The following is an 81067-nucleotide window of genomic DNA, read 5'->3' on the forward strand; positions in this document are numbered from 1 at the left end:
GTCGTGCGCGCATCCTTCTCGATAAACAACAAAAAAGGATTGCCTATTCGGCAATCCTTAGTCATGTCACTGAAGTGGCGGAGAGAGAGGGATTCGAACCCTCGAGACGCTTGCGCAGTCTAACCCCTTAGCAGAGGGTCCCCTTGAGCCACTTGGGTATCTCTCCATACTGGCTCCCCGAACAGGACTCGAACCTGTGACAACTCGATTAACAGTCGAGTGCTCTACCAACTGAGCTATCAGGGAACGTTTTCTTCAAAAGTGACATTGATTAATTTATCATATGCCCCCAAATGAAGTCAAGCCTTGCCTGCAATTTTTTTAAAAGAAATTTTGGACGGCTGCTTCTCCTCAGGAAGAAGCCGTCTCCACGGCGGCTTCCTCGAGCCGCAGCTTGCCCCGGCAGCGTCCGCAGACGTACTTGCGCGGATCGGTCTTGCGTTTGCGTGGGTATGACATGCCGCAAGCACGGCACACCAAGTGGTAGCGCACCGGCAGGCTGCGCCGCGCCCCAGGGAGCGCCTGGCAGTAGAGCGTCGCCCCGACCTTGTCGAGCAGCGACTTGAACTCGGCGTCGCGGTGACGGTAGCCGCGCCCGAGCAGGTGCAGGTGGTAATGGCACAGCTCGTGCTTGATGATGCGCTCCGTCTCCTCCGCCCCGTTGATCTCGAGCTGATGCGGGCTGATCTCGATATGATGACTCTTCGTGAAGTAACGGCCTCCGGTCGTCCTCAGCCTGCCGTTGAACGCCGCCTTGTGAAGGAAGGGCCTGCCGAACCACTTGAGCGACACCTCCTCCACCCATTGCTGCAAATCGCGGTTGTCCATTGACGCGGAGCCTGCCTTCCTGAATGAGCCTTATTCTACTTGAATTGTAGCCTCGGGTTGGGCTACACTGTCAAGTAGAATTTGCCGAGGGGAGACCAGCTGACCCATGCCCGACATGACCCACGTATTGCTGCAACGCGCGGACGGAAGCCTATTATTCGTCGAAATGCCCGCTTCCCACGCCTATCAGCTAAGCGCCCTGAACCTGAGGCTGCACAAGGAGCTGTCCAAGCTGACGGCGGACAACGTGCCCGCGCTCCCGAGAGCCGTCGCCGAGGTCGGCCGGCTGGAACTGCTGGAAGGCGCTGCCGAGCGGATCGGCGGCATGGCCTATGTCAACGAGCTCGAGGCGTCCTTCGCAGCCGTGCGCGAGAGCGCGTATCCGCTCGTCTCGCTGCTGACGGAGATCCGCGCCCTTCAGGCTCAGCTCGAGCAGTGGTACGAGGAAGAAGGCCTCCTCTAACCGTACTTATTCGACGGGCAGCCCAATTTTTGCCCCGATTCCGCGAATCGGACCTGCACGGTCCGCCGTCCCTCTCCATAAGGTATTAGTACAGCATGACAGTGGAGGAGGACGACGGCTTATGCCGCAATGGCTGTGCAATCAGATGATGAGGGCTTACCAGAAGAAGGACCGCCGCCAGATCAAGATGCTGAACGACTGCTGGTTTTTCTACTATCGCCAGCCCGCGAAGGATGCGGCCGCGAGTCCCCGTCCTTAATCGACCGTCCACGGCTTGACTCATACGCATATCTACAAGAACAGCCGCCCCGAATGCGGTCGCAGCATGCTGCGGCGCATCCGGGGCGGCTGTCTCTGGATATCAGGCTTCGGCGGGCCCCTTCATCGTCAGGCTGACTCGCCCCTTCTTCAGATCCGTCCCCATCACCCATACCTTGACCGTATCCCCCACGGCGACGACCTCGGTGGGATGCTTCACGAACCGGTTGCTGATCTGGGAGATGTGCACGAGCCCGTCGTTCTTGATGCCGATGTCGACGAAGGCTCCGAAGTCCACGACGTTGCGGACCGTGCCGGTCAGCTCCATCCCCGGCTTGAGGTCCTCGATATCGAGCACGTCCGTATGGAAAATCGGCTGCGGCAGCTCGTCCCTCGGATCCCGCCCGGGCCGCTGCAGGCTGTCCAGGATGTCGCGCAGGGTCGGCACCCCGACGCCCAGCTCCGCGGCCGTCTCGGCGACGTTCACGCCGCGCAGGCGCTCCTTGACGTCGTTATCCCCCAAGCGCTCCAGCTTCAGGCCAAGCGCCTTGAACAGCTTGTCCACGACGCCGTAGGACTCCGGATGGATCGGCGTACGGTCCAGCGGATGCTTGCCATCGGAGATGCGCAGGAAGCCCGCGCATTGCTCGAACGCCTTGGCGCCGAGCCGCGGCACCTTCTGCAGCTGCTTGCGGTCGGTGAACTTGCCGTTCTCCTCCCGCGCCTTGACGATATTCTTGGCCAGCGTGGCATTGATCCCGGACACGTACGAGAGCAGCGACGGCGAGGCCGTGTTCACGTCGACGCCGACGTGGTTGACCGCCGACTCCACGACGCCCCCGAGGCTCTCGTCCAGCCGCTTCTGCGACACGTCGTGCTGGTACTGTCCGACGCCGATCGCCTTGGGCTCGATCTTCACGAGCTCCGCGAGCGGGTCCTGCAGGCGCCGCGCGATCGACACCGCGCTGCGCTCGGCGACGTCCAGATCCGGGAACTCTTCCTGCGCGAGCTTGGACGCCGAGTACACGCTGGCTCCCGCCTCATTGACGATCAAGTACTGCAGACCGCGCTCCGGCATCCCCTTGATGACGGCTACCACGAACTGCTCCGTCTCCCGCGAGGCGGTGCCGTTGCCGACGACGATAAGCGTCACGCCGTACTGCTCGATCAGCCTGCGGAACAGCGCCTCGGCCTCCGCCTTCTTGTTGTGCGGCGGCGTCGGATAAGAGACGGCCACCTCCATCAGCTTGCCCGTATCGTCCACCACGGCGAGCTTGCAGCCGGTCCGGAACGCCGGATCGACGCCCAGCACGACCTGCCCCTTCACCGGCGGCTGCAGCAGCAGATTGCGCAGGTTCTCGGAGAAGATCGAGATCGCGTGCTCCTCCGCCTTCTCCGTCAACTCGCCCCGCAGCTCGCGCTCGATCGACGGGGCGACCAGCCGCTTGTAGGCATCCTCGGCCGCCGCGGCGAGCGCGTCGCGGGCCGGCGACGGCCCTCGCAACGTACGCCTGTGCAGCTCGGCTACGATGCGCTCGGACGGCACCTCGAGGCCCACGTTCAGCACGTCCTCGCGCTCGCCGCGGTTGATCGCCAGCACCCGGTGCGGCGGCAGCCGCTTCACAGGCTCGCTGTATTTGTAATACATCTCGTATACGGATTCGGCCTCGGCGTTCTTCGCCTTGCTCTGCAGCACGCCCTGGTCCCACGTGAAGCGCCGCACCCACTTGCGGATGTCCGCATCGTCCGCGATGCCCTCGGCCACGATGTCCATGGCGCCTTGGATCGCTTCCTCCGCGCTGCCTACGCCCTTGGCGACGTCGACATAGCGCGCGGCCTCGCGCTGCAGGTCGCCCTGCCTCGGCTGCGACAGCAGCCAGCTCGCCAGCGGCTCGAGGCCCCGCTCCTTGGCGACGCTCGCTCTCGTCTTGCGCTTTTGCCGATACGGCCTGTACAGGTCCTCGAGCTCCTGCAGCTTGACCGATGCGCCGATCGCCGCCGACAGCTCCGGCGTCAGCTTGCCCTGCTCGTCGATCAGGCGGAGCACCTCGCCCTTGCGGTCCTCCAGCTGCTTGAGATAACCGCGCCGCTCCTCGATCGCCCGCAGCGCGTTCTCGTCGAGCTCGCCGGTCATCTCCTTGCGGTAGCGGGCGATGAACGGGATCGTGTTGCCCTCGTCGAGCAGTCCCGCCACCGTGCGCACCTGCGCCGGCTTGAGGCCCAGCTCGGACGCGATCTGCGAGATCATACGCTCCGCCGCCCGCTTGACGTCCGGCAATGTCGCTTCATTCATGGTACGTTAGCTCCCTCTGATCATGTCTTCTCCCATCATAACAAAAGACACTTCCGGCAGGAAGCGTCCATGGTATGCGCGCTATTGCGCGATGGCGGGCCGATCCGTGTCCGGACAGCCCAGCGCCGAGAGCGCGAAGACGGTCAGATCCTCGCAGAGCCGCTCCGCGTCCGGTACGGGCTCGGACAGCACCGGATCGAAGAAGCTGAATTCGCGCCGGTACATAAGGCCGCCCCAAAGATAGAGAAACGCGCTGTCCAGCGACCGGTAATGATACACGCCGCGCCGCCTGCCCTCTTCGAGCAGCGCCCTGATCTTTTCCCATACCGGCACCAGATACTCCCGGATGAAATCGCGCCTGCACGACTCGTTGCCGATCTCGTTCTGGATGACGCGGATCAGGTCCGGGTCCTGGGACTGGAACTTCACGATCTCCCGGATCACGACCTTAAGCCCGGCCACCGGCTCCATCGGCGCCGCGATCGTCTCCCGGACCAGCTCGATCGGAAAAAACTCGTCCATCAGCGCTTCGAAAAGCTTGTCCTTGCCTTGAAAATAATAAGAAACGAGCGCCGGATTCGTGTCCGACTCGATCCCGATCGCCCGTACCGTCGTCCCGTCAAAGCCCTGCCTCGCGAACAGCCGCTTGGCGGCCAGCAGGATACGCATCCTTGCATCCAGTCCGTAGGTCCCCATGATCCCTCCACGCCTGGGAAGCTTTAGTGCTTCACCGCATTATCTCTATTATGCACGAAAGGAATACAGCGAGGCAAGCGCGCATTTGTCGAAAATGTGGAAGTTTTTGCACAAAAAAAGAACGGTCCCTAGTGATAAGGAACCATTCTCTCAAAAATCGATCAAGCCCACGCTGATCAGCAGCGCCTCGTCCACCTTGCGCATCATTTCCTCGTCCAAGTGCGTAATCTTGTCCGTAAGCCGCTGCTTGTCGATCGTGCGGATCTGCTCCAGCAGCACGACCGAATCCCGCTCCATTCCGTGCTCCTTGGCTTCGATCTCCACATGCGTCGGGAGCTTCGCCTTCTGGATCTGCGCCGTGATCGCGGCGACGATGACCGTCGGGCTGAACCGGTTGCCGATATCGTTCTGAATGACAAGTACAGGACGTACGCCGCCCTGTTCGGACCCTACGACAGGCGAGAGGTCCGCATAGAACACATCCCCGCGTTTGACGATCAATCGCTACACCCCGCTCACGAGCCGGCCGAGCGTGCTCTCGGCGTCTTCCTCTGCATGGAAGGCTTCGGACGCCATGTTCAGATTAATCTTGGCCATCTCCAGGTATCCCCGCTGCATCGCGTCGCGGATCAGGCGTCTCTTTCTGTCGACCAGGTACTGCTTCATAGCCTGGCGGACGACCTCGCTGCGATTGGAATTCTCGTTCGCCGCGACATAGTCCACCTCGCGCAGCAGCTGATCGGGAAGACTGATCATAATCCGCTTCGTATTGTGCAAATTGGCCACCGAACACGCACCCCCAAAAAATATCCATGCTGCAATAATTTCCAGTATCCCGTTCCCCGAACGGAAATATACGACTCTTCATACCATTCGCGCCGCCCGCGTTTCATTCCTGCTTGACGGCGTTAAAAGTTGCCGGCGCGCCGCCGGCCGTCTATGCCTGCAGCAGCGGGTTGACTACGCTGACGATCTCGCCGCCGCTGACGTACACTCTCGGTACGCGGGCCGCGACCATGCAGGTCACCTCGTAGTTGATCGTGCCGAGCTTGGCGGCGAGCTCTTCGACCGGCAGCACCGCCTCGCCCTGTCGGCCGAACAGCACGACCTCCTCGTCCGGCGCCCAGGCCGGCTCTTCGCCGGACGGGGCATCCTCCAGCCGGACCATGCATTGGTCCATGCAGATGGAGCCCACGACGGGATGCCGCCGGCCTCTCGCCAGCACCTCGGCCTTGCCGGACAGCATCCGGCTGAAGCCGTCCGCGTATCCGACCGGCAGCGTGCCGATCGACTCGCGCTTCTCGGTGAAGTACCGCGTGCCGTAGCTGATGCCCTCGCCCGCGGCCAGCGTCTTGACGTGGGCGAGCCGCGTGCGCAGCGACATGACGGGCGCGAGCGGGATCTCGCCCTGCCTGACCTCGTCGCTCGGATACAGGCCGTACATGCCGATGCCGAGCCGCAGCATCCCGCCCACCTGAGGCGGCAAGTCGATGCCGGCCGCGGTATTGCCCGCGTGGATGATCTCCACGGGCAGCGAAGCGCGCCGCACATAGTCGACGACCGAGGCGAAGCGCTCGGCCTGCATCATCGTGTACGACTTGTTGCTCTCGTCCGCCTTCGCGTAATGCGTATACATGCCTTCGACCGCCAGCTGCGGCAGCTTGAAGGCTCTCTCCAGAAAACGCTCGGCCGAGGGTCCGGGCAATAGGCCCAGCCTGCCCATGCCGGAGTCGATCTTCACGTGCGCTTGCAGTTTCGCCCCTTTTACGGGCATTCGTTCGATCGCGTCAAGTTGATCCTCGCGATACAGCGTCACGGCGATGCCGCGCTCGCGAGCGACCGGAAATGCGGCGGACGGCGTCAGGCCCAGCACGAGCAAGGGCGTATCGATGCCCGCGTCGCGCAGCTGCAGCGCTTCGTCCAGGAAGGCGACGCCGAGATAGTCCGCGCCCGCTTCCGCCGCGGTGCGCGCGGACCATACCGCGCCATGGCCGTATGCGTTGGCCTTCACCGAGGCGAGCAGCCTCATGCCCGGCGCGAGCCGCGACCTGAAGCCGGATACGTTGGCGCGCAGCGCGTCCAGCGAGATCACGGCAGCGGTCGGCCTGTAATACCCTTCCACTCACGTCACCTACTTCTGCCAGTAAACCAGCCTGCTATCCTAATAAGGTAATGTTACCGGGCGCGGGCCCAACTGTCAACGCAAGAGCGGCAGCCAATGCTTGGCTATCCCTCTCTCCGATGCCAAAAAGCCGGTCCTGGGACCGGCCTTCGGGCAGCTGAAGCACGATAATTATTTTCCGGATTGGTCGACGAGCGCTTGCGCGACGCGAACCATCTCCTCCTGCGGCAGGTCCACCGTCGTCAGGCGGTAGTCCACGCCGTCGTACGTCCAGGACAGCGACTGCGTGTCGTCCTCGGCGAGGAAGCCGACGGTGAAGCCGAGGTCGAGCGCCTTGGCTTCCGCCTGCGTCGAGACGGCGCGATCCTTGGACTGCGACTCGATGATCGAGAAATCGTACGTGCCGCTATAGCGCAGCATGACGCCTTGCTCCCCGTCGCCGAGCTGCACGTCGAACGGCGCTTCCACCTGCGTGACGCCCTGCGGCAGCATGAGCGGATCCGGCTCGATGGCGGCCATCTCGACGGCTGGTTCGTCGGCAGTGCCGTCCGTGCCGTCGGTACCGTCCGCAGGATTGGCGGTCGCCGGATCGGCGTCCGTACCGGCCGTGCCGTTCGCGTCCGGCGAGGCTCCGGCGTCCGGCAGCGCGCCGGTCGTGCTAGCGTCGTCCTTCGGCGTGGCGAGATTTTGCTGCATGTCGAACGCGGACTTCTCGAACTTTTTGCCGAATTCGAAGCTGTCGAACTTCACGTCCACCAGCACGTTCGAGTTCGTGTCGGTCACCTCGACCAGCTGCGGCGAATAATCGTTCTTGTCGAGCCAGATCTTCTGACGGGCGAACGAGCCGTTCTGGTAATTGCCCGCCATGACGTTGAAGACGTACGAGTCCTTCTCCGCCGCGAACTGGCGCGAGTTGTCGACCGTGATGCTGTGCAGCAGCGTCTGGAGGAGGTACACTTGGCCCTGGTTGTCCGGCCAGTCGCTCTGGAAGCGATAGCTCTTGTTCAAGCTCGGCGTCAGGACGAACACGCCGTCGTCGTTGCGGAGCACGATCTGCGTCACGTCGCGGCTCGCGCTGGTGAGCGCGACGCGATAATAATTAGGCTTCTGGTACCACACCTCGACCTTGTACGCCTGAGGCTGCTGTCCGGTATGCAGCGTCATGATGCCGCTGCCCTGGTAACTGTCCATCTTGTCCGACAACTTGCTCAGATCCTTCACGACCGAATCGGCGTTCTTGCCCGCGCCGCATCCCGACAGCAACGTCGCGATGAGCACCACGGCAGCCGCGATCCACGGCAGCTTGCGAAGCATCACATCAACCCCTCTGCGATTGGTTAGTCCATGCTTCATTCCTATGAAGGGACTTGACCAAATATGCGGACGAGATTGACGAGCTCGGGCGATATATCGAACGGATGACCATGCGTGTCTACATTTTCTTACTATATAAAGTTAGTCGGACGCGCGCTTGTCGATCTCGCCCGCCATCCGCGCCGCCAGCTCCGCTACCGTCATCTCTCCCGCATCCCCGGCGCCTCTGCGCCTCACGGACACCGTGCCGCGCTCGCGCTCCTTTTCGCCGATCACGAGCATGTAGGGCACCTTCCCTAGCTGCGCCTCGCGGATCTTGTAGCCAAGCTTCTCGCTCCGGATGTCGACCTCGACCCGAATGCCCGCCTCGGCCAGCTCGCGCTTGACCTGCAGCGCATAGTCGGCGTATACGTCCGAGACAGGCAGCAGCTTCGCCTGCACCGGAGACAGCCATAGTGGGAACGCGCCGCCGTAATGCTCGGTGAGCATGCCGATGAACCGGTCGATCGAGCCGTAGATCGCCCTGTGGATGACGACCGGCCGATGCTTCGCTCCGTCCTCGCCGACATACGCCAGATCGAACTTGTCCGGCATCTGATAGTCCAGCTGGATCGTGCCGCATTGCCAGCTGCGCTTCAGCGCATCGAGGATATGGAAATCGATCTTCGGCCCGTAGAAAGCGCCATCCCCCTCGTTCAGCTGATACGTCAAACCGAGCTTTTCCAGCGCGTTCTGCAGGCCTCTCTCTGCCTCGTCCCACGTCTCCGCCGTTCCGAGGTAGTCGTCCGGACGTGTCGACAACTCAATCTTATATTCGAAGCCGAACACACGATAAATCTCGTCGATCAGGGAGATCGTCCGCCGGATCTCCTCCTCGATCTGGTTCTGCCGCAGGAAGATATGGGCGTCGTCCTGACAGAACGTGCGCACCCGCATCATGCCGTTCAGCGCGCCGGAAAATTCGTGCCGATGGACCTGGCCGAATTCGGATAGCCGGATCGGCAGCTCGCGATAGGAATGCAATTCGTTTTTGTAGATCAGCATATGGCCCGGACAGTTCATCGGCTTCAGCGCGAACTTGGTGTCGTCGACCTGCGTGAAGTACATGTTGTCCTTGTAATGATCCCAATGCCCCGACTGCTCCCATATGCGGTTGTTCATCATGAACGGCGTGCGCACCTCGTCGTAGTCCCGCTTGCCCTGAATCTCTCGCGAGAAATTCTCCAGCTCCGTCCGGATCGTCATCCCCTTGGGCAGATAGAACGGCATGCCCGGCGCTTCCTCGGAGAACATGAATAATTCAAGCTCCTTGCCAAGCTTGCGATGATCGCGCTTCTTGGCTTCCTCCAGCAGACGCAGATGCTCGAGCAGGTCGGCTTCCTTGGGAAACGAAGTGCCGTAGATCCGCTGCAGCATCTTGTTCTTGGCATCGCCCCGCCAGTACGCGCCAGCCACGCTCATCAGCTTGAACGCTTGGATACGCCCAGTGGACGGCAGATGCGGCCCCCGGCACAGGTCCGCGAATTCGCCCTGCTCGTACACCGTGATGACGGCGCCCGCGGGCAAATCACGGATCAGCTCCAGCTTCAGCGGATCTGAGGCGAACCGCCGCTCCGCCTCCTCTCGGCTCACCGCATGGCGGACGATCGGCAGGTCCTCCCCTGCTATGCGCGCCATCTCGCGCTCGATATCGGCGAGATCGTCCTCCGACAGCGTCCTATCCATCTCGATATCGTAGTAAAAGCCGTCGCGTATAACCGGGCCGATGCCTAGCTTAACCTTCTCCGCGCCGCCGTAGAGCCGCCGGATCGCCTGCGCCATCAGGTGCGCCGTGCTATGGCGGTAAATCTCGAGCCCTTCCGCTTGTTCGAGCGTCAGGATCTCGACCTGCGCGTCGCGCTCGATCGGCGCCGCCAAGTCGACCGGCCGACCGTCGATCTTGCCCGCTACCGCCCGCTTGCGGAGGCTCGGCCCGACGATCCCGGCCAGCTCGCCGACGGTGGTTCCGCCGGCCACCTCTCTCCTATTTCCATCCGCCAACGTTACCTTTACCATTGCACAAGCCTCCTTAGCGTGAATTTGAACGCAAAAAAACGCACATCCGCCCCAAAGGGACGAGTGCGTTCAAGCTCGTGGTTCCACCCTAATTCGACCTGCGCCGCGCACGCATCGGCCGCAAGCCGACCCATGACGGGCAAGATCCTCATCGGTATCCGGTAACGGGGATAAGACGGTATCGCCTACTGACGCGACGCCGCGGACGGCTCGCAGGGTTCGACGCTACGGCTGCAAAGGGGTAATCCTCTTCCGGTCGCCGCAGAGGCTCGCACCTTGCACCTCATTCTCTGTCCGGCCCTCGAAGGGGATCATGTCTTTGGTCATCGCCTGAATAGATGGGGATGCTTGGCGTTATTATAGTGCGGGAGATGCTCGGGGTCAACTATATTTATCGGCGACGGTGCACCCTAGCCGTCCCGGTCCTCTCCCAGCGCCGCCGCATGCATGCCGATTCGCTTGAGCAGCTCGGCGAGCGCGCGCTTCTCTTCCGGCGTCGCGACGGACAGATTGCGGGAGATCATGGCCGCGTGCTTGGGAAAAATATCGTCGAACAAAGCGCTCCCGGCCTCGGTCAGCACGACGTTGGACGTTCTGCGATCCTCTTGGCTTTGCCGGCGCTCCGCGTAACCCTTCTTTTCCAGCTTGTCGATGACGTAAGTGATGCTGCCGCTCGGAATGGACAGCCGTTCGCTGATCTTCTGGATCGGCTGAGGACCCTTGTTATACAACAGCTCCAGGATCATGAAGTTGTCGGGGCTCAGTCCGTGGCTCTCGATATCCCGTCCGATGTTGCCGAAGAGCGCCCGGGACGCGCGAGACCATATCCTGAATAATCGGAGGTCTTCCGCGAGCGCTTCCTTTTCTGTCCCTTCCATCGCTCGTCCTCCTCCCGCGCATTTGCGTTTATTCAGGGTTATAGGGGAATCCTAATCCTAGGATATTGGAAAGTCAAGCTGGCGCGCGCGAAGTCGCGGATGAACCGCGATTGCGTAAAAATCAAAAAGAGCAGTGACGATAAATCGTCGCTGCTCTTGAACTTTAGAGGTGGTAGGCCCTGTGGGGATCGAACCCACGACCCGTTGATTAAGAGTCAACTGCTCTGCCAGCTGAGCTAAGGACCTGTAAAGAACTCTTATAATATAACACAGGGCGAAACAGATTGCCAAGCTTTTTTGAAAAAATTTTTGCGGATGAAGACGACCACTTTTTGGCGGGATTCGACTAGGACAATATGTTGGTGACGGAGTCCACTCCATCCCCGCAGTCGCCGGACAAAACAAAAGAGAACGGTGCGGATAACGCTGCCGTTCTCGTCGTTTACGGGATGGTAGGCCCTGTGGGGATCGAACCCACGACCCGTTGATTAAGAGTCAACTGCTCTGCCAGCTGAGCTAAGGACCTGTAAAAGAACTTTTATAATATAGCACGTCCCCACGCCTCATTGCAAGTACAAATTTTAAAAAATTGATTCAGCGAATGAAACCCATGCTTTAGGCCCATGCACGCGCCGCTAAGCAGGCGCGTCCGGGAATATGTTATGATACGGTTAATTCATGTCATTTCCTATATAAGGCGAGTGGTAACATACATGGCTACGATCCTCACGGTCGAGCATCTGACCAAAAGCTACGGGGACAAGGTCCTCTTCGAAGACATCTCCTTCGGCGTCGAAGAAGGAGACAAGATCGGCATCATCGGCGTCAACGGCACGGGCAAGTCCAGCCTGCTGAAGGCCGTCGCGGGCATCGAGCCCGCGGATGCCGGACGGATCAGCGCGGCTGGCCGCACGCGCATCCGCATGCTCGCGCAGGATCCGTCCTTCGCGACCGGCGAGACGGCGCTCGCGCATGTGCTCGGCGGCGATTCGCCGCAGCTGGCGGCGCTGCGCGCATACGCGGCGGCGCTGGATGCGCTCAACCGCGAGCCTGGACGAGCCGGCCTGCAGGAGAAGCTCATCGCGGCCAGCCAGGCGATGGACGAACTCGACGCCTGGACGATGGAGACCGACGCCAAGACCGCGCTCGCCCGACTCGGGATCACGGACTTCGAAGCGTCCGTCGATACGATGTCCGGCGGCCAGCGCAAGCGCGTCGCGATGGCGGCTGCGCTGCTGCAGCCGTCGGATCTGCTCATCCTCGACGAGCCGACCAACCATATCGACAACGAGTCGGTCGCCTGGCTGGAGAGCATGCTCCAGAAGCGCCGCGGCGCCCTGCTGATGGTTACCCACGACCGTTACTTCCTGGACCGCGTGAGCAATCGCATCCTGGAGCTGGATCGCGGGCGCGCGTACTTCTATGAAGCGAACTACAGCCGCTTTCTGGAGCTCAAGCTGGAGCGCGAGGAGCGCGAGGCCGCAACGGAAGCGAAGCGCAAAAACCTGCTGCGCAACGAGCTGGCGTGGATACGCCGAGGCGCGCAGGCGCGCTCCACCAAGCAGAAAGCGCGCATCGACCGCTACGAAGCCCTCAAGGCCAGCGCGCCCAAGGCAGCCGGCGGCAAGCTCGACATCTCCGTCGCCTCCTCCCGACTCGGGCGCAAGATCGTCGAGCTCGAGGACGTAACCAAGCGTTACGGCGACCGCCTGCTCATCGACGGCTTCAGCTATACGGCCGTGCCCGAGGATCGCGTCGGCATCGTCGGCCGCAACGGCAGCGGCAAGTCGACGCTGCTCCGGCTGATCGCGGGCAAGCTGCGGCCGGACGGCGGCGCCGTAGAGCTCGGCGATACCGTGCGGATCGGCTGGTTTTCCCAGGAGCAAGAGGAGATGGACGAGAATCTGCGCGTGATCGAGTATATCCGCGAAGGCGCGGAGCAGATCACGACGGCGGAGGGCGAGCGGATCTCGGCCGCGCAGATGCTCGAGCGGTTCCTCTTCCCGCCCGCGGCGCAATGGACGCAGATCTCCAGGCTGTCGGGCGGGGAAAAACGGCGGCTGCAGCTGCTGCGCGTACTCATCGAAGCGCCGAACGTGCTGCTGTTAGACGAGCCGACCAACGACCTGGATATCGCGACGCTATCCGTATTGGAGGACTATCTCGACGATTTTCCGGGCGTAGTGTTCGTGGTCTCGCATGACCGGTACTTCCTGGACCGGACGGTCGACCGCATCTTCGGCTTCGAGGGCGCCGGCGTCATCCGTCAGCACACCGGCAACTATTCGGATTACCAAGCCTACGCGGAAAAGCAGCAGGCGCTCGAAGCGGCTGCCCAGACGCCGGCTACGCCCAAGAAGCCGGCTGCCTCGCCGGCGCCCGACTCGGCGGCAAGCGGCGCCGCCGACGCCCGCCCGGGCGGCAAAGCGTTAAAGATGTCCTACAAAGATCAAAAGGACTTCGAGCAGATCGACGGCTGGATCGCGGAGGCCGAGACGCGCTTGGCGGAGCTGAGCAGGCAGATGGAGGAGGCGTCAAGCGACTCTTACCGCCTTCAGCAGCTCACGACGGAGCTGGCCGAGCAGGAAGCCAAGCTGGAAGGCCTGCTCGAGCGCTGGACGGAGCTCAGCGAGCTGGCAGAGGCGATCGCCTCGCAGAAGAAGAGCTGACAGGCTTGCGATATGGTTACGAAACGACTGGCGATCAATCGATCGTCGGTCGTTTTTGCGTTTTACCGCCAAGATCGGGCAAAAAGGGACAAAGAACCCCGCCTGGCGCCTTCTATAGAAGCGTCGAACGGTTCACAAAACCGCGCGCAGACGGTAAAATAAAGCTATATTTGGAAGGAGCGGAAGACACGGATGACGATTCGAACGATATTGCCCTTTGGCGACGAGCTGCTGCGAAAAAAGTCGAGGCCTGCCGATGGCATCACGCCCAGAATCGAGCGGCTGCTGGACGACATGGCGGAGACGCTGTACGCGATGGACGGGCGGGCCGGACTCGCGGCGCCTCAGATCGGCGTCCTGCGCAGAGTGATCGTCATGGATTGCGGCGAGGGCCTGGTCGAGCTGGTGAACCCCGAAGTCGTCGAGGTCAAGGGCGAACAGGTCGGCGCCGAAGCCTGCCTATCGTTTCCGGGGTATGCGGGTCTCGTGAAGCGGGCGAACGAGATAACGATTACGACGCTGAATCGCCGGGGCGAGACCGAGACGATCCATGCCGAGGGCTTCCTGGCCCGCTGCATCCAGCACGAGCTCGACCACCTGGACGGCGTTCTTTTCATCGATCACGTTAAGGGAGCTACCCTTTACCACGAGGAAACCGGGGATAAGATCTCGATCCACCAAGTGAGGAAAATCGCAGGTCCGCCTCCCGCTTCCCGCTAATCTACGCCGCACCTTCGGTGTCCCCGCAACTCCGCATCGCCGCTTCGCCATTAAATTTACGTTTCCAAAGGGGATCGCCCGTCTGATAGCCAATAAGCTAGGCTCCATGCTCCGCATTCTCCCCGCCCGGGGAGCGGGGAACGGCGAATACGCGAAGGTCGCGCTGCTGTTCCTCTATTTCTTCTGCACGGTGGCAGCCTCCATCCTCGGCCGGACCGCCGCCGACGCGCTGTTCCTCAGCCGCTTCGACAATGCCGCGCTGTCGGGCATGTACCTGCCACAGGCCGCCACCATGATCCTCACCAGTCTCGTCTTCCAGCGGTACGCCCACCGCGTCCGGATCGAGCGCCTGCTGTTCGGGCTGCTGCCGACCGTCGCCGCGCTTATCCTCGTCTCCCGGATCGGCATCGGACTGGAGCTCGGCTGGGTGTTCCGCGCAATCTACGTCGGCTTCGACGTCTTCAACTTCTTGATGATCGTCTGCTTCTGGCAATTCGCCACGGCGGCGCTCGATCAGCGCAAGGCCAAGAAAATGATCGGACTCGTCGCCAGCGGCGGCACGCTCGGCACGGTGGCGAGCGGCTTCGGCATCCGGGGCGTCGTCCCCGTCATCGGAACCGCCAACTTGCTGTATTTGTTCGCCGGACTCGTCCTGCTCGGCCTTGTCTTCGTCTTCGCGATCAAGTCACTGAGCGCCCGTACGGGGGATGCGGCGTCGAACGCGGCGCCTGTCGGCCCGGCCAAACCGCAATCGTCAATCGCGGGCAACGCCGGCGGACTATTCAAAAACGTGCCTCATCTTAAATACATGATCCTGCTGGCGGCCTCCGTCACGCTGTCGCTCACCCTGATCGACTATCAGTTCAAGGTGCTGCTGAGAGAATCTCTGCAGAACGAAGCGCTGGCCGGATTCATGGGCAGCTTCCAGGGCATATCCGGCATCGTCGGCCTGCTCGTCCAGCTGACCCTCTCGGGCTGGGTGCTCACGCGGTTCGGCGTTACGACGGCGCTGCTCGTGTTTCCCGTTACGCTTGCGGCAGCCAGCCTGGGTCTCATTTTCCTGCCCGTGCTCGCCATGTCCGTCATCGCGAAGGGCAGCGACAAGGTGCTGGGCGATACGCTCTATTCCTCCGCGAATCAGCTCATCATGTTCCCGGTCCCTCCCGCCTGGCGATCCAAGGCCAAGAACTTCATGGACGGCATCGTCCGCAACGGCTCCAAGGGGCTCGCCGCGCTGCTGCTGCTCGTACTCAGCCGCTGGCTCGCGCCCGCCCAATTCAGCTACATCGTGGCGATCCTCCTCGCGATCGGCATCGTCTCCGGCCTCAAGATCAAGAAGGCTTACCTGCAGACGCTGCTGTCCACCTTAAAGACCGGCCAAGACGACCCGCAGCGTGCCGAGCTTGACTTCATGGATCCGGCGAGCCGCGCGATGCTCGCGGACGCCCTGCGTCAGCAGGACAAGCAACAGGCGCTGTATGCCCTTAGGCTGCTCAAGGACGTCGACGCGTTCGACCTGACGCCTTATCTGCCCGGCTTGCTGGCGCACTCGCAGTCCGAGGTCGTCGAGGAGACGCTGGTCTATATCGAGCAGCGCAAGCCGGCGGGACTCGAGGACGCGCTGCTCGGCCTGCTCAGCACGGGCGGCGTCCCCGTCCGCGCCACAGCCGCCGTCGCGCTCGCCGCGTATATGAACGAGGAGCATCTGGACGCGATCTCGCTGCTGCTGGACGACCCGTCCGTGGATGTCCGGGCCGCCGCGATCGCGGCGCTCGTGAAGTATTACGGCATTGAGGGGATGTACAGGTCGGTCGGCCTGCTGAAACGATTGACGGAAAGCGGGATCGAGGAAGAACGGATGGCCGTGGCGTCCCTGTTCGGACAGATCGGCGTCCCGAGCTTCTACAAGCCGCTGCTCGGCCTGCTCAAGGACCCCTCGAGCCAGGTCGCGATCCGCGCGCTCGAATCCGCGGCCAAGCTGCGCGTCCCCGCCTGCATCCCGCCGATCGCGGACCGCCTGGCGGACCGCGAGGCGCGGCGGCACGCCACGAACGCGCTCGCCGCCTATGACGCGGCGGAGATCGTCCCCGCGCTCCGGCCTTATCTCGAGCGGGCGGACATCGCCATCCATATGCCCGCCGTCCTCGAGCGCATCGGCACCCTGCAGGCGAGAGACGCGTTGCTGTCCGCCTACGAGGAAGCCGGCTTCGCGCTGCGGGATCGCATCCTGGAATCGCTGCTGCGCATGCAGAAGGATCTGCCCGCCATCCCCGGCGCCGAGGCCGAGCGCTATGTCCGGCTGGAGCTCTCGCTAGACGGGCAGTACGCCGAGCACGGCGGCGCGGTCGCGGGACTGGCGGCAGGCGCCGAGCTCGCCGGCAGCATCTCGGAGATTCGCGCCGGGATCTGCCGCCGAATCTTCCAACTGCTGTCGCTGATGTACGACGAGCGGTCCATGCAGGCCGTGTATGCCAACTGGACCGAGGGCGACGCGCAGCGGCAGGCCAACGCCATCGAGGTCGTCGACCAGACGGTGCACGGCACGCTCCGCGGATCGCTGATCAAGCTGATGACGGCGACGCGGGATCTGGCCCTTGCGTCCAAGGACGCCGACGCGGACCGGCATTGGACATGGCTCGCCGGACAGGGAGATGCCTGGCTCGCCCAGCTCGCAGCCTACGAGCGGGCGAAGCTTAGCGGCGCGCAGGCGGACGCGCGAGCGGCCCTGCAGGTCGAGCAGGTACGGCTACTGAAGAAGATCAGCCTGTTCCAAGGCGTGCCCCGCGCCGAATTGGCGGCGCTGGCGGATACGCTGGAGCCTGTATCTGCAAGCGCAGGCAGCACCCTGATCAGAGAGGGAGAGCCCGGCGACTGCCTGTATATGATCGAGCGCGGCAAGGTCGGCGTGTACAAAGGCGAGACGCGCGTGCATGAGCTGCGCGGGGAGGAATACTTCGGCGAGATGGCGGTCCTGACCCAAGGCGCACGCACCGCGACGATCGCGGCCGAGGAGGACGTCCGGCTGTGGAAGCTCGACTCGGACGTGTTCTACGACCGGATGATCGACCGGCCGAGCATGGCGATCGAGATGATGAAGCTGCTGTCCCGGCGGATCAGGGACGCGCTCGGCACCGCCGGCCCCGGCGTTGCCGACGCGTCCGGCGACGCCGCGGAAGCAGAGGCGGCTGCCGCCACCGGACCAGCCGCGATCGGCGCTGCGGTCGGCACCGCGGTCGGCGCCGCGGTCGACGCAGCTATAGCCGCGCCGACGGCAGGGGCGCCGGGCGTCGGCGCTGCCGTCGCGCTGGATGCCGATGCAGACGGCGCATCGGCTGCCGGAGGCGCCTTGGCCATGTCCGGCAACGCCGCGCTGCTCAAGCGCGTGCTGGTCCTGCAGCAGGTGCCGCTATTCCAGCATCTGAGCCCGGAGGGCTATGTCGATCTCGCGCAGCTCGTCCAGGAGGAAGACTATCCGGCTGGCAGGACGATCTGCAAGACCGGCGAATACGGGGACACGCTGTACGCGGTCGTCGAAGGCGCCGTCAGCGTCCGCAGGGAAGGCCGCGCGATCGCGAGCCTGGGCGTGGGCGAGTACTTCGGCGAGATGGCGATCATCGACAGCGGTCCCCGCTCCGCCGATTGCGTCGCCGCCGAGCGCACTTCGCTGCTCGCGCTGCGCAAGGAACAGCTGCTGGCCTTCTGCTTCCGCGACGCGCAGGCGCTCCGCGGCATGATGCGGGTGCTCTCCGAGCGTCTGCAGGGCATCGCATAGGAAAAAGCCGGGCGACCGCGGTCGTCCGGCTTTTTTGGATCCCGCAAACGCCTAAAGGCGCACGCCGTCCACCTTGCGGCAAAACGCATATCTCGCCGCGCGTAAAAAAGCTCGCCGTCCATGAATGGACGGCGAGCAGGCTGCATGCATGACTATAGCGAGCGAAGCGAATCAGTCCGGCAGCTTGATCTCGACCTCGCGGCGCAGATCGGCCGAACGCAGCACGCCGTCGATGATCGCCTGCTGGATGAGGATCTGCTCGCCCGGGATCGGCGCCGGCCGGCCGTCGCGCACGGCTTCGGCAAAGTCGCGGACCTTCTCTTCGAAAAGGTTGAGCGAATGTCCGATCAGCGGCACCGCAGTCGAGGTGTTGCCGCCGAAGTCGTCGTGATACAGCGTCATGCTGCCGATCGCGCCGTCCCAGACGCCGGACCACGGACCAGAGCCCGCCGGGGTCACCTTGAGACCCGCATCGGTGCCGAGGAACATCGTGGCGCCCAGCGTGTCCATGTGCATCGCCCAGGAGATCTTGAACTGGAGCACGAGGTCGTTGTCGAAGCGGACCATCGCCACGCCGAAGTCCTCCACCTCGAACTTCGCGGCTTCCGGGTGGTAGAGCGGGTTCGTGCCGAAGTGGTTCGACGTAAACGCCGATACAGACACCGGACGCGGATAGCCGAGCGTGTTCAGCGCCATGTCGAGCGAATAGCAGCCGATGTCCGCCATCGCGCCCGCGCCTGCCAGCGCCTGGCTGATGAACGTGCCGCCCGGCATGCCGCGGCGGCGTCCGCCGCCCGTTTCCGCATAATACACGTTGCCGAGGCGTCCGGACTGGATGATATCCTGCAGCAGCTTCATGTTGGGATCGTAGCGCGGCTGGAACCCGATCGACAGCATGCCGTCGTTGGCCTTCGCCGTCTGCACCATATCCAGCGCTTCGTCCAGCGTTACCGACATCGGCTTCTCCAGCAGCACCTTTTTGCCCGCGCGCAGCGCGTCCACGCTCGTGCGGTGATGGGACGCATTGGGGGTACAGATGCTGACCGCGTCGAGGTCGTGCGCGAGCAGCTCGGTATGGCTGTCGTACGCGCCTGCGCCCACGAGTCCCTCGCGCTCGGCGAACTCGCGCGCCCTGCCCGGCAGCACGTCCGCGACCGCCACGATGTCTACGAACGGCAGCTTGCGATAGGACATGACGTGGTAGCGGGCAATGCCGCCCGTGCCGATAATGCCGACTTTAATTCTCTCGCTCATTAATGTTCAGACTCCTCTTCCGGAGCGCCCGGCTGCCGAATGCCATGCAAGCGGCGGTAGGCCGAAGGCGTCATGCCGAATTTATGTTTGAAAACCGGATATAAATAGTTCGGATTGCCGTAACCGTGCCCGGCCGCGATCGCTTCGACGGGACGCGGCGAGCTCAGCAGCTCCTCCGCGATCCGCTGCAGTCGCACATGCTCCACCCAATCGCGGAATGCCGTGCCGCCCTCGCTGCGGAAGATTCGCTGCAGCTGCCGCGGGCTCACCTGCACGCGCTCGGCGACCTCCTCCAGCGAGATCGGCCGCGCCGCGTTGTCCTCGATGTACTGCACGGCGAGGCGGAAGCGGTGATCCTTCATGTCGCGCGAAGGGATGCCGCGTCCGGCCTCGGGTGCGGCGTGCGCGCGGGCGGCGCGCAGCAGGATCTGCACGATATGCTGCTTGAGCGTCGTGTAGAAACCGACCGGCCGGTCCTCCCATGCACGATATGCGTCCAGGAACGCGTTCATCGCATGATACCGGTCGAGCGCCGGCGCCGAGGGCATCGTCTGCAGCAAGGCCAGGCAATCGTCCGCTTCCCTCCGCTCGAGCGGGTCGCCCCACTCGGCAGCCGTCCCGTGCTCGTCCAGGCGCACGATCTCGCAGTGAAGACACAGCTCGTGCATCGACTCTTCGGGATGGGCGCGCTGCTCGTGGACGACGTCGGGGCCGGTGAGGTAGAACAAGCCTTCCCGCAGCTCATAAGGCGTACCTTCGACGATAACGGTCCCCTTGCCCTTGGGGATAAAATGAAATTCGTATTCTGAATGCTTGTGCGGCGCGATGACGTACCCGGGCGGGAACTTCGTCAGATGGCAGCGAAGAACCCGTATGCCGAGGCCGCCCCACCTGAACCGCAGATCCAGCCGGTCCAGCGCATCCCAGCGGCGCTCCATGCGGGCGAACGCGAACGGCGTCTCGCCGGTACGCCGCTCGGCGTGCGTCGCCTCCGTCCGTTGGACGCCGGGGCCGGCCATCTCAGTCAGCCTCTCAGCGAGGACAGCGCGACGGCTCTGCCTTCCGATGCCGAACGGTTGGCCGCATCCATGAGCAAGGTGAGATCGAGCGCGAACGCGACATTCTCGGTTGCCTCGGTATTCTCCTGGATGTGGCGGACCCATTGGTCGAAGGCGTACGGCACGCGATCGCCCACGGGGATCTCGGTCCAGGCCTTTTCCGCATCGCTGTTGGTGCGCAACAGGATCTTCTCCTCGGGGAATCCGTAAAGGAGCGTCCCGTCGGTGCCGTGCAGCTCGATCGAGAACGGCGAATGGCTATTCACGAAGCCCGCTTCGGCGATGCCGATCGCGCCGTTCGGATAAGAGAAGACCGCGACTGCATTGTCCTCGACCTCGCGTCCGCTTGCATAGCCGAAGGTTGCGCTGACGGTCTCGGGGAGGCCAAGGAACTTGCGCACCAGATAGACCGGATGACAGCCCAGATCGATGAGCGCTCCGCCGCCGCATTGCTCTTTCGAATAAAAGTGCTGCGGCAGCCAATCGGCGGTCGACCCGTTGTGCGACAATCTGACGCGAGCCAGCGTGAGCTGACCCAGCTTGCCGGAAGCGATGACTTCAAGGATCGATTGCGTATATCCGTCGTAGAGACGGGGCAGCGAGACGGCAAACTTCACCCCGGCCTCGCGGACTGCCGCTTCGATCTCGCCGGCTTCCGCCACTGTAGGCGCTACCACTTTTTCCGTGAAAATATGCTTGCCCGCCCGCGCGGCCTTCACCATCACGTCGCGATGCATATTCGTCGGCGCGTCGACGACGACTGCGTCGATGTCTTCCCGCGCGAGCAACTCGTCCAGATCCGCAATGAAAGGAACGCCGTACTTCTCCGCCTTCTCCGCGCCGCGCGCGGGCAGCTCGTCCCAGATCGCCGCGATCTCCGTATCCGGATGACCCAGCACCTGCTTGGTGTAGTCCTCTGCGTGCACGTGCCAATAACTCAGCATGCCGATTCGAATCATGTAGGCTGCTCTCCCTTCAAATATACGACACTACCACAAGATATCACGTACGCATCCCTGATTTAAATGCAATTTCGTGTCATTCGAACTATAATTATGCGACACCCGCTTCGTTCATTTTAACATATGGATCAATTGTGATACACTTCGCGATAGACGGGAAACACGGACGCTCCATACGCTCCGCGTTCCATTTGCGTTCCATATAAGGAAGAGAAAGAAGGCATGCCTGATGAACGAGCAGACCGTATCCTACAAATCCCGGATCCGCGCGACGATCGACGACTACGCGCCGGAGCTAAGAGAGATTGCTTCGTATATCGCCGCTCATCCCGAGCTGGGGCACGAAGAACGGCTCGCAGCGTCCCGCCTAGCCGATGCGCTCGAGCGGCTCGGCTTCGCCGTGACGCGCGGCACGCTCGGACTCGAGACCGCGTTCGTCGCGGAATATCGCTCGGCCAAGCCGGGACCCACGGTCGCCCTGCTCGCCGAGTACGACGCGCTGCCCGAGATCGGCCATGCTTGCGGGCATCACTTGATCTGCACGATGGCGCTCGGCGCCGCAGCCGGTCTGCGGCCGCTGCTGGACGAGACGGGCGGGGTGATCCGCGTGTACGGCACGCCTGCCGAGGAGACCAAGGGCGCCAAGGTCGACATGGCCGCGGCCGGCTTGTTCGACGACGTGGACGCGGCGCTCATGGCGCATCCCTACCACAGCTTCGAACGTTCGGGCTCGTCGCTCGCCATGGACGCGCTGCAGTACGAGTTCCACGGCAGAGCCGCGCACGCCGCGGCCAATCCGGAGGACGGCATCAATGCGCTGGACGCCGTCATCCAGCTCTTCAACGGCGTCGGCGCGCTGCGCCAGCAGACCCGCAGCGACGCCCGCATTCACGGCATCGTGTCGCACGGCGGCCTGGCACCGAACGTCATTCCCGATTATGCGGCCGCGCGCTTCTACGTCCGCGCCAAGAGCCGCGCCTATACGGACGAGCTCGCGCGCAAGGTAAACGCCTGCGCGGAGGCCGCCGCGCTCGCCACCGGAAGCCGGTTGGTCGTCAGCAACTACGAATATTCCTACGACGAGCTCCGCACGAACGAGGCATTGTCCGACGCGTTCATCGCCAACCTGATCGAGGGCGGCGTCTCCGCGGGCGAGATCGCCTCCGGTCACGACAACGGCTCGCTGGATCTCGGCAACGTATCGCTGCGATGCCCGGCCGTGCATGGCTACGTCAAGGTCGTCGATGCCCCCTACGCGCTGCATTCGATCGAGTTCAGGGACGCGGCGCAGCTGCCGAGAGCCTACGACGGCATGGTGCTCGGCGCCAAGACGCTGGCGCTCACCGCCTTCGACGTGCTGACCGACGGCGAACTGCTCTCCCGGATCCGGGCGGAGTTCGACACGGTCTCAGGGCGCTCCATGTAATGCATTAGTCAAGTATGCGATGACCGCGAGAAAGCCGATGCGCCGTGAACGTCGGGCGCGGCGGACTTTACGCGGTTTTTTGGTTGTAATTACCTAATATTATTTTAGGTTTATGATTTATTCGCTAATTGTTTGGTGAATGTAAATAAATTTCGATCATTTACTCTATTTAATCGTACGGTGGCTCCCGATAACTATAGAGCAGGGTTAGCGGAATTGTTATTTCGTTAGCCTACATATGGTAAAAGGAGCGATCTTTGATGTACGTCTCAGTGAAGGTTCGATTGATCATGCTGTTCGCGGTACCTTTGCTGCTGTTCGCCGGCACCGCCGTGTACTTGCTCCAACTGATCGGTTCGAACACGGACCGCCTGTCCGCTACGCTGTACGATACCGCCTACCGCTCGACCGCGGAGGTGCTGAGCTCGGACCGCGATATGCAGCAAGCGCTGTCCGACTACCTAATGATCCGCTACGCGAATCTATCGGCGGAAGAGAAAAGGGCGACGCTCGACGACTACCGAGCCAAGGTGAAAAAGATCAACGCCGCGATCGGAAGCGCGACGGAAATCATAAAACGCGAAGGCTTGGAAAACCTGGCGCATCCGACGACGGGAGAGACCATCAGCGAGATCATGGTTAACTTCCAAAACGGCTTCCGCGTCTGGTCCGCGCAAGCCTCGGTCACGCTGCAGCAGCCGAAGATTAACCCGGAGCAAGAGAGCGCCCTGCTCGCCAAGTTCCGTCAGGGCAGGGACAGCGTGGGCGCTTTCGGGGAGATCATGAACCGTTATGCCGAAGATGAGACCGCTGGCATCCGCAGGGACACGCGCACCGCTTCGACCACGGTTTATGCCGCGCTTATCATCGTATCGGCGTTGTTCGTCGCCCTTGGCGCCTATCTGATCTACACGCTGAGCCGCACGATCGGCAACGTGCTACGCAAGACCCGCTCGGTCGCCGCAGGCAACCTGGCCTTCGCTCCGCTGGACAAGTACGGCCGGGACGAGCTCGGACAGATCGATCAGTCGGTGGACGCCATGATCGCGCAGATTCGCGGACTCGCGGAGAGCATCTCCTCGCACACGCGCGTCGTCGAGTCGTCGTCGCGCACGCTGGCGGATGGGGCTGCCGAATCCGCCCGGGCGACGCACGCGTCCGCCGGCCACATCGGCGAGGTGCGGACCCAGATCGAGATCCAGTCCTCGATCGCGGAGGAGACGAGCCGTGCCATCGAAGAGATGGCGCGAGGCGTCGGACGCATCGCGGACAGCATGGGGACGATCTCCGGCCATGCGTCCGAGGCCGAAGATATCGCCGAGCGCAGCGCGGGCAAGGTGAACGCGCTTCGTCTTCAGCTCGAGGAGATCCTCGCATCCGTGCGCGGCTTGTCCGAGATCGTCGAGCGGCTGCGGGATCAGTCGGGACGCATCGGCGCGATCGCGGACAACATCACCGGCTTCGCAGGCCGGACCAACATCCTGTCGCTGAACGCGTCCATTGAAGCGGCAAGGGCGGGCGAGCACGGACGGGGCTTCGCCGTCGTCGCCGAGGAGATCCGCAAGCTGGCAGCCAGCTCGATGGAGTCGGCGCAAGGCATCCACGAGCTGATCTCGGACACGCAGGGCGGGATCGCCAGCGCTGCCGGACAGATGGACGCGACGCTCGCGCGCTCGGAGACGGGCGGCGAGATGATGGCTCAGGTCGAGCGGGACTTCTCGGAGATCCGTCGCGCCGTGAAGGAGGTCTCCATGCAAGTCGCCGACGCTTCCGCCGTCACCGAGCAGATGTCGGCCGGCTCGGAGGAAGTCGCGGCCAGCATGGAGCAGGCTTCCCGCTCGGCGCAGGACAACGCGCACAAGACCCACCTCGTCGCGGCGGCGTCCGACCGCCAGCTCGCGCTAAGCGAGGAGATCGCCTCCGCCGCCTCCTCGCTGCGGGAGGTCGTAGGCAGCCTGACGGAGGCCGTCGGCAAGTTCAAGTGGTAGCGGCAATATAAAAAACGACGTATCGCGATCCGGCCGAAACGAAGCAGACTCGGCGGAACAACGATACGTCGTATCACGTTCCACCCGCTCTCACGATGCCACCTAATCTCACGATTTCATCGAATGCGGCACATCCTTATCTCCGCCCAACCCCACACTTTCTGCCAAATAAGAATGTGACACATCACTATCTCCGCCCAACCCCGCCTTTCCTGCCAAATAAGAATGCGGCACATCGCTATCTCCGCCCGACCCCGCTTTTCCCGCCAAATAAGAATGTGCCACATCCTTATCCCGGCGACACTCGCCTCAACCGTCGCTCAACGCGTTTTCCACGCTCTTGCACGCTCGCCCAATGTAAAAGTCCGCGCGCGCATCGAACCCGATGCAACCGCAAGCCATGCTTCATCGACCAGCTCATGCAGCAGCTTGCGGGCATATTGCAGACTTATGCCTAATGGCACGCTTATGTCTTCAGGCGCGAACGGTCGCTGGTATCGTACGGCATGACCTATGATCTCGCGCTTAATTAAGGCGAGTTCGGACTGACCTCCCGCTCCGAAGTCGCCATACCATTTGCCCATGACCTGCAGCACGAACTGCTGGCACTTCCGCGGACGCTCTTTGATCATATCCAGCGGGATGCGGAACACCTTCCATCCGTCCAGCACCAACTGATTCTGCCTCTCCCGTTCGTACTCGAAGGAACGCCGATTCGCGTGCTTGCCGTGCGTGCCAAAATCGTCGATCTCCCAGTCGATGAAGTAAGGCGGGCGCACGTAAGCAAAGTCAAGGTAAAAAAAGCCGTCTCGATGACTCGGCACCTCGTACTCGGCATGCAGGAAATCGAAGTTGCCGTTCAATGGCCACCATACCTCCTTGGCAAATACCTTTTCCGACTCGCCGTGTCCTTCCAGAAGACGTCGCCGCGCTTCACCGGTTCGGCGTTTAGCTTGTTCGGCCAACCACATCGAGTATTGCTTTTCGAACACGTCCAAGCCATCCCCTCCCTTTAAAGCAAACGCAAAAAACCGCCAGCTCCAAAAGGAGAGGCGGTGTGCTTCACGCGCGTTTTATAGCTATAGCATATCCATTTCCATAAGTTTGTTCAAGAGTTAAACGTCAATCTTCGCAACCTCGTCCGCGTATGACCGCGCCAGCTTCGCCAGCGCCTTGAAGTCGCCGTCCGCGACCAGCTTCTTGTCCACCAGGTTGCCGCCCAGGCCGACGGCGACGGCTCCCGCGTCCAGCACGGAGCGGATGTTCTGCAGATTCACGCCGCCGGTCGCCACCATGGGGATGTGGTTCAGCGGCGCGCGGACTTCCTTGAGGTAACCGACGCCGAGGCTGCCGAGCGGGAATACCTTGACGGCCGAAGCGCCCGCCTTGTAGGCCGCCACGATCTCGGTCGGCGTCATCGTGCCCGGCCATACTTCGATGCCCTGCTCGACGCCGAAGCGGACGACCTCCAGATCCAGGTTCGGCGAGATGATGTACGCCGCGCCCGCCGCGGCCGCTTCCTTGGCCTGCCCCAGATCCAGCACCGTGCCGGCTCCGATCCGCATGCGTCCCTCATATCGCTCGCGGAACCGCGAGATCATGCCGAGCGCGCCGTCCGTGTTGAGCGTCACTTCGAGGAAGACGATGCCGCCCTCCGCCAGGGCCTCCGCGGTCGCGTCTCCCTTGTCCTCCGGAATGCCCCGGATAATGGCCACGATCTTGCTCTCCGCCAGCGACTTCATCAGCTCGCTCTGCTCTCTGCCCGTCGTCATCGCGCCAGCCAGCCTCCGTCCACGCACAGCACATGGCCGTTCAGATAATCGGACGCGGACGAGGCGAGGAATACGACCGGCCCCTTCATGTCCTCCGGCTGTCCCCAGCGACCCGCCGGGATGCGGTCGGTGATCGACTGGTAGCGGGCTTGGTCCGCGACGATCGGCGCCGTATTGTTGGTCGTCATGTAACCCGGCGCGATCGCGTTGACCTGAATGCCCTTGCTTGCCCACTCGTTGGCCAGCGCTTTGGTGATGCCCGCGACGCCGTGCTTGCTGGCCGTGTAGCCCGGCACGTTGATGCCGCCCTGGAATGTCAGCATCGACGCGATGTTGACGATCTTGCCGCTGCCGCGCGCGATCATATGGCGTCCGGCCAGCTGGCTCAGGAAAAAGACGGCGTTCAGGTTCAGGTCGATGACGTCGAACCAGTCTTGTGCCGCGTGATCGGCGGCCGGCGTACGCCGGATCGTGCCTGCGTTGTTCACGAGAATATCGATGCCGCCGAAGAACGCCAGCGCCTTCTCGAACACGCCACCGAGGCCGTCCAGATCGCCCAGATTCGCGGAGATCTGCTCGATCGTCCCGCCCGCCTCGCGCACGGCCGCCACCGTCGCGTCGCAGTTGGAGGATGCGACCGCGACGATCCTGGCGCCCGCCTCCGCGAGACCGATCGCCATCGCCTGGCCCAGTCCGCCGGACGCGCCGGTGACCAGCGCCGTCTTGCCGGTTAAGTCGAACAACATGGCTATATCATTCCTTCTCTTGGTTGATAAGTAATCTGACGCCCGCTTGCCGATACTGCGCCGCCGTCTCGGGCGGGATGCCCGCATCGGTAACGATGGCCTCGACCTCGGTCAGCTGCGCGAACGTGAACAGCGCACCCTGCCCGAATTTGTGATGATCCGCCGTTACGTAAGCCAGCTGAGCCGTCTCGATCAGCGCGCGCTTCATCTGGCTGAACTCGCCGGTATAGATCGTGAATCCGGAGTCCGGCTGAACCCCCGTCGCCGCGATGAACGCCTTGCGGATGTTGAGCTTGCGGACATAAGCGACCGCCTCGGATCCGACCAGCATGTTGCGGACGCGGTACCCGCCCGGGACGACGAGACGGATCGCCTCCTTGCGCACGAGCTCGCTGACGATGACGATATCGTTGGTCACGACGGTCATCGGCTGGTTCGGCAGCTGCCGGGCCATCTCCTGCATCGTCGTACCCCCGTCGAGAGCGACGATATCGCCCGGCTCGATCAGGGAGACGGCCAGCTTCGCGACCTCCGCCTTCTCGGCGGCATGCCGCGCGACCGGGTTCCTGGACGACAGAATGCCGAGCTGGTCCGCCTGCGCGAGCACGGCTCCGCCGTGCATCCGTTGAAGCAGTCCTTTCTCCTCGAGCTTGGCCAGATCCTCGCGGATCGTCTTCCCCGTCACTTCAAGCCGTTCGCTGAGCTCCGCCACCGTAACCTCGTTCGCGGCCAGCAGCATCTCCATGATCATCTCGTGTCTGCGCAGAGGGTTCATTCCGAATCTCCAATCCTAGCGATTTCCTTCTATTTTATATCCTTCATGGCGACTGCATCCATATCCTCGAAAATTTGATTCTCGCCCGCCATGCCCCAGATGAACGTGTAGCTGCTCGTGCCTACGCCGCTGTGGATCGACCAGCTCGGCGAGATGACGCTCTGCTCGTTGCGCACGGCCAGGTGACGCGTCTCCTGCGGCTCGCCCATGAGATGGAAGACGACGCCGTCTTCCGGCATATCGAAGTAGAAGTAGACCTCGGAACGGCGGTTGTGCGTGTGGCAAGGCATCGTGTTCCACATGCTGCCGTCCTTCAACAGCGTCATGCCCATGACCAGCTGACAGCTCTGGATGCCGCCGGTGTGGATGTAGCGGTAGATCGTGCGCTCGTTGGAGTTGGTCAGGCTGCCCAGATGGTTCGGCGAAGCCTCGCTGATCGCGGCCTTGACCGTCGGGTACGTCTTGTGGGCGGGCGTCGAGTTCAGATAGAACTTCGCCGGCTGCGCGCCGTCTTCGCTCGCGAACAGCACTTCCTTCGCGCCGAGGCCGATGTAAAGACAGTCTTTGCTTGCCATGGCGTACGTCTCGCCGTCGACCGTCACGGTACCAGCGCCGCCCACGTTGATGATGCCGATCTCCCGGCGCTCCAGGAAGGTCGCCGCGCCGATCGCCTTGGCGTCCGCTTCCAGCTTGACGACGCCCTTTACCGGCAGCGCGCCGCCGACGATGAAGCGGTCGACGTGCGTGTACGTCAGCGTCAGCTGATCCGGCTTGAACATCTCTTCGATCAGGAATTCCTCGCGCAGGCGCGCCGTGTCAAAAGCCTTTACTTCGCGTGGGTGGGATGCATAACGGTTTTCCATGAATAAGTACCTCCAAATGGTTTATTTATGTTCATATAAGTTTGTATGGGTTTATATTATACGAGGCTACGTTTATTTACAACCTTTAATCCATGCAAAAAAGCCATGAGGCACCATCCGCCGCATGACTCTTCACTGTAGCTTCATTCCATTCTATAGCTGCTCCGCGATCTGCTCCCACTCCGAGCGCAGGATGCCCATCATCAACCGGTCGTACGTGCGGCCATCCCGGCACACCGCCTCCCGTACCCGGCCCTCATGACGGAATCCCGCCTTCTCGTAAGCCCGGATGCCTCCTGCGTTGTATTCGATCACGTCCAGGCCGACGCGGTTCAAGTTCAGCTCGTGAAAAGCGTAGCGCAGGATCAGCCGCACGGCCTCCGTCCCGTAACCGCGATTGCGGTGGCGCTCTTCGCCGATCCCGATGGCCAGCATGCCCGCGCGATTGTTCCATTCGATGCCGTGTATGCAGACGAATCCGATCAGCTCGTCGTCCGCAAGCGTCCTGAGCCTGAAGTAAACTTCCCGATGGTCCGACTCCCCTTCGGATTCCAGCTGCTTCTCGGACACGGGCAGCGCGATATCGGTGTCCACGTTGCGCAGATAGTCCGCATCCTCCATCCATGCAGCCATCGTCTGGACATCCTCTTCTCTCCTTCCCGTCAGCTTCAGCGTCTTCCCTCTAAATAAGTTTCCGTTCAAAGACATGACGTTCTCCTTTGGCGTTTAGGGTCGGATATCCGACGATTTATCGAGCGACTTCACGCGCCTGCGCAGCTCGTCATACTTCATGCGGATGTGATCGCCCGGCGCCTTCAAGCGTCCCGTCCGCGTCACGAGAACGATGAGCCAGATCCCTGCGGCAAGCTGACCCAATCCGGTCAAGAGCGTGACGACGACAAGCGAGCTCACGTAACCGTTCAATCCAAACGGGAGCGCGAAGAGCATGACGGCGCCGAACGCGAAGCTGAGCTTCCACACCGCGCCGAAGGACCTCGTGAGCGCCCTGTCGCCCGCCCTCGCGGATATGCGCGAGAACCCGGCACAGATCCCGAACAGCATCGCCAGCGTGCAGATCGTCAGCAGCGCGATCGGCCATAGGTCGCTTAGCGCGTAGAGCTGCTTGTTGGACGTTAGACTCAGCTGCTCCGGTCCGAGACCCGCGAGCTCGGCGACCGATACCGGCAGCAGCAGAGCCGCCGCGGCCATGGCGATGCCGAAGCCGCCATGACGTCGGGACGCGCCCGATAGCCCGATTAACATCAATATAAAGCCAAGCGTATCGGGCAGCAAGTCGAAGCCGCCGATACGCAGATCGAACAGCGTCAAGCCGAGTCCCCAGGCGACCTGCGAGCAGGCAGTCCTCATGACTTATCCCTCCTCTGTTCGGACACGTATCGGCGCATCTCGGCTTCCGTCGGATACGGCGCTTGCTCGATGCGGACCGGCTGCGCCCAATCTCGCCCATCCGCATCCTTATATCGGAGCAAGGTCCGCATGGAGATAGGCGTCAGGCGGAGCGGAGAGCCGGGCGGAATCGTGAATCGGTAGGAGACGCTTAGCGATCTGCGGGCAGCCTCTTCACCCGAGGGAGAAGACTGGCCTGTGCCGCCTCGGAGTTCATATTGAAAACTCGAACCGAGTTCTCCCAGATACGCGGAAGAAAGGCCTGTCAGCGTGACGAATTTGTCGGTTGTAAACACGGCGTTGCCAGAGCCGTCATTGGAGCTGCTTCCGCCGGCATATTTTAAAGGATCGCCTTCGCTTTGGGGCTTATCCCGGTACACGATCATTTCCCCGATCTCCATCCGTGCATGCGTACCGTCGTTAAAATACACGTCCATCGCGCGAATCGTCCTCGGATCCGCCTCTCTTGAAGCGGGCTCCGCCGCAAGACTCTCAAAATGACCCATCATGCGATAAAGGGCCTGGTGTCGGAATGTCATATATTCATAGACCGGTTCAAACCGCAGATTCGGAAGCGACGCTTCGGCAACGCTTACCGGAACCCGTCGATCCTCGATATTGGCAATGTAGTAAAGAAAGAACGAGTCCCCGGGCGCGTCGGTCACCTCGATCCGGTGCGACAGGAAGCGGGCATGCGGCAAAAGGCTCTTCGCATGGACGTAAAGGTTGTTGACCCAACTGACTACGATGACGATCGCGACAGCCAGCCCCAGTACGCGATATCGAAGAGGAATAGCTTCCTGCATCGAGGATAGCGGCGTGCGAATCGGCGGCGGGTTATCCAACCGGCCCCCTCCTCTCCGTCCAAGACGTCCGTACGTACCCGAGTCTCATGCCTGCGCGCTCCATATTCCGATGGCTCCGGGAGAGGTACGAGCACTGGCTCACGGCTATCCTGCATCCGTGGACATAGGCGTCATGGATCCTTCTCTCTAACAGCCTGCCGTGCAGTCCCAGTCCTCTGTAGTCCGGCAAGGTGGCAGCGAAGGTCAGCGACGCTCTCCCGGATTGCATAAAAAGAACGCCGACAGCCGCAGGATGACCCTCCACGCAAGCCAAGTAAAACTTCCAGCCGGGTCGGCGGTACAGAATCCGATTGTTCGCGGCGACGTGCGGGATGCCGTCCTCCGGCAAGCCGGTGCCCCTGCAGTGGACGGTCGCGTACAGCTCGAACTCGTCTTCGCCAAGCTCGCGCACCGAGATAGGCCCCGGCTTAGCTTCGCTTATCGGGCGAGGTTCGACGATCAAGGACGCATGATGGGCCGAAGGATAACAGCCTAGTTCGGACAGACGCGCCATTAGCGCCTGATCCGCCATCCCGGGAACCGCTTCGAATTGAACGAGGCGCCCTCTTTCCTTATAAAAAGAGATGATCGCTTCGATGTGACCGATTGAACTCCCCGTCAATCCCTTCACCGTATTGAATGCCGGCCAGGGCATGGTCCGGCTGTAGTAACAGACGGCTTCCCCGAACCGCGCGATCTCGACGCCTTCGGGATTGCCGGGTCTCCCCCGGATCGCAAGCATGCGGTCCGTCATATAATCGATCTCCGAATCTTCAATCTCCCGGACGAGCGCGATCGACGGCAATAAGGCGTCCAAGCATGGAACCCCCTCCAACTTCAATAACATTCCCCTTGATTTTACCACTCCTTCTCCGTTTAGCGACCATTATTTTCCTACCTGGCTCGTCCCTGTTTTCCCGGAAAAACGCGAGATGACGAATACGATCGGAATGTAAGCAAACACCAAGTACTCCCCCGTCTTCATGTACAGCGAGATGATGCGTCTGGTATCCCCCGGATCGTCGACCAAATAAAACAAGATCAAAAATCCAATCAAAGCGCCTGCAAGGGAGATTCGCGGCCGTATTCGCAGCTGCTGCTTGAGGCTATGGCAGGCGGCCCACAGGCCGACCGAGATATTCGACACCATTTTCAGCAGCCACATGTTAAGCACCACGTATTCGAGCCGCTGCATGAGCGGCACGTGGATGATGGAGACGACGCTGAGCGTTGGCCACACGGTCTCCTTGAGCTGCTGCGGACTGAAGTACATGAGCGCGAGGAGCAGCATGAGGATATAAATAAAAGCGGCGGCACCGGCGGCACCATAGGACCATTTGGAGGACCGGCCCCCTTCCTTGATGTACGGAAAGACGGCCATCAGCACCAAGCAGCCCAGAAATTGACGGGCCATCAGTCGGGTGGAATCGAAAAGTTCGGCTGCGCTGTGATCGAGGACGGGCGTCATATTGTGCGGATGCAAATAAGGCAGAACCGGCAAGCACTGCGGCAGGACGAACAAAAAAATGCTGAGCGTCCCCCAGAAGCAGATGCCCGCGACCGTCTGAATCCCGCCGGACACCGTGTAATACAGCAAGGCGAATATGCAAATGACAAGCGGCCATTGATTCATTTCGGGAAAAATCCAAACTTCGATAACTTGCAGGTAAAAACGCAAAGTAACGAACGCGCCCCAAAGAAAGTAGACGACGAAGCACACGTTGAGCGCCGCGCCGATCGCCTTCCCGAAATACCGCCGGTTGACGTCCACGAGATTAGCCCCCGGCGGCGCCTGCCGCGAGAGGATGCCGTACATCATCCAAATCATGAGCACGACGAACAAGGAAGCCGCCAAGACCGCGATCCAGCCGTCCTGGCCCGAAGAAGCCGACACGTATCTCTGAAAATCCATGAGACCCGCTCCGACCAAACTCACATAGAGCAGGAAGAACAAATGGATGGGAGAGAGCGTAAACTTATCGCTTTTCGGACTGTCCATATCGCGCCCCCCCATGCTTAATCGATAATTCCGCTCTGTAACAGCTTTACGCTGACGCGTACTTCGGTCTTCATGGACGGATACGCCTCGTAGAACGCGACGCTATCCCAGCCCCGCCGGTGCGTACGGACGAAGTCGCCGAATCCGATCGGGTCAACCCGGAGCCCTTGGCACTTGGCGATGAAGTCGGACATGCCGGTCTCGACGTAGCGCTTGATTACCCGCTCCAGCCGTTTCGCTTCCGCCTCGTTTTCTATTTTCACCGTCTCCGATATGCTCTTGATCATCACGGTCATCGCAACCCGAATCCGGATGGACGGGACGGGCCCCGCCGATACGAGCTTAAACTTGGGGTGCGAGGATAACACGCGCAGCAGCAAATAGGGCTGGGAGCCGCCGGACGCTCTCAGCTTGACCAGCAGCGAGCCTTCGCGGCTTCGCTCGGACAGCAGCTTCAGGTACAGAACCTCCGCTTCCCGCGCGACCGCGACGACGCGGTCATCCTTGAACAAGGCGACGCCGCCGAGCTGCGCCCGATGCTGTTTGTTGATCGTGATATAGGGCAAGAAGATGTCGCTGCCGGTTCCGTGATACCCGTACAAAATCTGCTGTAAATTCTGCCCTTTTAAATTGGCGGTCTTGGTGTTTTGCCAGATCATGTTCATCAGAAACAGGGTATCGTCCGTATTGGAGGTAGCCCGCATCGCCTCCAGCGCGGTCGTCTCCGATACGGCCAGCAGGCAGCGGCTTTGAACCTTGACGTCGCGCGACAATATTTTCAGGACGTCCCCGATCCCGTGCTCCGCGTACGATCGCCCGAACAGCATCATTTTCATCTGCCCGTATTCGATCGGCTTGTTGGTCTCGAGATTCAGCTGCGGCATCATATCGAAGCTGTTCGTCGAATCCGACTCCAGCAGTTTGATCTTGGTCTTGTCCTTGTCCGTATACTCGCCGACCTGCAGGCTCGTGACGATATGTCCCTCCGCCCTGTCATAGCCGGCCGTCTGGACCAGCGCGATCCGGTCCACGATCTGAGAGCTTCCGCACCCGCCCGCGGCGAGCGTCAGCAGTCCAAGAGCCGCGACCCGCCTGACGGTATTCCGACGTCCACGCATGCCCGCCATCACTCCTCGTCAAAATCGTTGCTTTTCCGCTCGGCCTCCGGCTTGTATCGAATTCTGGACCGAGGCTTCAAGTAAGAAGGGCGCGTGCCGGTGACGGCATACGACGGCCGGATCAGACTGTCCTTCATGTCCTTGACCCTGACAGGGAAAAAGGGGACGGTATACGGATACCCCAGAGAACGCAGCCTGGACAGGTGCACGAGCAGGAAGCATACGGCAATAGCGATACCGAGACTGCCCCAGACGGCGGCGAGCAGGATGATCGGAAAGCGCAAAAAACGGATTGCGTTCGACATTTTGTAGATCGGCGTGACAAAGGACGTGAGCGCCGACAGCGATACGATGATGATTAATATGTTGCTGGTCAGCGACGCTTCTACGGCCGCCTGCCCCAAGATGATGCCGCCTACGATTCCGAGCGACTGGCCGATGCGGCTGGGCAGGCGAGCGCCGGCTTCGCGCAGGAACTCGACGGTAATCTCCAGGAAGAGCGCCTCGAGAAAGGGCGCGAACGGAACGTTCTCCCTCGAGTAGATCAGCCGGCCGAGCAGCTCCTTGGGGATGACTTCATAATGGTACGTCATCAGCGCCACGTAAAAAGAAGAAGCGAACAGAGAGAAAATGACGCCGAAGATGCGAATCATCCGGAAAAAGGAGCCGAGAATCCATGGCAAGAAATAATCCTCGGGCGACAAGAAAAAATCGAATAGCGTAGAAGGTCCTGTAATGAAATAAGGCGACCCTTCGCTGATGACCGCTACCTGTCCGGTGATCAAGGCATACACGACCCTGTCCCTCCGCTCGGTCGTCGTGAACAGCGGGAAGGGCGTCCTCGAATTGTCCGAGATGATCTGATCGAGCTGCGAGGTATCGAACACGACATCGAAATCAATGGCCCGAAGCCGCTTTTCCATCTTGGCGACGTTCTCTTCGTTCGCTACGCCGTCGATGTACATCAACGCCACTCTCGAACGCGAGATGCTGCCGACCAGGATCTCCTTCAGTACGAGGTCGGGCGTGTTCAACTGAGCGCGCAGCAGATGAATGTTGGTATCGAGATCCTCGATGAAGCCGATCTTGGGACCGACGACGCTGAACTCCATGTCCGTCTCGTTGCTCGAGCGCAATCCCTTCTTGGCCGGGACCGGAATGAGCGCGCAGGGCCCCTCCGGGTCCGAATCGCGATACACGAGCAGGCATCCCTTAAAGATCTGCTCCCGCACGCGCTCCGGATCGGGGTCGGTCTCGAGGCCGTCCATGGGCACATGCGCGAGCAATCCACGCAGATCGCCGATCTCCTCCGTCTGCGCAGCGGTTTGCAGCGCGTGCAGCAGGTGGCCGAGACCTTCGACGTCGATCAAGGTCTTATAATAGGAGAAGCTGAAACTTTCCTTGCCTGTCGATAGAGGCGTCGTCACGAAATCCGTGGAGCGCTTGCAGCTATCCAGGATGGAGGCCATGCTGTACGCCTGTTGATTCGGCATTGTCATCCCCCCGTTTGCCGGCCCTAGCGTATCTTTCCAGTAGTATCCTTTTATCCGGAGCCTTTATGCACATGGGGCATGCAAAAAGGCTCCGCCAACCAAGCGGGACGCTTGATCGGCGAAGCCTAAACGGCAGGAAACCGCGTGCGACTAGGAAGCCAGGTACAGTAAGAGCTCGCTCAGCCGCGCTTCACCAGCCGCTGTCGCTGCGCTTCGAATAGCAGCACGGTGGCCGCCATCGCGACGTTGAGCGATTCGGCATAACCGGTCATCGGGATAATGACCGGGCGGTCGATGAGCGCTTGGGCTGCCGGCGACAAGCCGGCGCCTTCGTTGCCGAACAGCAGCCAGACGCCGCTCCCGGTCAGATCGAGATCGTAGCAGGAGTATTCGGCCTGCAGGCTGGTGCCGTACAGCACGGCGCCATGCGCCTTGGCTTCGGGCAGCAGCCCGGCCAGGTCGGCCTCGATCGTCGGCACGCGGAAGAGCGAGCCCATCGTGGCGCGCAGCGTCTTGGCATTGTACAGATCGGCCGTGCCCCGGCCGAGCACGACGGCGGCCGCACCGCTCGCCGCGGCGCAGCGCACGATCGTGCCGACATTGCCGGGGTCCTGCACGCCGTCCAGCACGACGACCGGACCACGGCCCCGCGGGTCGGCTGAGCCGCTGGGTGCGTCGGACGAACCCGGCGCCCCCTCCATTGCGGCTCCGCCGAAGAGCGCGGAGGTATCCGCGCCGTTCTTGAGAGCCACCGCGAACACCGGCTGCGGCGTCTCGGTCTCGCTGCACTTGGCGATGATGTCCGGCGAGGCGGGGATCCACTCGGGGCCGACGCGGCCTGACGCGGGATGCGAACCGTCCCGCTCCGCGTAAGGCCGCAGCTCGTCCGGCAGGCCGCAGCCCTCGTCGAAAACGATCGCCTCGAGCGGCCATCCCGCCGCCAGCGCCTCCAGAACCAGGTGGACCCCCTCGAGCTTGAAGCGTCCGCTCTGCTGCCGGTATTTGCGCTCCGACAGCTTGGCCCATCCCTTCACCCGCGGGTTGGCGAGCGAGCTGAGCGCCGGCTCATAGCTTGGCATAGGCTTGCTCCAATCGGTTGAGCTGCTCGTTGCCGCCGACGATGACGAGCACGTCCGTGCGCTCGAGCGCGTGATCCGCGCGGGGCGTCACGTCCATCTGCTGTCCGCCGTGCTTGATCGCCATGACGTTGCAGCCGTACTTCACGCGAAAGTCCAGTTGGCGCAGCGTCTTGCCCACCATGTTCGAGGGCACCTGCAGCTCCACGATGCTGTAGTCGGGAGAGAGCTCGATATGCTCCAGAATGTTCGGCGAGATCAGTTGATGCGCGACGCGCAGTCCCATATCCCGTTCGGGGAAGACGACCTTGTCCGCGCCGATCTTGTTCAGTACCTTGCCGTGAAGCTCCGTCTGCGCCTTCACGATGATCCGCGGCACGCCCAGATCCTTCAGGATGAGCGTCGTTAGAATACTGGCCTGGATATCCTGGCCGATCGCGACGACGACGACGTCCAGGTTGCGGATGCCGAGCGCCCGAAGCGCCTCCTCGTCGGTGGAGTCCGCGGATACCGCGTGCGTGACGACGTTGGCCATCTCCTGCACCCGCTCCTGGCTCTCGTCGATCGCGAGCACTTCATATCCCATCTCCGCCAAGTATCGCGCGACGCTCGATCCGAACCGTCCGAGACCGATGACGGCGAATTGCTTTTTCCCTTTGGCCATGCCGAAGGTTCCTCCTCGTCCTTGCCATTCCGGCTTGCTTTCGATGTTTTCCATTATAACACGGACATGCCCGCCGGATAACCGCAAGTGTGTGCGGAGACGCTAATCATCGCGGCGGGCCCTGCCCATCGGGGTCTGCGGACGACTGCTTCGAGGAGGATCCAAGCCGTGAACATCACGTTGCGGGAAGCGATCTACAAACGCGTGGAAGGCAAGAGCAAGGCGGAGCTGCGCGCGACGATCGACGATGCGATCGGCAATGCCGAGGTCACGCTGCCCGGCATCGGCGTATTGTTCGAGCTGATCTGGTCGCACAGCAGCGAGGAAGTCCGCGAACAGCTCGTGGATACGCTTCACGTGCAGCTCGCGGCGCGAACAGTACCCGCTGACGCGGCATCTGCAGTACAGGCTGCAACCTAAGCCGTCAGCTGAACTTGAGCCGTCACGCGCGATAGTCCCGCGCCTGCCAGACGACGGCTCCCTCGACGAGGGTGTCCGTCACCACGGGCACCCCGCCGATCTGCCGGACGACCAGCAGGTCCGCGAGCTTGCCCGGCTCGATGGAGCCGAGTTCTCCGGCTCTCCCGAGCGCAGTTGACGGCGCCAGCGTCGCCATGCCGACAGCCTGGTGCAGCGGGATTCCCTTGGCATGCATCTCGAACAACGACTGCAGCAGGGACGCCGGATGGTAGTCGGAGCATACGATATCGGCGGCTCCCGCCCTGACGGCTTCCAGAGCCGTCAGGTTGTTGTCGTGCGATCCGCCGCGCACGATGTTCGGCGCGCCTACGCATATGTTCATGCCCCGTCCGGCAGCGTATGCGGCGGTCTCCAGATTCAGCGGGAATTCGCTCACCGTCGCGCCGTACGCGATGGAGCGGTCCGCTTGCTCGGGCGTATCGTCGTCATGCGAAGCGACGGCGATTCCGTGCGCCCGCGCCAGCGCGGTCAACGCCCGCAGCTTCGACCAGTCGACCTGCGATCTCCGCTCCTGCAGCTCCGCCACGATCCGCGCGCACTCCTCCGCGTCGACGCCCTGATTTTTCATGACATACCGCTGGAATGCGCCCGGTCTGCGGTACTGACCTTGCCCCGGGGCATGATCCATCAGCGACAGGTAATCGATCTTTCCTTCGCGGATCAGCCGCTCCGCGAGCGGGAACCCCGTCAGATGCGAGACCTCGTATCGCAGGTGAATCCGATGACGAATCATCGATCGCTGAGCGCTGATCCGCTTGATCGTGTCGATCATCTCCGACACGAGATGCTCGCCCCGGAGGCTGAGACCGACGCCGAGCGACAGCGAATGGTACATCGTCGTGATCCCGTGCCCCGCGAGCTTGCGCTCGAACTGCAGGAACGCCATCTCCATCGGAAAAAGCGTGTTGGGGCGCGGCTCGGTCTCCTTCTCGATCGCGTCGCAGTGAATATCCACTAGACCGGGCAGTACAAAGGCGCCGTCGGCATCAATGATCCGCGCACCCTCATGCACGTCCTCGCCGCGTCCAATGCGCGCGATTCGCCCTTCCTCCACGACCACGTCCGCCGTCTCGATGCCGTCCGGCAGCACGACGGTGCCGTTGCGAATCCATAGCTGGTTACGTTTCATTTCCCCGCTCTCCCCCGACTGTTCCATTTGCTTTATGGATAGTATTCCACAATCGAAGGCTTGGGGGCAACAGAGGTTACTGAGGGGTGCTTGGAAAGGCGTACTTGGAAGGCGTGGTAAGTAGGTGTTCCAGGTAAGCGTGCAATGGAGGCGTGGTTGTGGGGGGTCAGTGTATGAGGAGGACAAAAGGGCCGCGCGGGGCGGATCGCCTTCACTACGAGAGGCGATGCGGACTGTCGGACTACCGCAGAGCGGATCGCCTTCACTACGAGAGGCGATGCGGCCTGTCGGGCTGCCGCAGAGCGGATCGCCTTCACTACGAGAGGCGATGCGGCCTGGCGGGTCGCCGCAGAGCGGATCGCCTTCACGACGAGAGGCGCTGATGCGAACGCCCGCCGACTCTGCGTGCACAGCAAAAAGCCCGGACGGCGTCTAATCCGTCCGGGCGATTCCATTGCCCAGGAAATTACTCGAAGCCGCCCTCCGGCATGATCGCCGGACGCTCGGCCAGCGGTTCGAGCGCGATGTGGCGGTCCTCGGCAGACGCCTGGAGCAGCCCGTTCATCGTCTCGAGCACGTGCAGCGCCAGACGGCCGGATGCCCGATGCGGACGATCCTCCGCGATCGCGCGCGCCATGTCGATGACGCCGATGCCGCGCATGTTGTCGTCGTAACCGAATGCGAGCGACACGTCCTCATAGTCGCCGCCCGGCTTGCGGAGCTTGACGGGACCGCCGAACGTATTCGGGTCCGGAACGCGCAGCGTGCCTTCGGTGCCGTGGATCTCGATCATGTTGGTCAGATTCGTGCCTGCGGCGACGTCGAAGCTCGTGATCAACGTGCCTACCGCGCCGGACTCGAAGTCCAGAACGCCGGCGATATGCGTCGGCGTCTCGACCGGAATACGCTCGCCCTTCTTGGACCCGCTGCCGATGACGCGCTCTGGCAACGAGATCGATGCGGATGCGGTGACGCGGCGGATGCCGCCCAACAGGAAGACGAACGCGGTCAGGTAGTACGGACCCATATCGAACAGCGGGCCGCCGCCCTTTTGGTAGAAGAACACCGGATCCGGATGCCAGGCTTCCGGGCCGCTGCCCATCATGAAGCCCGTCGCAGCGATCGGCCGTCCGATCGCGCCTTCGTCGATCAGCTTGCGGCAGGTCTGGATGCCGCCGCCCAAGAACGTCTCGGGCGCGCACGCGATGCGCAGCCCCTTGGACTCGGCCAGCGCGACGACGTCGCGGCCGTCCTGGAGCTCGACCGCAAGCGGCTTTTCCAAGTATACGTGCTTGCCCGCTTCGAGCGCGCGGCGGCTGATCTCGGCATGCGAGGCCGGGATGGTCAGGTTGACGACGATGTCGATATCCGGGTCGCCGAGCAGCTCCTCGACGGTGTATGCCTTCGGCACGCCGAACTCCTGCGCGCGCGAGCGGGCCCGCTCGACGTCGATGTCCGCGCAAGCCACGACCTGCACGTCGGACGATGCCGTCAGATTCTTTAAGTAAATGGCGCTGATGTTGCCGCAGCCGATCAAGCCGATCCGATTTTTGCTCACGCTCATCATCATACTCCTTAGGAAGTGTTTAATCGCTTTCATTATAACGCTTGCCCGCCATTCGTTGTTGTCCGATCTTTGTTCGATTTGGGTCTACGCGAAAAAAACGATTGCGGAACGAAAACATGCGGTCTATAATTATGGATATAAAGAGTCTATAATATCAATAAAAGGAGAATGCGTATGGAATCGTTGCTTTATGACGCGGCTATTATCGGAGGCGGACCTGCGGGGTTAAACGCGGCGCTGATGCTGGGAAGAGCCAGGAAAAACGTGATCGTGATCGACGAGGGGCTTCCCCGCAACCGCGTGACGCATGAGTCTCATGGATTTCTGACCAGGGACGGCATAAAGCCGGACGAATTCAGACGCATCGCCGTCGAACAAATCCAGGCTTACCCCTCCGTCCGGTTCAGCGCGGATATCGCCGTCGATATTGCCGGAGCGGACGGCGACTTTACAATTTCCACCAGGAGGGGAGATGCCTATCATGCAAAAAAGCTATTGTTCGCCGTCGGCAAAAAGGATCGGCTGCCGGAGATCGAAGGGCTGACCGACGTATACGGGAAAAGCGCATTCGTCTGCCCTTATTGCGACGGCTGGGAGCTGCGCGACCGTCCGCTCGCCGTCATCGCCAAAGGCGCTGGCGCGCATCACTTCGCCAAGACGATCTCGGGCTGGTCGGATCGCATCGCGCTTTGTACCGACGGCCCCGACGAGCTGACCGAGGAACTGCGCGGGGAGCTGCGCGTCCGCGGCATTCCGCTGTATGACGCGCCGATCCGCCGGATCGTCTCCGCCGACGGCTTGGTGAGCCGGATCGAGCTGCAAGACGGCGCCTCCGTCGCCTGCACCGGCATTTTCTTTGCGCCGACGCTTGTACCGGGCTCCGACCTGCCTCAAGCATTGGGCTGCGAGCTGACCCCTACGGGCAGCGTGGCCACGTTCGATACTTTTGGAAAGTCGAGCGTACCGGGCGTGTACGCGGCCGGCGATATCGCAACCGAGCTGTATCAATTAATTACTGCCGCATCTATGGGCGCGATGGCCGGAGCCGGCATCAATGCCGAGCTGCTGGCGGAAGCCTGGGAGGCTCGAGGACGAGCGGTCCGTCACTAATTCCTGACCTACCGATGCCATAAAAAGACGCCCGGAACAGCCGACCATCGGCAGTTCCGGGCGCTTACTGTTTACGATGCTACTGGAGCGTAAAAGCGTAAGGCGTGCCGCTGGTTGGAAGCCGATTCGTCCCGGAATCGTTCGCGACGTAGCCGAGGCATATCGTCATTCCGGGTGCCAGGCCGAGCGAAGCAAGCGGGATCGCAGCCTCCAATACGGTATCGTTGCGGACGAACGCAGATGCGCCTAGCGTGCCTGCGAGCGTCCAGGACCAGCTGTTGCTCGCGCCGGAATAGGCGAACAGGTTTTGATTCTCGAGCAGCGCGTCGATGCCGCCCGAGGTCCAGCCGACGGGGTTGAAGCCGCTGGATGCGGCATTGTCCGTATTCAGATAGAACTGGCTTTTGACGTTCAGGCCGCTGCCCTGCACGAGCAGGTACAGATGGGTGCCGTCGTTCTTGGCCTTGAGCGCCGTCACCGTGCCGCCCGCCGCAGAATTCAGCGCGGCCACCGAGCTCCAATCGGCGGCATTGCCGTCTATCGCGATCGTCGTCGCAGCCTGCGGCGTCGCGTTCACGGAGGCGGACTTCGCCGATTCGTTGCCGCTCGCATCGACGGCGGACACCTGAAAGGCATATGTCGTACCGTTGGTCAGTCCGGTCGCCGTATACGCAGCCGCGGCGATCGGAGTCGCATTCTGCTTGACTCCCCCGCGGTATACGAAGTATCCGGCCAGATCGGGCTCGCTGCCTGCCGTCCAGGCAAGCGAAGCCGTCCCGTTGCCCGCGGAGACCGTCAGACCGGCAGGGGCGGCCGGCGCCGTCGTGTCCGGCGTCGGCTGCCCGCCGCCGATCGTATAGCTAGGCAACGCGGCTCCCGTCCCCGGCAGCCGGTTGGTCGCCGAATCGTTCGAGATATAGCCGACCCGTACCGTCGCGCCGGAGGTCAGGTTCAGCGTCGCTAGCGGGACGGACAGTTCGACGACGCCCGCATTGCGGACGAACTCCGACGCGGACAGCGTCCGGACGTTCGTCCACGACCAGCCTGCCCCATTGTTGCGATAGACGATGTTATTTTCGATCATGTATTCGGCGCCGCTCTCCGAGCCGCTCGCCGTCCAGCCTGCAGCGTTGTAGCCGGTCAGCCGATTGTTGTCCGTATCGAGGAAAAACTGGCCTTTGACGTTCAGCCCGCTGCCCGTCGCCAGCAGGTACAGGTTGCCGGAAGCGTCGGCCGCCTTGAGCGACTGCACGCCCGAGGTACTCGCAGCCAGCGCCGCCTTGCCCGACCAATCCGCCGCCGCGCCGTCGACGACGATCGCGGAGCCGCTTCCTGCCGTCGGCGTCGCGGTCACGGCCGCGCTCTTGGCGGACTCCAGTCCGCCCGCACCGATCGCCGTCACCTGATAGCTGTAGGACGTTCCGTTCGTCAGTCCCCCGTTCGTGTAGCTCGTGCCGGCGATCGGCGAGCCGTTCACCTTCGCGCCGCCGCGGTACACATTGTAGCCGGAGACGCTTGGGTCCGCGCTAGCGTTCCAGGAGAGCGCCACCTGCGCGTTGCCCGCCGTCGCAGCGAGCCCGGTCGGCGCAGCGGGGGCCGTCGCGGCCTGAGGAATCGCGGATACGGCCGCGCTTTTGGCGGATTCTGCCCCCGACGAATTGACCGCCGCCACCTGGTAGCTGTAGGACGTGCCATTGGTCAATCCGTTATTCGTGTAGGATAGGGTGGAGACAAGGGAGCCGTTCAGCTTCGTGCCGTCCCGGTATACATTATAGCCCGCCAGGTTGGCTTCCGAATTCGGGCTCCAGGAGAGCGCGACCTGTCCGTTGCCCGGCTGCGCGACCAGCCCCGCTGGCACTGCGGGCACCGCAGGCGTGCCCGGCACGGTGAACTTCACGGACGAGCCGCCGAAGTTGGCGACGCGGAACCAGGTCCATATCTCCTGACCGGCCATGGCTCCGGGGAAAATATAATCCGCGTCGAACGCCAGCTCGGCCGAGTTGCCGGATTGCTTGATTTGCACCGGCCAGCCGTTGTTCGTAATCGTCGTCGTCGGGAACTTGAACACGTCCCCTTGCCCCTCGACGTGTGGCGCCAGATACGCTTTGTTCGCATTTTCAAAGTAAATCCGCGAATCCGGCGTGATCGGCCAGGCGACGCCCTGCCAGCCCGCGCTGCCCTTCTTGTCGTAGTCGAAATAGATCATTTCGCTTTGCAGGTTGAACGCGGTTTTGGCGTCGATTTTCATAAAGAACTTGTCGCCCGCAAACTTGGCGTACACTTTGGTGATGCCCTTGGCATTGGTCCCCGCGGGATCGCTGTAGACCGGCGTCTCGCCGGACCAGTCCGAGAAGCTGCCGTCGACGTTGAATCCGCCGTACAGGTCCGTCGGATGCGTCCCGGCGAGCGACGCTTCGGGATAGCCCTCCGCATCCAGCCAATTTTTGGCGTCGCCGTACATATTGGTAAAGTTCGTCGCGCCGCTCACGTCGTAGCCCATGTACCCGCTGTTCACGACGACCTCGTTCATCCATTTGGCGGTGCTGCCCGAAGGGATCGTAAAGTCGCAGATGATAATGTTGAAGCCGTCGGACTGGTTCGCCTGCGCGTTCATGTAGTCCTTCCAGAAGCCTCCGAAGTTATCCCGGCCGCGATACGTCGGCGAAGCGGGGTTCGTGTTCCAGTTGTCGGCGAAGGCCGGATTTTCGTCGTAAAACTTGGAGCCGGACGTAATATACGGATTGTAATACCAGGATTCCGTCAGGAAAATGTTGATCGCATGACGGTAACGGGCCCCAAACTGGGAGGTACCTTCGTCCGGATTAAAAAACCAGTAGCCGCGGTTGGCCGCCACGACCTTGGTCGGATCGACCGCCTTGACGGCCTCGACCAGCTCTACCATCCCCTTGGCCGTGAAGCCGAAGTTGCCCCGCGGTCCCCAGGAGGTCGTCGGTCCCGCGCCGCCGACCGGATCGGGCGTGTCGACCGTATCCAGGAACACGCCGTCGTAGCCCGCGTCGTGCTCCAGCTTGTCGGTCATGAACGCGATTAGTTTTTTCCACGTCGGATCGCCGCCGTTGATATAGCCGCCGCCGTACGTTTTGTTCGTATCGACGACGCCGTCGCCGTTCTTCCAGTAGCCGCCGTACAGATAGCGGGAATCGTTCACCCACGTTCCTTGCTGGTCCAGGTACCAAGGCATGAGTCCCTTGTTGCCCCAGGTCAGCAGGCTGCCCGTCGACGAATAGTCGCTCGCGATCGAGATGCCCGTATAGCCGTTGTAGCCGGAATTGTACGTTCCGTCCGGCAGCGCTCCGCCTTCGACGTTCACATAGCTGCCGGCGGCGTTGTAGTTCCACGGATTCGGTCCGTGCAGCGGTCCGCTCGGTCCGGCGTAGTCGGCCGGCAGCAAGCCGACGTCCTTGCCGTTCTGGATCGTCATGTTCCCGGTAAATCCGGTGAATACGCTCGAAGTGGCCAGCTCTCCGACCGAGATATAGGCCAGCACGATGACGTCGTCGGCCGTGCCGAGCGCGCCGTCCGTGCCGCGTTTCACTTCGTTCACCTGATTCGGCGTAAACGTCTCGAAGTAGAACTGGTTTTTCGCCACGTTGACGATGCGGATGGTCGGTTCCAGAATGACGAGATCGTAAGTCTTGAGCGTATTAAGCTGTGTCTGGGTGGCCGTATTCGTGCCGTACCAGATCATGACGCGGCTGTTGGCGTTAAGACCGGGTACCTTGCCGTAGATCGGGTCCTTGCCGATAGCGGCGTAAACCTGGTGCGGACCGCGGACCAGCAGGGAGAACGGTGCGGCAAGCAACAGCAGGCACAGCCATGCCAGCATCGACTTGCGGGTGCTGCCTTGGATAAAAGGCGACATTTTACTCACGCTCCTTTTTAGGTGTGAAGCATCGGTTAAACGCTTTCAAATCGAGCGGGCATCACCTCCTTCGCAAAATAAAAAGAGCCGTACCTGCTAAAGTACGGCTCTTCGGTTGGTTCGCTCAGATCGATAGCCAGCGCGAGAGCATCGCGACAGCTTGCGCGCGGCTGACGATGCCGGCAGGCGCGAGCGCGGCACCCGGCAGCCCGTTCACCAGGCCGCGGTCGATCGCAAAGCCTAGCGCAGTCTCCGCCCAAGGCGCGGCGTCGCCGCCATCGTCGAAGGCGGGCCGCTCTTCGACCGAGGCAAGGATCTCCTCGCCTGGATGCGCCGCTGCGTACGCGCGCAGCAGCATGACCGCGGCCTCCTGGCGGCTGATTGCGTCCGACGGAACGAAGCGGCCGCCGTCTCTGCCCTGGATGATGCCGGCCGCGGCCGCCGCTCGGACGGCGGGCGCATAGTAGGCGTCGTCCGGAACGTCCGCGAACGAAGGCGCGTCGGTTGGCGCCGCAAGTCCGGCCGCCTTCGCGAGCATCGTCGCGAATTCGGCCCGCGTCACCGCGCGCCGCGGCTCGAACCGTTCTCCGCCGACGCCTTGGACGATATGCTTCGCCGACAACGACTTGACTTCGGCCGCGGCCCAATGCCCGGACGACACGTCCGCATAGGTGCGATCGTAGGTCAGCACCGCGTACGCGCTAAAGTGCTTCACCTGCGCCTCGATCGTATCGCCGTCCTGCCTTCCGCCGACATATTCGGGTCCTCCGCGCTCGGGGATCGCGTACATGCCCGCCAGCGTGCGGTCGGCCGCAGGGGACAACTTGAGCTTCAGTATCGCCCCTTCGCCGAACTGCTTCAGCGGCGTCTTGACGCCGCCGGGACTCCGTATGCCGAGCTCCAGCTCGTATGCGGCCCCCGCCTGACGATAGACGGCGCCCGAGGCGGATATGGCGCCCAGGACGTCCGCGACCGCTGCGTCCGCCGGCTGCCTGGCGAGATAAATCTCGCCGCCCTGCCAGCCGGCTTCCGCGCGAAGCTCGGCCAGCCGCTTCATGACGGCCGGGGGCAACGCGAGCGCGAAGCTGTCGTCCATGAACGACAGCGATCCCTCTAGCCCGATAGCCGCGTCCGCCGGCACCCGCACCTCGGTCTTGCCGGAGGCGATCGCTACGGTCGATACGCCGTTAACCGGCGACGGGAGCGACGCGACCTGCTGCATGCCGTCCGGCGCCGCCGGCGCAGGCGTCGGCGATCCAGGCGCCGCCGTCGGCCCCGGGCCGTCGGACGGCGACGGCGTCGGAGCCCCCGCCACTCGGATCGTATCCAGCGCGGACCAATCGTCGCCGCGATCCCCTTGGACCGCGAGCTGGATGCCGGGCTTCCCCGTGTCCGGGTCCAATATGCCGACCAGCACCCGGTAGTCTCCGCTCGCGAGCCCTGCCGGGATCTTCAGCGGCAGCGTCGCGTCGTAGTCGCCGGGGAGCCAGCCGCGAATATCGACGGCAGCCGCCTCCGTGACGCTCGATGCGACGACCCGGCCGTCCGCATCCGCCAGCGCCACGGCGACCGGCCAGTCGTAATAGAAAGGCGCGACGCCTTTGTTCGTCCACTGCGTCTTTAACTCTACCGTGCTGCCCGCGCCCGCTTCTCCGACATGCTTCGCCTTGTTCAGCACGTAGCGGTAGCCGATCGTCTTGCGGAACGTATCCATATTTTCCTGTACTTCCTGCGTAATTCCGTCCTTGCCGACTTCATAGTCCGCGGGCGCGGACGGCCCCAGCCAAGACGTATGGGATAGCCGGGCCTCCCTCAGCGACTCGATGATGCTGCCGTCGTTCAGCGACAACAACGGATTGCCGCTCGTGAATTCGCCGCCGGAGAAGCTCGTCTTCCAGAAGTCCGGCATCTTGGACGCCGCCTGGACTTCGGCCGCGCTCTCGCCCGGTTCGATATACAGGCCGATATCCGACCAGCCGTCGCGAACCCAGCCGAGCCAAGATTCCGTCGAGCCCTTGTCTCCGAACACGTCGTTGAATAAGCCGAGTCCGCCAGCCGCGGCGATGGGGAACGGCTTGCGCATGCCGAGCAGCTTGCGCTTGAAGCCGTCCAGGTAGTGCTGAACGTACTGGTCGGATACGGCGACGTTCGGGAACTTGCCGGACAGCGGCTCGGGATAGTTGTGGAACTCGCCCCAGTGCCCGAGCGATCCGATCTGGACGTAGCCGACGCGCGGATCTTCGTCGTATCGGGCGGCGAACGCCGCGATCAGCCGTTCGTGCTCCGCGAGCAGCGCCGGGAGATTATAGTTCGGGGCGAAGCCCGCGCCGATCTCGGCCGAGTTATACCACTTGCCTGCCCCTTCGGGGGACCCCGCCGCCGCGACCAGCTCGTCGTACAGCCAATCGGGTATGTCCTTGTGCGCAGGATCGGACGTCGGCGTGTCCATGACGATGCGCAGGTTGATCTTTTTGCCGAGGCTCGCCCAGTAGGCGAACTGGTGCTTTTCCTCGATGCCGTCCCAGTCGAATTCTCCCTTGACCGGCTCCAGCTCCCGCCAGCTGATGCCGGCGTACACCATGCTGTGCGATTGGGCATACGGCTCGCCGAGGCTCTTTTTCGGAACGTCACTCGCCCAAGCGACCCAACCGGTGTAGGGATTGTTCAGCACGTCGAACGATTCCCGCGGATAATAGGTGCCTGCCTCGGACGGCTGCGCGATCCGCGCCTTCACCTCCAGCATCGGCCGTCCCGCGCCTGGCAGCGCCATCACGTTTTTCGCCGCATAAGAGACCTTAAGTCCGCTAACCGCTGACGCCCCGATCTGATCCAGATACAGGTATACGAGGTCGCTCGTCGCCTCCGGCACATTCTGAACCTTGCCCGAAACCGTCCATCCGGTGACGTCATGCCGGTACAGCGTGTTGCGCGATATTTTGTAATCGATGCCTCCGCCCGGCCAGCGCGCATCCTGCACGCCCGTCGAGCCGTCCCCGTCGGCATCGATAAAATATTCGTTCTGCGTGTTCAGTCCGCTGGCCTGCGCGAGAAGGTACAGCTTGTCGGCATCCCGGACGGCTCGCAGACGCATCGATCCGCCGCCCGACACCGCTTTGTTGTCGACGTCGGACCAGTCGCCGTCCTGCCCGTCGACGGCGATCTGCGCGCCGTTCTCGGACAGGGCGGCCGGATAGCGTGCGACGCTAGACGCCGCAGGCGCGTAGTCGGCGCCGACGCCGAGCGCGACGCGCACCGTAGAAGACGCTTGCCACCCGCTCATATCGACGGCCGCCTCCAGCACGCTCTCCCCGGCTGCCGCATAGACGCTCGACACCACGCTTTCAGCGGGGCCGAGCTCCTCCCAGCTCCAGCCGCTGCCCGTACTCTTGAAGGCCGTGCCGTTCTGCACCAGATAGTCGGCGCCCGTACCGGCATACTGCCAGCCCTGATGTCCCGTAGCCGGATCGTTGTCCGCATCGATGAACCAGTTTTTCTCGCCCGTCAGATCGCTGCCGTGCGCGATCATGTACAGCTTGCCGTTTTTCGAGAAAGCCGACAGATCGCGGATATTGCCCGTGCCGGACGCGACCGGCCGGATGGTCGACCACTCGGCATCGTTGCCGTCCACCGTCACGCGGGGCAGCGACGGGAGAATCTTGGCGGCCTGCGCGGCCGGCGCCGGCGCGTACACCTCGCCGACGTTGAATCCGATATAGAGCGGAGCCGGAGTAGTCATGCCGAGCTCCCCGAGCGGGACCGACATCTCGATGACCTTCGCATCGCCCGATCCGGTCTCGGCGTACTGCATGCCGTCCGCGGCGAGCGGGCTCCAGCCCCATCCGCTGCCGGTGCTGGCGTACAGCGTACCGTTCTCCAGCATGAAGTCGAAGCCGTAGTCCGACCACAGCCAGTTGGTCGTGAAGCCCGTGTCCTTGCTATGGTCCGTATCGATAAAGACATCGTTCCAGTCGCCCATCCTGCCGCTGACCATGACGCTGAGCGTGTCTCCGCCTGCCGCGGCGTACAGCCGGGTCAGCCCGTCGGCGGACGCGGCGACCGGCTCGGATCCGGACCAATCCGCGGGATCGCCGTCGATCGCGATGTCGGGGTCCGGCCCGAAGGCGGCTGCCTCGGCTTCCACGGCAAGCATCGGCTTGCCCGGGTCCGGCAAGAACGCGTTGGACGCCGGCTCGGCATAGGCCGCCTTGAGCGGCGCCGACGCCGGCAGTCCGAGCAGCCCGAGGTCCACCGCCGCCTCGGCGATCGTGCCCGTGTTGCCGTATTCCGCAGCGCCGGCCGCCGCCCACGTCCCGTCCGCATACCGGTATACCTGCGTGCCGACGATCCGGTAGTCAATGCCGCCGGCATCGCTCCATGCAGGCTCAGGCGCGCCCGTGGCCGGATCGCCGTCCGCGTCGATCAGGAAGACGCCTTCCGGATTCACGGCGGTTCCCTCGGCCAGCAGATACAGCTTGCCGCCGCGCTGCACGGCCTTGAGCAGGCTGAGCGCGCTCCCGCTGCCCGCTTCGTCGGCCGCGATCGCGTCCCACTCGGCCGGTGCGCCCGTGAATCTGGCGGTCGCTTCCGGAGCCACGGCTCCCACGGGCTCCACGGCCGCCGGCGCCAGGCCCGCCGCCAAGGTCATCGCGAGCCCGGCCGCAAGCCATCGCCTTGCGCGCGAACGCTTTTTACGCATGCCATGAGCCTTCTTATCCATGCCGTGAGCCTTCTTATCCATGCCTTCATCCTTCTTATTCACGCCTTCATCCTCCTCGAACCGTCAGGGAATAAGCCATTTAGGCAAAAGAAAAGACAATGGGTCGGCAGGCTTTGACAGACAGAATCAAAGTTCGATGCGGTTCCCATTGTCTTCGTGTTATTCGTGTTGCGAAGCCTGGCCTACGGAGCTCGAGCGTCCGCCGGCGTCTCTCGCCTTTCTTACTTGCCGTAGAGCGATCCGATCTCCTTCACCGCGGCGTCGAGTTCGCCCTTGCCGGACAGCGGAGGCGCGAGCTTCTGCGGGACGATCTCCCACAGCAGTTTTTCCTTTCCGTCGAAGAACGGCGCGGAGATCGCGTACTTCTGCGCGTCGATAAACGTCTGCTTGTTGTAGCCCTCGTCGTTCGCGAGATAAGCTTCGGCCGCCGCTTTGCTTGCCGGGATCGATTGACCTTGCTTGGCGAGCGCGGTCTGGCCGTCCGGACCGCCCAGCCAGCTGAGCAGCGCCCATGCGGCTTGCTCGTTCTTGCTGTACGGGCTCATGGCGTTGCCCGCGACCTGGACCACGGTCTTCGTCTCCTTGAACTTTGGCGGCAGCACCGTGTCGAACTTGATGTTGGCCTTGGTGAATTCGCTGGCGGACCAGGAGCCCGCGAAGCTCATCGCCACCTTGCCCGTCGTCATCGTCAGGAACGGCTCCTTGGCGAGCGATTGGCTCTGGCTGAACGTCGGCGTCACGTGATGCTTGGTGACGAGGTCGCGATAGAACTCCAGCACTTGCTTGGCTTCCGGCGATTCCAGGCCGAGCGACTTGTCGTCGTTCACGAGCTTGCCGCCGTTGGATTCAATCTGCGGCTCGAGCACGGAGTCGGCGGAGCCTGCAGCATCGACCGTAAGGCCCCACTGCACGACGTTCTTGGCGTCGAAGTCCGCATCGGCCGCCGTCTTCCCGTTCTTGTCGAGCGTCAGCTTCTTCGCGATGTCGAGCGCTTGGTCCCAGGTCAGCTCTCCAGCCGGATAAGCGGCGCCTGCCGGATTCGTCTTGGGATCGTCGAACAGCCCTTTATTATAGTAGAGAACGATCGTGTTCGCGTCGCGCGGCAGGGACACTTGTTTGCCGTCGACCTGGTGGGCGGCCAGCACCCCCGGCTCGAAGTTGCCCGTATCGAAGCCGGTCGAAGCGATCAGATCGGTCAAGTCCTTCATGGCGCCGATCTTGGCGTATTTGTCCACGTAGGCGTAACTGATCTTGTAGACGTCCGGAAGATCCTTGGCGGCGGCCTGTGCCGTTAACGCCGTCCAGTACGTCCCCCAGTCCTTGCTGACGACTTCGACCTCGACGTTCGGATACTTCTCGCTGAAGCCTTTGAGCAGTTCCTTCGTCTGCTCGGTCTCCACGTTCGTCCCCCACTGCGCATAAGTCACCTTACCGGAGATGTCCGCGGCGCCGGCCGTAGCCGACGCGGATCCCGATGCCGGGGCCGTGGCCGACGCGGATGCCGAAGCGCCTGACGAGCCGCTGGCCGCAGGCGACGAAGCCGCGCCGTCGTTGTTGTTGCTGCCGCATGCCGCGAGACTCAGCATTCCGACCAGACTCAGTACCGCGAGCTGGGCAATCCGTTTCTTTGTTTGCATGTTGAGCCCTCCTTGTACGTGAATGAATGATTAAATGAGTGACCTGCCCCTTGATGCGCTCCCCGAGGTGCCTGCCGGGATTACTTGATCCCGGTCATCACCACCCCCTCGATGAAATAGCGCTGGGCAAAGAAGTAGATAACGCCGATCGGCAGCAGCGCGAGGAACGATCCCGCGGCGAGCACCGGGAAGTCGTGAGAGGTCTGGCCCATGATCATCTGCAGGCCGACGCTCAGCGTCTGCAGCTTCTCCGACTGGATGAAGATAAGCGGGGAGAAGAAGTCCGTCCAGGAGAACACGAAGGAGAAAATGAAGCCGCTCACGAGAATCGGGCCGGACAGCGGCAGGATCACCCTGGAGTAGATCGTCCAGTACCCGCCCCCGTCGACATAGGTCGCCTCGTCCAGCTCCCGCGGAATCGTGAGGAAGAACTGTCTGAACAGGAAGATGAAGTATGGATTGCCCAGCACATGCGGAACGATCAGCGGCAGCCAAGTGTCGTACCAGCCGATATCGCGGTACAGCAGGTACAGCGGGATCAGCGTCACCTGCGCCGGGATCATGAGCGTGGCCAGCACGATGGCGAACAGGAAGTTGCGCGAGCGCGCCTTCGTACGGGCGAATCCGAACGCGATCAGGGAAGAGAACAGGATGGTGCCCAAGCCGACGGAGCCCGCGATCGCGAACGAGTTGCCGATCCAGCGGCCCATGAGCGGCATCGATTCGAAGAGCCGTCCGAAGGCGCCGAGCGTAAAGGGATGCGGAAGAAACTCAGGCGGATATCTGAACGTCTGCTCCTGTGTCTTCAGCATCGTGGAGAGCAGCCAGAACAACGGGCCAGCGAAGATGCAGAGGCCGATCAGCAGCATGGCGTATTGCAGCGGCGTTTTCAAACGATGTGTCATGCCTATGCGTCGCCCCCTTTGTCTGCCTCGTAATAGACCCAGCGGTTCGACGTCTTCATGACGATCCAAGTCAGGATGAGGATGATGACGAACAGGATCCAGGACTGCGCCATCGCATAGCCGAATTTCATGTCGCGGAACGCAGTGTTGTACGTATTCAGCATGTAGGTCGACGAGGAGTAGTCCGGTCCCCCGTTATTCAGCAGTCTGGACTCGGTGAACATCTGGAAGTAGTAGATCATCTGCAGCACCAGCGAGAAGAGTATGGTCGGCGAGATCATCGGCATCGTGATGGTGAAAAATTGGCGGAACCGGCTGGCGCCGTCGATGCGGGCCGCCTCGTACAGCTGGGAAGGCACGCCCTTGAGCGCCGCGAGGAAGATCAGGACCGGCCCGCCCGAGCTCCAGATGCCGATCGTCACGATGAGCGGCTTGCTCCAGCCTTCGGACCCGAACCAATCCACCTTCGGAAGGCCGACCCCCTCCAGGATCTGATTGACGAATCCCCCGTCCGTGCCGAACAGCAGCAGCCAGATGATGACCGTCGCGACGGGCGGTACCAGATAGGGCAGGTAATAGATCGTGCGGAAGAAGCGGATTCCCTTGATCTCGACGTTCAATACGACCGAGATGAGGATTTGGAACATGACCGTGATCGGCACGGCGATAAATACGAAGTAAAGCGTATTGCCGAAGCTTTTCAAATAAATCTGGTCCTTGAACAGGTCCCGGTAATTGTCGAACCCGATCCACCGGGGCGGCGTCACCGAGTTGTAGTCGGCGAAGCTGTAGACCACGCTGAGCGCGGCCGGCCCGACGAAAAACACCAGAAAACCTACGATCCAAGGAAGGATGAACAGCAGAAACTTGCCTTCCTCTCTCCATCTCGAGGTCATGCGGACTCCTCCAGTCTCTCGCCCTAACTCAATTCGCTGATGTAAACGTACCGCTCTTCTTTAATGGAGCGTTCGGCGGCGAGCGCGACGAGCAGCGCCTCCCGGCCGATCCGGCCGTTTGCGTAGGGCGCTTCGCCCGTGACGACGGAATTCAGGAAGGCATGGCGTTGACGCTGGCTGCCGGTGTGTCCGCCGTTCACCGAATCGGACTCCTGGTCCAGATCGATATGATCGCGGCTCTTGTCCTCGGGACCGAAGATGTCGATCGTCTTGTCCTTCTTGGCGATCATCTGTCCGCCGTTGCTCCCGAGCAGGCCGATCTCGAGCCCCTCGTCCATGAGGTTCCTCGGCTTGAGGTACATGCAGAGCCCGAGATTCGCCTTGCTGCCGTTCTCGTATTCGACGATGACCCAGGCGTGGTCGACGATGGAAGTGCTCGTCAGCGTCCGCGTCTCGTAGTGCGTATAGGAGTTCGTGATGACGTTGGGCTGTCCGTCCTTGAGCACGTGCTGGCCGCCGGAGGCGAATACGCGGAGCGGCTTGGAATCGATCATCCAGTTGAAAATATCGAAGTGATGGCAGTCCTTCTCGATGAGCGCGCCGCCCGATTTGGCGGAATCGTAGAACCAGTCCACCGGCGGAAACGGGTCGCGGAACTCCTTGCACCACATCATAGTGACGTTGCCGAGCCGCTGGGCGTCCAATTCACGGCGCATCCGGCGGTAGATGTTCGAATATCGGTACGTCAGGCCGATCTGCAGGATGACGCCGGCCGCTTCCGCCTTGGCGATGATCTCGTCGCATTCGCAGAGCGTCGGCGCCACCGGCTTTTCCAGAAAAACGTGCTTGCCGCGTTCGATGAACGGCACTGCCGCATCGCGGTGCATATAGTTGGGAAGCGAGATGACCACGGCGTCGAAGGTGTCGATGCGATCGTACAATTCCCGATAGTCGGCGACGATGCCGGGTTCGTTCTTTCTTATGTACTGCATGGCCCTCGCCAAGTTAGATTCGCTCGGATCCGCGATCCAGACGATCTCGCATTCCGGGATTTGGTCGAATCCCATCGCATGGCCGGTCCCCATATCCCCTACGCCGATCAGCGCCAGCCGAATTTTGCTCATTGTGTACAGCTTCCCCCAACTCTCGATGTATTTTTTGCGCCAAATTTATTATGTTTGGATTACAATTTAAATATTATTCGAATTTAAGATCGCAGTCAAGAAAATTATGAGCAGTTTGGATGAATATTTTCCCTGTTTTTTGGAGCCATTTTGGATATATCCGATGCAAAACGCGTTCGTATATGGCGGTAACACAACCTAACATTCGGATTTAAAGCGGGTAAGCGCTTGCTGATCCTATTTTTTATTAGAAGTGCACAAATACATTTTCATTGTCGTTTTGGACAATATTTGCGGCAAACAATGTCATTTTTTTTGAAAAATAAAAAACCCTGCGCCGCAAAACGGGCAAGGCGTATAAAAGGCGCGAATTAGGTCGATTGTCTGGCCACCAGCTCGAACGGCAGCGTGATCTTGACGGGAAGCGGATATTTATTCTGTCTGATGTCGACGAGCGTCTTGGCCGCGACCCATCCGATCTCGAACTTGGGGATGTGGACGGTGGTCAGCGGCGGCGATGCATACTGAGCAAAGTCGATATTGTCGATGGAGGCGATGGCGACGTCCTGCGGGATGCGCAGGTCGCTCTCGAAAACGGCGCGCATCGCGGAGATCGCCATCATATCGCTGGCCGCCAGGAAGGCGGTCGGCAGCTTGGCGGGCTTCTCCAGGGCTCGCTTCATCAGCGTATAGCTCTTTTCCGCGTTCCACTCCGTATCCAGAATCCACTCCTTCTGCAGCGCGAGGCCGGCTTCGTCCATCGCTTCCTTATAGCCGCGGTACCTTTTTTCCTTGGTGATGTCGAGCGATCTGCCGGAACCGCCCAGAAATCCGATATTCCGGTGGCCCCGCGCGATCAGGTGCTGCACCGCGTGCTTCGCCGCCATCAGGCGGTCGTAGCCTACGCTCGGTATCGAAGGATCGGAGACGTCGATGCCTACCACGTAGGGAATATGGCGCTTAATCGTGTCGTAGACGTCGGGATCGATGCTCTCGACGACGATGATGCCGTCCACTGCGCCTTCCTGGATCACCTTGTTCAGCATTTCGGGAGACTTGAGGTCCTCGCCGTTGTGAATATAAGCCAGCTCGCCGCCATGCTCCTGAATGCCCCGCTCGATGCCCTCGAGGATCGGGGAGAAGTACGGGTGGTTGTATTTGTTCTGATTGACCGCTACGATGCAGCCGATCTTGCCGATGGCCGGTTGTCTGGCCGACGTCCCGCGCTTAGCGCCCGCGCCGTCCTTGGCGGACTTCCCGGCGTGGTAGCCGAGCTGCGCGACCGCGTCCCAGATGCGCTGCCGCGTGTCGGCGTTCACGGCGCGGCTCGTATCGTTGTTGACGACTCTGGACACCGTGGAGATCGATACGCCCACTTGATCCGCGATATCCTTTAAAGTAGCCAATTCGGTCCGCCCCTTTTCCTTGATTTGCCCCAAACTTGTATATGGTCTTCATTATAGCGAAAAGGCATTGCGCGAACAATAAATAAGTGGCCTGCGCACAGCAAAGCCCCGGCCGCCAAGGCCGGGGCTTCCTTCATGCTGTTCTATCGCCGCTTGCTCGCTGCCTTACGGCGCCGTCTCCAGGAACTTCACGTCGGGCATGCGCTCTACCGCGGTGCGCATTGCGTACTCGTTTTCGAACAAGGCCACGTTATTATCGTTCTTGTCCTTGACGAGCGTCGAGTTGATGCGGAACTTGGAGGCGTCCAGCTTGTCGGCGACGATCCAGCGCGCGAATTGGAACTGCGTGCGGGCGAGCTGAATGTCGACGCCGTACTCGTTTTTCATGCGGTACTCGAAGACGTCGAATTGCAGCTGGCCGACGACGCCGAGGTACGTGTCCTCGAACGGGCCGATCGAGCGGAACACCTGCACCATGCCCTCTTCGGTCAGCTGATCGAGTCCCTTGAGATACTGCTTCTGCTTGAGCGCGTTCTTGACCGACACCTTGGCGAAGATCTCCGGAGAGAAGGTCGGCAGCTCGTCGAACGTCAGGTTCGAGCCCTGGGCGAGACTGTCGCCGATGCGGAAAATGCCCGGATCGAACAGGCCGATGATATCGCCCGGATAGGCGGTGTCGACGATATCGCGGTCCTGCGCCAGGAACTGCTGCGGCTGGGACAGCTTGATGTCCTTGCCGGCGCGCACGTGCTTGACGGACATGCCGCGCTCGAACTTGCCGGAGCAGATACGCAGGAAGGCGATGCGGTCGCGGTGCGCCGGGTTCATGTTGGCCTGGATCTTGAAGATATAGCCGGAGAACTTCTCGTCGTCCGGCGCCACCTCGCCCTCGGTCGTGCGGCGCGACGTCGGCGCAGGCGCGAGCTGGAGGAAGTTCTCCAGGAACGTCTGCACGCCGAAGTTGTTGACGGCGCTGCCGAAGAAGACCGGCGTCAGCTCGCCCGCGCGCACCTTCTCGTAGTCGAACGGGTCGCCTGCGACGTCTAGCAGCTCGAGATCCTGCGCCAGCTGGTCGGCGAGATAATCGCCCGCCATCTCGCGGATCGCCGGATCGTTATAGTCGGCTGCCGGACGCACTTCGATCGTCGAGTGATCGTTGCCTTGGAACAGCTCGACCTGCTTCTTCATGCGGTCGTATACGCCGCACAGCTCGCGGCCCATGCCGATCGGCCAGTTCATCGGCACCGAGCGGATGCCGAGGACCCGTTCGATCTCCTCGAGCAGCTCGAACGGGTTCTGTCCCTCGCGGTCGAGCTTGTTGATGAACGTGAAGATCGGGATGCCCCGCTTGCGGCATACCTGGAACAGCTTGATCGTCTGCGCCTCGACGCCTTTGGCGACGTCGATGAGCATGACCGCGCTGTCTGCCGCGGTCAGGGTACGGTATGTGTCCTCGCTGAAGTCCTGGTGACCCGGGGTGTCCAGGATGTTCACGTTTTTGCCGGCATACTCGAACTGCATGACCGACGAGGTGACGGAGATGCCCCGCTGCTTCTCGATCTCCATCCAGTCGGAGGTCGCATGGCGTGCGGCCTTGCGCGCCTTGACGGAGCCGGCGATATGGATCGCGCCCCCATACAGCAGCAGCTTCTCGGTCAAGGTCGTTTTCCCCGCGTCGGGGTGGGATATTATAGCGAAGGTGCGGCGCTTCGCCACTTCCTGCTTCAGTTGATCGCGTGTCGCTTGGCTCATGAATCACGGATTCCTCTCTTGGACAATATGGCAGATATCATTATAGCATATTGTGCCCGGTCCAGGAGGTGAACCTGCGGCGCGAAGGACCGGAGCCGGCGAGGCCGCGGGAGCCGGTGCTTGCTGCGGAATAGCGCCAATTTTGCGCTATTGTGGAGCCCGGTTACTTGGTTGCGCGGGTCCATGCGGCGGAATAGCGCAATTTTGCGCTATTGTGGAGCCGGATTACTTGGTTGCGTGGGTCCATGCGGCGGAATAGCGCAATTTTACGCTATTGTGGAGCCCGGTTACTTGGTCGCGGGGGTCCATGCGGCGGAATAGCGCAATTTTACGCTATTGTGGAGCCCGGTTACTTGGTTGCGCGGGTCCATGCGGCAGAATAGCGCAATTTTGCGCTATTGTGGAGCCCGGTTACTTGGTTGCGCGGGTCAATGCGGCGGAATAGCGCAATTTTACGCTATTGTGGAGCCCGGTTACTTGGTCGCGCGGGTCCATGCGACAGAATAGCGCAATTCTTGTGCTATGACGGCATCGTCAACGTTAGGCGTGCGTGTCCTTGGCGCAGAATATCACAATTTTTGTGCAATCCGGATACAGGTTACTTGGTCGCGCGCGTCCAATGCGGCGCAATTGCACCATTCTGTGCCTTGGCGCAACCGGCAACGACGAAGGCCGCACAGCACCTTATCGGTGCTATACGGCCCCTATTGCGCTATGCTAAGTCAACCCGCCAAACCACGCCGCACTCCCGCTGGCGCGGTCGGCGTGATAGCCGCGCGCCACCAAGTTAGTGCGCCAGCGGCGCCTCTCCGTCTTCGCGCTTCTGCAGGACTTCCTTCTTCAGGAACCAGCAGAGCACGAAGGCGATGCATACGAAGACGATCGAGATGACGTACAGATTATGATAGGCGTCCGAGAACGCGGTCTTCACCTGCGTCAGCAATTCCGGCGCGAGTCCCTTCGGTATGCCGCCCGTCTGGATCTCGCCCGCGGTTCCCGCCGGCAGCTGATCCGAGATCCCCGCGATGCCTTGCTTGATATCGCCGGCGAGCAGCGAACCGAATACGCTGAGACCGATCGACGCGCCGATCGACTGGAAGAGCTGCACGGTCGACAGCGCGATCCCCGCCTCCTCCTTGCTGACCGACTCCTGGACGATCAGATTGTCCCCGCCGAACAGCGCGCCGAGTCCGACGCCCATGATGACGAAGGCGACGACGACGTACATCACGGTGACGTCGATGCCGAACTGCAGCATCAGGATCAAGGCCACGATCGGCAGCGTAAACGAAAGGATAAAGATCGTACGGTAAGCGACCCGGGTGATGAGGAAGCCCACAAGAATGCTGAACGGTATCGCGCCGCCCATGAATGCCAGGTTCAGATACCCGGAAGCCCTGGGCGACAGATCCATGACGTTCTGCGCAAAAAACGGGAAGTTGGCGAACGTGCCCATGACGCCGAGCATCAGAATGAATACGAGGCCCGACAGCACGACGACGTTGCGGTTGCGGAACAGATGAAGCGGAATGATCGGCTCCTCCACCCTGCGCTCGATCCAGATGAGCAGCGCCGTCATGACGACGAACAAAGCGAGCATGCCGATGATGATCGGCGAGCCCCAGGAGAGACCCTGCGTCTCGATGAGCACCGGCGCGAGCAGGAGCGACAGCAGCGCGAGCATGAGCGTCGCGGCGCCTAGCCAGTCGATCTTTTTCTTTTCCTCGCCGCGCTTCTCCACCATCCCGATCCACATGACGGCGGCCGTCAGAATGCCAAACGGCAAGTTAATTAGGAAGATCCAGTGCCAGTTGACGTGCGAGATAAGCTCGCCGCTGATCGTCGGACCGAGCAGCTGCGGCAGGATCATCAGCGGTCCGAACAACGCCTGCAGCTTGGCCCGCTGCTCCAGCTCGTACGTGTCGCCCAGGATGACCATGGCGAGCGGCATGAGGCCGCCGGCGCCGATGCCCTGGATGCCGCGGCCGACGAGCAGCATCGGCATCGAATGCGCGAGACCGCATACGAACGATCCTGCGATGAACAGTCCGATGCAGGCGAGGTAGACGCGTTTGCGTCCGTAGAGATCGGCCAGCTTGCCGAGGATCGGCATGAACAGCGTCATGGCGAGCATGTAGATGCCGGCCACCCAGCCCATGAGCGGCAGCCCGTGCAGGTCGCGGATGATCGTCGGCATCGCCGTGGAGACGATCGTCTCGTCGAGCTCCGCGAAGATCAGGCCGAGCATGAGGCCCGTCAGGACCAGCGCCTTGTTGTTTTTGCGTCCGATCGCGGCTTGCGCGAGTGGAGCGATAGACATTTGCGTTTGCACCCCTTAATCCGGCAGGAGCCGACATCGACGCCGACGGCGGCCCTGCGCTTGAACTGCTGTTATCGTACGACCGGTTTGTGAACTCAATATGAAATGAAAACCGGCCTCAATGACCGCCCGTTGCCTCGCTCGGCCTCTCCCCTTTGGCGGGAATCTCGAGCTTCGAGCGCCCCATGAAAAAGACGGCGAACAGCGCGAGGGCGGCCGGCAGGATCGCCCACATAAACGTCTGCGCGATCGAAGACGACAAGGCGTCCACGATCTTATGCAGCGCGTCCTCCGGAATCTTGGCGCGATTCTCGGGCGTCAGCGATTGGCGGATATCGCCCAGGGCGCCGCCCTGCTTATCTCCCGAGCCCGCGAATGCGTCCGTCATTTTATCCGACAGCAGGTTGCGCTGCATGATGCCGAACACGGTGAGGCCGACGGTCATGCCTAGCGATCGGACGAAGGACATCGTCGCGCTGGCCGAGCCCCGTTGGTTGGCATTGAAGCCGTGCATGCTCGACATGCCCAGCACGGAGAAGGAGAAGCCGACGCCGAACCCGGTGATGATCATATACCATACCAGCGTTGCCTTGGACGTCTCCGGCGTAATCGTGGAGAGCAGCGCCGCCCCGATGACGAGGATGACGGCCGACAGTATCATCACATTGCGATAAGACGTCTTCATCGCGAGGAAAGCGCCGATCTGCGCGGATGCGACGGAGCCGAGCGTCAACGGCAGCAGGATCAGACCGGAGTTGGTCGCCGAACCGCCGTTTACGCCCTGTACGAAGATCGGGATGTACATGGCGAACGTGATGAACGCCGCGCCGTAGAACAAGCTCGCCACCGTGCTGGCCGCGAACAGCGGCCTGCGGAACATGCTATAGGACACGATCGGATCCGCCGCCCGGGTCTCCGCGTAGAGGAACACGGCGAGCAAGACGAACGCGGCGGCAAACAACGAGAGGATCTGCGACGAATCCCAGGCATACGTGCCTCCGCCGAGCTCCAGCGCGAACATCAGGCTGACGACCGCGCCGACGAGCGTCGAAGCGCCCCACCAGTCGATCCGCTGCTTCACGTGTACGCGCGACTCCTTGTAGCTGAAAACGATCAACGCCAGCGCGATCAGCCCGATCGGCAGATTGATGTAGAAGATCCAGCGCCAGTGGATGTGATCGGTGATATATGCGCCCAGCAGCGGACCCGCCAGACTCGAGGTGCCGAACACGGCGCCGAAGATGCCGGACATGGCGCCCCGTTTTTCTTCCGGAACGACGTCGAACAGGATCGTAAAAGCGATCGGTACGAGCGCGCCGCCCCCGATGCCCTGGATCGCCCGGTAGATCGACAGCTCCGTGATGCTGGTCGCCGTTCCGCACAGCACCGAGCCGAGCAGGAACATGATCATGCCGAAAACGAAGAATCGTTTGCGTCCGTACATATCGGACAGCTTGCCGAAGATAGGCATGCCCGCCATCTCCGTCACGAGATAGGCCGAGGTGACCCAGACGATCTTGTCATAGCCGCCCAGGTCCGAGACGATCGTCGCCATGGCCGTCCCGACGATCGTATTGTCGATGGCCGCCACGAAAATGCCGAGCATCAGCCCGGCGAGAATTACGCCCATCTTATTGCTTTTGACCAGACTCACCAGTATACCTCCTTAGTGTATTAGATACGCACGCGCTCGCCGACCGTCGAGCCCGAAGCCACCCGCAGCTCCCGCCGGTATTCGACCCGCCCGATCCTGCATCCGGGTCCGATCGCGACGTCTCCGCCCCGCACGACCTCGGCTTCTGTATATTGCAGCTCCACCTGATCTCCTTCGATGAGTCCCGCCGTCAGCGTAGCCGCTCCCCATGGCGACACCAGGTTTTTAATCGCGCTTATCCGGCTGCGCCTCACGCGCAGACGGCCGCCGCCGAGCTCGCGTACGGTGCTGGGTCCGAAGAGGCTGAGATCCAGCCGCTCCGCCGTGAGCAGCCCCCCGCAGACGATACCGCCGCGCAGTTCGGCTTCGCCGATATCCGCATTGCCGTCCACGGAGAGCTGGCCGTCGAGCTTTATCTTTTCGCTCCTCAGGCTTCCCTTTACTTTAACCTCGCCCGTCCCCCGAATTTCGCCGCTTGCCAGACTGGCCTCGACGCCGCAGACCCCGGTCAGCCGCACCGCCTCCGCGTTTAGTTTTCCTCGCACGTTCATTTCCCCGGTACAGGCTAATCGCCCGCAATACAGGTCGCCGTTTATCTCGCATTCGCCCGTTATCTTCACCAGTTTGTAGACGCCTCCGTTCGAAGAGGTCGTGCCCACCATTTTTAGATCCGGTCGCTCCGTATTAGCCATGAAGCCTCGCCTCCTCTCCGATTCGGGCCGACGGGTGCTTGCGCAGCTCGGTCTGGTATTCCACGCGCCCGATGACGCAGCCTGGGCCGATCGCCACCCTGTCCCCCCGCACGATATCTGCCGTCGCGTGGTCCAGCTCGATATCGTCGCCTTCGACGACGCCGGCCTTGAGCTCCGGCGCGATGCCCGGCACCATCCACTTCCACAGCGCGTGCCAGGCGCCCGTCCTGCCTTTGCCGATGCAGATCGTCTCGCCACCGATCTCGCGGGCGGAGCCCCTGCCCTGCAGCTTCAATCGGATGGTGCCCGCATTCAGCAGTCCGCCGATCTTGAAGGCGCCCTCGCCTTCGATGACATCCGCCTCGCAGTCGCCGCCGACTTCCAGCATGCCGTTCATTCGCAGCTGCTGCCCCGCGTACCCGCCTTCGATCGTGACCACGCCGTCAAAGGATGCCCGCTCCGCGCTGAGCGCGCCGCCCACGGACATCGTTCCGTCCACGTCCAATTCATCTGCCGTCAGGTTCCCGCGGATGCGGATGCGCCCCTTTACGTCGAACTTTTGCGCTGCGATATCCTCATCTACCTTGCACACTCCGTTGATGTTCACGGTCCTGTAGACGCCGCCTGCTACCGTCCCGATCCCGTCCATCTTCAGATCGCCGATCGCCCCGCTCGTCATTTCCCATCCCATCCCTTCTTCAGTTCAGTTCGCCGCGCAGCTGCTCCGCCAGCTCTGTCAGCTGCATTTTGATCACGATCTTCACGCCAGGGTCGAAGTACAACGCGGGAGGCGCCGCGACCAGCGCGAACATCGACACGCCCATTTTGCGCATGAACAGCAGCTCGCACGGCTTTCCCTCGAATCGGGGAAAATGGTTCCGCAGCGTCTCCATCAGCATGCCGCTCTCTTCCAGACTAATCTCGCCGTCCGATAGCAGCCGGTCCGTCGCGTACAGATAGAGCAGCTGCTCGAACGAATACGCCTCCTGCCCGTTTTGCTGCGCGAGCGTACTGAATCGATCGACCACCAGTACCGAAACAATGTTACGTTCTATTAACTCTCTCTTGGACAGCGTCAGATCTACTTGATAGGGAGACAGCTTGCCGGCCAGCTCATCCAGCGACAGATCCTCCTTCATGTTCATGATCCGGTCGATTCTCGCCAGAATCATATCCTTCGGAAAAAAGGTCTCCTGCCCGGTAAACGTAGACTTGCGGATGAACCAATCCTCCGGGATGAGCTGCTTGCGCTTCCAGCGGTACAGCTGACCGTAGGAGATGCCCGTGAGCTCCAGCAGATCCTTTTTGGAGATCAATTCGCGCTCCATGTTCCTCACCTCTGCAAACAATGTAACATAACACTGTTACGTTGTAAATGAGGAAAATGATGCTTGCCTGCGTTTTCATTGTAATCGCAACTGCGGCGGTCCGCTTCGGTCTGCGGTAGTTGAGCTGCCTCGGTCTCGGGACCGAGAGAACGCGGTGGGTGCAGCGTGATGGAAGGAAAGATACGATAGGTGCGTGTTGGGTTACGCATGTATGCGTGGCATTGTAAATGAAGGGCACCTGTAGTTTGTGTGCATAGGAGCGTCTATACATATTTGACTAATATTGCGGTTTGCTCGTTATGGACTCAGCGCCCCTTATTTTTGCTCAATTGAGCTCAATTAACGAGCTTCCGGACTCACGATACGTTATTTCGTTCCAACCACGCCTCATTCAGTCAGTAACGGATTTCCTGTCCGCTCATTGTTCCGCACCGTCGTCATCTGCCGAAATAACGAATCGTATGTCCGCGCGCGAACGCATCAACAAACCAAATTACCTGCAAACCAAAGAATCTGCAAATGCACCGACGACAATACGCCGTCCGTCTCCACAAAAATAAAAACGAGGCGCCAAGCGCCCCGCCTTCTATCAAACGCTATAGATCAGTCCCCGATGAGCATCGCTCTCGCCGGCGCGGCATCGATGCCGGTAAGCTTGAGCGGGGCGATCACGAGCCAATAAGAACCTGGCTCGACTTCTTTGAGACGCACGCCTTCGACGATAACGATACCGGCGCGCATGAGCGTGCGGTGCGTCGGATATTCCTCCTGCGCCCGCTCGATCCCGAGCGCGTCCGTAACGGCGACCGCGATGCCGACGTCGGCCAGATATCGCGCTCCGTCCTCCCGCAGGAACACGAAATCCATCAGAAATTCCTCGCTATAAGAGCTGCTCGTCTTGAACAGCAGACGCTCGCCCTTTTGGATGTTAAACGGCACGAGGTCTTCTTTCGTGATGTATTCCTTCACGTGCGTCAGATCGAGCACGCGCGCAGGTCCCACCAGCCGGTCCAGCGGGATCGTCTCGATCGTCTCTCCCCCCGCCAGCATGTGCAGCGGCGCGTCGACGTGCGTACCGGTATGAACGTTCATGGTCAGCAGGCTCTCGTGCGGCTTGCCTTGGTCATGATTTTGCACGTTTTCGATACGAGGCTTCTTGGCCTCGTAATTTTTCCATACCTGCATGCCTTCCTCGATCGTCATGCTGATGTCGTATATGCGCGGCATCCGTCTGCGCCTCCTCCGAAGTAAAGGCTGCCCGCTCAGGCGGACAGCCTCGTATTTACTTGCCGGTATTGCTTACCCAAATCACGTTGTCCTCGTCCTGCCCGTTCACCGGCCACCAGTGGAAGCCGTCCTGATGGAGCAGCTTGTGCGCCTGCTGCGGTCCCCACGCGCCGGCCGAGTAGTGGGCCAGATCCGCTGCATGCTCTTGCCAGGCGGCAGCGATCGGGTCGACCAGCTGCCATGCGGCCGCGAGCTCGTCCCAGCGGGTGAAGTACGTCGAGTCGCCGCGGGCCGCGTCGAAGAGCAGACGCTCATAAGCTTCCGGCGTATTGATGCCGACCTGGCAGCTCTGGCAGAACTCCATCGCGACGGGCTGCACGGTCATCTCGTTGCCAGGCTTCTTGGCATTGATCCGGATGTAGATGCCCTCCATCGGGTTGACCCGGATGACGAGCAGGTTCGGCTGCAGCTGCTGACGGCTCGCGAACAACAGGTTGCCCGGCACGTTCTTGAACTCGACGACGATCTCGGTCGACTTGACCGGGAGCCGCTTGCCCGTGCGGACATAGAACGGAACGCCCGACCAGCGGAAGTTGTCCACGAACAGACGCGCTGCGAAAAAAGTCTCGGTCGTCGAGTCCTCGGGCACCGAATCTTCCTCGCGGTAGCCCTTCAGCGCTTGACCCCTCAGCTCACCCGACGAATACTGGCCGCGGATAACGCGCTCGCGCACCTCGTCGCCGGACTTGAAGCCGCGCAGAGAGCGCAGCACCTTGACCTTCTCGTCGCGGATCGCTTCCGGATCGAGATGGCTCGGCGGCTCCATCGCGATCATCGTCAGCATCTGCAGCATGTGGTTCTGCACCATGTCGCGAAGCGCGCCCGACTTGTTGTAGTAAGCGCCGCGCTCCTCCACGCCGACCGTCTCGGCCAACGTAATCTGGACGTTGGCGATGTGCTGCTTGTTCCAGAGCGGCTCGAAGAAGGCGTTGGCGAAGCGGATGACCTCGATATTCTGCACCATTTCCTTGCCCAGGTAATGGTCGATGCGGAATACTTCGTCTTCGCGGAAGACATGGCGGATCTCCTCGTTAAGCTTGGACGCCGACGGATAATCGTATCCGAACGGCTTCTCGATGACCAGCCGGTGCCAGCCTGCGCTGTCGAGCATGCCGCCGTCGCGAAGATTCCGGGAGACGGTACCGAACAGCTCGGGCGCGAGGGCCAGATAGAACAATCGGTTGTCCGGGATCGAATAACGCGCCTCGAGCGCCTCCGTCGACGCCTTGAGCTCGCGGAAGCCGTCGACGTTGCCGATGTCGAGCGAATGGTAGGTGAAGCGCTCGGCGAAGCCTTGCCATTCCGTCTCGCCCTCGATCTTGTACCGGCAAAATTCCTTGATCGATTCAAGGACGTCCTCGCGGAACTGCTCGTCCGTGCGCGGACGGCGCGCGAGGCCTACGATGGCGAACCGTTCGCCGAGCTTGCCTTCGCGGTAGAGACTGTACAGCGCCGGGAATAGCTTGCGGCGGGCCAAGTCTCCCGTCGCTCCAAAGATAAAGTAAACCGCGCCTTCGGCGGTTACGTTGTCAACCAGTTGGTCCGTCATTTGGTCGTCATCTCTCTATGTGCAGGATAGCGCATAATGCGCTTCGGATCTTTCATTTAAGTATCGGCTCGGACTGCATCGCTTTAAAGCCCAGGCTTGACCTGTACTCTTGCCAAGTAGTTTATCATAATTGAAATCGCTAAGCTATTCTTTTGGAGGTTTCTGACAGGCGGCAGGGTGTTTCAATCGCATGCGGAGCGGGTAATTCAGCATAACTTATTCTAGGATGCGGAACCGACCGCCCGATTCGAGGAGGACAGCAACATGGCCATACGATTCAACGCTTTGAACGGCTCCGCCCGGCTTCCCCGGGTCGCCCCAGTGTACAGGGTGACCCCGCCTCTGCCGTTCCAGGACGTGCTCGACGAAGAGACGTACAGGTACGTGCAGGAGGAGGAGGGATCCCGGCGCGCGCCGGCTCCGGCTCCGCTGCCTCCTCACATGAAGCGCGCTGCCGCGGCGGCCTCGTCGGTCGTGCAGCAGGCGATCGAGGTCAACTATGCGGTCGACAAGGTGTATGCCAGCCCCTCCGAGGCTGCGATGACGGAGCTGCAAGACAAGGCGGACAGCCTCATTCGGCGCCTTCAGTCCGAGCAGGAGCTGCAGCTTGATCCCGATCTCGGACAGCGCCTGTCGGGCGCATATTCGCCGATGGGCTTGCGCAGGGTCGCGGAGCCGTTGACCGAGCAAGCCCCTTGGCGGATGATTCCCATCCGCGAGGCGATCTATACGGATCAGATGCAGATTCAGTCGCTGTATCCCGAGACCGGGTTGGTGCTGAGCGCGGAGGCTTAAGTCTATGTCGTAAAAAAGGACGCCGCAGAGAAACGCTGCGCGTCCTTTTTTGCATTTGCAGGACATACCTCTTTATTCGCCATGCTCGCCTATTCGCCCCGGTCGTCCCAGATAATAGCCCTGAGCGTAATGGACCCCCATCGTCATCAGCTTGTCCAACTCGGCGCGCGTCTCTACGCCTTCAGCGATCAAGCCAATGCCCATGCGATCAGCGGCCTCTACAAGCGTACCCAGCATATGCTCCTTGAACGTGTCCGCGTGCAGGCCGCTGACGATCGAACGATCCACCTTTATATAGTCCGGCTTGAGCTCCACGATCGACAGCAAGGAAGAGTAACCCGCCCCGACGTCGTCGATGGCGATCCTGTACCCTTGATTCCGATAATGCGCCAGCACGCGCTGCACGGAGGCGAAATCCCGGATGCTCGAACGTTCCGTAATCTCGAATACGACCTGATCCGGCGTCAGCCCGTAAGACTCCAGGAGCGCAAGCGTCTGCCAGGGCGCGAACTGAGGCGCGTCGATGATGCGTGGCGACAAGTTCAGGAACAGCTTCTGCCCTTTGCCGATCCCTGCGCTTCCGGAGATCGCCCGCTCTCTCGCGAGGCGATCCAGCGAATAATCCTTGCCCGCCCGCTCGGCGAATTCGAACAAGGCCAGCGGCCCGTCGAATAATTCGGTATCCAGCGGCCTCGACAAAGCCTCGTAGCCCAACGGCCGCTGCGCGCGGATGTCCATGATCGGCTGATAGACGGATCGAAGCGCCTGGTTCTCCAACAGCCGCTCCAGCTCGCCAAGACGCAGCGCATCGTCGAGCGCGCCCGCATATTGGCCGTTTTGCATCGCCTCGCGGGCCATCTCGTGCAGCTTGCGTCCGGTCTCCTCGCCCCTCTTGAACTCGCCGAACGCGCAGCCCGCATGCAGCGTCGATCCGCCGGACAGCTCATGCCCGGCAGGCTCCAGCAGCCGCTGCTTGTACGCCCGCGCGGCCAGCATGAGATCGCGCTTGAAGCGCCCCGGTTGCTCCTGCTTGGCTTCGCAGAAAAAAAGCATCAGGTCGTTCTGCAGCCACTTCGCCGCATACGGCCGCGATACACCGGAGAAGCTTTCCTGTAGCAGCTCCTCCGCCTTCTTTTTCCACCTCGCCTCGAACAGGGATGATGCGCTGCCGGCCGAGCCGCTCCAATAGAAATACAACAGGGCAGCCTCCCTGTCCTCAACCCTGGAAATGCCCGGCCCCGGATACGTCCCCAACGCCATCGTGTCTCCTCCTCTAGCCGTCCTATGCTTGTTCTGTGTAAGTCGCGGTGAACGCCTCGCTAACGGCGTACGCGCTTCCCGGCAGTTCTTTCGCCTTCTTTTTGCATGCCGCGGCGAGACGCGACAGTTCCTCGTGGCTGACGGCAGCCGATCCGTCCCATCTAATCACGGCGATAGACAACGTTACGCCCGGCTGCTCCACCGCCCCTCCGTGCCGGTCTAACACGGACGTCGGCCGAGCCGAGCCGTACATCTGTTCGACGCCGGCATGGAACCGCTCGATGAAGGCACGGCAGCGGGCTTCGGGATCGGAGCGGTCGCTGATCGAGATAAAATCGTCGCCGCCGATATGTCCGAGGAAATGCCCGCTCCCTTCCTCCTCGCTCAAGACGGCGCCGAGCACGGATGCCGTATACCGGATCATATCGTCTCCGGCGCTGTAGCCGTAGCTATCGTTGAACCATTTAAAATAATCCAGATCCGCGTAAAAAACGCTGAACGGTTTGCGCAATTTAATGCGGGCTTCGATCTCCCGGCGTATGATATCCCCGCCAGGCAGGCCGGTCAACGGATTGACGCGGCGCGCGGCTTCGGCCTGCAGCGAAGCGAACGATTCGAGCAGCGCCTTGACGGTGACGCCGCCCCTATAACGGCCCTGTTCGGTCACGATGACCGTATCGTACAGCTGCGAGTCCGGCCGTTCCATGGCCAGCCGGGCGACCGCCTCCACCTGCATATCCGCGTCCGCGACGAGCGGCGCGGTCTCCATAATCTTGTCGATCGTCCGGTTCCAATACAGCGGCACGCCGAACTTGGACGCCAGCATCCGGTTCAGCCGGTCACGCGTGATGAGCCCGCTTGGCTGTCCCGCCGTCTCCACGACGATGCTGTGGCAGTCGGTCTGGTCCTCGAACCATTCGGCCGCAGCCGAGACCGGCGTATCCGGCGGCATAGCGGGCATGGCGGTCGCGAGCCGGCCGACCGTCAGTCCCGGCTCGCCTTCCGACCAGGCATCGGACGTCTTGGCGTCGGCCGTTCTTTTTGCCGGCTTCGCCGCCGGCTCGGAGCGCTCGGCCTCGTCCAACGACCTGGACGCGAGCGCGCCCGCTTCCAGCATGCCTTCCAGGAGCAGCTGCTCCGCGCTGCGGCCATGCGCCCTCGAAGGCAGCTGTATATGTCCGAAGCCGATCGCGGCGTCCTCTCCCGTTTCCTCCGCGACGATGCCTCGCAGCTGCGCCTCGAGTTCGGGCCAGAGGGCTTGCCGCCTGCGCTCTTCCTCCGGCAGCCGCACGGCGAGGAGCAACAGACGCTCGCCCTGCCAGCCCCACAGGACATGGGGGCGGCCTTCCATCCACTGTTTCAGCCTTTTTTTCGGCCAGGTCGGTCTGTCGGGACCGAGGCGCCCTGCCAGCATGCCGATATTCGCCTCGCGGGAACCTCCGACAATCGTCCTGACACATGCCGGATTCAGAAGACTTTTTACCCATTTACTCATGGTAGCCGCCTCCACTGACAACCTGCTTCTTACCTATTGTAGTCCCGAATCGTTAACGCCAGGTAATTTTTACCGCGAGAAAATAAAAAAAATGTCGAGCGTGGTCGAACAACCGGTTTTTTAAATGAGAGCGATAAGCGGAGGCTACGCAATATAAAAACCGTATGTTTCGCGATTAACGCGACGCATACGGTTCTGCTTGCCTTTTACTCGTATCTGATCTTATTCTGCCAAGCCGTTGCGGTGCGCGTAGATCGCGGCCTGCGTGCGGTCTTCGACGCCGAGCTTGCTGAACATGTTCGTCAGGTGATACTTCACCGTCTTGATGCCGATGAACAGCTCGTCCGCGATCTCCTGGTTCGACTTGCCCTGGGCGATCAGGTGCAGCACCTCCATCTCCCGCTCGGTGAGCTCCTCATGCGGTTGGGACTCGACTTGCGCCGGCCGCCTGAACCGGTTCATCATCTTGGAAGCCACCTGGGATTCGAGCACCGATTGGCCCCGGGCCGCGGCGCGGATCGCATCGGCGATCTCGCTCGCCCGCGACGTCTTCAGCAGGTAGCTGAACGCGCCCGCCTCGATGACCGGATACATCTTCTCGTCGTCGAGGAAGCTGGTCAGCACAATGACGCGGCATTCGGGCTGCTGCTCAAGCAGACGGCGCGTCGTCTCGATGCCGTCCATGCCGTCCATGACCAGGTCCATCAGCACGACGTCGGGTTCGTACGCCATGGCGAGTCTTAGACCATCCTGGCCGTTGCCCGCTTCTCCGACCACCTCGATGCCGTCTTCCGTGCCCAATACGGCGGCCAGTCCGATCCTCACCATTTCGTGATCATCGACCAGCAGCACTTTGATCGGTTGTTGCTCCATCGTCTTCCCATCCCCTCTCGTCCGTCATGATCGGTACCCGGATCTCGATCCGCGTGCCCTTGCCGGGCGCGCTCGCGATATTAAGCGAACCGCCGAGTTCGTTCACCCGCTCCTCCATGCTTACGATCCCGTACGAAGCTTGCTTCTTTTCCTTTACGTCGAAGCCGACGCCATTGTCCCGGATCGCCAGCCTGACCGTGTCGCCTCTCCTATGTAAGGCGATGTCCATCTTGCTCGCGCGCGCGTGCCGCAGCGTATTGGACAGCGCTTCTTGCACCATGCGGAACAGATGATTTTCGATTCCCTTATTAAGCGGCAGATCCTCGTCCATGTCCAGGGCGATGTCGATGTCCACCTTCGTCCGCATCTCCTTTACCAGCTCGGGAACGGCTTGCGACAAGCGCTTGCCCTCGAGATGGACGGGACGCAGGTGCAGCAGCAGCGCCCGCATCTCGGACTGCGCGACGGAAGACATCTCCTCGATGAGGGCGATCTGACGCCTCGCCCGCTCGAAGTCCTGGTCCATCGTCCGTCCGACTGCCGTAGCCGTCATGGAGATGGCGAACAACTGCTGGCTCACCGCGTCGTGCAGCTCGCGGGCGAGCCGCTGCCGTTCCTCGACGACCGCGCTCATCCTTGCCTTGGCAGCCAGCTCCGTATTGTTCGTAGACAGGCGCTGCAGCGAGGCGACCTGCTCCTCCCACTTGCGGCTGAATCGCACGAGCTGCTCCGCGAGCAGACCGATCTCGTCCTTGCCCATGTTGGGCAAAGGCTGGACCGGGCTCCCGCGCTCCATCAGCAGCAGCGTATGGCGCATATGCTCGATGCGGCTGCGCGTCGGCAGGCTTCTGAACAGGCCGAAGCCGACGCCCGCTACGATGAGGACGCCGACTGCGGTAAGACCGAACGTGATTACGGTGGACCAAGACTCGAAGGGAGCCGCGAGTCCCTGGCTCTCCAGCAGGTAGATGACGACGAAGCCGATCCCGAGGGAGAACAGAACAGCTTCGCCGATATGACGCCAGACCATTATGCGCTCCTCCTAGATCGGCCTGATCCGAATATTGCCGACGATATAGTTAAACTCAAGCTTGATCCGCTGATCCTGCCCCGCCAGACCCGGCGAGCTCCACGAGACGCGGCGCATCATGCCGCCGTCTCCTTGGCCGTCGATCGTCACTTGGCCGAGCAGCACGTTCGCTTCTACCTGAACGGCGTAGTCCTCCGGCACGACGATCTCGATATCGCCGACGAGCCCTTGCAGGACGACGTTCGTCGCGTTGTCCTCAGGCACCGTGCCGGTCAGGTCCAGCCGGACCTCCCCATACAGATGCCAAGAGCCCATCGACCGCAGCACCCATCCGGGACTATCTTGCCTCATGTTCAGGATGAGGCGCGGCCGGCTCTCGACGCCGCCGGACGACGGCCGGACGCGCAGGTAGTAGATCGCGGCCAGGATCAAGCCGATCACGAGCACGAGTCCGATCTGATTGACGACCAGCAGGATGGCGCTCACGGCGATGACAACGACCGAGAGCCGGCTGCGGTCCTGCCTGTAGCGCTCGATGCCGAGCCATAGCAGGATGGCCGCGTTGATCGTCGCGAAGCCCGCGATGGCGCCGATGGCCAGATAGAGGCCGGCGGCGATGAGCACCAGCGACTTTCTGGATAAGTTCAGGTTCTTCATGCGCTCCGCCTCCTCTCCTGTACGATCGTCTGCGCTGCGGCGTATATTCCTGTCTATCGCGGATAAAGCCATAACGGACGGTTCGTCCGTTATGGCTTTCGGCGAGCATCCTTGCTAGCATACCACATGTTACCTGCGGCGTGAATGCCCGCCCTGCGCCCTGCTTATTCCGCCGAAGCCGTCGGAGGCGCGATGCGGTTTTTCAGCGCCGCGAGCTCCTGGTCGACCTTCATCGCCTTGGCCGGATCGACGGAAGACGGTGCGGCCGATACGCCGCCGAACGGCGCGCCCGGCAGGCGGGCGACGTCAGCCTCGGCTTCCATCTGCAGGATCTTCTCTTCCATCCGGTAGAAACCGCGCGAAGCGTTGCCGCTCTCGATCGTATGCGTCTGGCTCGTTTGGGACAGCTGCTTGCGCGCCTTGGCCATTTGAGCGCGGGCGGCCAGTTCGTTGCGCTTGTTGCGCAGCTTGTAGAATTCTTCCTTCATCTCGTGCAGCTGGCCGGTAAGCTCAGCGACCTGCGCGCTTGCCTGGCTGTGCAGCTCTTGCAGGCTGCCGGCCTGGCCTTCGTAGTAAACCTTCTCCTCGAGCAGCTTGCGGGCGATGCCCTCATTGCCTGCGAGCAGCGCTTGCTCCGCTTGGCCGATGCGCTCCGCGGAGATGCGGACCGCCTCGTCGAGACGCTGCTTCAGCCGGCGCTCTGCCGCCATCTGGCGCGCTACCGTGACCTCGGCGTCGCGAATCTCGATCTCCATGTCGCGGATGTACTGGTTCAGCATGACGACCGGGTCTTCCAGTTTGTCCAGCAGCTCGTGCACCGATGCCTTCGTCATGTCCTTCATTCGTTGAAATACGCCCATTGTATTATTCTCCCTTCGATTGTTGTTCAAATTTGGTAATGCGGGCTTTCAGATCTTCGATTTCCTTCTTGAGCGCCTTCTTCTCGATATCCTCCATCATCGCGTCCAGCGTCGAAGACGGCTGGGCGGATGGAGCGGCGGTCTGCGGAGCAGGCTTAGCCGCTGCCGGAGCGGGGCCTGGCCACGCGCCGCCGGAGTTCCAAGAGGAAGCGGGCGGACGCGGTTGCGGAGGCTGCTGCGGAGGCGTCCAGCCGCCGTTATGCGGGGGTGGCGCCCAGCCGCCTTGGCCCTGCTGCGGACCGCCGAAGGCATGGCCGCCGAAGTCCGAATCGCGGGGGATGATGAATCCGGCGATGATGTAGACGAACAGCACGGTACCGCCGGAAAAGACGGTCACGATGACGAGCAGGATGCGAAGCAGCGTGGCGTCGACGCCTAGATAGTCGGCGAGCCCGCCGCATACGCCGAACAGCTTGCGGTCGCGTGTCGATCGGTACAACTTGCGCATCGTTTACCCTCCTTGTTCCAGCTTGCGCTTCAGATTTTGCAGCTCGCGGTCCACGGCTTGGGAGACGACGTTGCCGGCCTGGTAGACGAGTTCCTGGCCCATGCGGCGCAGGTCTCTCAGGCTCTTGGTCTCGAGCTCCATATCCGTGAGCCGGTCATCGACCTTGCGCAGCATTTGCGAAGGGTCGGCGCCTCCCGGCGCGAAGCGCGCGTTCAGCCTCTGCTGCAGCTTCAGCGATTCCATGCGGGCAATGTAGAATTGCCTGCGATCGTATACGCTGCGGTATTCGTCACGCAGCTCCTGGAGGAGTTGCTCGAGCTCGAGCAGCTCGCCGCGGCTCTGTTCGTACAGACCTTGGTAGCGCTCCGCCCGTTCTTCGTGGGCGACCTTGTCGGCGAGCGCCAGCTTCGCGGCTGCCTCTTCGCCTGCCTTCAGCGCGGTCAGCGCCTGTTCCTCGCGGCGCTGCGACCACAGTTCGGCGTCCTTCAACTGCTTGTGCATCTGGTCCGTATGAGCGGCGTACTGGCGCTGCAGCACTTCGCACTGGCAGATCTCCTGATGCGTCGACCAGAGGAACTGATCGATGAGCTTCACCGGATCCTCCGACTTGTCCAGCCTTTCGTTCAGCGTTGCCACCGTTATGTCCCGAACTCTTTTAGCTACGCTCATTTGTCCTATCCTCCTTCGCTCACCATCTACGGGTGTGACCCGACTTGCCTTTTAGCATCGATATCCCCAGCACGATCAGCCCGATCGCCGCAACCCAGAAGATCACGACCGACAGCTTGCCCAGCAGCATGAAGCCGCCGATGATGCCGATGACGATACCGATTAATCTGTAACCGTTGCGCCATGCCATCACGCCCAGACCGATGATCGCGATCGGGATCAGCAGGCCGATGACCCACCCGATTAAATGACCCAGCTTTCCGAAGAGGAGCAGCACGCCCAATGCGATCAACACCACGGCCCAACCACTGTTCTTTTTCAACTCGTCTCACCCCTTTGCGTCGTTTCCTTGCTTGCTTTACCTCACAAACTCATTGTAAACGTTCGGGCGCTTCCGGATAACGGACCCGCGCATGGAATTCGCCCTGGACTGCAGTCGGGGGCAGGCACCGCCTCAGGTGCCAACACTTGCGGGGACAGTTCGCCGTCGGCTTAAGTTAGCGTTATCTGTACGAGATACAGAGGTGCTTGCATGCTTCGCACACGCTTGATGCTCGCCCTGTATCTCGAAGGCGGCAAGATGCTGCAGACTGTAAAAGGCTCCGCCTCGTCATTCGGGCAGAGCCTTTTTTTACAGCCAGGTCCAGCTTGGGAACATCGCCGCCTGGCCTCTGTAAACGCCGTCCTCGTCGATGAGATTCCACACCGCGGCGCGCTCGATGCGGAATCTTCGGCCGCTGCCGGAGATTCTGATGCCTTCGTAAGCGTCGGTATACCCCTTTTGCCTGACCTCCGACATGAACGCTTCCCGAACGCCCTGCTCCATCGGTTCGGCCGTCATTCGGGACGGCATCCCCGTGAACGACCTCCAGTCCATTTCCCATAACGATTGTGCGGTCTTGTTGCCGTAGTTCAGCACGGGATCGTTCTCCGTCCCGTGGGATAGCAACGCGAATGGCGCGTCGTATAATAGCGGCACTAAATCCGCGTCCGGCGCCGCCACGATCAGCGATTTCCCCGTCAGCCTTCGATAGCTCTCCGCGAGCAATCGGCTGTGCCGATTCAGCCATTTTTTATCGTCGTCGTACATCATGTCCACGCTCCTTTACTTATTTCATCATTGTACTTCGGTTTCACCTGCGGTCAAGATGGACAAAAAGAAGTAGCCGCGGGACGAAACCGATGCTAAGCGCATCCTCGTCCCGCGGATAAATGGTCCCGCGTATGGCGCACAATGACTTTAAACGTTAAAGGAGGACTTCGAAATGAGCGAAACCCCGCATATCATTGATAAGGCAGAGAATATCGACGCGTCCAAGGTGGGCGATACGATATCGAGAATCGACGCTCCGAAAAAGGACGAGATCCTGAGCAACTTCCAATCGTTCAAAAGTTATCTGAACAGACGGATCGCGCTTGGCGAATCGCTCGGACTGTCCGAGGAGCAGCTCGCGCAGGTCGCGGAGAAGGTCGCCGACTATCTGGCCGAGCACGAGGATCCGCGCAACGCGGAGGAAAATCTGCTCAAAGAGCTGTGGAAGGTGGGCGAGCAGGACGAGCGTCATAAGCTGGCGCATATGCTGGTGAGACTGGCGCAGCAGTCCTGACGTCCTTTAGCCGCGAAATCGAGTTCGGCCGCCGTCACGACAGGCGGCCGATCCCTTATCTAGGCAAGGAGGAAGGACGATGGACGAAAAGAAGAAAAAAAAGACATTGCGTTTTGCCGAAAATTTGTACTGCCGCTTTCAGGATGACGAAGTGCCAGCCATGGGCGCTCAGTTGACCTACTACCTGATTCTGGCGATATTTCCCTTCATGATCTTTTTGGTCGCCTTGATCGGTTTCACGCCTTTTACGACGTGGGACCTGCTCGACGCGCTGAAGAAGGTGCTGCCTCAGGCCAACAGTCAGGTGTTGGTCGAATCGATCCACGATATGACCGACAATCGGAGCGGCACGCTGCTGTCCTTCGGCATCATCGGCTCCCTGTGGTCGGCGTCGAGCGGCATCAATGCGATTATCAAGGCGCTCAATAAAGCCTACGACGAACCGGAGACGCGTCCCTTCTGGAAGGTCAAGGGACTGTCGCTGATCGTGACTGTCGTCATGACGCTCGTCTTGCTCAGCAGCCTGGCGCTCCTCGTATTCGGCAGAATGCTCGGCGAGTGGATATTTAAGACGTTCGCGCTTCCCGATTTCTTTGACGAGTTGTGGTCCGTGGCGCAATTCGTCATTCCGATCGTCATCATCGCCTTGGTATTCACCGCGCTGTACAAGTACGTACCCAATCGCCATTTGAAATTCAAGGAAGTGCTTCCTGGCGCTATCTTCGCGACGCTCGGTTGGATCGTCGCTTCGGGCTTGTTCGCTTTTTACGTAAGCAACTTCGCCAACTACACCAAAACATATGGCAGCCTCGGCGGTGTCATCGTGCTGCTTACCTGGTTATATATTAGCAGCATCATTATCATACTTGGCGGCGAGATCAACGCTACGCTTGCATTCGACCGCGAGGGCAAGAGCAAGCCGGAGTGCAAGAAGTACACCCACTCCATCACGAATGCATGGAATAAAGTCAAGAATTGGCGATCGCATAAAAAAGAAGGCAAAGGAAAAAAAGTGCCTCCTCATGTCCCTACCTGATTCAATTGGATCTGCTTCGCCGTTCCACTGGTAAACGCAAGAATCCTCTGACTGTGTAGAATCGCTCTGCCCGGTTCCAACTGCATCGATCGTGCATGGCGAGCCTGGGCCCTTCTACCGCAATCACACGCTTTGGAAACCAACTCCTGCCGGAGTGGATGGATATAGGTAAGCCGGAACATGTAGGCGCCTCTGATCGGAAGCCGGAACAGCTCGTTTTTCGTTTTCCTTTTAGGCGGGCCTACATGCTCCGGCTTTTTTATGCCCTCAGCCCAAATCATCGTATGTGCGTTAGATGTACGTCTTGCTCGCACTAATTCCAAACTCGCGATCGCTTGTCGTTCAGATCCTATTTTTTAAGGATCATTCGTCACGATCACCTCAAATGTCGCTGGAGAGTCAGCAGCATTTAACACCGACGCAGACACGATCACCAAAACTTCCGTGGCGTTGCCCGATTTTAGCGATAGACGGAGCCTTTCGATCACTCCGTTGATTCGTAGGCTAGGCACAAAGTGCAGGTGAAACAAGATCTGGCTGGCTCTCGTTAAGATCGATTCGAAGCTAATTCCCTGAAGCGGTTGAGGCGTGAATCCGAACATCCGACAAAAGTTCGAATCAGCCTCCACTAAGAGATAATCGTGCGTTAAAAGAAGTCGCCCAACCGGTTTCTCCACCGGATCGTTACTGACCAGTTCAATGTCTTTCAAGCTTCCAATGCTGCTCGTGTGCTAGCTTGCCCTTCATTTAAATAGTCGGCAATCAGTTTAACAGTCTCAGCAGGATGACTTACGTGTGGGCAATGGCCGGTTGCCTCCATTAACTTCAAAGAACTTCCGTTCATTTGCTGATGCATATACACGCCGACTTCAAGAGGAGCAATCACGTCCTCAGCGCATTGCATAATTAGAGCGGGCACCGAGACTTTCTGTAGTACCTCTCTATAATCCGAAAGAAAGGTCGCTTTTGCAAAGATGCCGGCTATATCCGGGTCGACGGCGCAAAAGCTTTCTTCAAGCTCCTTCGCCAATTCGGGACGACCTTCATTTCCCATAATTATAGGAGCCAAATAACCTGACCATTGCGCATAATTGTCCTCCATAAGACGAAGCAAGCCTTCGATATCTTCGCGCTCAAATCCCCCTATATAATGGGGCAGATCGTTAATATAACGTGGAGATGGCCCAATCAGTACCAGCCTTTCGAATAATTCAGGCGTATCCACCGAAGCTAATATTCCTATGGTGGCGCCTACCGAGTGCCCTACAAATACGGCATCGCGAAGATCCAGAGCCTCGCAAACGTCAATCACATCCTGGGCATAACCAGCAAGGTCGCTGTATCGCACTTGATCAAAAGCCTTACTATCAGAATGGCCCGAGCCCACAAAGTCAAAGAGAACGACCCTCCATTCCTCTTCAAAAGAAGGCGCAACGAACCTCCACATATGTTGGTCGCATCCGAAGCCATGTGCAAAAATGATGGTTTTCTTGCCCTTTCCCTTTACTGTCACATGATTTCGGGCGAGAATGAATTCCTTATTCACGAATGTCTAACCTCCCGCTTCTTAGGTGACAATTTTTATACTACTTCATTATACGACTCTATGCGGAAATAAGAAAACGAGGTACGGCTCCCGCATTCGGTCTTGTAAATACCAAAAAGACAGAGAACCAATTGGTCTCTGCCTTTATCCGCAATTACTCAATTATTAAGTATGGTGCCGGTGAAGGGACTCGAACCCCCACTCCCTCGCGAGAAGCGGATTTTGAGTCCGCCGCGTCTGCCATTCCGCCACACCGGCATAAATAGAATTGCCCGAAAATAAAAAAATGGCGCGCCCTAAGAGATTCGAACTCCTGGCCTTTAGATTCGTAGTCTAACGCTCTATCCAGCTGAGCTAAGGGCGCAAATATGAAGTTGGAGGCGCCACCCAGACTCGAACTGGGGGTAGAGCTTTTGCAGAGCTCTGCCTTACCACTTGGCTATGGCGCCAAGAACTTAAATGGAGCGGAAAACGGGATTCGAACCCGCGACCTTCTCGTTGGCAACGAGATGCTCTACCACTGAGCTATTTCCGCAAAATGGCTGGGGATCTAGGGATCGAACCTAGGAATGACGGAGTCAAAGTCCGTTGCCTTACCGCTTGGCTAATCCCCAATAAGGTAAAGATGGGGCGACCGAGGGGAATTGAACCCCCGAGTGTCGGATCCACAAACCGATGCGTTAACCACTTCGCCACGGTCGCCATATTTGGAAATTGCATTGGCAGGGGCAGCAGGAATTGAACCCACACTAACGGTTTTGGAGACCGCTGTTCTACCTTTAAACTATGCCCCTATACTGTTAAGGTAAAACTGGTGGAGGATGATGGATTTGAACCACCGAACCCGAAGGAACAGATTTACAGTCTGCCGCGTTTGGCCACTTCGCTAATCCTCCAAGACTGTAAAAACAAATGGTGCCGTCGAGAGGACTTGAACCCCCAACCTACTGATTACAAGTCAGTTGCTCTACCAGTTGAGCTACAACGGCAAATCGAAGGGCATTACTCAGATGGTGGCTCGGGACGGAATCGAACCGCCGACACGAGGATTTTCAGTCCTCTGCTCTACCAACTGAGCTACCGAGCCATTTTCCAATCGTCTAAGAAAGAAAATGGCGGAGCTGACGGGATTCGAACCCGCGGTCTCCTGCGTGACAGGCAGGCATGTTAGGCCTCTACACCACAGCTCCATGTGGGATCTCGGATAACTCCGGGATAAAGTTGGTTGCGGGGGCAGGATTTGAACCTGCGGCCTTCGGGTTATGAGCCCGACGAGCTACCGGGCTGCTCCACCCCGCGTCGTAAGCATGTCTTACTATTTTGGCGACGTTCCATATCATAACCGATATCGCCATGTTCTTGCAAGCCCTTTATCAAATCTTCAGTGAACAAATTTGATAAAGATGGTGACCCGTGGGGGAATCGAACCCCCGTTACCTCCGTGAAAGGGAGGTGTCTTAACCGCTTGACCAACGGGCCTTAAGTAAAGTGGCGGAGAGAGAGGGATTCGAACCCTCGAGACGCTTGTGACGCCTACACGATTTCCAATCGTGCTCCTTCGACCAAACTCGGACACCTCTCCATGATGGCTCCCCGAACAGGACTCGAACCTGTGACAACTCGATTAACAGTCGAGTGCTCTACCAACTGAGCTATCAGGGAATGTATGATATTGTGCTGCGATCGGCCTGGCGGCGTCCTACTCTCCCGGGACCCTGCGGTCCGAGTACCATTGGCGCTGGAGGGCTTAACGGTCGTGTTCGAGATGGGTACGCGTGGGA

The 81067-nt window shown here is 61.1% G+C and carries 67 protein-coding genes, 19 tRNA genes and 1 rRNA gene; 12 read left to right on the top strand and 75 right to left on the bottom strand.

Annotation, left to right across the window (positions count from 1 at the left end):
* Positions 1–75 precede the first annotated feature (75 nt).
* The 3 genes from PQG80_RS24125 to PQG80_RS24135 form a co-directional block, all read right to left on the bottom strand.
* A tRNA-Ser gene (locus PQG80_RS24125) sits at positions 76–166 on the bottom strand.
* A gap of 4 nt (positions 167–170) precedes the next feature.
* A tRNA-Asn gene (locus tag PQG80_RS24130) sits at positions 171–246 on the bottom strand.
* A 105-nt stretch (positions 247–351) separates the two neighbouring features.
* The gene (locus PQG80_RS24135) at positions 352–828 is read right to left on the bottom strand and encodes a SprT family protein (protein WP_271754235.1); all 477 of its coding nucleotides are present in this window, start codon (positions 826–828) and stop codon (positions 352–354) included.
* Positions 829–934: 106 nt separating this feature from the next.
* Here PQG80_RS24135 and PQG80_RS24140 point away from each other — a divergent pair, with 106 nt between their 5' ends.
* Together PQG80_RS24140 and cmpA are read left to right on the top strand one after the other, a co-directional pair.
* Positions 935–1291: a hydrolase/acyltransferase gene (locus tag PQG80_RS24140; protein ID WP_271754236.1), complete on the top strand. Its 357-nt coding sequence runs from the start codon at positions 935–937 to the stop codon at positions 1289–1291.
* A gap of 121 nt (positions 1292–1412) precedes the next feature.
* Positions 1413–1550 carry a cortex morphogenetic protein CmpA gene (gene cmpA / locus PQG80_RS24145; RefSeq protein WP_271754237.1) on the top strand — a complete coding sequence of 46 codons (138 nt, stop codon included), beginning with the start codon at positions 1413–1415 and terminating at the stop codon, positions 1548–1550.
* A 102-nt stretch (positions 1551–1652) separates the two neighbouring features.
* On the opposite strand, the gene PQG80_RS24150 is transcribed toward cmpA, so the two are convergent.
* From PQG80_RS24150 to PQG80_RS24195, 10 genes are all read right to left on the bottom strand, one after another.
* Positions 1653–3842 (bottom strand): Tex family protein, encoded by a 2190-nt coding sequence (locus PQG80_RS24150; RefSeq protein ID WP_271754238.1) that lies wholly within the window; start codon positions 3840–3842, stop codon positions 1653–1655.
* Positions 3843–3923: 81 nt separating this feature from the next.
* Complete coding sequence (locus PQG80_RS24155; protein ID WP_271754239.1) at positions 3924–4538, bottom strand: TetR/AcrR family transcriptional regulator; 615 nt, start codon at positions 4536–4538, stop codon at positions 3924–3926.
* Between the two features lie 150 nt (positions 4539–4688).
* The gene (locus PQG80_RS24160) at positions 4689–5039 is read right to left on the bottom strand and encodes a type II toxin-antitoxin system PemK/MazF family toxin (protein WP_090114400.1); all 351 of its coding nucleotides are present in this window, start codon (positions 5037–5039) and stop codon (positions 4689–4691) included.
* 3 nt (positions 5040–5042) lie between these two features.
* Complete coding sequence (locus tag PQG80_RS24165) at positions 5043–5324, bottom strand: CopG family ribbon-helix-helix protein (protein WP_271754240.1); 282 nt, start codon at positions 5322–5324, stop codon at positions 5043–5045.
* Between the two features lie 151 nt (positions 5325–5475).
* On the bottom strand, positions 5476–6660 hold the full coding sequence (gene alr / locus PQG80_RS24170; protein ID WP_271754241.1) for an alanine racemase: 1185 nt from the start codon (positions 6658–6660) through the stop codon (positions 5476–5478).
* A gap of 171 nt (positions 6661–6831) precedes the next feature.
* Positions 6832–7974, bottom strand: a complete 1143-nt coding sequence (locus tag PQG80_RS24175) for a LolA family protein (RefSeq protein ID WP_271754242.1) — start codon at positions 7972–7974, stop codon at positions 6832–6834.
* Between the two features lie 141 nt (positions 7975–8115).
* A complete protein-coding gene (gene thrS / locus PQG80_RS24180) occupies positions 8116–10029 on the bottom strand; it encodes a threonine--tRNA ligase (RefSeq protein ID WP_271754243.1) in 1914 nt (637 codons plus the stop codon).
* Between the two features lie 410 nt (positions 10030–10439).
* Entirely contained in the window at positions 10440–10907 is a 468-nt protein-coding gene (locus PQG80_RS24185; RefSeq protein ID WP_271754244.1) for a MarR family winged helix-turn-helix transcriptional regulator, read from the bottom strand.
* 170 nt (positions 10908–11077) lie between these two features.
* A tRNA-Lys gene (locus PQG80_RS24190) sits at positions 11078–11153 on the bottom strand.
* 204 nt (positions 11154–11357) lie between these two features.
* Positions 11358–11433: transfer RNA gene (locus PQG80_RS24195), tRNA-Lys, on the bottom strand.
* A 187-nt stretch (positions 11434–11620) separates the two neighbouring features.
* On the opposite strand from PQG80_RS24195, the gene PQG80_RS24200 reads away from it, so the two are divergent.
* The 3 genes from PQG80_RS24200 to PQG80_RS24210 all read left to right on the top strand — a co-directional run bounded on the left by PQG80_RS24200 (position 11621) and on the right by PQG80_RS24210 (position 18068).
* Entirely contained in the window at positions 11621–13576 is a 1956-nt protein-coding gene (locus tag PQG80_RS24200; protein WP_271754245.1) for an ABC-F family ATP-binding cassette domain-containing protein, read from the top strand.
* A gap of 192 nt (positions 13577–13768) precedes the next feature.
* Complete coding sequence (gene def, locus PQG80_RS24205; RefSeq protein WP_271754246.1) at positions 13769–14296, top strand: peptide deformylase; 528 nt, start codon at positions 13769–13771, stop codon at positions 14294–14296.
* A 106-nt stretch (positions 14297–14402) separates the two neighbouring features.
* Positions 14403–18068 carry an Npt1/Npt2 family nucleotide transporter gene (locus PQG80_RS24210; RefSeq protein WP_271754247.1) on the top strand — a complete coding sequence of 1222 codons (3666 nt, stop codon included), beginning with the start codon at positions 14403–14405 and terminating at the stop codon, positions 18066–18068.
* A 171-nt stretch (positions 18069–18239) separates the two neighbouring features.
* Here the strand turns inward: PQG80_RS24210 and PQG80_RS24215 are convergent, their stop codons facing one another.
* The 3 genes from PQG80_RS24215 to PQG80_RS24225 are packed head-to-tail and all read right to left on the bottom strand — an operon-like array spanning position 18240 to position 21339.
* Complete coding sequence (locus tag PQG80_RS24215; protein WP_271754249.1) at positions 18240–19322, bottom strand: Gfo/Idh/MocA family protein; 1083 nt, start codon at positions 19320–19322, stop codon at positions 18240–18242.
* Positions 19322–20341: an AraC family transcriptional regulator gene (locus tag PQG80_RS24220; RefSeq protein WP_271754250.1), complete on the bottom strand. Its 1020-nt coding sequence runs from the start codon at positions 20339–20341 to the stop codon at positions 19322–19324. The genes PQG80_RS24215 and PQG80_RS24220 overlap by 1 nt, the downstream gene beginning before the upstream one ends.
* Before the next feature lie 5 nt (positions 20342–20346).
* Positions 20347–21339: a Gfo/Idh/MocA family protein gene (locus PQG80_RS24225; RefSeq protein WP_271754251.1), complete on the bottom strand. Its 993-nt coding sequence runs from the start codon at positions 21337–21339 to the stop codon at positions 20347–20349.
* 232 nt (positions 21340–21571) lie between these two features.
* On the opposite strand from PQG80_RS24225, the gene PQG80_RS24230 reads away from it, so the two are divergent.
* Both PQG80_RS24230 and PQG80_RS24235 read left to right on the top strand, forming a co-directional pair.
* On the top strand, positions 21572–22768 hold the full coding sequence (locus tag PQG80_RS24230; RefSeq protein ID WP_271754252.1) for a M20 family metallopeptidase: 1197 nt from the start codon (positions 21572–21574) through the stop codon (positions 22766–22768).
* A gap of 260 nt (positions 22769–23028) precedes the next feature.
* Positions 23029–24756 (top strand): methyl-accepting chemotaxis protein, encoded by a 1728-nt coding sequence (locus tag PQG80_RS24235; protein ID WP_271754254.1) that lies wholly within the window; start codon positions 23029–23031, stop codon positions 24754–24756.
* A 320-nt stretch (positions 24757–25076) separates the two neighbouring features.
* Here the strand turns inward: PQG80_RS24235 and PQG80_RS24240 are convergent, their stop codons facing one another.
* The 14 genes from PQG80_RS24240 to PQG80_RS24305 all read right to left on the bottom strand — a co-directional run bounded on the left by PQG80_RS24240 (position 25077) and on the right by PQG80_RS24305 (position 37568).
* On the bottom strand, positions 25077–25754 hold the full coding sequence (locus tag PQG80_RS24240; protein WP_271754255.1) for a DNA-binding response regulator: 678 nt from the start codon (positions 25752–25754) through the stop codon (positions 25077–25079).
* Between the two features lie 117 nt (positions 25755–25871).
* Positions 25872–26528, bottom strand: coding sequence for a bifunctional 4-hydroxy-2-oxoglutarate aldolase/2-dehydro-3-deoxy-phosphogluconate aldolase (locus PQG80_RS24245; protein ID WP_271754257.1), 657 nt, complete (start codon positions 26526–26528; stop codon positions 25872–25874).
* Positions 26525–27274, bottom strand: coding sequence for a 2-dehydro-3-deoxy-D-gluconate 5-dehydrogenase KduD (gene kduD / locus PQG80_RS24250; RefSeq protein ID WP_271754258.1), 750 nt, complete (start codon positions 27272–27274; stop codon positions 26525–26527). The genes PQG80_RS24245 and kduD overlap by 4 nt, the downstream gene beginning before the upstream one ends.
* Before the next feature lie 7 nt (positions 27275–27281).
* Positions 27282–28049 carry a DeoR/GlpR family DNA-binding transcription regulator gene (locus PQG80_RS24255; RefSeq protein ID WP_271754259.1) on the bottom strand — a complete coding sequence of 256 codons (768 nt, stop codon included), beginning with the start codon at positions 28047–28049 and terminating at the stop codon, positions 27282–27284.
* A gap of 29 nt (positions 28050–28078) precedes the next feature.
* Positions 28079–28912 carry a 5-dehydro-4-deoxy-D-glucuronate isomerase gene (gene kduI / locus PQG80_RS24260; protein ID WP_271754260.1) on the bottom strand — a complete coding sequence of 278 codons (834 nt, stop codon included), beginning with the start codon at positions 28910–28912 and terminating at the stop codon, positions 28079–28081.
* Positions 28913–29065: 153 nt separating this feature from the next.
* Positions 29066–29620 carry a GNAT family N-acetyltransferase gene (locus PQG80_RS24265; RefSeq protein ID WP_271754261.1) on the bottom strand — a complete coding sequence of 185 codons (555 nt, stop codon included), beginning with the start codon at positions 29618–29620 and terminating at the stop codon, positions 29066–29068.
* Positions 29621–29638: 18 nt separating this feature from the next.
* Positions 29639–30280, bottom strand: a complete 642-nt coding sequence (locus tag PQG80_RS24270) for a hypothetical protein (RefSeq protein ID WP_271754262.1) — start codon at positions 30278–30280, stop codon at positions 29639–29641.
* On the bottom strand, positions 30277–31164 hold the full coding sequence (locus PQG80_RS24275) for a hypothetical protein (RefSeq protein WP_271754263.1): 888 nt from the start codon (positions 31162–31164) through the stop codon (positions 30277–30279). Before PQG80_RS24275 ends, PQG80_RS24270 begins: the two co-directional genes overlap by 4 nt.
* A complete protein-coding gene (locus PQG80_RS24280; protein ID WP_271754264.1) occupies positions 31157–31981 on the bottom strand; it encodes a GNAT family N-acetyltransferase in 825 nt (274 codons plus the stop codon). Before PQG80_RS24280 ends, PQG80_RS24275 begins: the two co-directional genes overlap by 8 nt.
* 69 nt (positions 31982–32050) lie before the next feature.
* Positions 32051–33178, bottom strand: a complete 1128-nt coding sequence (locus tag PQG80_RS24285) for a GerAB/ArcD/ProY family transporter (protein WP_334219847.1) — start codon at positions 33176–33178, stop codon at positions 32051–32053.
* A gap of 2 nt (positions 33179–33180) precedes the next feature.
* Entirely contained in the window at positions 33181–34281 is a 1101-nt protein-coding gene (locus PQG80_RS24290; protein WP_271754266.1) for a Ger(x)C family spore germination protein, read from the bottom strand.
* An 8-nt stretch (positions 34282–34289) separates the two neighbouring features.
* Positions 34290–35774, bottom strand: coding sequence for a spore germination protein (locus tag PQG80_RS24295; RefSeq protein ID WP_271754267.1), 1485 nt, complete (start codon positions 35772–35774; stop codon positions 34290–34292).
* Positions 35775–35953: 179 nt separating this feature from the next.
* Positions 35954–36853, bottom strand: a complete 900-nt coding sequence (locus PQG80_RS24300; protein ID WP_271754268.1) for a TrmH family RNA methyltransferase — start codon at positions 36851–36853, stop codon at positions 35954–35956.
* Entirely contained in the window at positions 36840–37568 is a 729-nt protein-coding gene (locus PQG80_RS24305) for a potassium channel family protein (RefSeq protein ID WP_271754269.1), read from the bottom strand. The genes PQG80_RS24300 and PQG80_RS24305 overlap by 14 nt, the downstream gene beginning before the upstream one ends.
* A 114-nt stretch (positions 37569–37682) precedes the next feature.
* On the opposite strand from PQG80_RS24305, the gene sspI reads away from it, so the two are divergent.
* The gene (gene sspI / locus PQG80_RS24310) at positions 37683–37934 is read left to right on the top strand and encodes a small acid-soluble spore protein SspI (protein ID WP_271754270.1); all 252 of its coding nucleotides are present in this window, start codon (positions 37683–37685) and stop codon (positions 37932–37934) included.
* A gap of 22 nt (positions 37935–37956) precedes the next feature.
* Here sspI and PQG80_RS24315 read toward each other — a convergent pair whose 3' ends face one another.
* Positions 37957–39123, bottom strand: coding sequence for an alpha-D-ribose 1-methylphosphonate 5-triphosphate diphosphatase (locus PQG80_RS24315; protein WP_271754271.1), 1167 nt, complete (start codon positions 39121–39123; stop codon positions 37957–37959).
* Positions 39124–39589: 466 nt separating this feature from the next.
* Positions 39590–40681, bottom strand: a complete 1092-nt coding sequence (locus tag PQG80_RS24320) for a Gfo/Idh/MocA family protein (protein WP_271754309.1) — start codon at positions 40679–40681, stop codon at positions 39590–39592.
* Between the two features lie 183 nt (positions 40682–40864).
* Here PQG80_RS24320 and PQG80_RS24325 point away from each other — a divergent pair, with 183 nt between their 5' ends.
* Positions 40865–41800 (top strand): NAD(P)/FAD-dependent oxidoreductase, encoded by a 936-nt coding sequence (locus tag PQG80_RS24325; RefSeq protein ID WP_271754273.1) that lies wholly within the window; start codon positions 40865–40867, stop codon positions 41798–41800.
* A 79-nt stretch (positions 41801–41879) separates the two neighbouring features.
* Here the strand turns inward: PQG80_RS24325 and PQG80_RS24330 are convergent, their stop codons facing one another.
* The 15 genes from PQG80_RS24330 to zwf all read right to left on the bottom strand — a co-directional run bounded on the left by PQG80_RS24330 (position 41880) and on the right by zwf (position 66950).
* Positions 41880–45683 (bottom strand): fibronectin type III domain-containing protein, encoded by a 3804-nt coding sequence (locus PQG80_RS24330; RefSeq protein ID WP_271754274.1) that lies wholly within the window; start codon positions 45681–45683, stop codon positions 41880–41882.
* 124 nt (positions 45684–45807) lie between these two features.
* Complete coding sequence (locus PQG80_RS24335; RefSeq protein ID WP_271754275.1) at positions 45808–50442, bottom strand: S-layer homology domain-containing protein; 4635 nt, start codon at positions 50440–50442, stop codon at positions 45808–45810.
* A gap of 179 nt (positions 50443–50621) precedes the next feature.
* The gene (locus PQG80_RS24340) at positions 50622–52037 is read right to left on the bottom strand and encodes an ABC transporter substrate-binding protein (RefSeq protein WP_271754277.1); all 1416 of its coding nucleotides are present in this window, start codon (positions 52035–52037) and stop codon (positions 50622–50624) included.
* An 80-nt stretch (positions 52038–52117) separates the two neighbouring features.
* On the bottom strand, positions 52118–52942 hold the full coding sequence (locus PQG80_RS24345; protein WP_271754278.1) for a carbohydrate ABC transporter permease: 825 nt from the start codon (positions 52940–52942) through the stop codon (positions 52118–52120).
* A gap of 2 nt (positions 52943–52944) precedes the next feature.
* Positions 52945–53838: a carbohydrate ABC transporter permease gene (locus PQG80_RS24350; protein ID WP_271754279.1), complete on the bottom strand. Its 894-nt coding sequence runs from the start codon at positions 53836–53838 to the stop codon at positions 52945–52947.
* 23 nt (positions 53839–53861) lie between these two features.
* A complete protein-coding gene (locus PQG80_RS24355) occupies positions 53862–54962 on the bottom strand; it encodes a Gfo/Idh/MocA family protein (RefSeq protein WP_271754280.1) in 1101 nt (366 codons plus the stop codon).
* Positions 54963–55333: 371 nt separating this feature from the next.
* Positions 55334–56368, bottom strand: coding sequence for a LacI family DNA-binding transcriptional regulator (locus PQG80_RS24360; protein WP_271754281.1), 1035 nt, complete (start codon positions 56366–56368; stop codon positions 55334–55336).
* Between the two features lie 165 nt (positions 56369–56533).
* Entirely contained in the window at positions 56534–58120 is a 1587-nt protein-coding gene (locus PQG80_RS24365) for a peptide chain release factor 3 (protein ID WP_271754282.1), read from the bottom strand.
* Positions 58121–58907: 787 nt separating this feature from the next.
* Positions 58908–60440: an MFS transporter gene (locus tag PQG80_RS24370; RefSeq protein ID WP_271754284.1), complete on the bottom strand. Its 1533-nt coding sequence runs from the start codon at positions 60438–60440 to the stop codon at positions 58908–58910.
* Positions 60441–60558: 118 nt separating this feature from the next.
* Positions 60559–62070 (bottom strand): MDR family MFS transporter, encoded by a 1512-nt coding sequence (locus PQG80_RS24375; protein WP_271754310.1) that lies wholly within the window; start codon positions 62068–62070, stop codon positions 60559–60561.
* Positions 62071–62114: 44 nt separating this feature from the next.
* Positions 62115–62786 carry a hypothetical protein gene (locus tag PQG80_RS24380; RefSeq protein WP_271754285.1) on the bottom strand — a complete coding sequence of 224 codons (672 nt, stop codon included), beginning with the start codon at positions 62784–62786 and terminating at the stop codon, positions 62115–62117.
* Positions 62779–63465, bottom strand: a complete 687-nt coding sequence (locus tag PQG80_RS24385; RefSeq protein ID WP_271754286.1) for a hypothetical protein — start codon at positions 63463–63465, stop codon at positions 62779–62781. Before PQG80_RS24385 ends, PQG80_RS24380 begins: the two co-directional genes overlap by 8 nt.
* Positions 63466–63484: 19 nt before the next feature.
* Positions 63485–64114, bottom strand: a complete 630-nt coding sequence (locus PQG80_RS24390) for a YhbD family protein (RefSeq protein ID WP_271754288.1) — start codon at positions 64112–64114, stop codon at positions 63485–63487.
* A gap of 603 nt (positions 64115–64717) precedes the next feature.
* Complete coding sequence (locus tag PQG80_RS24395; protein ID WP_271754289.1) at positions 64718–65341, bottom strand: cyclase family protein; 624 nt, start codon at positions 65339–65341, stop codon at positions 64718–64720.
* Between the two features lie 55 nt (positions 65342–65396).
* The gene (gene zwf / locus PQG80_RS24400) at positions 65397–66950 is read right to left on the bottom strand and encodes a glucose-6-phosphate dehydrogenase (protein WP_271754291.1); all 1554 of its coding nucleotides are present in this window, start codon (positions 66948–66950) and stop codon (positions 65397–65399) included.
* Positions 66951–67214: 264 nt separating this feature from the next.
* Here zwf and PQG80_RS24405 point away from each other — a divergent pair, with 264 nt between their 5' ends.
* Positions 67215–67745, top strand: a complete 531-nt coding sequence (locus PQG80_RS24405) for a hypothetical protein (protein ID WP_271754292.1) — start codon at positions 67215–67217, stop codon at positions 67743–67745.
* A gap of 72 nt (positions 67746–67817) precedes the next feature.
* Here PQG80_RS24405 and PQG80_RS24410 read toward each other — a convergent pair whose 3' ends face one another.
* From PQG80_RS24410 to PQG80_RS24455, 10 genes are all read right to left on the bottom strand, one after another.
* Positions 67818–69005, bottom strand: coding sequence for an EAL domain-containing protein (locus PQG80_RS24410; RefSeq protein ID WP_271754293.1), 1188 nt, complete (start codon positions 69003–69005; stop codon positions 67818–67820).
* 22 nt (positions 69006–69027) lie between these two features.
* Entirely contained in the window at positions 69028–70500 is a 1473-nt protein-coding gene (locus PQG80_RS24415; protein ID WP_271754294.1) for a GGDEF domain-containing protein, read from the bottom strand.
* A 222-nt stretch (positions 70501–70722) separates the two neighbouring features.
* Positions 70723–71373, bottom strand: a complete 651-nt coding sequence (locus PQG80_RS24420; protein ID WP_271754295.1) for a response regulator — start codon at positions 71371–71373, stop codon at positions 70723–70725.
* On the bottom strand, positions 71336–72403 hold the full coding sequence (locus PQG80_RS24425) for a sensor histidine kinase (protein WP_271754296.1): 1068 nt from the start codon (positions 72401–72403) through the stop codon (positions 71336–71338). The genes PQG80_RS24420 and PQG80_RS24425 overlap by 38 nt, the downstream gene beginning before the upstream one ends.
* 12 nt (positions 72404–72415) lie before the next feature.
* Positions 72416–73060: a cell wall-active antibiotics response protein LiaF gene (gene liaF / locus PQG80_RS24430; RefSeq protein ID WP_271754297.1), complete on the bottom strand. Its 645-nt coding sequence runs from the start codon at positions 73058–73060 to the stop codon at positions 72416–72418.
* A gap of 164 nt (positions 73061–73224) precedes the next feature.
* Positions 73225–73920 (bottom strand): PspA/IM30 family protein, encoded by a 696-nt coding sequence (locus PQG80_RS24435; protein ID WP_271754298.1) that lies wholly within the window; start codon positions 73918–73920, stop codon positions 73225–73227.
* A 4-nt stretch (positions 73921–73924) separates the two neighbouring features.
* On the bottom strand, positions 73925–74428 hold the full coding sequence (locus PQG80_RS24440) for a PspC domain-containing protein (protein ID WP_271754300.1): 504 nt from the start codon (positions 74426–74428) through the stop codon (positions 73925–73927).
* A gap of 3 nt (positions 74429–74431) precedes the next feature.
* Positions 74432–75097, bottom strand: a complete 666-nt coding sequence (locus PQG80_RS24445; RefSeq protein ID WP_271754301.1) for a PspA/IM30 family protein — start codon at positions 75095–75097, stop codon at positions 74432–74434.
* Positions 75098–75116: 19 nt separating this feature from the next.
* Complete coding sequence (locus tag PQG80_RS24450; RefSeq protein WP_271754302.1) at positions 75117–75419, bottom strand: LiaF transmembrane domain-containing protein; 303 nt, start codon at positions 75417–75419, stop codon at positions 75117–75119.
* Between the two features lie 309 nt (positions 75420–75728).
* On the bottom strand, positions 75729–76190 hold the full coding sequence (locus PQG80_RS24455) for an MEKHLA domain-containing protein (protein WP_271754303.1): 462 nt from the start codon (positions 76188–76190) through the stop codon (positions 75729–75731).
* A gap of 172 nt (positions 76191–76362) precedes the next feature.
* Between PQG80_RS24455 and PQG80_RS24460 the strand changes: the two genes are divergently transcribed.
* Positions 76363–76704 carry a DUF3243 domain-containing protein gene (locus PQG80_RS24460; protein WP_271754304.1) on the top strand — a complete coding sequence of 114 codons (342 nt, stop codon included), beginning with the start codon at positions 76363–76365 and terminating at the stop codon, positions 76702–76704.
* A gap of 79 nt (positions 76705–76783) precedes the next feature.
* Positions 76784–77740, top strand: a complete 957-nt coding sequence (locus PQG80_RS24465) for a YihY/virulence factor BrkB family protein (RefSeq protein ID WP_271754305.1) — start codon at positions 76784–76786, stop codon at positions 77738–77740.
* Positions 77741–78096: 356 nt separating this feature from the next.
* On the opposite strand, the gene PQG80_RS24470 is transcribed toward PQG80_RS24465, so the two are convergent.
* The 18 genes from PQG80_RS24470 to rrf all read right to left on the bottom strand — a co-directional run.
* A complete protein-coding gene (locus tag PQG80_RS24470; RefSeq protein ID WP_271754306.1) occupies positions 78097–78450 on the bottom strand; it encodes a hypothetical protein in 354 nt (117 codons plus the stop codon).
* The gene (locus tag PQG80_RS24475; RefSeq protein WP_271754308.1) at positions 78447–79286 is read right to left on the bottom strand and encodes an alpha/beta fold hydrolase; all 840 of its coding nucleotides are present in this window, start codon (positions 79284–79286) and stop codon (positions 78447–78449) included. The genes PQG80_RS24470 and PQG80_RS24475 overlap by 4 nt, the downstream gene beginning before the upstream one ends.
* A 172-nt stretch (positions 79287–79458) precedes the next feature.
* A tRNA-Leu gene (locus tag PQG80_RS24480) sits at positions 79459–79544 on the bottom strand.
* 29 nt (positions 79545–79573) lie between these two features.
* Positions 79574–79650 (bottom strand) — tRNA-Arg (locus PQG80_RS24485).
* An 11-nt stretch (positions 79651–79661) separates the two neighbouring features.
* Positions 79662–79735, bottom strand: a tRNA-Cys gene (locus PQG80_RS24490).
* Positions 79736–79746: 11 nt separating this feature from the next.
* Positions 79747–79821, bottom strand: a tRNA-Gly gene (locus PQG80_RS24495).
* Between the two features lie 4 nt (positions 79822–79825).
* Positions 79826–79900: transfer RNA gene (locus PQG80_RS24500), tRNA-Gln, on the bottom strand.
* Between the two features lie 12 nt (positions 79901–79912).
* Positions 79913–79988, bottom strand: a tRNA-His gene (locus tag PQG80_RS24505).
* A gap of 18 nt (positions 79989–80006) precedes the next feature.
* Positions 80007–80080 (bottom strand) — tRNA-Trp (locus PQG80_RS24510).
* An 18-nt stretch (positions 80081–80098) separates the two neighbouring features.
* Positions 80099–80182: transfer RNA gene (locus PQG80_RS24515), tRNA-Tyr, on the bottom strand.
* A 17-nt stretch (positions 80183–80199) separates the two neighbouring features.
* Positions 80200–80275 (bottom strand) — tRNA-Thr (locus PQG80_RS24520).
* A gap of 22 nt (positions 80276–80297) precedes the next feature.
* Positions 80298–80373: transfer RNA gene (locus PQG80_RS24525), tRNA-Phe, on the bottom strand.
* A gap of 26 nt (positions 80374–80399) precedes the next feature.
* Positions 80400–80476 (bottom strand) — tRNA-Asp (locus PQG80_RS24530).
* A 32-nt stretch (positions 80477–80508) separates the two neighbouring features.
* Positions 80509–80585, bottom strand: a tRNA-Met gene (locus tag PQG80_RS24535).
* A gap of 105 nt (positions 80586–80690) precedes the next feature.
* A tRNA-Glu gene (locus tag PQG80_RS24540) sits at positions 80691–80765 on the bottom strand.
* A 10-nt stretch (positions 80766–80775) separates the two neighbouring features.
* Positions 80776–80868: transfer RNA gene (locus PQG80_RS24545), tRNA-Ser, on the bottom strand.
* 4 nt (positions 80869–80872) lie between these two features.
* Positions 80873–80948 (bottom strand) — tRNA-Asn (locus PQG80_RS24550).
* A gap of 24 nt (positions 80949–80972) precedes the next feature.
* Positions 80973–81067: ribosomal RNA gene (gene rrf / locus PQG80_RS24555) — 5S ribosomal RNA — on the bottom strand; the annotation flags it as partial.

It is taken from the genome of Cohnella rhizoplanae (assembly GCF_948329515.1).
GTDB classification, from domain to species: domain Bacteria; phylum Bacillota; class Bacilli; order Paenibacillales; family Paenibacillaceae; genus Cohnella; species Cohnella rhizoplanae.

What these genes read in the sequence shown, in the direction of transcription:
- PQG80_RS24135 (WP_271754235.1), bottom strand. Translation starts at nt 828, where the DNA reads ATGGACAACCGCGATTTGCAGCAATGGGTGGAGGAGGTGTCGCTCAAG.
- PQG80_RS24140 (WP_271754236.1), top strand. Translation starts at nt 935, where the DNA reads ATGCCCGACATGACCCACGTATTGCTGCAACGCGCGGACGGAAGCCTA.
- cmpA (WP_271754237.1), top strand. Translation starts at nt 1,413, where the DNA reads ATGCCGCAATGGCTGTGCAATCAGATGATGAGGGCTTACCAGAAGAAG.
- PQG80_RS24150 (WP_271754238.1), bottom strand. Translation starts at nt 3,842, where the DNA reads ATGAATGAAGCGACATTGCCGGACGTCAAGCGGGCGGCGGAGCGTATG.
- PQG80_RS24155 (WP_271754239.1), bottom strand. Translation starts at nt 4,538, where the DNA reads ATGGGGACCTACGGACTGGATGCAAGGATGCGTATCCTGCTGGCCGCC.
- PQG80_RS24175 (WP_271754242.1), bottom strand. Translation starts at nt 7,974, where the DNA reads ATGCTTCGCAAGCTGCCGTGGATCGCGGCTGCCGTGGTGCTCATCGCG.
- thrS (WP_271754243.1), bottom strand. Translation starts at nt 10,029, where the DNA reads ATGGTAAAGGTAACGTTGGCGGATGGAAATAGGAGAGAGGTGGCCGGC.
- PQG80_RS24185 (WP_271754244.1), bottom strand. Translation starts at nt 10,907, where the DNA reads ATGGAAGGGACAGAAAAGGAAGCGCTCGCGGAAGACCTCCGATTATTC.
- PQG80_RS24200 (WP_271754245.1), top strand. Translation starts at nt 11,621, where the DNA reads ATGGCTACGATCCTCACGGTCGAGCATCTGACCAAAAGCTACGGGGAC.
- def (WP_271754246.1), top strand. Translation starts at nt 13,769, where the DNA reads ATGACGATTCGAACGATATTGCCCTTTGGCGACGAGCTGCTGCGAAAA.
- PQG80_RS24210 (WP_271754247.1), top strand. Translation starts at nt 14,403, where the DNA reads ATGCTCCGCATTCTCCCCGCCCGGGGAGCGGGGAACGGCGAATACGCG.
- PQG80_RS24215 (WP_271754249.1), bottom strand. Translation starts at nt 19,322, where the DNA reads ATGAGCGAGAGAATTAAAGTCGGCATTATCGGCACGGGCGGCATTGCC.
- PQG80_RS24220 (WP_271754250.1), bottom strand. Translation starts at nt 20,341, where the DNA reads ATGGCCGGCCCCGGCGTCCAACGGACGGAGGCGACGCACGCCGAGCGG.
- PQG80_RS24225 (WP_271754251.1), bottom strand. Translation starts at nt 21,339, where the DNA reads ATGATTCGAATCGGCATGCTGAGTTATTGGCACGTGCACGCAGAGGAC.
- PQG80_RS24230 (WP_271754252.1), top strand. Translation starts at nt 21,572, where the DNA reads ATGAACGAGCAGACCGTATCCTACAAATCCCGGATCCGCGCGACGATC.
- PQG80_RS24235 (WP_271754254.1), top strand. Translation starts at nt 23,029, where the DNA reads ATGTACGTCTCAGTGAAGGTTCGATTGATCATGCTGTTCGCGGTACCT.
- PQG80_RS24245 (WP_271754257.1), bottom strand. Translation starts at nt 26,528, where the DNA reads ATGACGACGGGCAGAGAGCAGAGCGAGCTGATGAAGTCGCTGGCGGAG.
- kduD (WP_271754258.1), bottom strand. Translation starts at nt 27,274, where the DNA reads ATGTTGTTCGACTTAACCGGCAAGACGGCGCTGGTCACCGGCGCGTCC.
- PQG80_RS24255 (WP_271754259.1), bottom strand. Translation starts at nt 28,049, where the DNA reads ATGAACCCTCTGCGCAGACACGAGATGATCATGGAGATGCTGCTGGCC.
- kduI (WP_271754260.1), bottom strand. Translation starts at nt 28,912, where the DNA reads ATGGAAAACCGTTATGCATCCCACCCACGCGAAGTAAAGGCTTTTGAC.
- PQG80_RS24265 (WP_271754261.1), bottom strand. Translation starts at nt 29,620, where the DNA reads ATGTCTTTGAACGGAAACTTATTTAGAGGGAAGACGCTGAAGCTGACG.
- PQG80_RS24270 (WP_271754262.1), bottom strand. Translation starts at nt 30,280, where the DNA reads ATGAGGACTGCCTGCTCGCAGGTCGCCTGGGGACTCGGCTTGACGCTG.
- PQG80_RS24285 (WP_334219847.1), bottom strand. Translation starts at nt 33,178, where the DNA reads ATGGGGGGGCGCGATATGGACAGTCCGAAAAGCGATAAGTTTACGCTC.
- PQG80_RS24290 (WP_271754266.1), bottom strand. Translation starts at nt 34,281, where the DNA reads ATGCGTGGACGTCGGAATACCGTCAGGCGGGTCGCGGCTCTTGGACTG.
- PQG80_RS24295 (WP_271754267.1), bottom strand. Translation starts at nt 35,774, where the DNA reads ATGCCGAATCAACAGGCGTACAGCATGGCCTCCATCCTGGATAGCTGC.
- PQG80_RS24300 (WP_271754268.1), bottom strand. Translation starts at nt 36,853, where the DNA reads ATGCCAAGCTATGAGCCGGCGCTCAGCTCGCTCGCCAACCCGCGGGTG.
- PQG80_RS24305 (WP_271754269.1), bottom strand. Translation starts at nt 37,568, where the DNA reads ATGGAAAACATCGAAAGCAAGCCGGAATGGCAAGGACGAGGAGGAACC.
- PQG80_RS24315 (WP_271754271.1), bottom strand. Translation starts at nt 39,123, where the DNA reads ATGAAACGTAACCAGCTATGGATTCGCAACGGCACCGTCGTGCTGCCG.
- PQG80_RS24325 (WP_271754273.1), top strand. Translation starts at nt 40,865, where the DNA reads ATGGAATCGTTGCTTTATGACGCGGCTATTATCGGAGGCGGACCTGCG.
- PQG80_RS24330 (WP_271754274.1), bottom strand. Translation starts at nt 45,683, where the DNA reads ATGTCGCCTTTTATCCAAGGCAGCACCCGCAAGTCGATGCTGGCATGG.
- PQG80_RS24340 (WP_271754277.1), bottom strand. Translation starts at nt 52,037, where the DNA reads ATGCAAACAAAGAAACGGATTGCCCAGCTCGCGGTACTGAGTCTGGTC.
- PQG80_RS24345 (WP_271754278.1), bottom strand. Translation starts at nt 52,942, where the DNA reads ATGACACATCGTTTGAAAACGCCGCTGCAATACGCCATGCTGCTGATC.
- PQG80_RS24350 (WP_271754279.1), bottom strand. Translation starts at nt 53,838, where the DNA reads ATGACCTCGAGATGGAGAGAGGAAGGCAAGTTTCTGCTGTTCATCCTT.
- PQG80_RS24355 (WP_271754280.1), bottom strand. Translation starts at nt 54,962, where the DNA reads ATGAGCAAAATTCGGCTGGCGCTGATCGGCGTAGGGGATATGGGGACC.
- PQG80_RS24365 (WP_271754282.1), bottom strand. Translation starts at nt 58,120, where the DNA reads ATGAGCCAAGCGACACGCGATCAACTGAAGCAGGAAGTGGCGAAGCGC.
- PQG80_RS24370 (WP_271754284.1), bottom strand. Translation starts at nt 60,440, where the DNA reads ATGTCTATCGCTCCACTCGCGCAAGCCGCGATCGGACGCAAAAACAAC.
- PQG80_RS24375 (WP_271754310.1), bottom strand. Translation starts at nt 62,070, where the DNA reads ATGGGCGTAATTCTCGCCGGGCTGATGCTCGGCATTTTCGTGGCGGCC.
- PQG80_RS24380 (WP_271754285.1), bottom strand. Translation starts at nt 62,786, where the DNA reads ATGGCTAATACGGAGCGACCGGATCTAAAAATGGTGGGCACGACCTCT.
- PQG80_RS24385 (WP_271754286.1), bottom strand. Translation starts at nt 63,465, where the DNA reads ATGACGAGCGGGGCGATCGGCGATCTGAAGATGGACGGGATCGGGACG.
- PQG80_RS24390 (WP_271754288.1), bottom strand. Translation starts at nt 64,114, where the DNA reads ATGGAGCGCGAATTGATCTCCAAAAAGGATCTGCTGGAGCTCACGGGC.
- PQG80_RS24395 (WP_271754289.1), bottom strand. Translation starts at nt 65,341, where the DNA reads ATGCCGCGCATATACGACATCAGCATGACGATCGAGGAAGGCATGCAG.
- zwf (WP_271754291.1), bottom strand. Translation starts at nt 66,950, where the DNA reads ATGACGGACCAACTGGTTGACAACGTAACCGCCGAAGGCGCGGTTTAC.
- PQG80_RS24405 (WP_271754292.1), top strand. Translation starts at nt 67,215, where the DNA reads ATGGCCATACGATTCAACGCTTTGAACGGCTCCGCCCGGCTTCCCCGG.
- PQG80_RS24410 (WP_271754293.1), bottom strand. Translation starts at nt 69,005, where the DNA reads ATGGCGTTGGGGACGTATCCGGGGCCGGGCATTTCCAGGGTTGAGGAC.
- PQG80_RS24415 (WP_271754294.1), bottom strand. Translation starts at nt 70,500, where the DNA reads ATGAGTAAATGGGTAAAAAGTCTTCTGAATCCGGCATGTGTCAGGACG.
- PQG80_RS24420 (WP_271754295.1), bottom strand. Translation starts at nt 71,373, where the DNA reads ATGGAGCAACAACCGATCAAAGTGCTGCTGGTCGATGATCACGAAATG.
- PQG80_RS24425 (WP_271754296.1), bottom strand. Translation starts at nt 72,403, where the DNA reads ATGGTCTGGCGTCATATCGGCGAAGCTGTTCTGTTCTCCCTCGGGATC.
- liaF (WP_271754297.1), bottom strand. Translation starts at nt 73,060, where the DNA reads ATGAAGAACCTGAACTTATCCAGAAAGTCGCTGGTGCTCATCGCCGCC.
- PQG80_RS24435 (WP_271754298.1), bottom strand. Translation starts at nt 73,920, where the DNA reads ATGGGCGTATTTCAACGAATGAAGGACATGACGAAGGCATCGGTGCAC.
- PQG80_RS24440 (WP_271754300.1), bottom strand. Translation starts at nt 74,428, where the DNA reads ATGCGCAAGTTGTACCGATCGACACGCGACCGCAAGCTGTTCGGCGTA.
- PQG80_RS24445 (WP_271754301.1), bottom strand. Translation starts at nt 75,097, where the DNA reads ATGAGCGTAGCTAAAAGAGTTCGGGACATAACGGTGGCAACGCTGAAC.
- PQG80_RS24455 (WP_271754303.1), bottom strand. Translation starts at nt 76,190, where the DNA reads ATGATGTACGACGACGATAAAAAATGGCTGAATCGGCACAGCCGATTG.
- PQG80_RS24460 (WP_271754304.1), top strand. Translation starts at nt 76,363, where the DNA reads ATGAGCGAAACCCCGCATATCATTGATAAGGCAGAGAATATCGACGCG.
- PQG80_RS24465 (WP_271754305.1), top strand. Translation starts at nt 76,784, where the DNA reads ATGGACGAAAAGAAGAAAAAAAAGACATTGCGTTTTGCCGAAAATTTG.